Raw genomic sequence first — 112,263 nt, forward strand, 5'->3', positions numbered from 1 at the left:
GCTGGCGGCCGCTGCGCAGAACATCAAGAAGATCGCAATGGCAATGACCAAAGCCCCGAACCGAGCCTGGGCATAAGGGCACAGGTGCGATGGAGGCCACGAAAATCTACGAACAAAACACCACCTGAGCGCGCACCTTAGAAACTGGAAAACCCGCCGAGGAAAAATCGGCGGGTTTGTCAGCGGTCTGACGGCGCCTCAGGGGCGCCGTTTTCATTCTGCGGGTGGCAGGGGCCGCCCGATCAGGCAGCCCGGCGAGGCGCATGTGAGGAGCCGGCGGCGCGCTCGTCGATGCGGAACTGGTTGAGCAGAGCCGTGAGCGCTGCCGCTTCCTGGGCAAGGCCATGGCTGGCTGCCGTCTGCTCCTCGACCATGGCGGCGTTCTGCTGGGTGCCCTGGTCCATGGTGTTGACGGCGGTGTTGATCTCCTGCAGGCCGGTCGACTGTTCGCGCGAGGCCGTAACGATGGCATTGACGTGGCCGTTGATCTCCTGAACCTCACGGACGATCACATCGAGCGCCTTGCCCGTCTCGTTGACGAGTTCGACGCCGTGCTTGACCTGGTTGCCCGACGCACTGATCAGGGTCTTGATCTCCTTCGCAGCATTGGCGGAGCGCTGTGCAAGTTCGCGGACTTCCTGTGCGACGACAGCAAAACCCTTGCCGGCTTCCCCGGCACGCGCGGCTTCGACACCGGCGTTCAAGGCGAGCAGGTTGGTCTGGAAAGCGATTTCATCGATCACGCCGATGATATTGGAAATCTCGCCCGAGGACTTCTCGATGCCCTGCATGGCACCGACAGCTCTCTCGACGATTTCGCCGGACTTTTCCGCACCCGCACGGGCGCGGGTCACCAGCTGGCCGACTTCCTCGGCGCGGCGGGCGCTGTCCTTGACGGTTGTGGTGATCTCTTCCAGGGCGGCTGCGGTCTCTTCGACCGAGGCTGCCTGCTGCTCGGTGCGGCGGGCAAGGTTGTCGGCCGACGAGCGGATTTCGGCAGCACCGCCGTCGATGGCGCGGGCATTGCGGCCGACGGTGGCGAGTGCATCATGCAGCTTTTCGACGGAGGCGTTGAAGTCGACGCGCAGGCGGTCGAGATCGCCGGCAAACGGGGTTTCGATGCGCGAGACGAGGTCGCCATCTGCCAGACGACCGAGACCATCGGCCAGCGAATGCACGGCGAAGGAAACCTGCTCGGCTTCGCGCGCCTTGGCGGCTTCGCGTTCGCGGCGTTCCTGTTCGGTCATGGTGCGGGTTTCATCCGCTTCGCGGGCCAGGCGGCCACGCTCGATGATGTTGTCGCGGAAGACGGCAACGGCTGCGGCCATCTGGCCGATTTCGTCCTTGCGGGCAGTGCCGGGGATCTCGGCGGAGACATCGCCGCCGGCAAGCTTGCCCATGACGCCGGTCATGTCGACAACCGGGCGGACCACGAGACGCGACAGCAGGGCTGCCAGCACGCCGATCATGGCAACGACGCCGACGAGGGTCGCGACGGCGGCAGCCGTGCGGAACTCACCGATGCTGGCATAGGCGAGATCACGGTCGATCTGGACGCCGAGATACCAGTCGTCGCGTGGCAGGCCCTTGATCGGCAGGAAGGAGACGAGGACATTAGCGTCGGCGAAGGTGGTCTCAGTGATGCCGGAGCCGATGGTCGGCGTCTGGTTCGGGAAGGCATCCTTCAGTGTCTTGGTGACGAGGTTGCCGTCGCGGTGGACGAGGATCGTGCCGTCCTGCTTGACGAGGAAGGCAGAGCCCTTGCCGCCCATGTCGACCGAATTGACCATGTCGACGAGGGAGGTCAGGGAGAAGTCGGACGCAGCCACGCCGTAGAGCTTGCCGTCCTTCTTCACCGGGATGGCGGCGCTGATGATCAGGTTGCCGGTCGAGGCGTCGGCGTAAGGGTCGGTCAGAACCAGCTTGTCCGCCTTGACGGCATCCTGGTACCATGGGCGCTTGCGCGGGTCGTAGCCCTCCGGCAGCGGCTGGACGGGAACGCTGGTGAACACGCCCTGCTCGTCGCCGACATAGGTCGACATGAACTCACGGATAAGGACCGGATTGTCGAAGGCGGCGGTGATTGCAGCGGCATCCGGCGCCTTGGCGGCAGCATTGCCGGCAAGCTCGGTCAAGGCCACCCGGGCGGCAAGCCAGTTGGCGATACTCTGCGACGCCTGGAGACCGGAGCTGTCGATCTCGCTCTTGACGGCGGCACTCGTCGCGTTGTGCTGGAGGCTATCGATATAGAAAGAGAAACCGGACAGGGCGGCAACCACCACGAGGGAGGCGACCACCAGGATCTTGGTCATCAGATTGGAACTGGTCTTCACGGGTACGGTCCTGCAAAAACTCTCCGCGCCACGTCGGCGCGAGGGGTCACGGGGCATTGTGTGATCACGGCACCATCATGGTGCGGAAGCGGCAAATTTGCCGCCCCCTCACAGATACTCCGCAGGATTTAACGGGCACTTAAGCGAAACCTGAAAAATAAGTAGGCCTCACATACGGCCTGATCGTCTTATCCGCGGCCCTTCATGAAGGCCTCGAAGGCGGCGCGGGCTTCGGCGCTCTTCAGCTGGGCGACGAAGTGGACGAGTTCTTCCTGCATGCGGGCACGGACCTCGTCGGCGCTGCCCTTGACCAGGGCACGGGCGATCTTCATCGCCGCCGGCGGCTTGGACGCGAGCGAGGATGCGATCTTCAGGGTCTCAGTCTCCACCTGATCGGGCGCGACGACCTTCCAGATCAAACCGGCCTCGCGGGCCTGCTCAGCAGAGAAGCCTTCGCTGGCGGCGAGCATGGCAAAGGCGCGCTGGTGACCCATGATGCGAGGGGCAATCAGGCTGGAGGCGGCTTCCGGGACAAGCGCCAGGTCGACGAAGGGGGTCTTGAACAGGCTGCGGTCGGAGGCGACGGTCAGGTCGCAATGCATGTGGAGCGTCGTGCCGATGCCTATCGCCAGACCATCGACGCCTGACACAAGCGGCTTGGTGACTTCGGTCAGCGCGCGCAGGAGGCCGAAGGCGGCGGGTTCGCCGACAGCGCCGGCCATGGCGAAGCCTAAGAAATCGGCCATGTCATTGCCGGCGGAGAAACAGCCCTCGGTGCCGAGGAAGACGATGGCGCGGATGCTGTCATCTTGCTCGCCCTCCAGCAGGCCAGCCGTCAGCTTCTGGTACATGGCCTGCGTGATGGCGTTCTTCTTGTCCGGGCGGTTGAAGCGCAGGACGAGGACGCCGGGATGGGTTTCTGGGCGGGTGATCTCAATGTGGTCGGTCATTCTTTTCCCCTTCAATTCTATCCGTCTGCGAAAGGCCCCTCACCCCGCCTCCGCTTCGCTCGGCGCTCCCTCTCCCCGTAAACGGGGCGAGGGGGACCGAAGGCGCTGCGGCCTTCGCCCTTCTCCCCGCTTGCGGGGAGAAGGTGCCGGCAGGCGGATGAGGGGCAATAATGACCGGTTGAAGGATCAGTCACCCCCACCCGCCGCTTTGCGGCGACCTCCCCCCTCAAGGGGGAGGTGGAGCGTCAAGCAAACAGCGCGCGTGCCGCTTCCAGGCTCGCTGCGCCATTGACGACGCGATCCTTCAGCGCAGCGGTCTCGGCGATCAGGTTTTCGGCGGCGAAGCGGCAGAGCGCCAGGCGGTTGTCGCGGCCATGGTCCTCGTCGGCAAGGGCGCCCTTGGCGAGGTAGACACCGGTCAAGGCGAGGCCGAAGAGGCGCTGGTAGGGCGTGGCGCCTGCGAGCGCTGCAGACGCGTTGCCAGCGGCGAGCTGCGAGAGCAGCCATTCGGTGGTGTCTTCGAGATCCGACAGGCTCGCGTCGAGGCGGGCGGCGGTCTCGCCAAAACCTTCGAGATTGGAGGCGCGCACGGCATTCACTACCTGCTTCAGCTCGGTGATGTAGCCCCTGATATGGTTGCCGTTCGACAGCGGCAGCTTGCGTGTGACGAGGTCGGCGGCCTGGATGCCGTTGGTGCCCTCATAGATCGGGGCAATGCGGCTGTCGCGCCAGTAGCGGGCGGCACCCGTTTCCTCGATGAAGCCCATGCCGCCATGGGTCTGGATGCCGAGCGAGGCGACATCGACGCCGGCATCGGTGGCGAAGGACTTGGCGATCGGAGTGAGCAAGGCTGCGCGCTCGGCCCAGTGGCGGGCCTCATCGCCATCCGCGTGGTGGCTCATGTCGGTTGCGTGGGCGCAGACATAGCAGATGGCGCGGGAGCCTTGGGTCAGCGCCTTCATCGTCACCAGCATGCGGGCGACGTCGGGATGCTCGATGATCGGCGACATGCCGGAGCCGGTCCAGCCGGGAGCCTTCCCTTGCGTGCGGTCCTTGGCATATTGCACGGCCTTCTGGGTGGCGGCCTCGCAGATGGCAACGCCCTGCATGCCGACGGCGAGGCGGGCGTTGTTCATCATCGTAAACATGCAGGCGAGGCCCTTGTTCTCCTCGCCGATCAACCAGCCGATCGCACCGGCTTCGTCGCCATATTTTCCATCGCCATAGATCATGGTGCAGGTCGGCGAGCCGTGGATGCCGAGCTTGTGCTCCAGCGAATGGCAGTGGAGGTCGTTGCGGGCGCCGATCGAGCCGTCGTCGTTGACGAGGTATTTGGGCACGAGGAAGAGCGAGATACCGCGGGTGCCGGCGGGTGCATCGGGAAGACGCGCGAGAACGAGATGGATAATGTTCTCGGTGATCTCGTGTTCGCCCCAGGTGATGTAGATCTTCTGGCCGAAGATGCGGTAGGTGCCGTCAGCGCGGCGCTCGGCGCGGGACTTCATCACGCCGAGATCGGAGCCGGCATGCGGCTCGGTGAGGTTCATGGTGCCGGTCCATTCGCCGGAGACCATCTTGGGCAGGTACTTTGCCTTCAGGTCGTCCGAGCCGTGGGCGGTGACGGCATCGACGGCGCCCATGGTGAGCGTCGGCCCAAGCGCGAAGCCCATGGAGCCGGAATTCCACATTTCGAGGGCCGCGACATTCAGCATATGGGGAAGCCCCTGTCCGCCGAAGTCTTCAGATGCGGTCAGTGAGTTCCAGCCGCCTTCGGCCCAGGCGCGGTAGAGATTGTCCCAGCCATCGGGCACGATGACCTTGCCGTCGACCAAACGTGCACCCTGCTTGTCGCCGATTTCGGCGAGCGGGGCGACTTCGTCACTGGCAAAACGGCCGGCTTCCAAGAGGATGGCGTCGACCAGATCGTCGCTCAAGTCGCCGAGCTTGCCGTCTTCGATGGCCTTGGTGAGGCCTGCAACGTGCTTCAGGGTGAACGCGATCTCTTCTACGGGCGCCTTGTACATGACGTGCTCCTCCATCTGGCGTATGCTTCATGCCACGCCCAGACTCCCACCCAGGAGGCGCGGCTTATTCTCACTTCTGGCTAATTGATTTTTACGTAAACGTCAAATCTTTTGCATGCGACAGGAAGCCTCGTTCCCGGTGCCATGAAGGTGAAAGTCGAGGTGACGATTGCCGCCGAAACAAAGATGCGTGAGCGGTCGGACGCCTCGCTTCCGGAGAGAACGGCAGTCTTCGGATCAAAGCCAAGATGCGCCAATGACTTAAAACGGCGACCGGCTGGGCCTTCGCCGGAATGCCTAAATCAGCGCCTTCACAACTATCGGACTGCCCCGATTTCGTCACATCCCTGTTATCAGGCCTGACTAGTCGAAGGTTGGACTTCAACCAAAAGGAGGCTCAGCCATGACCGACACCAATACCAATCATCTCTCCTGGGACGAGTGGGACGAGCTGCATAATCCGCCGCCGGCCGTGACCGACTTCGACCGCGTCGTCGAACGCGCGATCTCGCGTCGCGGTTTCCTCGGCGTGTTGGCCATGGGTTCGGCTGCCGTTGCCATGGGCTCCGTCGGCAATCTGATGAGCTCGACCTCCGCCCAGGCCCAGGAAGCAGCCTCGCGCTTCGCCTTCAAGCCGATCGACATTGCGACCGACAACACCATCCATGTGCCGGAAGGCTACAACTGGAAGCCCCTCGCCCGTTGGGGTGAGGCCCTGTTCTCCTCGTCTTCCGACATCGATCCGATGAAGGGTGTGTCGCTGGAGAATTCCGACAAGGTCTTCGGTGAGAACACCGACGGCATGGAGCTCTTCGTCATCGGCGGCGCCCAGGTGATCGCGGTCAACCACGAATACGTCAACAACGAAATCAACCTGCCGCACGCGCCGGAAGGCATGCCGCAGTCGCTCGACGACGTGAAGATCCTGCAGAACATGCAGGGCGTCACCGTCATGGAAGTGGCTGAAGGCGAAAACGGCTGGGCAATCGTCGTCGACAGCAAGTTCAACCGCCGCATCCACCACAACACGCCGATGAAGCTTTCGGGTCCGGCTGCCGGCTCGGAGCTCGTCAAGACGGCTGCCGATCCCGGCGGTGTCGACTGTCTCGGGACCTTCAACAACTGCGGCGCCGGCAAGACGCCTTGGGGCACCTACCTCACCTGCGAAGAAAATTTCAACGGCTACTTCGGTTCCACCAATGCCGAATTCGAAATGCCTGCGGACTACAAGCGCTACGGCATCGTCGCCGAGACGCGCTATGCTTATGAGAAATTCGACGAACGCTTCGACGTTTCGAAGAACCCGAACGAGCCACGCCGCGCCGGTTACGTGGTAGAGATCGATCCGTCGGATGCGTCCTCGACCCCAATCAAGCGCACCGCACTCGGCCGCATCAAGCATGAAAACGCCGCCGTTGTCGTGGCCCGGGACGGTCGTGTGGTCGTCTATATGGGTGACGACGAGCGTGGCGAGTTCCTCTACAAGTTCGTCTCCAACGGTATCTATGTGCCGGGTGGCGACACCTCGAAGCTGCTTGACGAAGGCATGCTCTACGTCGCCAAGTTCTCCGACGAAGGTACCGGCGAGTGGCTGGCTCTCACCGAAGAGACAACCGGCATGAAGGCCGACGAGATCGCCGTGTTCACCCGCCAGGCTGCTTCCAAGGTTGGTGCCACCACCATGGACCGTCCGGAATGGGTTGCGGTCAATCCGGTTGCGGTCGAAGCCTATTGCTGCCTCACCAACAACAGCCGTCGCGGCGAAGTCAAGGACGGCAAGCTGCGCACCAATGCCGGCGGCGACGAGATGGCCGTCAACGCGGCCAATCCGCGTGAGAAGAACGAATACGGCCAGATCGTCCGCTGGTATCCGGCCAATGACGACCACACGGATTCCGCCTTCAGCTGGGATCTCTTCGCCATGGCCGGCAATCCGGCCGTGCACAAGGACGGCGCCTATGCCGGCTCGTCGAACATCAACGAAGGCAACATGTTCAACTCGCCTGACGGCATGATGTTCGATTCGACCGGTCTCGTCTGGATCCAGACCGACGGCGAAGACTCAAACGAAGGCGAGTTCGCGGGCCAGGGCAACAACCAGATGCTCGCCGGCGACCCGGTTACCGGCCGCATCGAGCGCTTCATGACCGGCCCGAAGGGTTCGGAAGTCACCGGCCTCACCTGGTCGGCCGACAAGCGCACCATGTTTGCCGGCATTCAGCATCCCGACGCGCCCTTCCCTGACGGAGAAGGCAAGCTGCCGCGCTCGACGATCGTGGCGATCAAGCGCGACGACAACGCTCTGGTGGGCTGACGGTTCGGTCGGCAGGGCGGATGCGATCTGCCCTGCCCTCCACCCAAACGAAGAAGGCCGCCGACCGGGATACCGGCGGCGGCCTTTCTCATTTGTGAGGCCTGGTCGATCAGGCCGCGAGGCGCTGGGCGTTGCGCGGGATCTCGACGTCGATCTCAAGGATCGAGACGTCTTCGTCGCGGTCCATCTTGATCTGCACCTTGTCGCGGTCGAATTCGACATGCTTGGCGATCACGGCGAGAATTTCCTCGCGCAGGATGGCCACCAGATCGCTTTCAAGCGAGGCGCGCTCATGGGCGAGCAGAACCTGCAGGCGTTCCCGTGCCATCGGTGCGGACCGCTGCTTGCGGAACAGAGAGAAAATGCTCATGCGGCCCTCCGCGCGAAGATCTTGTCGAGGAAGCCGCGCTTCTCGCCAGGAATGGTGATCGGAACGTTTTCGCCGGCCAGACGACGGGCGGCGTCGAAATAGGCCATGGCAGGTGCGCTGCGGGCGTCGGCGAGCGTGACCGGCGCGCCGATGTTGGAGGCACGCAGCACGTCCATGCTTTCCGGGATGATGCCCAGCAGCGGGATCGACAGGATCTCGAGCACGTCATCGACCTTCAGCATGTCGCCACGCTGGGCGCGAACGGCGTCGTAGCGGGTGAGCAGGAGATGCTTTTCCATGCGCTCGCCGCGCTCGGCCTTGAGCGTCTTGGAATCGAGCAGACCGATGATGCGATCAGAATCGCGGACCGAGGAGACTTCCGGATTGGTGACGACAACGGCCATATCGGCATGGCGCATCGCAAGCGTTGCACCGCGTTCGATGCCGGCCGGGCTGTCGCAGATGATCCAGTCGAAATACTTCTTCAGCTCGTTGATGACCTGTTCGACGCCTTCGGCGGTCAGGTTGTCCTTGTCGCGGGTCTGTGAGGCGGGCAGCAGGAACAAGGTTTCCAGCCGCTTGTCGCGGATCAGCGCCTGCGGCAGCTTGGCATCGCCCTGGATGACATTGACGAGATCGTAGACGACGCGGCGCTCGGCGCCCATCACCAGATCGAGATTGCGAAGGCCGACGTCAAAATCGACGACGACGACTTTTTCATTGCGCTGTGCCAGCGCTGCACCGAGAGCGGCCGTCGAGGTCGTCTTGCCGACCCCGCCCTTGCCGGATGTCACGACTATCACCTTGCCCATGTGGTTCTCCTGTCTGTCCCCGCTCAAGTTCACGTCATTCTCTCTGTCATGATTGCATCCCCCTCCAGCCAAAGCTGAACAGGATGCCCCTTCAATTCTGGATCCATATCGTCGGTCATCGCGTAGACGCCGTCGATCGCAACCAGCTCGGATTCGAACTTACGACAGAAGATCCTTGCGTCGGCATTGCCAACGCATCCAGCGAGCGCTCTGCCGCGCAACGCACCGTAGATGTGGACGGAGCCACCGGCAATCACTTCGGCGCCCGACTGGACCGAACCGATGACCGTGACGTCACCCTGGGTGTAGATGACCGACTGACCGGAGCGGATGGTTTCGCGCACGATCATCGACGGCGCCGAAACCGGGCTCTGCTGCACCACCACTTGCGGTGCTGCCTGCTCTGCCGGCTGCTTCTCCGCCTTGCCCTTGGGCGTGGCGGCCGAGGCTTCAGGCGTGTCTTCGCGCGGCACATCGTAATCTGCGGCGGGTTTGCCACCCTTCAGCTGCGGCGGCATGCCCGGCTCGACCAGCGAAGGGCGACCGCCCTCGATGCCCATGATCGAGACATTGCGGCTGCCAAGCTCTGCGATCAGCGCCTTCAGCTGCGGACGGTCGATCTCGATCTCGGACACGTCGAGAACGACGGGGCGACCGAGGAAGAAACCGGCCGAGCGGGCCGCGAGATCGTCGAGCCGGACGAGCCAGTCGTCGAACGGCAGATCCGGCGTCAGGACGACGGCCAGGAAGGATCTGCCCTTGATGCGGATGGAGCGGGGTTCGGTTAGCACTTTGGTCATCTACGTAAACAAATCGTTGATGAAAGAAGTACCGCCGATTTGGTTAACAAATGGTTAACGCGGTGATTTTGACGTTAGGAAACAGGCGGATCGGGCTTACGAAAAAACCGCCCGCGGCATGGCGCCGGGGCGGCTTGATGTTAACCCTTTCCGGCGCCTCACGGAAGCCGGATTAGCTGCTCTGCCGATCAGTAATAGGGCGAATAGCACTGCTGACGCGGGCCGTTATACGGCTGGAAGGTGTTCGAATAGCTGTCGTAGGACCGATAGCGGGCCTGGCACCAGTCATAGTGGCGCGGATTGATTCCCGCAGCACGCGGCGCAGGCGCCGGCCGCGGCTGCGAGGCGATTGCACCGCCGATGATCGCACCTGCTGCAAAGGCGGCCAGCGGATACCAGTAGCCATCGTGATAACGGTATCCGGGGCGACGTTCGCTATAGCCGCGATGGCCGTTCCAGTAGCGGGCACGGTCGTAACGATCGTAGCGATCATATCTGTCATACCGGTCATACCGGTCGTAGCGGCGCTCCCGGTAGATGCGGATCTCGCCGTCGATAGACTGGACCTGTTCGGCATCCGTCGTCGTCGTTACCGGCGCGACGGGGCGGATGATCTGCGCCTGGGCGGGGACCATGCTCGTGACGGCGAGGATCGAGGCGAGAGCTGCGACGGCTGTCGTCTTCAATGCGCTCTTCATGATGTTTCTCCCTGCATGTTTCCTGTGGCCTCGGGAAGCGGACGAGCCGCCCGATCCCTTGACCTTAAAACAAAGCTTAACGGTGCCAGCCTGAACCCAGAATTAACGCTCAGTTCATAGTTCGCGTGCGACGCGTGGCGGGTTCAAGACCGCACGGGCGCGCCAGCCCCCGTCAACGGGGATCCATGGATTTTGTTCCCGTGACCGGTATCAATAGTAGGGCGAATAGCACTGCTGGCGAGGCCCGTGATACGGCTGAAACGTGTTGCTGCGCCAGTGATAGGAGCGATAGCGATCGGCACACCAGCTGTGGTGTTTCGGATTGATGCCGCCCCTGTAATGCACGACCTGCCGGCGCGGGATCGGCCGATCGACGATCACGCCTGCGCGCACCGAGCGCGGTGAGAACCACTGCCCCTGGTGATAGACATAGCCCGGCCTATACACACGATAGCCCTTTGCCCGGTAGCCGTGATGGCGCGACAGGATGGTGACGCGCTCATAGTGGCGATAGCTGGTGTAGCGTTCGTAGATGCGGACTTCGAGGCCACCGGCGTTCGCTGTGGTTCCGGTCATCATGAAACCGGTCACGGCAAGGCATGCGGCGGCGAAAGCAGAAACAAGCTTCATGCGTGATCCCCCTTCGGCTGAGCCTCCTCCCGTCTGCGCCGGCCATCATGGCCGACATCGGACCGGACCGCATTTGGCGGCCGGAGGCTCTACCAGAGGATGCTAATCGGGGCTCTCTCGACCGGCAAGAGCCCGCGCCAAGCCGCAGACCCGCAGACAGCAAGAGAGGGCGAATCCGGCCCGGAATCGCCCTCTTCTCACGTGCAATTGATCGACGGATCTACGCTTACGCTTCGATCTCGATGTCGCCCTTTGGCCGCGAACAGCAGGCGAGGATGTAACCTTCATCGATCTCGTCATCGAGGATGCCGCCATTGTGGTCCATCTCGACCTCGCCCGAGAGCTTCATGACCTTGCAGGTGCCACAGAGACCGGATTCGCAGGCAGCGCCGATGCGTACACCTGCGGCGCGGGCCGCCTGCAGCACGGTATGGCCGGGAGCGCAGAGACCGTCCTTGCCGGACATGGCGAACGTGACCTTGGTCGGCTGCTCGCCATCGGCATAGATGACGACTTCCGGCAGCTCCTGCTTGACCGGCTGGAAGGCCTCTTCGTGATACTGCTTCATGTCGAAGCCCGCACCTTCCAGCGCCTCGCGGACCGTTGCCATGAAGGGGGCGGGGCCGCAGCAGAAGACGGTACGCTCCAGGAAGTCGGGCGCCAGAAGCGCGATCTTCGCCTTGTCGATGCGCCCCTTCAGGCCCGACCAGAGCTGGCCGCGCGAGACCTGCTCGACGATGAAGCCCAGCGTCAGATGCGGCATCTCGCGGGCCTTGGCCTCAAGCTCCCAGCGGAAGATGATGTCATCGGGCGAGCGCGCGCAGTTCAGGAAGGTGATGTCGCTGTCGGGGGCCCGGTCGCTCATGTCGCGGGTCATCGAGACCATCGGCGTGATGCCGGAACCGGCGGAGATGAAGAGGTACTTCTTGCCGGGATACTTGGCATAGGAGAAATCGCCGAGCGGACCAAAAGCCTTCAGCGCCATGCCGGGCTTCAGATTGTCGAACATCCAGCGGGTGCCGATTGAATCCTTCTGCGCCTTGACCGTGACCGCGACCGTGTAGGGACGTGAGGGACTGGAGGAGAGCGTGTAGGTGCGCATGACAGGCTCTGGCCCAACGGGGATCTCGAGCGTGACGAACTGGCCCGGCATGTAGCGAAACCAAAGGTTCGGCTTGTTGGGCTTGAAGGTGAAAGTCATCACGTCGGCAGCTTCCGGCGTGACGGCGACGCATTCGAGCAGATGCTCCCGGTCGGACCAGGGGCGCATCTCGTCGACATGGCGATACTGGGTGACGGCGATGTTCATCTCACGCCACCGCCGAAAGACGGGCCTTGTCGCCCTGCAGGCGGCTCGTCATGAAGTTGGAATACCACTCGACGAACTGCATGACGCCACCCTCGTGATCGACGGAATAGGGACCGGGCTCATAGGCCGGCGAGCGGATGCCGAAGGCGTTTTCCTCAACGATCGAGCGGTCCTGGTCATTGGTCATGTTCCAGACATGAGTCAGCTCTTCGAGGTCGTAATCGACGCCCTCGACGGCATCCTTGTTGACCAGCCAGGTGGTGGTGACGGCGGTCTCTTCTGCCGAGAGCGGCAGGACGCGGAAGGAGATCGCGTGATCGCCCAGGATGTGGTTCCAGGTCGTCGGATAGTGGAAGAGCAGCATGGTGCCGATATGGCTGATCGGCACATCAGCGGAGAGCGGCTTCTTGACGGCGCGCTTGCCGGACATGGTGTAGCTCTCGGCATCCTGGATCAGCGGCATGCGGGCGGTGCGGAACTGGCCTGATGGGTCCATCTTGAACTCGGACGGCAGACCGGCGGCCTCGCAACGTGCCCAGTGCTCGGAGATGAAGGGATCATCGCCGGCACCCTGGACGCCGGTTGCTGTCGGGGCTTCCGGATAGGTGCGGCAGAGTTCGGGATGGTTGCTGGCGCAGTGGTAGCATTCGCGGTTGTTTTCCCAGACCAGCTTCCAGTTGCCCTTTTCGATGATTGTCGTCTTGTGGGCGACTTTGGCCTCCCACAGCCGATGCGGCGCCAGATAGGGCTCGATCGAGGCGCGGACGGGCGCGAAATCGGCGGGCTCATTGGCGAGGCAGACGAAGATATAGCCGCCGACGCTTTCGCAATGCACGGTCTTCAGGCCGAATTCGGCCTTGTCGAAGGTCTCGCCCATCTGGCGGGCGAAGACGAGCGAACCGTCGAGGTCATAGGTCCAGTTGTGATAGGGGCAAACGAGCTTGGCAGCCGCGCCCTTGTCCTTTGTGCAGACGCGGTGGCCGCGATGGCGACAGGTGTTGTGGAAGGCGCGGATGACCTGGTCCTTGCCGCGCACGATGACGACAGGATAATCGCCGATCTGGACAGTGAAATAGTTGCCGGCACGCGGGATCTCGCAGTCATGGCCCATGAACAGCCAGTCGCGATACCAGATCTGCTCCATGTCGAGCTTGAAATAGTCCTGATCGATATAGAAGGGCTGCTCAAGCGAGAAACCCTCGCGGCGGTTCTTCAGCTGGCGCAATACTGTATTGTGCAAATCCATCTCGTCCTCGTTTCCTTGTTCGGGCGAGAGAGGAGCGCAGCCAGCCGACACCCCGGGAGCGGGTGCGCATGGCTATCTCCGGTCGCCCGCCGCAACCTCAAATGTTCGTCTGCCAAGGCTGGTTTCCGGGCTGAGGAGTGGTCCATTTGCGGACCGCGCTGGCGCCTTCCCAGAGTTGCCTCCAGTGGCTTTATGCCAGAACGCATTCTCCACCACCGTTGCGGGGGCAGCGCCGGATTTCGACCGGCTTCCCGATTTCCCACCCTCCCTAAAAAGGCGGCACCTCGAGCTTAGGTCTATCTAATCATAGGCGGGACCCTGACGCTGCACTGCGAAACGACAAGACAGAAATCGTTTGCGACATGGCGCAGGCTGTCAGTCAAAACGGACTGTGACGAATTCCCCTTTAATTTCTGTAGCGTAGAGTAGAGGCAAAGAAATATCGGGAGGCTGGATGGCGCAAACGCGCGATCAATGACCGGTTTTCAAGATTTGCGCTGCGGCAAGCCTCGGGAAACCTCCATCCGTCAGAATAGCATCAAATCATGATTAACCATGCTGCGCTAAGCTCAAGCAGTCAGTCCGGGTACCGTCAGAGCGTCAAGATGCAGAAATTGAGATACTACGCGGCTCCGAAAGCGGATACGAAGACAGCGCCGTCTTCCAAGGCAGTCCATACCGAGTTCCTGAGAACCGGTCGGATCTCGCGCAGCCGCGAGGACTGGCTGCCGGACGAGCGCCGCTATCTGACCTATGAGGAGGTGGCCGCACGCACAGGCCGCCGGCTGGAGCGGGCCGCCGAGACGACCCATGAGCGGATCAACGGCTTTCACCGCTCGATCAAGTTCCCGAAAATCATCTTCCATCGCACGCTGAACGACAGCCCGCATCTCGGCTACTGTCACGTGACGGCCGCCCGAACAAACTTCGCGCAGTATGCGGATGTGAAATGGGCCTTCTACATCGCCAATTTCTTTGCGGATCTGGGTGGCGAAGAGGTGTTCTTCGAGCAGATCAAGCAGAATTATGGACGAATGTATTTCGCTGTTGCGATCAAGCCGGAGGCGGAAGCCAAGGCGATGACCATCGACCGGTCGATCCGCGACAATGGTCTGCTGTTCCAGACAGTGGATCCGAAAGAGGCGCTGCGAAACGTGCTAATGCTCGGCGCGCGAGACGCCGAGATCAGGAAGATCATCGCAAAGCTCTGAAACGAGGCTCCGGCGCTCAGCCGCCGAAACCGCCCACGGGCTTTTTCTTGTAGAGCAGCCAATCCTTCGAGACATAGTCGTTGGCACCGTAGATGGTGACCGTGTCGCCACCGGCGGCTTTCGAGGTGGCCAGCGCCTTTTCAGCGAAATTGGTGAAGTCGAAGGCGTTCGGGGCCTGCTCGGAAAAGCAGATGCCGAAAGACATGCCAAGCTGCCCCATGCGGGCACCGGTCGACGAACCGACGAAGTTGGTCGCCTTGAGCTTGGCGCGTACCAGATCGACCACGCGGCTGATCTCGTCCTGGTCGGAGGTGTAAAGCAGCAGGCCGAAGCGCCCGGCATCAAAGCGGCAGGCGAGATCGCCGCCACCGGAGACGGCTTCCAGCACCTTGGCGACCTGCATCAGGAAGCGCTCGGCGACTGCCGGACCCATCTGTTCCTGAATGCGGGCGTAATCGTCGATCTCGCCGATCGCGACGCCGCAGAGCACCGGCATTTCTGGGTTTGCATAGATCTTGGCAACGGCCTTGTTGAAGGCGCGGCGGCTGGCAAGGCGGGTGACCGGATCGACGAACTTCGCGGCTTCGGCCTCTTCCGCCTCACGCTGCAGGTCGGCGAGCGATGCGGTCTTGTCCACGACGGCGCGCACGACATTGCTGTTCTGGTGGGCGCGCTTCTCGGTCGCCGCCTTGAGCATCTTGATCGACTGGCCGAGCGGAGTGCCTTCCAGGTCTGCCTCGGTGAGGATGGTCTTCGAGGCGTGGCCGATGGCCCGACCGTAATCGGTGAGCGAAATCTTCTCTTCGTTGAGCAGACTGATGAAGTTGCTCATTTCGGCGCGAACCTGACCATTCTGGCGGCTCAGCAGCCCGTCTTCGTGGTGGTGCGGCAAATACTTGCGGCCGAGCTCGTCCAGCGCTTCCTGTGTCTTGACCTTGCCGAGGGCGATGAACTCGCGCACCAGCTCCGGATTACTGCCGGAATAGGCCTCATAAACCAGTTCATAATTGCGCGGCAGACCGTCTATGCCCATCTGATGCATGGCGGTCGCGACGCGGAGCGCAATGCTGGCGGCAGGATTCTTGACTTGCTGCATCTGTGAACTTCCCGGATGTGAGGCATTCCCGTCTTTTCCGGAACCATAGGGAAAGTTCTCTTTCTTTCGGTTACGTCGGTAGTTAAAAATTGAACGGTTCGCGGTCCCCATTAAAAAATAGGGTGGAATCTCAGGTTCATTGCGCCGAAAAAGAGGTTTGCCGCCTCGCGCCGCAGGGGATAATGACGGGCTAGATCAGACTGGAAGGCTCGGAACATGGCGCGGATCATCCCGATCGGAACGGACACGGACAAAGCGGAGGCCATCGCGGCGGCCTCCGGCGTGCTGCTGCGCCAACGCCCCGTCGCGATCCCGACGGAGACCGTCTACGGGCTTGCCGCCGACGCCACCCATCCGGTGGCGATCACCTCCATCTACGAGACCAAGGGGCGCCCGCGCTTCAACCCGCTGATCTGCCATATGGCGGATCTTGAGATGGCGGAGCGTTATGCCGTGTTCGACCCGATCTCGCGCAAGCTGGCGGAGGCCTTCTGGCCGGGGCCGCTGACGCTGGTTCTTCCGCTGAAGGACGATGCCGGTATCCATCCGCTGGCAACCGCAGGTCTCGATACGGTCGGCATTCGTGTGCCTGTCGGATTCACGGCCGACCTCATCCGCAGCTTCGGACGACCACTCGCCGCCCCCAGCGCCAACTCCTCCGGCCGGATAAGCCCGACGACGGCGCAGCATGTGGACGCAGACCTCGGGGAAAAGATCGAGGTCATCGTCGATGGCGGTCCCTGCCCCGTTGGTGTGGAATCGACGATCGTGAAGGTCGAGGACGGCGAGATCCGACTGCTACGTCCGGGCGGGATCGATGCGGAGGCGATAGAAGCGGTGACGGGCAAGACCGTCAGTCGCCCCAAGGCCTCAGGCACGGCGGCCATCGAGGCGCCGGGCATGCTTGCTTCGCATTATGCGCCCAATGCTTCGGTGCGACTGAATGCGACAGAGGTGTCGAGCGCGGAAGCCTTGATCGCCTTCGGTGCAGGCGACATATCCGGAGCATCGACCGCGACTGCGGTGTTCAACCTGAGCCCCGGTGGCGACCTTGCAGAGGCGGCCAGCAACCTCTTCGACTATCTGAAACGCGCAGATGCGAGCGGAGCGGCGGGCATTGCGGTGGCTCCCATTCCGGACGAGGGACTGGGCGAAGCGATCAACGACCGGCTGATGCGGGCGGCTGCACCCCGCGGGACCGAGGGATGACTGAGATGACCGTGACCATGAGCCTTGCCGAACGTCTGCGCGACTTCATCGACATCGTCGGCGAGGCCAATGCGCTGACCTCCGCGGACGACATCAAGCCCTATCTGACGGAAAACCGGGGCCTCTATCACGGCGCCTCGCCGCTGGTGCTCAAGGCCGGCTCGACCCAGGAGGTTTCAGCCATCCTCAAGCTCGCCTCAGAGACGGGGACGGCGATCGTGCCAGTCAGCGGCCGTACCGGGCTGGTGGGCGGGCAGGTGCCGCGCGAAGAGGGCCAGGACGTGCTGCTCTCGCTCGAACGGATGAACCGCATCCGGGAAGTCGATCCGGTGGCCGACGTGATCGTCGCCGATGGGGGCGCGATCCTTGCCGATGTGCAGAAGGCGGCAGAGGCACATGACCGGCTCTTCCCACTCTCGCTGGGGTCGGAGGGCTCCTGCCGGATCGGCGGCAATCTCGCCACCAATGCCGGCGGCACCGCCGTACTCGCCTATGGCAATATGCGTCAGCTCTGCCTGGGACTTGAAGTGGTCTTGCCGACCGGCGAGATCTGGGATGGCCTCAGACGCCTGAAGAAGGACAACAGCGGATACGACCTGCGCGACCTGTTCATCGGTGCGGAGGGCACGCTTGGCGTGATCACCGGCGCCGTTCTGAAGATGGTACCGCGCCCACGCGGGCGGCAGGTGGCCTATGTCGGGCTTGCGTCGCCGGACGCCGCACTTCAGCTGTTCGAAAAGGCCTCACAGCGCTGCGGATCGGCACTGACCGGCTTCGAACTGATGCCGCGCATCGGCATAGAATTCACCACGAGGCATATCCCCGGCGTGCGCGATCCCCTCGCCTCCATCCATCCCTGGTATGCGCTGGTCGACATCTCGACATCGGACTCGCCCGAGACGGCGGAGACGATGATGCAGGAACTGCTGGCGGAGGCCTTCGAGGCCGGCCTCGTTTCGGATGCGGCGATTGCCAGTTCGATCGCCCAGCAGGATGCATTCTGGCACCTGCGCGAAAGCATGTCGGAGGCGCAGCGCCCCGAGGGCGGTTCGATCAAACATGACGTCTCCGTGCCGATCTCGCGCATCCCGGCTTTCCTCGCGGAAGCCGACGCTGCCGTGCATGCGCTGATGCCGGATGCCCGCATCTGCGCCTTCGGGCACCTGGGCGACGGGAATATCCACTACAACATCAGCCAGCCTGTGGGTGCCGACAAGGCCGCGTTCATCGCCCGCTGGCGCGAGGTGAATGCAGTCGTACATGCGGTCGTTCACAAACATACCGGGTCGATTTCGGCCGAACATGGCGTCGGGCAGCTGAAGCGCGACGAGCTCGTGGCAAGCCGTCCGGCGATCGAAACCGAGCTGATGCGGCGCATCAAGCAGGCCTTCGACCCCGCCGGTATCATGAACCCCGGCAAGGTGATCGGCTGAGACCATGACCGGCTCCCCTCGCCTTTCGCTCAGGATCGATCTCGCCAATGGCGCGCGGCTCGGCCCCGGCAAGGCGCAGTTGCTGGCGCTGATCGAGCATCACGGTTCGATCCGGGCGGCGGGGGCGGCCATGGGCATGTCCTATCGGCGGGCCTGGCTTTTGGCGGACGAGATCAACCGCATGTTCCGGGAGCCGTCGATCTTCACCCGTCACGGGGGAAAGAGTGGCGGCGGAGCGGGGCTGACACCGTTCGGCGAAACGCTGCTTGGCGCATGCCGACGCATGGATGAGGCGAGCCGAGCGGCACTTGCGAAGGATCTCGCCTGGCTCGAAAGTGTCGAGGCTGGTGATTTCGCCGCCGCTGTACAGAAGGCCGACGACGAGGGCTAAACGCTCTGAGAGCGGGATCCACCACGAGCTTGCCGGAACAGGCCTTCGGAGGCAATCGAAACGGTCTTGAACAGCAGATGCACGGGCTTACCGGGCTCCAGCGCCAGCTGACGCAGGGACCGTCGCGTGACCTGCGCCACCATCGGCTGGCCGTGACAATCGACCGTCAGCGTGACGCTGCCGCCCTCCCCCTCGCCAATGTCCCTGACATGGCCAGAGAGACGATTGAGCGCCGACAGCCCCTCAGCCGGTTCAATCGCAACGACGATGTCGGAGACGGGGACAAAGACGCGCACGCGGGTACCGACCGACAAATGGGTGCGGCGTAGGAGCAGCGGCCCGGCGCTGGACCGGGCTTCCGTCAGGCCGTCCGCTTCGTGGTGTCCGGTGATCTCCGCCTCGATGAAATTGCCCGCAGGGAGGTCGCCGGATGCCTGCAGGACGGTCGCCAGCGTTTCATCGGGACGACCTACGCTGCTTGCCCTGCCCTTGTCGAAGGTGACGACGGCATTGGCGAGCCTCGACACCTCCTCGACCTGATGGCTGACATAGAGAATCGGTACGCCGAACCCGTCGCGGATGCGCTCGATATAGGGAAGGATCTGCGCCTTCAGCGCGCTGTCCAGCGCCGACAGCGGCTCGTCCATCAAGAGCAGCTTCGGGCTTGCCATGAGAGCACGGCCAAGCGCGACGCGCTGCTTTTCGCCGCCGGAGAGATGGGACGGTCGGCGGGCAAGCAGGTCGGTGATTGCGAGCAGGGATGCGATGCGGTCGAGATCTTCGCGGCGCTCGGCGCGCGGCAGAAGGCGCTCACCATAGCGGAGGTTCTGCAGCACGGTCAGATGCGGAAAGAGGCGCCCCTCCTGAAAGACGTAGCCGATGCGGCGGCGGTGGGGCGGCAGGAAGGTGGAACCGTCGCTCCAAATCTCGCCGTTGAAGATGATGCGCCCCTCCTGTGGGCGTATCAGGCCGGCGACGGTGCTGATCAGCGTCGTCTTGCCGGAGCCGGAGGCACCGAAGAGCGCGGTCAACCCCTCGCCGAGCTTGAGATCGGCCTCAAGCCTGAAATCGCCCTGGCGGTGACGGATCGACAATTCCAGCATCAGGCGGCTCCAACGCGGGCGGCGATGCGGCGCGACAGAAATTCGGAGGCGATGAGAGCCCCGAGCGAGAGCACGATCGAGATGACCGTCAGGCGCATGGCGGCGAGATCACCGCCCGGCACCTGGGTATAGGTGTAGATCGCCGAGGCGAGCGTCTGGGTTTCTCCGGGAATGTTGGAGACGAAGGTGATCGTCGCGCCGAACTCGCCCATGGACTTGGCGAAAGCGAGGATCGCGCCTGCAGCGATGCCGGGCAGGATGAGCGGCAGGGTGACGGTGAAGAAGACGTAAGGCGGCGGTGCGCCGAGCGTTGCGGCTGCGGCCTCCAGCCTGCGGTCGACGGCATCCAGGGAGAGGCGGATCGAGCGGACGAGCAGCGGAAAACCCATGACCGCTGCGGCGAGTGCCGCCCCCGTCCAGCGGAAGGAGAAGACGAGGCCGAAGGTCTCTTCCAGAAAGGCGCCGACCGTGCCTCGCCTGCCAAATGTGATCAGCAGCAGATAACCGGTGACAACGGGCGGCAGGATGAGGGGCAGATGCACGACGCCGTTCAGCAGCGACTTGCCCCAGAACTCGCGGCGCGACAGCAGCCAGGCAACGCCGAGGCCCAGCGGCAGCGATAAGGCCACGGCAACCGCCGCGACCTTCAGGCTCAGCAGCATCGCGGTCCATTCTTCGGCCGTCAGGGTCAAAAGGGGCATCCCGGATGCGTGGTGGAGTGAGGGTCAGTTCGTCGTGGCGAGCACGGTGAAACCAGCGGCGGTGAAGATGGCATGGGCATCCGCCCCCTGCAAGTAAGCAAGGAAATCGGCTGCGCGCGGATTTTGGCCGTCGGTCGTCAGTGCTGCAGGGTAGATGATTGCCGGATGGCTCGTCTCGGGGAAACGATCGAGTATCCGGACGCCCGGATCGACCTTCGCATCCGTCTCGTAGACGATGCCGAGTGGCGCCTCGCCGCGCGATACGAGCAGCAGGGCTGCACGAACATTCTCCGCCTGGGCGACCTTGTCCTTGACACCGTCCCAGACGCCGAGGCTTTCCAGCGCTGCCTTGCCATAGGCACCAGCGGGGACGGCATCGACATTGGCCATGGCGAGGCGTTCTTTGCCAAGGAGTTCCGCCAGCGGGAAGTCCGGAGCGATCGTCGCGATCAGCGCCGAGTCTTTCGGAGCGACGAGGACGAGGCGGTTGCCGAGCAGATCGACGCGGCTGTCCGTCTTGATGCGGCCCGCCTTGTCGAGATGATCCATCCATTTGAGGTCTGCCGAGATGAAGACATCTGCCGGCGCCCCCTCGTCGATCTGTTTGGCAAGGGCAGAACTTCCGGCAAATGAGAGCGTGACATCCGTGCCGCCTGCAGCCTTCCAGGCGGCGGCGATCTTCTCAACGCTTTCCTTGAGGCTCGCTGCAGCGAAAACGGTGACGGCCTCTTCGGCGCGGGACTGGTCGGGACAGATACCGGCCACAAACAAAAGCGCCACGACCATCCAGGCACGGGAGGAGGTCTTCAATGTGTGAATCATGTCATGGCTCTAGGTTCGATATATCTGCATGGATATATCGATAATCAAAAACAATCCCGCCGACAAGAGGCCGGCGGGAGATCGCGCGGACGAGATCGTCAAACCTTGAGCTGCGCCAGACTGAAGAGCAGGTCGGCCGAGATGCTGCCGCTGCCGCCACTCAGGATGGTCACGGCGGAGGAGTCCACGACGCTGTTCTCGGTATCGTACATGGCCGTGTAGCGCTGCAGGAAACGCTCCATCTTGGCAGGATCCTGGAGATCGGCGAGGTCCATGTTGTCCTCGATGATGCGCGCCTGCTGGTCGACATCCATGTTGGAGAATTCGTCCGAATATCCGAAAGTCGTGCGGAAGACGGCCATCAGCGCATCGTCGGCGATCAGGCCATAGGCGTCGGTGACGCTCGGGGCCGCGCGCTGGAAGTAGAGCGCCAGGCGCACCGCCTCGTTGCTGGCACCCTCGGTCTCCTCGAGCGTCTGGCGCATATACTTGTTGACTGTCTCCAGGATCTCGCCGCGCTGCTGAACCGTGCCGATCGTCTCACGGGTGAGGTTGCCGTTGGCGTCGAAATTGAAGGAGGCGACGAGTTCCGCCCAGCGATTATCCGGCTGCTGATTAACGAAGCTTTTCGGGTCGGAAAGATCAGAATTGAAGATCTGCTTCAGGAAATCGTCGGTGACCTCATCCGGATCGAGACCGTAGGCGCCGATGACGACGTCGACCACTTCACGGTCGGCGAGCAGCTCGCTCACGGTATCGATCGACTGGATTTTCTCCTGATAGTTTTCTGCCTTCTTGGTGGCGGCCTCCTGTGCCGAGGTCCGCTCACTTCCCTCAAGGAATCGAACTTCGTTGATCACGTATTGCTTGGCGATCATCGTTGCCGTCAGGGAATTGTGCGGTGAGAGCGGCACACCGGCCTTGCCCTCGCTGTCGAAGTTGAAGAGCTTCGACATCTCGATCAGACGGCTGTCCTTCGACTTGTTGGCATAGCTGTTGGGGTCGGTGAAGTCGCTGGTCAGCGCCCGCTTCAATTCGGAGGTGGAGAATTCGTTGGCGTCGAAACCAAAGGTGCGCTGCAGGACGAGGCGCATGGTCGTGTCCGACAGCAGGTCGTCGACATTCTCGACCTCCGCGACATTCGTCTTGAAGAGGTCAATCAGATCCTGCTTCTGCTTCTCGTCGGCATCATCGTAATAGGTTGAGAAGCCGGAATGGGTGGAGGACAGCTGCGTGCTGCCCTGCGCGGTCATGCCGGCATCCACCGTGCCGTCGCTGGCGAAATTGAACTTGCCGGCAATTGCCACCCACGCATCGCCGCCATTGGTCGCGGCATAGCTATCCGGATCACTGGTATCGCTGGTGACGATCTGTTTGAAGGTGGATGCACTCATGGAACCCAGCTGGAAGGCCGTCTTCACATAGTTGAACAGGCGCTCGTCGGACGTCAGTTCATCGACGTTGGTGATCGTCGCCATCTTGGATTCGTAATAGGCGCGCTCACGCTGACGATAATAGTCGGTGACATAGGTCTGCTCTTCCTCGACATAGAGCGAGACCGTCGCCTCTTTCTGGGCGGCTGTCTGGGCGGTGGCGCCGGAGAGTGTGCCGTCCGTGTTGAAGTCGAAGGCCTGGGCAAGCTTGAGGAAATTCGCAGCATTGGCCGAGCCGTTGGCCACCATCTGGTTGACGTAGCTGTCCGGATCAGAGGTATCGCTGGTCAGGACCTTGGTGAGGTGGTCCTTTGTATAATAGGTGCCGTCGATGCCATAGGCATCCAGCGCGTAGTTCATCAGACGGCTGTTGTTGACCAGACCACTGACGTTGGTGACCTTGTCGACCATGGTCTCGTAGTAGAAGCTATCCGCCTCAAGCGTATCGCTTTCTGCGGCCAGCGCGGTATCATACTTTTCCAGAAGCTCTGCCTGTTGCGCGTCAGTCTGGCTGTCGGTCGTCTGGGCGGAGAACTGGAAGGATGCCGCAAAGTTGCGATAACGTTCGTCGGTCAGCTGATTGGCAAAGCTGCTGTCGTCGGAGAGGTCGCTTTCCAGGACCTTTTTCATGAAAGCCGTAGCATAGGTCATCTCTTCGAGACCGTGCGCCTTCATTGCATAGGAATAAAGCTGGTAGTCGTCGAGGAACTCCTCGACTGTCGTGACCTTGCCGATGTTCTCCTTGAAGTACTCGGTCTGGCGCGTCACGACCGGATCAGAGGCCGTGCGGTTGAGGCTCGCCTTGATGTCGCGATTGACGAGATTATAGCTCAGATAGGTCGAGACCATCGGGATTCCCTGCAGAACGAAAGGCGCGCGAATCACAGTATGGCGCAAAATCCTTGCCTCAAGCTTTATGAAATCATGAAGAAGCGGCAGGTTCAGAACTGCGCTCGCAGCATCTTCGGCTGGTGGCGGACCCTCTTCGTTCCGGGATGGAACAGGCGTGCGACCGACTTCACCTTTTTGAAACCCTGACCGGTACGACAAAACTAACCATTTGACCGCGCAAGATTTTCTTTACCGCATCTTTTAAGCTGTCTCCAACAGCCGCTGGCTATGTTGCACCCACAGAGGACGAAAAGTCCCGAACAGACGAGCACATGACGCGCTCTCGGGTAAAACAAGGGTAGCATGAAGATGACGAACACGGTTTTGAAGCCAGCATGGGCCGGCGCCACGCTGCGTCTGGATCCCTCGCGGTTCCCCCAGCAGGTTACATATGCACTGCGTGGTGCGCTGGGCGACGTCACGATCACCATAGACGAGCGCGGCGCCGTGCTGCGCAAGATCCTTCCTGGCAGCGGCCTGCCGCTCTCCTTCGCTCTCCCGGCCCGCGCCTTCAAGGGCGTTGCCGCACGTGCCATCGACCATGGTGATGGCGAAGTCACCGTCACGCTCGAACTGCATCACGACGATCCGGATCTCTGCATTCCGCTGCTCGTCGCGCATGATCTCTGCGACATCGCCGCCGACTGGCGCGGATGGGCGGATGCCTTCCGTATCCCGATGCTGATGGTCGAAGCCGATGGCGTTGCCCGCCCGCTTGAGGACCATCTCGGCGAGGTTCGCACCCGCGATACGCAGCCGCGTCGCCGCCACTCCTATTTCGCCGAGCGCCGCCCGCGCTTCCTGGTTCGCCGTTCGACCGGCAAGCTGGGCGTGACCATGAAGATTTCCGGCAAGGAAATCATCGCAAGGAACTGATTTCGTCCCAGGACTGAACAGGATCAAGGCCCGGAAGGCGACTTCCGGGCCTTAAATTTTTCTGCCTCTTTCAGCTTGCATGTGCCATTTCCGGCCAGTCGACCTCGATCGTGACATGGGACAGCGCGGAGAGCCTGGCGAGCTTGTCGCGATAATGGGACGGGGGGTGCGGCGCCTCTGCGCTTAAGGAAACGATCGCGCCGTGATGCCCCGGTCCCAGCTGCCACACATGCAGGTCGGCGATCTCCGCCCCTTCTCGCTCAAGAATTGCACGGATCTCGGCCGGAAGCGATTCGCCGCGCGGCACGTAGTCGAGCAAAACCGCGCCGGACCGCTGCATCAGATCGAGCGACCAGCGGCCGATGACCAGCATGCCGACAAGACCGATGACCGGATCGAGCCAGAGCCAGCCGTAGAGACTGCCGAAGACCAGGGCGACAATGGCGAGAACGGAGGTGAGTGCATCGGCGAGCACATGCACATAGGCAGCCCGCAAGTTGCTGTCGCCGCCGGCATGGTGATGGTCGTGCCCGGCATCGTGGTGGTGATGGTCGTGATGGTGGGCATGGTGCCCCTCGCCTCCGCCATGCAGGAGGACAGCGCAGACGAGGTTGACCACCAGGCCGATGGCGGCGACGGCGATCGCCTCGGAGAATTCGATCTCCACCGGCGCCGTGAGGCGCCAGAAGCTCTCCCAGCCGATCAGCAGGGCCGCAATGGCCAATACGATGGCGCTTGCGAAGGCGGCGAGATCACCGACCTTTCCCGTCCCGAAGGTGAAGCGACCATTCTCGGCATGACGTTTTGCATAGCCATAGGCGAGTGCGGCAATCAGGATTGCGCCGGCATGAGTTGCCATATGCCAGCCATCGGCGAGAAGCGCCATCGATCCATACACCAGACCGGCGGTGATCTCGGCCACCATCATGGTGGCGGTGATGGCGATGACGATCCAGGTGCGCCGGGCGTTGCGATCATGGTCCGCGCCCAGAAAAACGTGAGAATGGCGATTGCCGAGCCGCTGTGCGGGTCGCGGGTCGGTCGCCTCATGCGAATGTCCGTGATGGTCTGCATGCTGGTGGTGGTGATCGGCATGTTGGTGCGGGTGATCGTGGTCTTCGTGGCTCGTCATTTGAGATAGCTCCTCACGACGTCAATGAGTTCGCGGGCGTTGTCCGCCCGCTCCGGATCCGGCTCGCGGTCCGGATCAACGAGATGCTCGCGGATATGATCCTCGATCAGCTCCGCTGTCAGTCCGGCCAGCGCGCCACGAACCGAGGCGAGCTGGTTCAGGATCTGGGCGCAAGGCGCTTCCGCCAGCAGCGCGGTTTCGATGGCTTCCATCTGTCCCTTCATCCTGCGAATGCGGGCCAGAAGCTTGGCTTGGTGCTTGTGCGTGTGACTCATACTATAGGGGGGTACCCTATTTTACGTCGTGACGCAAATTCTGGCTGGCCGCTTCGGAGGCGCTGCTGCTCAGGCGAAGGGGATGGCCGCCACGAGGCCGAGGAAGATGATCAGGCCAACCCGGTTGTTTGACTTGAAGAGCGCCAGACATTGTGCGCCATCATCGATGTCGAGCACCTTGATCTGCCAGGCAAAGAGGCCGGCAGCAATGAGCAGACCCAGGATCGCCGGCAGGGCGGCACCTGCGATCAGGAAGGCAGATAGCAGCAGCAGGAGCGTCAGACCGTAGAGACCGCTCAGCCAGATCTTGGTGTCCTGGCCGAAGAGCCGCGCCGTGGAGCGGACGCCCACAAGCGCATCGTCCTCACGGTCCTGATGGGCGTAGATCGTGTCGTAGCCAATCGTCCAGGCGACGGCACCGACATAGACGAGCACGGCCGCCAGCGAGAGATTGCCGTGAAGTCCGGCCCACCCCATGAGACCACCCCAGGAGAAGGCGAGGCCAAGGAAGAATTGCGGCCAGTCGGTGAAGCGCTTGGCGAAGGGATAGATGGCGACGACACCAAGCGACAGGACGCCGAGCACGATCGAGAAGGTATTGAAGCAGAGCAGCACGGCAAGCCCGACCAGCGCCTGGAGGACCATGAAGATCTTGGCGTTGCGGCGCGAGATGCGGCCTGACGGCAGCGGACGCGAGCGGGTCCGGGCAACCAGATTATCGATGTCGTGGTCGATGAGATCGTTATAGGTGCAACCGGCGCCGCGCATCGCAACAGAGCCAATGAAAAAGAGAACGAGATGGAAGGCAAAGAGCGACAGGTTCAACCTGCCCTCGGCGGCGAGCGCGTTTGCAGCAAGCGCCGAAGACCAGAAGCAGGGCCACATCAACAGCTGCCAGCCGATCGGGCGATCCCAGCGGGCGAGCTGGGCATGGGGCCAGAGCCACCGCGGCAGGATGCGATAGACGAAATTGTCGGAGGGCGCGTCAATGACGCGGTCGATGTTCGGCTCAGTGGTGCTCATGGTCAGAGTGATAGAGCATGGGCGTGTTCAAGAAAACCGCCCGCGCTCATCGCCCCGCCAAAATCCGCTGCGGCCTTTCGTCAGTCGAAGCTGACGCCGAACTTGTAGCTGGCGGAGACGCCGAACATCAGCTGGTTCTTGGAGCCGCGCTCCTGCACAAGGCTGGAATCGGCGGCAGGACCAGCCAGACGCTTGTATTCGGTGAAGGCGCTCATGGCGATCTTGTCAGTCGCATTCCAGGTTATGGCGCCGCCCGCACCGTAGGAGGTAATGCCTCCGTCCGGATCGTACTGGCTAAGGCCAGAGGCGGCGGATTCGGCGGCGTTCACACCGTAATAGGCGTCGGTGTAGCCACTGGTCGCAAACGTCATGCGAGGACCGGCCGAGACGCGCAGACCCGGCGCCACGTCGGTGAAGGCGTCGACGGCAACATCGGCAACAAGACCGTCATGGGCGCGGATGCCCTGACGCAGTTCGGCACGGGCGCGGATGTAGTCGGTGACGTAGACATCGGCGAAACCACCGAGTTCGCCACCCCATTCGATTTCGGAGAGGCCACGCAGGGCGTCATCGGTGCCAGCGTCGCGACCGGGAACGAACTTGCCGACGACGCCGGCACGCAGCACGTCGCTGTTGTAGATCGCGATCGAGGGATTGTCGTTGCGCGACGAGAAGCGCGGCGTGTCACCACGACCGACCGAGATGATCGGCGAGAAGAACAGCTTGCGGTCCTTCGACCCTTCAAAGGTCGGGGCAGAGATGCCGGCGCCGCCCAGCGTGACATACCAGTTGCCGGAAAAGAAACCGTCGGCGAGGGCCGGCGAGGTGGCCGCGACAGACGCGGCAAGCAGGGCGACGATACGCACCGTATTCATGATGACCCCCAAGAAACGCAGAACAAGAGACCCGCAGGCCACGACTTCATCTTCATTCAATATTTCAGGAATCAGTTACGGGTTCTTTAACCACGCCAACCGTGTTCTCCCATACTCATCCTCTGCTGCCCATCAGCCGGATTGATTGGTTCATCAGCCAAGCTTCTGAATTCACGTCGAAATCGGAGTTTTTCCAGGGTTCGTCCGGCCTCGGCTGCGGATTTGTGTCTCTGCAGCGTGTTTCGCCTTGACCTCGCCGCCGGCTGCGCCTTTGCTGCAAGGCAACGAGAACAGGAGACCCGCCATGGCTGTCGATACATCCGCCCGCACCCCCACCTTCACCTATGTCGACGGCGACTGGTTTGCCGGGAACCCGCCGCTGATCGGACCCGTGTCGCATGCGATGTGGCTGGGCTCGACGGTGTTCGACGGGGCGCGCTGGTTCGACGGCATCGCGCCGGATCTCGACCTGCATTGCCAGCGCGTCAACCGCTCGGCTCACAACATGGGCATGAAGGCGACGGTGTCGGCGGAGGAGATCGAGCGCCTGGCCTGGGAAGGCATCGGCAAGTTCGACGGCAAGACGGCGATCTATATCAAGCCCATGTATTGGGCCGAACATGGCCAGATGGGATCAGTGGTCGCGGCCGATCCGGAATCGACGCGGTTTGCGCTCTGCCTGTTCGAGGCACCGATGCACACGGCCAAGCCTTCCTCGCTGACGCTCTCGCCCTTCCGCCGCCCGACGCCGGAATGCGCGATGACGGATGCGAAGACGGGCAGCCTCTATCCGAATTCCGGCCGCATGATCATCGATGCCCGCAACCGAGGCTTCGACAATGCGCTGGTGCGCGACATGAACGGCAATGTGGTGGAGACAGCCTCCTCCAACGTTTTCATGGTGAAGGATGGCGTGGTCTTTACCCCCGCCGCCAACCGAACCTTCCTCGCCGGAATCACCCGTGCTCGCGTCATCGGTCTGCTCCGTCAGGCCGGCTTCGAGGTGCGCGAGGCGACGCTGTCGGTCGAAGACTTCATGAATGCCGACGAGATCTTCCAGACCGGCAATTATTCCAAGGTCGTGCCGGTGACCCGCCTCGACGACGCACAGTTCCAGGAAGGGCCTGTAACCCGCAAGGCGCTGGAGCTTTACATGGATTGGGCACGTGGAAAATCCTCCGCCGAGTGAGGCCGCGGCGGGCGTCCAAGACGGCGGCAGGGCGGGCCGTGTGCCTGCCTGCCTGCGTCGTTGCGACGCGTTGGGAAACTATGCATATCTACATACATATGAATTATCATATTATGGAGATGAAACATGGCTCGTATCACCGTTCTCGGTTCCGGCTTCGGAGCGCTCACCACCATTCGTGAACTGCGTCGCAATGGCGTCGATGACGAGATCACGGTGATCTCGCCGAGAGATGCGCTGCATTATCTGCCGAGTTCAATCTGGCTGCCGGCGGGCCTGCGCCAGGGAGATGCCCTGAAGGTACCGCTGGCGCACTTCTTTCGCGAGCACAGGGTCGAGCATGTCATGGCCTCGGTGACGGGGCTCAAGGAAGGCGGCCGGCTGGTGATCACGGATGGCGGCGAGTATCGTAACGACCAGCTGGTGATCGCGACCGGCGGGCGCTTCATCCGCAAGCTGCCCGGCATCGAGCATGCGCTGGTGCCCTGCGAAGGCATCGCCGTCGGTGAGGAGATTTCCCGCCGGCTGGACGCGATGGAGGGCGGCACCATCGCGATCGGCTTTGCCAGTAATCCGCAGGAACAGGGCGCCGTGCGCGGCGGCCCGATGTTCGAGTTCCTGTTCATCATCGATAGCCTCCTGCGCCGCCAGGGACGGCGCGAGCGCTTCAAGCTGGTCTTTTTCAATCCGTCCGAGCGCCCCGGCCAGCGCCTCGGCGACAAGGCGGTCGACGGGCTGCTTAAGGAAATGGCACGCCGCAACATCCAGACGCATCTCGGCCACAAGATGGTGCGCTTCGAAGCCGAACGCGTGGTGACCGAAGGCGGCGAGATCGCAGCGGATCTGATCCTCTTCATGCCTGGGCTCACGGGTCCGGCTTGGCTCTCGGAAACGGATCTTCCGCTCTCGCCAGGCGGCATGATCGCGGCCGACGAAACCTGCCGGGTCCGGGACAGAGACGGTGTCTGGGTGGTTGGCGACAGCGGCAGTTTTCCCGGCCCCGACTGGCTGCCGAAGCAGGCGCATCAGGCCGACCTGCAGGCGAAGGCTGCGGCGAGGAACATCGCGGACCTTCTGAAGGGCAAGCCGGGTCGGACCGCCTTCAAACCCGAACTGATCTGCATCGTCGACATGCTGGATACGGCCATGCTGGTCTACCGCAGCAAGACACGTGGCTTCGTCGGGCCGAAGATGAAGGCCTTCCACTGGCTGAAGCGCTATTTCGAAGGGCACTATCTGCGCGCCTACCGCTGAGCGGCAGCGCCCTCTCCTTGATCGCAGGCAACAGCCCCTCTATGTCTCGGGTACCATTCCCTGGTCCCCGAGACCCCATGTGAAAGAGGAAGCCGCCTTGTCCGTCTTCAACACAATGCCCTCCCCGCCTGTCGCCGCGAAGAAGCCTGTCTCCGACACCCGCCATGGGATCACCAGAACGGATGACTATGCCTGGCTGCGCGCCGACAACTGGCAGCAGATGTTCAAGGACACCTCGATCCTCGACCCGGAAATCCGCTCCTACCTCGAGGCCGAAAACGCCTATATGGAGGCGGCGATGGCCGACACGAAGGCGCTGCAGAGCCAGCTCTTTGCCGAGATGAAGGGCCGCATCAAGGAAGACGATTCGTCGATCCCGATGAAGGACGGCCCGTTTGCCTATGGCTCGGCCTTCGTCACCGGCGGCGAGCAGCCGCGCTATTTCCGCATTCCGCGCGACGGCAACCCCAAGGACGAGACGATCCGCGACCTGCTCCTCGATGGTGACAAGGAAGCGGCGGGCAAGGATTATTTCCGTCTCTCCGGCATCGACCATACGACAGACCACAGCTTCGGCATCTGGGGCTATGACGACAAGGGGTCTGAGTATTTCACCCTTCGGGTCCGTGATCTCGCCACCAAGCAGGATCTGGACGATGTGCTCGAAAACACCGCCGGCGGCGGCGCCTGGGCGCCCGACGGGAAGAGCTTCTTCTATACGCTGCAGGACGAGAACCATCGTCCTTCGAAGGTGTATCACCACATAATCGGCCAGCCGCAGTCGTCGGATCGCCTTGTTTACGAGGAGACGGATCCCGGCTTCTTCATGGGCGTTGGCGGCTCGCTGCTGGATGATTTCATCTTCATCGACATCCATGACCACGAGACCTCGGAATATCGCCTGCTCTCGACCAGGGATCTGACGGTCGAGCCCGTCCTGGTCGCCGAGCGTGAAGAAGGTGTCGAGTATTCGATGACGGAAGGCGGCGATGTCTTCTACATCCTGACCAATGCGGACGGCGCCAAGGACTTCAAGATCGTCGAGGCGCCTGTCACCGAACCGGGCAAGGCGAACTGGAAAGAACTCGTGCCGCACGAGCCGGGCCGGCTGATCCTCAATCACATGGCCTTTGCCCGCCATCTCGTCTGGCTGGAGCGCCGCGAGGGCCTGCCGGTCATCATGATCCGCGATCGCAGATCAGGCGAAGAGCATTCGATCGCCTTTGCCGAGGAAGCCTATTCGCTGGGGCTGCAGGGGGCGGCGGAATACGAGACCGATGTCATCCGCTTCTCCTATTCGTCGATGACGACGCCAAGCCAGCTCTTCGACTACAACATGGCGACCCGCGAGCGCACGCTTCTGAAGACCCAGGAAGTGCCATCCGGCCATAACCCGGAGGATTACATCACCCGCAGGGTGTTTGCCGAAGCGCATGACGGCGAGAAGGTGCCGGTCACCCTGCTCTACCGGAAGGATACGAAGCTCGACGGCTCCGCCCCTTGCCTGCTTTACGGCTACGGCGCCTATGGCATTACCATTCCTGCCGGCTTCAACACCAATTGCCTGTCGCTGGCGGATCGCGGCTTCGTTTACGCCATCGCCCATATTCGCGGCGGCAAGGACAAGGGCTTTTCCTGGTATGAAGACGGCAAGATGGAAAAGAAGGTCAATACCTTCAAGGACTTCATCGCGGCCGCAGACCATCTGGTGAAGGAGCAGTTCACGTCTTACGACCGGATCATCGCCGAAGGCGGGTCTGCCGGCGGCATGCTGATGGGGGCCGTTGCCAATATGGCGCCGGAAAAATTCGCCGGCATCATCGCCGCCGTGCCCTTTGTCGACGTGCTCAACACCATGCTCGACGACACGCTGCCGCTCACGCCCCCTGAATGGCCGGAATGGGGCAACCCCATTGAATCCGAAGAGGAATATCGCTGGATCGCGGCCTACAGCCCCTACGACAATGTCGAGAAGAAGCCCTACCCGCCTGTTATCGCGCTTTCGGGCCTCACCGATCCGCGCGTCACCTATTGGGAGCCGACCAAGTGGATCGCACGCCTGCGCGCAACCGCGCCGGACGCCGGACCGTTCCTGCTCAAGACCAACATGGCCGCCGGCCATGGCGGCAAGTCGGGACGTTTCCAGCGGCTGGAGGAGATCGCGTTCGAATATGCCTATGCGATCAAGGTGACGGGGAAGATGTGAGGCGGTGACGCCGGTCACATTCTGTAAGCATTGATGGGTGTGTTTTTATGCTTGTTTCGGAAAAACCTGAAACAGCGGGACACAGGAGCCATGATTCGGCGCACCTACTTTCAGACGCGCCGTTTCGCAAGGGCCAATCGTCATGACGCAATGCAGGACGCAAGCTTCGCGCAAGGTTGAAAGGTTAACAAAAGGTTAATTTCTCAACTGAGGTGCCCGCCATGAGGATCGAAAGCGGCCTGAGCAGCTACTCCTACCAAAGTCGTCACGTGCCCAGCACTGCCGACATGGATGACGCTGCGCCCGAGACTGCCGCAACGCCGACAGGCCGTGCGACAGGGGCGAGCACCTTTTCCAGCACGCTGCTGTCAACCCAGCTCGCCACTGCACTCTGGACAGTGGAAGGATCACGCAGCAAGACAAGCGTGCCGATCAACAACGGCCAGAACCGCGAGAGCTTCGAGGATATCTCACGAATGAAGATGGTCGAAGCGGCCTATCGCGAATACGAGATTGCCGCCCCCTACGACGAATTCTGACCCCTTTGATGCAGTCGAAAAGGCCGGTCCGGCATGATGCCTGGCCGGCCTCTTCGTGTTTGACCTTACCGGTCAGGCATGACGGTGGTCGTGGCCCGGATGATCATGCGTGTGGCCAGCTGCGCACGAGGACTGCCCAGCGTCGCCAGTTGCACAGCAGGAGGATGACAGCGTGATCGCTTCACCCGCCCGCCATTCACGAAAACTCTGCGACAGGATCTGGACCGAGGAGCTGAGGAAGAGCCCAGCCATGATGCCGGCAACGATCAGATCCGGCCAGGCGGTGGCCGTGCCCCAGACGCCGACTGCGGCGATCATCACGATGACATTGCCGATCGCATCATTGCGCGAGCAGAGCCAGACAGAGCGGACATTGGCGTCGCCATCCTTGTAGGACATGAGAAGCAGCACGCTTGTAACATTGGCGGCGAGCGCCAGGAAACCGATGACACCCATGACCGGCGCTTCGGGCACACCGCCCTGAAAGACGCGCCAGATGGTCGAGCCAAAGACCCAGAGCCCCATCAGAAAAAGGCTCACGCCCTTGGCAGCGGCGGCCATACTGCGGGTTTTCAGCGAGGCGCCGATGACGGCAAGCGAAATGCCATAGGTCACGGCATCGGCAAAGAAATCCAGCGCATCGGCCTGCAGCGCCTGGGAGCGGGCGAGCTGGCCCGCAGTCATCTCGACGGCGAACATGGCGGCATTGATGGCGATCACCATCCAGAGCCGGCGTTTATAGATGTCGGACATGCCGTCGAAGGGGGCATGATCATGGCCGCAGGCAGCACTCATCTTTGGTATCCTTCAGGTCTTGATGTGGCCATGCATCGACCTTAGGATCTCTAGTGACTAGAGGTTCAAGAGGTTTTTTTCATGTTTTCGATCGGGGATCTGTCCCGGCGCGCCGGGGTGAAGGTGCCGACCATCCGCTACTACGAGCAGATGGGGCTGATTTCCGCGCCCGACCGCACGGAAGGCAATCAGCGGCGCTACGAAAAGAGCGACCTAGAGCGGCTGACCTTCATTCGTCATGCGCGGGATCTCGGTTTTCCGATCGAGGCGATCCGTGAACTGTTGACACTCAGCCGGCATCCCGAAGAGCCCTGCGAGCGGGCGGATCATATCGCACGGGAACAATTGGAAGAGGTGCGCGAGAAGATCGCGCGGCTTAAGAAGCTGGAGGCGGAACTTGCGCGCATCGTTTCCCATGCCGACTGCCATACGGTCGGCGATTGTTACGTGATCCGGGCGCTTTCCGATCACGGTCTTTGCGAACACGAGCATTGAGGGAAGCAGCATGCCGGTCATCCGATACGAAGACGCGCCGCTCGAAACCTGGAGCGGCACCGGCGCGAATGCCGAACTCGGCCCTTACGAAGCCCGGCTGCTGTCGGATGCCGGCGGGCTGACGCAGTTCGGCGCCTTCATCGAGACGTTGATGCCGGGTGCCATGTCCTCGCACAAACACTGGCACGAGCAGGAGGATGAATTCGTCTATGTGCTCTCGGGAAGGGTGACGCTGAACGAGGGCGAAGATCTGACCGAGATGAAACCGGGCGATGCGGCAACCTTCAAGGCGGGCGTCGCGGTCGGCCATCGGCTGGAGAACCGCTCGGACGAACCCGCAACCTATCTGGTGGTTGGCACGCGATCGCCTGACGACGTGGTGCATTATGCGGAAAAGGATCTGCTGCTGACCAAGGTGGGGTTTGAGAAGCGGCTGACGACGAAGGCGGGGGTTAAGGTCGAGCGGTAAGCCGGCGCTTAGGCCGCCGACTCAATTTCGAACTCGAAGTGGATCCGGTCGTAAGGGAAGACGACGCCCTCATTTGACCTGTCGATAACACCGCTGTTCAAGAGGGTTTCCAGATCGGCATGAACCGCTTTGAAGTCGCGACCGACACGCCGCGCAACCTCCCGCATGGTCAGCGGCCCCTGCCCTGCCATCACCTTCACGATCTCAAGCCTCTTGGGGGTCAAAATCCCATGCATCGCTTCCCAAGAGGGGAAACTTAGGCTGCACTCGCCGCGGGGAGCCGCCTGACCGGTAGCAGCCTTCATGGCATCGGCGAGCGCCTCCATGGTCTGCTCCAGACTTTCGATCTTAACCTTGAGAGTTGTCATCCAGCCATCCTTTCACGTCTGCAAGAAAATCCGCAGTCAACTGGTCGATGCCAATGAACGCGTAAGGCGCTTCAATGGCTCCGATATGCCGGTGATCGCCCTTCCCGGCCTCATTGTCATAACGCAGCACACATACGCCTTCGGAAACCAGGGCGAGGCTGTATTTGAACTCATGCAGGCCACCCCGGACGGCAACCGGCACATGCCAAATCAAGATCTCGACAAAGACCCCGTCTCGCACAACACTGCGCATCCTACGGATCAACGTCGCGTTCGCCATCCTCACCTCACGGCCGCTGATGGACTTTACTCCATCAGCGGCCGTACGAAAAGATCGCCGTTGACAATCGATCCAATTCGGCGCATCAAACGCGCCATGATCGACATCCGCGCAAACATCACCTGCACGTATTTTTGGGCCTACCGGTAACCGGCGGCCCGACAAGATCTCATTGTCAACAGGCCGCCGTCAGGCGGCCTTGTTGTTTTCCGGACGACTTTCCCCCTGACGGCACGAAACGAGACCAAGGGAAAGTGACATGACCGAAGATACAGACCTCACCCAGCCCCGCCCGCCGATCGTGGCCATCCGCCATGCCAAGCCGCGCGATCTGCCGGAACTCAATGCCATGATCGCAGCGCTTGCCATGCACCATGGCGATGCGTCCGCCATGACGCCGGATGTGCTGGAACGCGACCTGTTCGGGCCGGCGCCGTGGATCCAGGCTCTGGTGGCCGATAGCGGCGAAGGCCTGATCGGCTATGCCATCCTGGTGCCGCTCTACAGAGCGCAGGAAGGCAAGCGGGGGATGGAACTGCATCATCTCTTCGTCCGTGACGGCCAGCGTGGCAACGGCATCGGCCAGCATCTCGTCGACCGCGCCAAGCAGATCGCGCGAGCCTCGGGCTGTGACTTCCTCTCTGTTTCGGCTGCCACCGGCAATTTCGCCGCCCATCGCTTCTACGAAAACATGGACTTCATTCCGCGCCCGGTCACCGGCATGCGTTACCTGCAGGCGCTGAGCTGAGCCCAGCCTTCAAGCACGAGGAGACTTCCAGTGCCCCGTATCGTGATTGCGCTTCAGAACGACTATGCCGACTGGGAGCCAGCGCTGCTGATGGCGGCCACCCGCTACTGGCTGGATTGCGAGGTGGTCACGGCAAGCCCGGATGGCAAGCGGGTTACCTCCATGGGTGGATTGAAGGTCACGCCCGATATCGGCTTCGACGCGATCGATGCGGAGCGCTTCGACGCGCTGATCATTCCCGGCGGCTATGCCTGGGAAAAGGGAGTGGCCTACGACTTTACCGTGCTTGCGACGGCGTTTCGCGACAAGGGCAAGGTGTTGGGCGGGATCTGCGCGGCCGCCAGCGCTCTTGCGGCGACAGGCGTGCTCGATGACGTGGCGCATACCGGAAACGCGCTTGCGTCGCACAAGAAGTATCCCGGCTATCGTGGGGAAGCTTGCTATCTCGACCAGCCACAGGCGGCGCGCGACGGGAAGATCGTGACTGCAGCCGGCGCGGCACCGGATACGTTTACTGTCGAGGTGCTGAAAGCGCTTGGCCTCTATGGACCAGAAGCCGAAGCCGAATTGGCAGCCTTTGCCGCAGAGCATCGTCGCTGAAAGCGCTTCATCCGCTCAGTGGCGAACGGGCGGGTTCTCTGACCATTTCTGCAACGTCGTCTTGATCAGGATGAGGGCCGCCTGCTGGGCGTGATCACGCTCGCGGGGATCGACGATCGCCGACAGGCGCTTCTCGAAAGCCCGCACGGTTTCATCGACCCAACGATGCAAGGCGGGGTCCGGATAGTTGTCGAGCAGGGACCGGAGCGCATTCTCCATCCGCCAGCGTTCGATGCTCATATCCCCTCCGCAGTCATTTCGACGACGGAAAGATGACAGACAAGGCTTGCGCGATGCTGAACAGAGCCGTGAAAGTTCACTGCACCGCCGGGATTGCCTTCAGATAGGCGGCAATCGCCTCGCGATCGGCGGCCGTCAGTTCGGCCATGTTCTTCTGTACCTCGACCATGGAGCCACCAACGCTGTCGTAATCGGGCGTGAAACCGGTCTCGAGATAGGCGACGATATCGCCTTCGCTCCACGATCCCATGCTCTTCGAGCCCGGCGTGATGTTGGGGATCGAGCCCTCACCATCCGGATTTGGACCACCGGCGAGCCACTGGCCGGAGAGGAAGCCGCCGAGCGCATTGCGCGGCGTATGACATTCCCCGCAATGGCCGGGGCCTTCGACGAGATACTGGCCACGCTTCAGCATGTCGGAGGCATCGGCCAGCTCGACGCGCGTGGCATCGCTGAAGAACAGGAATTTCCAGCCGCCGAGCGCGATGCGCTGGTTGAAGGGAAAGCCAAGTTCGTGCGGGGGTGCTGCGACATCGCTGGCCGGCAGCGTCTTCATGAAGCCGTAGAGGTCGTTGATGTCCTTCGGCGTCATGCGTGCATAGGAACCATAGGGGAAGGACGGGTAAAGGTGCTCGCCCTCACGGCCAACGCCGCGGGTCATGGCATCGCCGAATTCGGCAAGCGTCCATGCGCCGATGCCGACGTCCGGATCGCTGGAAATGTTGGGGGCGTGGAAGGTACCGAAATCGCTCTTCAGCGGTGCGCCACCCGAAAGGACCAGCCGCGCATCGCCCGTGGCTCCGACCGGCGCATGGCAACTCGCACAGCCACCGGCAAAGAACACTTCTCGTCCATGGGTGAGATCTGGTTCGCCGAGACCAGCCCAGACCGACGGGTCCTGACGCGCGGGCGCGGTGATGAACAGGAATGCGCCGAAACCGGCCGCTCCGAGCACGGCGAGCGTGCCGAGCCCCTTTACCCATGTCGATGCCATCTCAGGCCTCCGTCTACTGCATGCACACGCCTGGAAGCGTGCAATTCGGCGGGCGATCCGGGTCGTCCGGAGATCACCCGCCGGGAGGGCCTTACTTCTTCAGGCGGTAGGTCTGGTGGCAATCGCCGCAGGTGGCTCCGAGCGCCTGCATGGCAGCACCGACGCCGGCCTGGTCAGCCGGAAGTGCGGCAAGCTGGGCTTCCGCGATGGAAGCGAGCTTGGCGGACTTTGCCTTGAAGTCGTCCATGTTCTGCCAGATGGCGGGCGCGGCTTCGGAGTCCATGCCGGTTTCGCTGCCTGCGGGGAAGTGGTCTGGGAAAGTCTTGCCGACTTCGGCCAGCGTGGTGAGGGCTGCCTTCACGGCTTCCGCGTCATAAGGCTTCTCGCCCTTGGCGATGCCGCCCAGCGCGCCCATGGCGCCGCCAACCTTCTTCATCTCGTCCTGACGGACGACCTGAGGTTCGCCCGCAGCGATGGCTGCGGTCACGCCAAGACAGATCGCCGTCGCGGCAGACAGAACGAGTTTCAACTTCATCAGCTTTTCTCCAAGAGCTCGGCCGGCGCACCGGCGATCGTTAGCAGGGCGTCCTATGTTTGACGCCTTGGAACATCCGATTGAAGTCACAAAGGAGTGATGACCCCGAAAGACAGCAACTTTCGGATATCTATGACGAATTTACGACAAGTGACTGTCAGGGATTTGTCAGGAAAGTACGCATTCGAGTGCCTTGGAGGGCGCAAGGAGAAGCCTTCGGCTCGGCTCGCGGCCTTGTCCCGAGATCTCAATACGGTCGGGGAAGACCGAAAGAATGGCGAAGGCATTCGTTTCCTCGGTGTCGACCATGCCGCAAAAATTGACGAAATGGACGCCATCGCGCTCCGCGTAATTGCCCGCGTGGTGGTGCCCGCATAGCCAGGCGAGCGCGGCCGGCGACGCTGTCACTTGATCGGTGAGCCGTTCGGCATCCCAGAGCGCATGGTCGGACGGCGGATAGATCGGATAATGGCCGAGCAGGATGACGCGCTCGCCGGATGCCTCGGCTGCGGCGAGACGCTCGGCGATCCACTTCTCCTGGCGGTCGGAGATTCCGGCATTCCAGTCGTTGGCATTGGGGGCACCCTTCGCCTTCAACGCGGCAAGGCGGCTCTCGGCCTCGTCTCGCCGGGGGTCTCCGACGGGCGGCGCGAACAGGGAGATCTCGTTGCCGTCCGTCACGAGCAGCCGGAAGCCGGCAAGGCGAAGCTCATGATAAGGGGCGGGCATGCCGAGTGCTGCATGGACGCCGGGCAGGAGGTGCGGCGCCACCAGGAAGTCGTGGTTGCCCGGCAGCAGAATGCGTGGGGCTTGAACCTCTTCGAGAAGGGCCAGAACCGGTGCAAGGTTGTCGAAGTCACGGTCTATGAGATCCCCGAGCACCACGACAGCGTCGAGGGGTTCGGTGTTGAAGTGATCCACCGCTTCCCGCAGTTTGGAGAGGGAGCGCCGAAAATGACGGTCGAGCCTGTTATCCGGGTCGCGGTCTGCATATTGCGGGTCTGCGATGATGCCCAGGCGAAGGCGCGGATTGTCTGCGGTCATGGCGATCACTTTACGGTCGAATGTCGGCGTCACTTACGGTGCCGACATGACGCAGACGTGACAGGCGCGACTAACCGGGCAGATTGGGCTGCACGCGACCGGGCGGGACGATCCCGCCGAGAAGGGGCATCGTGACAAGCGTCAGGGGAACCGCGAGCATGGCACCAACCGCACCCCAGAGCCAGGTCCAGAACACGATGGCGACGAACAGCAGGAAGGCGTTCATTTCGAGGCGCCGGCCCATTACGGAGGGAATCAGCAGGTTCTCGAAGAAGCCGTTGACCGAGAAGAAGACCAGCGCCGGCAGCAGACCCAGCAACACGCCTTCATGCACAAGCAGGCCCGCGACGGCCATGGCCACCGTAGCCAGGGCGATGCCGATGAAGGGTAGGAAGCTCAGAAGGAAGCCGGAGACACCCCACAGAACCGGGCTGCTCCGTTGTCCGAGCCAGGCAATCAGGGCAGCGATTGTGCCGAAAAGCGCGTAGATCACGATGGCGGTGGCAAGATAGTAGCCCAGCGCCGCTTCCACGGCATTCAGGATGCGGATTGCCTTCAGCCTGCCTGCCCTGTCGGAGAAGGCGCGAATAAGGGCGCGGGGCGAGGCGTGACGACAGGACGATCAGGATGGCGAGGAAAAGGCCGGAGAGTGTCTGTGCCGCCAGCATGGGCGGGATGCCGGCTGTGCCCATACGATCCGCCGCCAGGCCGAGGATCAGTCCGACCACCACAGCAAGGGTAAGTGGGATCAGGACGAAGGAGGCCAGATGCAGGGCAATGAGGCCGAGTATGGCAAAGAGACCGATGACCGACCACGACACGACATAGTCGAGCCCGGTCTTTTGAAATCGTACTCGCCGGGTGGGCTTGCCGCGATGATGGACCTGAAGGTTCAGCGGCATCCCTCCGGAACGACAGTCCCTGGCTTGCTGAAGATCACGTATGGGCTTCCCGTTTGAACGTCTCTCAACGTTCGGGCATCCCTTCCGTTCCATCGCAGGCCAGAAGACTGTCGGCTTCGGCGGTGGATCAGGTTTGCGGGGGCACCAGGGTCAGGCCAATGCTCCAGGGATCGGTGAGGTGATAGCCGCGTGCCGTCCTGTCGACCTTGATCTCCAGACCTTCCAGTGTGGAGAGAACGCCATCAAGGACCTGCTGGTCGTTGAAGGCAAGTTCATAATCCTGCAGGCCGGTCATTGCACCGGTGCGGGCGGACGCATTGCGGCTGTTCCAGACATTGGCGGCAACATGGTGGTGATAGGCGCCGGACGAATAGAAGCTGGCGCCTGGATAGGTCGTCATCTTCTTCAGGCCGAGCACGCCTTCATAGAAGCGATCGGCTTCGGGCACATTGCCGACCTGGAGATGAATATGGCCAAGGGCTGCATCGGGCGACATGCCAGACCAGGCAGACTTTGGCGCCGTTTCATACAGGGCCTGCAAGTCGAGCCGGCGCGTGTCCATCTGGATCGTGCCATCGGGAAAATAGGTCCATTCCATATGGCTGCGGTCACGGTAGATCTCGATACCGTTGCCTTCCGGATCGGAGAGATAGATCGCTTCGCTCACCAGATGGTCGCTGGCACCGTCGAGTTCGATGCCCAGATGGGCGGCGTGGGCCAGCCAATGGGCCAGTTCCTGGCGGTTCGGCATGAGAAATGCCGTGTGGAAGAGGCCGGCGGCGTTGCGCGGGGCGGTCGCTGCATCGCCGCGCGTGGTGAGCGTCAGAAGCGGCTTACCGCCTGCGCCGAGTTCGATGCCGCTGGCGCTCTCTTCGAGGCGTTCGAGGCCGATGGCCTTTTCATAGAAACTGCCGACGACATCAAGATCGCGGACAACAAGATGGGCGCGACCGACGTGGACGGGCCGGGTTACGGCAAATGATGCGGATTGAGCATGCACGGTCATGGGTGAAACTCCTGGATACCGCTCGGCGGCTTGTGAGGATCAATATGGTCGAAAATCACCGTTCACAAAAGATAGCATTTTTTAGACAACTCGTTCGACAATAATGAACGACAGGCAATGCCGCCAAAGTTGATCCTGATCAATGCGGGGGCGGGTTTGCCGACGCATTCTGCAGACACAAAGAGGAAACACCCGGTGGGTGACAAAGGAGAAGCAGATGTACAAGAAGATCATCGTTCCGGTCGATCCGGCGGCTGTCAGCGTCGGCGAGAAGATCCTGACCAGGGCCAAGTCGCTGCTCGATGCGGGTGGCGAGATCGTGATGCTGACCATCGTCGAGGATATTCCGGGCTACCTGGCGATTGATGTTCCCGTCGATCTGATCGAGGGCGCAATCAAGGAGGCGAAGGCGAAGCTGGTCGAGCTGAAGGAAAAGACCGGTGTTGCCGCGCATATCGAGATCCGCTCCGGAGCGCCGGCACGCGAGATTCTGGCAGCGGCCGAGGAGCACAAGGCGGACCTGATCATCGTTGGATCGCATGTGCCGGACTTCTCGAACTATTTCATCGGCGCAACGGCTGATCGGGTGGTGCGGCATTCGAAGATCTCCGTCCTGGTGGACAGGTGAAGCCATGATGGAAAACCCGGTACAGGCCATGGACACGGCCCATTTCGAACGCATACTGCTGGCTCGCAAGGACGAGATCGAGCGGCGGCTGAAAAAGATCGACACTGACCTCGGCACGCTAAAAAGCGCCGATAGCGCGGAGCGCGCCACCGAGGCGGAGAACGACGAAGTGCTGGAGGAGTTCGGTCAGGTCGGCGAAGAGGAGCTGAGAGCAATCGACGCGGCGCTGGATCGCATCACCAAAGGGCAGTATGGTCAATGCGTCACATGCGGCGAGCCGATTTCGATCGAACGGCTGAAGGCTGTGCCGCACACACCATTCTGCAAGGACTGTGCAGCCTCCCATTGAGAGGCCGTCTTCGAGGGGCGATGGGCAGGCCGGAGTGATGAGCTCCGGCCTGTTTCTGTGTTGCGGTTATTTCTTGCGCATGGCCTCGGCGAGCGCGGCACCGAGGCCGCCCATCGCCGGCTGCTCCGGCTTCGGCGGGCGGGCGTTGGAATGCTTCATGGCATTGGCATTGCCCTTGGCATCGTCGCGCATGGAGGGTTGTTGCGCCTCGCCGCCGTCTTTCCGCATGGTAAGCGCGATGCGCTTGCGCTTGACGTCGACTTCCACGACGCGGACCTTCACCACATCGCCGGCCTTCACCACCTCATGCGGATCCTTGACGAAGCGGTCGGCGAGCTGGGAGACGTGGACCAGGCCATCCTGATGCACGCCGATATCGACGAAGGCGCCGAAGGCAGCGACATTGGTGACCGTGCCTTCCAGCGTCATGCCGATCTTAAGGTCGGTGATCTCGTCGATCCCTTCGGCAAAGGTCGCCGTCTTAAAAGACGGGCGCGGGTCGCGGCCCGGCTTTTCCAGCTCTGACAGGATGTCCTTGACCGTCGGCAGACCGAACTGCTCGTCGATGAAGCGCTTGGGATCGAGGCTCTTCAGCGTGGCGCTATCGCCCATCAGGGAACGCAGATCGCGGCCGCAGGCAGCGACGATCTTTTTGGCCACGCCATAGGCTTCCGGGTGGACGGAGGACGCATCGAGCGGCTCCTTGCCGTTGGGAATACGCAGGAAGCCGGCGCATTGCTCAAACGTGCGGGCGCCGAGGCGTGGCACCTTCAGGAGATCCTTGCGGCTGGCGAAAGGTCCGGTCTCGTCGCGATGGGCGACGATGGCTTCGGCGGTCGTCTTGCCGAGGCCGGAGACGCGGGCGAGCAGCGGGGCGGATGCCGTGTTCACATCGACGCCGACGGCATTCACCGCGTCTTCGACGACGGCATCCAGCGAGCGCCCGAGGCGACCCTGGTCAACGTCATGCTGGTATTGACCGACGCCGATCGACTTCGGCTCGATCTTGACGAGTTCGGCGAGCGGGTCCTGCAGGCGGCGCGCGATGGAAACGGCACCACGCAAGGAGACGTCGAGATTGGGGAATTCCTTGGCGGCGGTTTCCGAGGCCGAATAGACCGAGGCGCCGGCTTCCGACACGATGACCTTGGTCGGCTTCGGCGCGGTTGCCGGGAACTGGGCGAGCATGTCGGCCACCAGCTTTTCCGTCTCGCGGCTGCCCGTGCCGTTGCCAATCGAGATGAGTTCCACATTGTGCTTGCGTATGAGGCTTGCGAGTTCGGTCTGACTGCCCCTGATGTCGTTGCGCGGCGGGAAGGGATAGACGGTCGTCGTTTCCACAACCTTGCCGGTGCCATCGATCACGGCAACCTTGACGCCGGTGCGGATGCCCGGATCGAGACCCATGGTAGGACGGGAACCTGCGGGGGCGGCCAGCAGCAGGTCCTTCAGGTTTCGGGCAAAGACGTGGATCGCTTCTTCTTCGGAGCGTTCGCGCAACTCGCGCATCAGGTCGAGCGAGAGCGATACGGAGAGCTTCACCCGCCAGGTCCAACCGGCGACCTCCAGCAGCCACTGATCAGCGGGGCCCTTGGCCGCAACCTGGTAGGCAGTGGCGATCATGCGCTGGCTGGTCTTGATCGGGGACGTGTCGTCGCGGTCGACTTCGATGGAGAGCGACAGGAACTCCTCGTTCCAGCCGCGCAGCATGGCGAGCGCCCGGTGACCGGGGACCGTTGCCCAGCGTTCGAAGTGGTCGAAATAGTCGGAGAATTTCGCACCAGCCTCGGCCTTGCCGTCGACGAGCTTCGAATAGAGGATCGCGCGATCCTTCATGTCGTTGCGCAGGCGGCCAATGAGATCGGCGTTTTCGGAGATCTGCTCGGCGATGATGTCGCGCGCACCTTCGAGGGCGGCCTTCACGTCGAGCACGTCCTCGGTGATGTAGGCTGTGGCCAGCTTCTGCGGATCGCTGGCGCGATCAGCGAGGATCGCGTCGGCCAGTGGCTGCAGTCCCCTCTCACGGGCGATTTCCGCCTTGGTGCGGCGCTTCGGCTTGTAGGGCAGATAGAGATCCTCGAGTTCGGCCTTGGTGGTGACCTGGGCGATTTTGCGGGCGAGATCGTCGGTCATCTTGCCCTGGCCGTCGATGCTCTCGAAAATCGATTTGCGGCGGGCGGCAAGCTCGCGGAGATAGATCAGCCGTTCGGCCAGATTGCGAAGCTGCGTATCATCGAGACCGCCAGTCACCTCCTTGCGGTAGCGGGCGATGAAGGGAACCGTTGCCCCCTCATCCAGCAGGCCAACGGCGGATATGACCTGGTCGGGGCGGGCGTTGATCTCGGTGGCAATGAGGGCGGCAATGGATCTGATGTCGTCGGCCATGGGTCTTCCGTCTGATCTGATAAGCGGCGGACCATAGCGGGGGAATGTGGCAAGGCAACGGGCATGCGGTCCACTTCACAGGAAAGCGGGGCCTTTGAAGGTCAATTCGGCTTGACCTTTGCCCCCTTCCCCCTTAACCGCCGGGCATTCCCTTGTGGCACTGGAGGCTGGTGATGAAGGTTTTGTTGATCGGGTCGGGTGGACGCGAGCATGCTCTGGCCTGGAAGATCGCCCAGTCGCCTGATCTCACGAAGCTCTATGCCGCCCCCGGCAATCCCGGGATCGCCGAAGAGGCCGAGCTTGTTGCGCTCGATACGGATGATCACGGCGCGGTTGTTGCCTTCTGCAAGGACAAGGCGATCAACTTCGTCGTCGTCGGGCCGGAAGCGCCGCTGGTTGCTGGTATCGCCGACCGTTTGCGCGAGGCCGGGATCGCCGTCTTCGGGCCGTCTGCTGCGGCTGCCCAGCTCGAGGGCTCCAAGGGCTTTACCAAGGATGTCTGCGCCCGGTTCAACATTCCGACCGGTGCCTATCAGCGTTTCAACAATGCGCCAAAAGCAAAAGCCTATGTGCGCGAACAGGGCGCACCTATTGTCATCAAGGCCGATGGGCTTGCCGCCGGCAAGGGCGTGACGGTTGCGATGACGCTGGACGAGGCGCTCGCGGCCATCGACGACTGCTTTGAGGGCGCGTTTGGGGCCGCTGGTGCCGAAGTCGTGGTCGAGGCGTTCCTCGATGGCGAGGAAGCGAGCTTCTTCTGCCTTTCCGACGGCAAGTCGCTTCTGCCGCTCGCCACCGCCCAGGACCACAAGCGCGTCGGTGACGGCGATACCGGCCCGAACACCGGCGGCATGGGCGCCTATTCGCCGGCACCGGTCATGACGGCAGAGATGGTCGAACGGACGATGAAGGAGATCATCGAGCCGACGATGCGCGGCATGGCCGAGATGGGGCATCCCTTCCAGGGCGTGTTCTTCGCCGGGCTGATGATCACGGCCAAGGGGCCGGAGCTCATCGAATACAATGTGCGCTTCGGCGATCCGGAGACCCAGGTCCTGATGATGCGGCTGAAGAGCGATCTGTTGCCGATCCTCTATGCCTCTGCCACCGGCACGCTGGATCAGGTGACGGCCGAGTGGAGCGAAGACCCGGCACTGACCGTGGTGCAGGCCTCGAAGGGTTATCCCGGCGCATATGACAAGGCGACGCCGATTGCCTCTCTTCCTCAGGCCGGTGACGCTGCGAAGGTCTTCCATGCCGGCACCGCGCTGAAGGACGGCCAGCTGGTTGCGACCGGCGGGCGCGTGCTGAATGCCACGGCGCGTGGGGCGACCGTCGGGCAAGCCCAGACTGCGGCATACGAGCTTGTCGATGCGGTGCGGTGGGAGAACGGCTTTTGCCGCCGCGACATCGGCTGGCGGGCAATTTTGCGCGAAAAGGCTTGATTTCGAGTGCTTCGACCGGGGTTTCGGATGAAAATCCGGCCGTTCGCTCAAATTTTACCAAAGCTCCTGACCGGATCGAAAGAAACGGCTGATAGTCTTCTCCCAACAATCGGGGAAGACCATGATGCGCCGTATCGCTTCAACATCCGTGCTGCTCGCAGCCTCCATGTTCGCCATGCCTGTGCTGGCGGGATCGATATCGACGATAAGCGGGCTCGCCGCCAGCAATCCCAGCATCCTTGAAATCGACTGTGCGCACTGCCCGCCGCCCGCACCGCGCACGGACAAGTCGCACTATCAGGTCCCGACAGTTCCGCGCGGCAGCCAGACTGCCGAAGTGGTCGAGGTCGATGGCGAGAAGAAGCTGAAGCGGGTGGAAAGCTGGCTCGGCGGATCTCCTGTCGTGGTCTACACCTCAGCTGCCGGCTGGGCCACAGACGGCTCAACCATCATGGCTGGTACCATTGCAGGGCCGACCGAGATCGACCGTGGCGCGACGACGGCAGCAGTCGAGCCTGTTGCAGCCTCCCAGACGGCGCCTGCGCTCGCGGGCTTTGAACTTCGATTGAACTGATCCCCCAATCCGCCCGCCAAACGATCCGGGCGCGGCGGTCTCTCGTGGTCGACACGGACATAACGCCCGGCCCAGTCCCGGGCGTTATGCCGTTAGTCATACCCCATAATTAAATGGTGTATTTTTATAGTGTGATATTTTCAGGTGCTTAAAGTCATCTCAATCTTTGGCGATGACACTCTGTCCCAAATCATCGGGACATGAGGTGCCGATCCGTTCGACTGACCCAAGTCCAGGCGCCCGAACCGCTCGACAGATGAAAGCTCCCTCGCCCGATGAAAAACCTCCGGATTTCTCTTCAACTCTTCATGCTGATCGGCGGCCTGATGGCCGCGTTTTCCATCGCGACCTACCTTGAGGTCCGGTCATCTTCCGCCGCCATCTATCAGCAGCGCTACGAATTGCTGCGGACGCAGGTGGAAACGGCTCTGTCCATCTTCAAGGATTTCAACGACCGCGCAGTCGCCGGCGAATTCTCTGTCGAAGAGGCGCAGAAGCTGGCTTACACGCAGGTCGGAAAGCTGCGCTTCGAACCCGACGGCTATTTCTTTGCCTATGACTACGATGTCGTGATGATCTTCCATCCGAACCAGAAGCTGGTCGGTCAATCCAGCAAGGGCAAGGGCGACTCGACGGGCTTCAACTACCGCGACGAACTGGTGAAGCAAGGCCAGGCCGGCGGCGGTTTCGTCGAGTTCCTCGGTCCCAAGCCCGGCAAGGATCCGGAAGACCGGACCTATCCGAAAGCAGCCTATGGCAAGGCTTTTGAACCCTGGAAGGTCGTTCTGATCACCGGCCTCTACACTGATGACCTGAAGGCCGAGATCCGCTCGACCATTCTCAAGACCGTTGCCGTGTCGGTCGGCATTCTTATTCTGGCCCTGCTTGCCGCTTATGTCGTGATCCGCAACATCACCAAGCCGCTCAAGGCGATCCATGATGCGCTGGAAGCGGTGGCTGACGAAAATGTCAGCATCAGTATTCCGCATACGGATATGCGCAATGAAGTGGGCCTGATGGCCGCGGCGACGAAGAGCCTGCAGGACAAGGTGCGCGAGCGTCACGCAATGGCAGCGCGACAGGAAGAACAGCAGCGCGAGCTGGATGGCGAACGGCAGCAAAACGTCGAGATGCAGGCAAGCGAAGCCCGCCAGCAGGCGCATGTCGTGTCGACCATCGGCCAGTCGCTGGAGCAGCTCGCCCATGGCGACCTGACCGTTCGCTGCGCCGATCTCGGACCGAAATATGCGGGCTTGCGCGACAACTTCAACGATGCACTCGCCCGTCTCGAAGAGGCCATGGCGCGCGTCAACCTCAAGGGCAACGATATCGCCGTCTCCAAGGAAGAGATCCGTCGCGCATCCGGCGAGCTTGCCACCCGCACCGAACGTCAGGCGGCCAATCTCGAAGAAACCTCGGCTGCTCTTGACGAACTGACCGTGGCCGTACGCCAGACGGCGGATGGTGCGCGGGAAGCGGCAAACCGGGTCGGCACCGTCAGCGGCGAAGCCCGCCAGAGCGACGAAATCGTCACCAAGGCGATCAATGCGATGAGCGGCATCGAGCAGTCGTCTGCCGAAATCACCAAGATCATCGGCGTGATTGACGAAATCGCCTTCCAGACAAACCTGCTGGCGCTGAATGCCGGCGTCGAGGCAGCGCGCGCCGGGGAAAGCGGCAAGGGCTTTGCGGTCGTTGCGCAGGAAGTGCGTGAACTTGCCCAGCGCTCGGCGGCCGCCGCCAAGGAAATCAAGGACCAGATCGCCCGGTCTTCCTCCCAGGTTGAACAGGGCGTGCAACTGGTCGGCCAGGCCGGCGAGGCGCTGAAGCGCATTTCCGACCAGATCGCCAGCGCCAACGACATCGTCTCGAAGATCTCGCACAGCGCCCAGGAGCAGGACACGACCCTGCGTTCGATCTCCGCCTCGATGAACCAGCTTGACCAGGCGACCCAGCAGAACGCCGCGATGGCCGAAGAGACCACGGCCTCTGCCGAGGTTCTGGCCAATGATACGGGCGACCTTTTGAATCTGATCCGCAGCTTCAAGACCGGCCAGTCCGGCGGCGGCCAGCAGGCCTACCGCATGGCGAGTTGAGCCGGAAGCTCGGGCCATCCTGGGAATGCGGGCATGGCCAAGGCTCAGCCCAATGGTATCGACACAACGCCCGGGGTTTCCCGGGCGTTTTTTTCATCGGTCAGCCAGCACATGGCCGTCTCACTCAGGAAAACACCATCATCGGCTGGGCCAGCCGTTCGGCGGGACCAATCCAGGCATAGGCGAGAAGACAGGGGTCCCTTTCGCCGGTGGTGATGCGATGCTCGTAGCCGGGGGGATTGTAGATCAGGGAACCCGGCATATAGACCGCGCTGTCGTTTTCAGACCAGGCCCCAGCCATGGAAACGTAGCTCTCCTCGATTCCGGCATGGTTGTGCTCAGGGTAGGTCGTGCCGGGTGCAAACAGCACGAAGCCCAGGATCAGCCCGTCAGACTGGATCGGCCCCTGTGGCCCCAAAATCTCACAATAGGCATAGTTGCGCTCGAGAGAGGGTGGAACCTGCTTGTAGCCGTATTCCCAGCTTAGTTGGTTTTCGAGCCGTGACAGAACCCTGCTCATACCTGCCATGGCGCCACACCGCCCCAGATCAAGAGTGCGCGGCAGATGCGCCACGACAGGCTTGCTTGCCGGTTCACGCTCCAGTATGGGCGCGTCTGCCGCAATCACGCCCGCAAGGGCTTCGCGGACGCGATCCTGGTGACTGCGGATGACCTTGCTGCCCCCGGCCGAGCATGAGCTATAGAAGGTGTCGAATTCCTGCAGCAGATAGTGCCAGTCCGGCGCATCGCTGAGGCGTCGGACTGCGGCCCCTGCCAATCGCTCATGGTTAGATTGCCCAATCTCCATCAACCAGATCTCCTCAACCCAGCATCGGATTGATGGGGACAATGACGCGACCGCGCACCTTGCCTTCCAGGAAGGCCGGCACTCTGTCGATCACATCTGCCAAGGGGAGTTCCGTGATCATGGCTTCAAGCCTCTCCATATCGAGTTCCTCGGCCAGCCTGCCCCAGGCCGCCATACGGTCGGGCTTGGGACACATGACGCTGTCGATGCCGGCGAGCGTTACGCCGCGCAGGATGAAGGGGGCAACCGTGGTGGGCAGATCCATGCTGGCGGCCAAACCGCAAGCGGCAACTACGCCACGATAGCGCATGGCGGCAATGACATTGGCGAGCACCAGACCGCCGGCCACATCCACGGCGCCTGCCCAGCGCTCTTTGGCCAGCGGACGGCCCGGCTGGGACAGTTCCGCCCGGTCGATAATCGAACTGGCGCCCAGGCTAGTCAGGTATGCGGCCTCTGATGGCCTGCCCGTCACCGCAGCAACCGTGTAACCCTTGGCGGCGAGGAGGGCGACAGCCACGCTGCCGACGCCCCCGGCGGCGCCCGTTACGACGACATCGCCACTCTGCGGCCCGATGCCGTGACGCTCCAACGCCATGACGCACAGCATGGCCGTATATCCCGCCGTGCCGATGGCCATGGCCTGGCGCAGGCTGATCGCCTCTGGCACAGGCACGAGCCAGTCCCCGTTCACCCGAGCCTGACCGGCAAGCCCGCCCCAGTGCTTTTCGCCAACGCCCCAGCCGTTCAGGAGGACGCGGTCTCCGGCTTTGAATTCCGGATGGCTGCTCTCCCTGATCACGCCGGAAAAGTCCACGCCGGGGACCATCGGAAAGCTGCGGACCACGGGCGAGGCACCGGTGATGGCAAGCGCATCCTTATAGTTCAGGGTCGAGAAGGCCACATCGACAAGCACATCGCCCTCCGGCAGGTCCTGCGTGGCCAGCTGGGTCAGTCTGACGGTCTGCCCGCTTTCCGGCTTCTCAATGACGATGGCATCAAACATGTCTCTCTCCCGTTTCAGTTCAGCATGGCGAAAAAGCCGTCGGCGAAGATCGTGAGCGGCTCAGGCCTCTGTTCCAGCTTGGCGCGGAGCACCGCACCTTCCCAGCCGATCCAGAAGATCGCTGCCAGTCGTACCGGATCATGGTGGGCGGCGATCTCGCCCGCCGTCTGGGCGCTCGCCAGGCAGGTGGCCGTGCGCCTCTGCCAATCCTCCAGCGCGTCGATGAGCTTTGCCCGATATTCCTGTGGCAGGGCGCCCATTTCCTGGCCGAGATTGCCGATCAGGCACCCGCGCGTAAATCCGTGGCGTTCCATGCCCATCCGGGCATCCGCGACAAAGGCCCTCAGACGCTCCAGCGGCGACAGGCTCTCCTCTGAAAAGCAGCGATCGAGCTTGTCGACAAAATAGGCGTGGTAGGCATCGATGAGCGCGCTGCCAAAATCGGCCTTGCTCTGGAAATAATGGTAAAAACCGCCCTTTGGAACGGATGCTTCGCGCAGGATCTCATCAAGACCGACGGCAGAATAGCCTTTCTGGGTCAGAAAGATCAGGCCGGCGCGGAGCAGGCGCTGCCGCGCCTCGGCATCCTCAGGCGCCCGTCTCGGTCGACCCCTTGGCCTCGTTGCATCGCCTGCGGTGTCTTGTTTCTGACGCGATCCTTGGTTCATGACAAATTCATAGACCAATCAGTCCATGAAATAAAGCCGTCTTATGGCCCACTGGCGACTGCGTATTCTCCCAGGCTGGCGAACAGTTGATCAATCTGCCGATCCGAAAAGACGCTGATGCCGGCGGCCCGCATCAGGGCCGCCGTGACCCCGAAGCCCGGATGGCGAGTGCCGGAAAACGAGCCGTCATAGATGAAGCCCGATCCGCAAGAGGGGCTGCAGTCGATCAGGAGCGCGAAGCGACAGTTCTGCTCGTTCGCAAATGCGACCGCCTTCTTGCCGCCCTCAACGAATTCTGCGGTCACATCGCCGCCCGTCACCTCCAGCACGCGGGCACGTCCGGCAAGGACATCCTCGCCGTTCATGCCGCCTTCGATTTCCGCAGGTGGGCGCGGCGTGGGCAGGCCACCCGCCTGTTCGGGACAATAGCCGACGAGGAGGCCCTCTGCCTTCCATCGCTCGATCAAGGGATCATGAAGCGGCTTGCCCTTGCCGTCGTAACGAACGGGACGGCCGAGCAGGCAGGCGCTGATGAGGATTTTGGGGGGCATGGAGGTCATTCGTCCAGTTTACCCAGATGGTCGGCTCGCTCGTGAATGATGCGAACGACTTCCACCATGCCATCCTCCAGAATGACATAGAAGATCAGATGTGAGCCGCATCGTCGGCGACGGTAGCCATGCCGCAATGAAGGTACCTCACTGCCTGACAACGGATAGGTTCCGATTTCCGCGATCATCGCAAGGATCTGCCTGAGGTATCGTTCGGCTTGAGCCTCAGACCATCGATCCCGCGTGTAGTCACCGATGTCGAGAAAATCCTGGCGTGCGGCCGGACTAAGCCGGATCTCAGCCACGGCTCTTCCATCTTTCTCGCACAGAATCCATGAGATCTTCGGGATCGAACGGCACGGACGGCCCGCTGTTTTCGCCCTCGATCAGCGCACTGCGCAGCCATTCGATCCGCGCCTGCTCTTCCTTCAGAAGCTTGAGGCCGGCCTCGACCACATCTTCGGCAGACTTGAACGCACCGCTTTCGAGCTGGGACTTGACGAAGCTGTCATAGGGCTCGGCAATGGTGACCTGAACGGGCTTGTTCATGCGGATGGCTTCCTCTGGACTGCCAGGAATTGGACATTATCACCAATGCTCGCGCAGCCAAACATGCTCACGCAGCCTTCACTGCGATCTGCACGCCGGTTTCGTCCTGCAGCAGGCGGATGACGGCGAAGAGATTGTCGGCGCGCGGGTTTCCGGACGGGCCGAACATGCGCATCAGGCTCTTAGGCGGCAGACCGGACTTTTGGCCAAGTTCCTGAAAACCGATGGTGGCGTTGATGTAATCGCGCAAAAGAGAGCGACCGGTTTCGACGTCACCCGACAACAGGAGCTCGATCGCTTCGCTCATCAGGGCTGCCCGAAATGCAGGGTCTGCCTGCGCTCGATCTCGCACTGTTTCCTTGAAGTCTCTCGTCAAAGCCATGTTAGCCTGCCTTCCGTTTCCTGTACTCCGCCCAACGGACGTGGCCCATCTTGATATCGGCCTGTTGTCGCTTCTTGGTGCCACCGGCGAGCAGGATGATCAGCCTGTCTCCATCCTTGCCGAAATAGATGCGGTAACCAGGGCCATAGTCGATCCGATACTCCAAGACACCTTCGCCCACGCCCTTGGCATTGGAGAAATTCCCCAGCGACATGCGGGTGATGGACGTCGTGATCTTCACTGCAGCCATGGGGTCCAGCCCCTCGAACCAGAGCCCGAAGGGACTGCGTCCTTGTTCGTCGAGGAACTCACGGATCTCCATGGGTTTATGGTACCATATAAGCCACCATTCTCAACCGAAAAAGACCCCGCCGAAGCGGGGTCTCACATCATCAAACCGTGATCTTGGAGAAGTCCGCAACCGTGGCTGTCGCCTCGCGGATGGCCTTCAGAAGGGCGAGGCGGTTGGCGCGGATGGCGGCATCCTCGTCATTGACCAGGACATCCTCGAAGAATTTGTCGACCGGGCCGCGCAGCGTCGAGAGCGCCTGCATGGCGGAGCGGAAGTCTTCCGATGCCACGGCTTCAGCAGCCGCTTTCGAAGCGGACTGGATTGCGGCGAAGAGCGATTTTTCGGCATCGAGGCGCAACAGCGCTTCCGAGACGCCATCGGCGACCACGGTGCCCTTCTTCTCTTCGGCTGATAGCAGCTGGGTGGCGCGCTTGGTGCCGGCGAGCAGGTTCAGGCCGTCTTCCGAGGTGATGAAGGCGGTGAGCGCCTCGGCCTTGCGGGCGACCATCAGGAGATCGTCGGCCTCGGGCGTCAGCACGGCATCGATGATGTCGTGGCGGGCGCCCTGCTCGCGCAGGTAGACCTTTAGGCGGTCGTGGAAGAAGGAGAGGAGGTCGGGAATCGCAGCGTAATTTGAGCCGCTGATACCGTCTGGATTCTGTAGCGTCAGCATCACGCCTTTCTTCATCAGATTCTGCAGTGGGAGACGAATACCTTTCTCCAAAATCATCCGAACCACGCCCAGCGCCGCACGACGGAGCGCATAGGGGTCCTTCGAACCCGTCGGCTTTTCGTCAATCGCCCAGAAGCCGACGAGCGTGTCGAGTTTGTCGGCGAGAGCAACGGTCAGGCCGACCTTGTCTTCCGGCAGGCGGTCCGAGGGGCCGTTCGGCTTCCAGTGGTCTTCGATGGCGGCGGCAACGGAGGCGTCTTCGCCCTGTAAGAGCGCATATTTGCGGCCCATGGCGCCCTGGAGTTCGGGGAATTCGCCGACGGCTTCGGTGCGCAGGTCGGCCTTGGCGAGCACCACGGCGCGGTCGACGAGGGCAGCATCTGCGCCGACGATCGGCGCCAGCACCTTGGCGAGTTCGCGGATGCGCGCGACGCGCTCGCCTTGCGTTCCGAGCTTGGCGTGGAAGGTGACGTTCAGCGCATCGAGCTTGGCCATGCGCTGGTCGAGCGGCTTCTTGAGGTCGAGGTCGAACTTGGCAGCCGAGGCCTTCAGCGTATCGAGGTCCGGCAGGTCGCCCTGGTCGCGCTTCCAGAAGTGGAGCGCATCCGACAGGCGGGCGCGCACGACCTTGCCATTGCCATGCATGATCTCGCGGCCGCCATCGGTGGCCTGGATGTTAGAGATCAGGATGAAATGGTTGGAGAGCACACCCTCCCCTTGAGGGGGAGGGTCGGACCGAAGGGCCGGGGTGGGGTGACCCACTGCCGTCGAGGCGTCACCCCCACCCGCGCTTTCCGCGCGACCTCCCCCCTCAAGGGGGAGGTGGGTGGCCTGCGGGCGCACGACAAAGCATTTCTGGTTGGTCTTGATCGTCAGCCGGATGATCTCGGCCGGGATCGAGAGGTAATCCTCTTCAAATGTGCCGAGCAGAACCTGGGGCCATTCGACCAGGCCGGAGACTTCCTCCAGCAGGCCCTCGTCCTCGACCAGATCCAGCCCATTGGCAAAGGCAATGTCGCGGGCGTCGTGCAGGATCATGTCCTTGCGGCGCTCGGCATCGAGGATGACCTTGGCGCGCTCGAGGCTCGAGACATAATCGTCGAAGCGCTTGACGGTGATGGCGTCGGGCGCGTGGAAGCGGTGGCCATAGGTGACGTTGCCGGCCACGATGCCATCGATCTCGAAGGGGATGACCTGGACCTCGTCATGCTCGGGGCCGAAGGTGCAGACGATGGACTGCAGCGGGCGCACCCAGCGCAGGCTTTCCATGCCCTTGCCCTCGATGCCGCCATAGCCCGAGCCCTTGGGCATGGAGGCAAAGCCTGATCGCATCGACTTCGGCCAGGGGAAGGCCCTGATGATGCCGGGCATGACATCGGCGATGATTTCTTCCGCAGCCCGACCGGGCTTTTCCAGATAGGCGACGTAGAAATCGCCCTTCTTCGGATCTGTCTTGATGATCGCCTGATCAATTGAGGTGAGGCCGGCGCCACGCAGGAAGCCGTCGATCGCACCTTGGGGGGCGGAGATGCTTGGGCCCTTCTTCTCTTCCTTGATATCGGCCGAGCGGGCGGTGAGGCCGCGGATATCGAGCGTCAGGCGGCGCGGCGTCCAGTACTCGCGCGCACCCTCATAGGTCAGGCCCGCATCGACAAGCGCATCGGTGACCATCTTCTTCAGATCGCCAGCCGCCTTGCGCTGCATGCGGGCGGGGATTTCTTCGGAGCGGAGTTCGAGCAGGAGATCGGGCATCGGGTCTGACTTTTTGAGCTGTTGCAAAGGGCTGCGGCGGACTTAGCAAGCCGCGCGGTAAAAGTCATCCATGGATGCGTGTAAAATGGCGGGGGATCAGGCGGCGGTGAGGTCGGTTCGGACAGGAATGGTAGCAAGCTCGGAGGCTTTAGCCTTCGCTTCCGTCTTCAGGTCGTAGCTGGTCTGAAGGTTCATCCAGAACTGCGGCGACATGTCGAAATACCGGGCAAGGCGCAGCGCCGTGTCGGGCGTCAAGGAAGTCTGTTCTGCGACCAGACGCTCGATCCGGGTGCGTGGCACGTTCAAGAGGCGCGCAAGGGCGCCAGCGCTCAGGCCCATGGGCTCCAGAAACTCGCCGCGCAGAATTTCACCGGGATGGACGGGCGGCAGGACGATAGTCATGGCATGTCTCCTTCTCAGTGGTAGTCGACGATCTCGACCTGATCGGCACCGTTGTCGGACCAGACGAAGCAGATCCGCCATTGATCGTTGATCCGGATCGAATGTTGCCCATCCCGGTCGCCCTTCAAAGCTTCCAGCCGGTTACCGGGTGGGCGCATCAGATCTGTCAGGGAGGTGGCATTGTCGATCAGCGTCAACTTGACGACCGCACGCCTGAGAAGATCTGCAGGGAAGCCCTTCGGAGCTTTCCCAGAGGCCACAGTCTCCGTCATTGCACTCGCATAAGACCGGATCATGTCACGCCTCCGAGATCACAGATGTATCATCACACGATACAATTGTCGAGGCCTACCACCCTCCCCCGCCACCGCCACCGCCGCCGCCGCCGGAGGAGCCGCCGGAGAAGCCTGAGGAGGACGAGGAACTGGAAGGGGGCGGTGTCGGGATGGTGGAGGCAATCGTCGAGGCCATGGAGGAGGAGAAACCGCCGATGCGACCGCCAAAGCCGCCGGGGTTGCTGCCGTGGTACCAGCCGGGGCTATAGGCGCTGGCTGCGGCACCGGCAGCGGCGGTGGCGAGCCAGGTCTCGAAGGTTTCGGACCAAGGCTTTTCGACGCCGAGGGCGACGGCATAAGGCAGGAGCTTTTCGAAATGGCTGGGCGACATCTTTGGCGCGCCGGCCATGTTCATGCGGTCCTTTTCCGCCAGCGTCAGATAGATGCGCAGACCCTCGATGCCATCCATCAGCTTACGGCCGAGCGGGGTCGGGGCGCCCATGAGGTAGAAGAAGAGCAGGTTCACCAGGAGGATGCCGCCGAAGGCGATGAGGACGGGGATCTGGTGGGTGGATTCGAGATCCATCCACATAGAGATCAGCATCAGCGCCATGGTCGATAGGGCGACGAAGCCGATGAGGGCAAGCGCAACAATGGCGATGATCTTGCTGAACAGCGAGCGTCCCTTTCGCAGGCTGCGTCCCAGCCCGATCGTGAAGGTGCCGAAGAAGACCGAGAAAAAGGTCGGCACGAAGATCAGCGCATAGATGTCCTCGCTCAGGTCGCCAAAGATGAAGAGTGATGCGATGACGGCGATCGAGAGGCCGATGCCGAGCGAGGTATAGCCGGCATTGCCTTTGTAATACTTGTTCCGGTGCTCCTTTTCGATGGCTTGGCGGAAGCGATTGCCGACAGTCTCGACCTTCTTTCCGTTGGCCTTGTCGATGACGAGCGCGTCGCCTTCAGAGGGGATTTCCGCCATGAGGGCTGCTTCACCGGCCTGAAGCTTGCCTTCCACCGGCTTCTTCGTTCGTCGGATGGTGATGCTGCTGTCGAGATCGTCAAGTTCGACATAACCGCCGACCGCAAGATTGAGCGCGGCGGCGGAGAGTGCGGTCCAGCCGGCACCGGAGAAGCCGGTGTTGTCGATGTAGTTGACCAGCGCCGGCGAAATGCCTTCCGGCGGATCCCAGCGGGGGACGACGACGCCCTTGGGCGGGTCGCGGCCGACGGCGACCCAAGAGCGCAGGTAATAGAGGAAGATGACGGCCAGCCCGCCGAAGCCGATGATCGTGTTGAGGTTGTCGCGGATGAACCACCAGGTGCTGTCTTCCGACGAGGGTGCCGCGACGAGGCCCTTGTCGAAGGCGAGCACGATGGTCAGGCCTTCGCCAGGGCCGAGTGGCTGCGTGGTCTGAAACTCAAGGCCATCCGATCCAGGGACCTCGCGGGCATTCTGAGCCTGCGAGCCAGCAGGCCCGGTGAAGAAGGTGGTCTTTGTCGGGACCGCGTCGCCAGGCAGCGAGACCGAGGCACTGGCCTGTTCGATCGGGAAGAGCCAGCCATTGCCCGTGACGTTCCAGTAGAGTTCATCGTGGTCGTCGAAATAGCGGATCTGGCGGCCGGTGCGGTAGGTGATGGTGTAGGTGTATTCACCCGGCTGCAGGAAGACGTCGCCCGAACCGGCATAGATGCGAATGCCACCCGTCACGGATTCGGTGTGATTGGCCTCCGGCTCACCATCGCGCTCCACCGAAATCAGTTCGAAATCGACCTTCTGGCGAAAGCCGCGCGCATCCTGGGCATAGAGCGGGAAATCGCGGAAGATGCCGCGCTGGATCCTGTCACCCTCGGCATTGACGGTGATCGTTTCCGCCACCTCGATCGAGGCATCGGGAAAGACGGTGATGTCGGCGTGGTAATCGCGAATGACTTCCTCAGCCTGCGCGCCGCATGCCATCCAGAGAACAAGAAGGAAAGCGGAGCACAGGCGGAGGAGAGACATCATTTCGGATCGTTCCTGACGAGGTCGACGCCGAGCGAGGTGAGTGCATCCCAGTAGCCGGGATAGGTCTTGGCCACGCAGCCGGGGTCGAGAATGGTGATGTCGCGGATCTTCAGGCCCGCAAGCGCAAAGCTCATGGCGATGCGGTGATCGGCGAAGGTGTCGATTGAAGCTGGCAACGACTGGCCTGCGAGCGAGGGGTCGGAGAAAACGAGCAGATCGTCGCCCTCTTCCTTGGCCAGGCCCTCGCGGATGTTGTTGAGACCGGTCGAGACGGCGCGAATGCGGTCGCATTCCTTGACGCGCAGGTTCTCGATGCCGACGAAACGCACCGGCGTCTCGTTGAAGGCGGCGAGCACGGCAATGGTCGGGATCGCGTCCTGCATCTGGCTGCCGTCGATGACGGCAGGCATGTTGGGGAACTGCGCGATCACGTCATAGGCCTTGGCATCCGGCTGGGTGAAAGCGGCGGAGGCAGTGCCGATGTCGATCTGCCCCTTGGTCAGCACTTCCGCGCCCCAGAGATAGGTGGCCGCAGACGCATCCGGCTCGATGTGGAAATCGGTTGCGGTATAGCCGGTCGGCTCGATGACCCAGGACGAGGGTGTCGGCTGCTCGACCCTGGCGCCGAAGGCGCGCATGGCCGACAGTGTCAGGTCGATGTAACCGCGGGCGCCGATATCGGCACCGGCAAGCTCGATGGTGAACGGCTCGGAACCGCAGGCCGCTGCCATCTGGAGGGCCGAGACATACTGGCTCGACAGGCCGGCATCGATGACGACGTGGTTCTTCTTGAAGGCACCCTTGGCGTCGATCGCGACCGGCGGGCAACCCGATGGGGCGGCGATGGCGACGCCGAGCGACTGCAGGGCCTCGACCAGCGGCTTGATCGGGCGCTTGCGCATATGCTCGTCGCCATCGACGACGTAACGGCCCTGGCCAAGTGCCAGAGCTGCGGTGAGGAAGCGGGTTGCCGTGCCGGCATTGCCGAGGAAAAGCGGGGCGGAAGGCGCTTTGAGTTCGCCAGAGCTCGTCACCACGAAGGTCGTCGCATCCGGCTCCTCGACGGTCACGCCCATCTGACGGAGCGCTTCCGCCATGTAACGGGTGTCATCGCTTTTCAGCGCGCCGGTCAGGCGGCTGGTGCCTTTCGCCAGACCTGCCAAAAGCAGGGCGCGGTTGGTGATGGATTTCGAACCCGGAGGGCTCACCTTGCCGGTCAGGGCATGGGCGGGCGGAAGGATGGTCACACTGTCAGTCGTCATGATCCCGGTCTCTGCTGTCGCGTCCTTGCGTGGACGTCAGAACTTGACCGTCGGTACCGCACGGTCGGCCTCGTTGGCAATCTCGAAATAGGGTTTCTTCGAGAAGCCGAACTGGCCGGCAACGAGGTTGTTGGGGAAGCTCTCGACCTTGACGTTCAGATCACGGGCCGCGCCATTGTAATAGCGGCGCGACATCTGGATCTCGCCTTCGACGGTTTCCAGCGACTTCTGCAGCTCAAGGAAGTTCTCGTTGGCCTTCAGGTCCGGATAGGCTTCGGCGAGCGCAATGATCTTGCCGAGCGCTGCCCCCAGCAGGCCTTCGGCTGCTGCACGGCCCGCGACATCTCCCGCCGGCACGGCCTGGGCCTTGTTGCGCAGCTCGACGACGCTTTCGAGCGTGCCCTTTTCATGGCCGGCATAACCCTTCACGGTCTCGATCAGGTTGGGGATGAGATCAGCGCGGCGCTTCAGCTGCACATCGATGCCCGACCAGGCTTCCTCGGCCATCTGCCGGGCCTTGACCAGGCCGTTGTAGACGAAGACGAGATAAGCGCCGATGGCGGCGAGAATGGCCAGTGTCGTGAACATGGATAGCGGGCTCCCAGCATAATTCGCGGCACGTTAGCGGTTCATCACGTGAAAGTCATGATCCAAGTTGCACCCGATCGACACCGAAAGCGTGCGGGAATGATACGCCGGATGGTTCAAATTGAGGGAAACCGTGAACCGCTCCGTTAATCGGTGACCGCTAATATGGAGGCTCAAGAGGTTTTGCAGCGGAGCTGTCGCATGCAAGCAACGACCTGGAATAACCTGCCCCTGTGGGCGATCCTCGCAAGCCGCGACATGCTCAAGGCGGCGATCCCCGAACGCCGGCTTAGCGAGACGCTGAAGGACATGCTCACGGTCCTGACCTCATTGCCGCAGCTGGACCTTTCCAACATCGCGGCCATCTACATCCGCGAGCCGAAGCAGGACCGGCAGCGGCTCTTTCACCACAACGCGGCAGACCAAATGGAGTTGCCGCTCGACCTGCCGCCGGGCGCGCGCATGCCGGAATGTATTGCGGAGCGGGAAGACCTCATTCCCTACTGGATACCAATCTCGGGCGTGGGCGACCCAGATTTCGGCACGGCCGTCTTTTTCAGTCGCAGCGAAAGACCCATCAACATGGAGAGCCTGTCGGCGCTCCGCCTGCTTGCGCAGGAGCTCGGTCCCGTCATCCAGCAACGCAATGGCTGTGCGGCCTCGCTCATCGACATGGTCGAGCTGTCAACTGACGAGATCTACATCTTCGAGCCGCAACGTTTCACGATCAACCGAACAAACGCGACCGCGAGCGTGCGGACAGGCTACTCCGCCGAAGCGCTCGCCGGCATGACACCCGCTTCGCTGAAGGTCGGGCTTTCGGAACTGGACTACCGCACCAAGCTCATGCCGCTTGTCGACGGCAGCGCCCGCAGCGTGACCTTCGATGCAATCCAGCGGCGCCGGAACGGGACGGTCTATCCGGTCAAGGTGCATGTCTGGCGCATTCGCGGCCCGTCCTCCGACCTCTTCGCGGAGGTCGCGATCGCAACCGCCGACCAGCGCAAGGCCTTCGGGCTTCTGGAGCAGGTGTTCGATGCCATACCCGGTGGAATCGGCGTTTTCGACAACCGCTCGCGCCTGCTGATGGCGAACCGCCGGCTCTACGACCTGATGAACATTCCGCCGGAGATGTTCCCGCCGGGTTCCAAGTTCGAGGATATCCTGCGCTACAATGCCAGCCGCGGCGAATGGGGCGATGGCGACGCCGAGGCGATGGTGCGGGAGCGGGTCGAACAGGCAGCCCTTGGCCTGCCCTACAGCTTCGAACGCGAACGCAAGAGCGGCAAGGTGCTGGCGGTCCGCTCCGAGCCGCTGTCGAACGGCGGCTATGTGCTGAGTTATACAGATATCACGCTGCGCAAGCGGGCAGAAAAGGAGCTTATCCGCAACCGCGACGAGCTGGAAAAGACCGTACGCCACCGTACAGCAGAGATCGCAGCCCAGGCGGCGGCGCTTGAAGAGGCGCTGCAGCAGGAAAAGAACATCAACGCCATGCAGCGGCAGTTCGTGGCGATGACCAGCCACGAGTTCCGCACACCGCTCGCCATCATCGATGGGGCGGCCCAGCGCATCCAGCGCAAAAAGGGAGAAATGGAAACGCGCTTTCTTTCCGACAAAACACAGCAGATCCGTTCGGCCGTGGCGCGCATGGTGGAACTGATGGAGAGCTTCCTGTCGGCCGGGCGGATCGACACCGGCAAGATCGAGCTTTCGCTGGTGGATTGCGCCGTCAACAAGCTGATCGAGCAGGCCATCAAACGGCAGAAGCTATCCTCCCAGCATCACCGTTTCGATGCCGAAATCGAGGCGTTGCCGCCGGTCATCCGCTGTGACGCGCTGGCGATATCGCAGGTGCTGACCAACCTTTTGTCCAACGCGGTCAAATATGCACCGCGCGCGCCTGACATCACCATTCGCGGTTGGGAGGAGGATGGTTTCGTCTTCCTCTCCGTCAAGGACGAAGGCGTCGGCATCGACGCTGAGGACGTGCCGAAGCTCTTCCAGCCCTATTTCCGCGCCCGCACCTCAACCGGCATCGCCGGCACGGGGATCGGCCTGTCGCTCGTCAAGCAGATCGTCACCCTGCACGATGGGGACATCTTCGTCGAAAGCGAACGCGGCAAGGGCACCTGCTTTACACTCGTGCTGCCGGTCCAGGGACCGGCGGCGCGCGAGACAACCGACATGGCGCCGGAAGTCAGCGCCGCTTGAACCATTGGCCAGAAAAGGAGAATTCCATGATCACCGTGCTTTGCGTCGAAGACGAAAGAGACGTCCGGGAACTGATCGTTGAGGAACTGGAGGATGCCGGAATTCGCGTGCTGCAGGCCGAAAACGGCAAAGAGGGCCTCGACAAGATCCTGTCCCATAGGCCCGACATCGTGATCTCCGACATCACCATGCCGGAGATGGACGGGATCGCGATGCTCGGCGAGTTGCAGATCAACCATCCGCAATTCGCCAACATGCCCTTCCTCTTCCTCACGGCGCTCGCCGACCGGGAAAAGATGATCGAGGGACTGGGCGCCGGTGCCGAGAGCTATCTGACCAAGCCGATCGACTTCGACGTGCTGATGGCGAAAATCCACGGACTTGTGGTCAGGATCGAGAACCGGGTGGCGGCGGGGCTGGAATTTTAGGGCGACAACTTTCGGCGCGCATCAACCATCGGACAATGCGCGCCCGTGTGCGTCACTTTTCGTTATAGACGGTGCAGAACAGCCGCAATCCCGACTTGGCGCGCCTGAATACGGTATAGGAGGCCAGCTCGAAGCCTCGGCCTGCCCAGTATTTCTTGTTTTCTTCAAGGTTGTTCCAGCCGTCAATGCGCCAGTCGATGTTCTGGCTGTTCGGCTTGTAATGCAACCGTACCAGGGCACTTTCGACGCCCAGCCCACGCTCGCCGCTATCCTTGCATTCCATCTTGGTAACGATCATGCCGTTAGCGCCGAGCTTGTCAGCGTATTTGAAAACGACCTTGCCCGACATCCAATCGGATGTTTCGGCGCGCACCAAGCCAGCAGCCGATGCCAGCGAGATTGAAAGTGTCGCGAGAAACACAAGAGAACGAGCAGTATTCATCAAGACCCCTTTCCATGAATCGAGGGGATTCTAACCAAGATCACCTTCAATTCAAGGTTGCTTCAAATCGACACTTGAAGCGGGGCCGAAGCCCCCTCTGGGCACTTACGCCGCCCGGCCGAAATTGGCCCCACCGGCATCGGTCAGCAGAAACGCCTCGCCGCAGCTTTTTGCCAGCGCCCGGACGCGGCCGATATAGGCCTGGCGCTCGGTGACCGAGATGACGCCACGGGCGTCGAGCAGGTTGAAGATGTGGCTGGCCTTGATGCACTGGTCATAGGCCGGGAAGACGCATTTATGCAGACGCTGGTTTTCCGAGTCCGAGGGCGCGCCGGCGGCGAGCAGGGCCTGGCATTCCTTCTCGGCATCGATGAAGTGGCGATGCAGCATCTCGGTGTTGGCGAATTCGAAATTGTGGCGGGAATATTCCTGCTCGGCCTGCAGGAAGACGTCGCCATAGGAGATCTTCTCCTCGCCTTCGCGACCGTTGTAATTGATATCGTAGATGCTATCGACGCCCTGGACATACATGGCGAGGCGCTCGAGACCATAGGTCAGTTCGCCCGCGACCGGCGAGCAATCGATGCCGCAGACGGCCTGGAAGTAGGTGAACTGCGAGACTTCCATACCGTCGCACCAGCATTCCCAGCCGAGACCCCAGGCTCCCAGCGTCGGGCTTTCCCAGTCGTCCTCGACAAAGCGGATGTCATGCAGCAGCGGATCAAGGCCGATCGCCTTCAGCGAGCCGAGATAGAGCTCCTGCAGGTTGGACGGGTTGGGCTTCAGGATGACCTGGTACTGGTAGTAGTGCTGCAGCCGGTTGGGGTTCTCGCCATAGCGTCCATCAGACGGGCGGCGGGATGGCTGAACATAGGCGGCACGCCAGGGCTTGGGGCCGAGTGCCCGAAGCGTGGTCGCCGGATGGAAGGTGCCGGCGCCGACTTCCATGTCATAGGGCTGAAGGACCGCACAGCCCTTGTCGGCCCAATAGGCGTGCAGCGTCAGGATCAGCGCCTGAAAGGAACGCTTGGGGTCCATGTGGGGGGCGAGCGGAGCGGTCATGGTCATCTTCGGGATCAGGTTGCGTTCGTTGCGGACGAGTGCCACGCTCAGGCCGTCGGGTCAATCGGTTATGCCGCGATTGAGGTATAGAACAATCAGTCATCATCCTCGCGACGGGGGCGGTATTCGCCTGTTTCCGGATCCTCGATCAGTGTTCCGATCGCCTGGTTCTCGCGCTCCTTTTCCTCGGCGCGCGACTTGGCCGCCAGTTTCTCCGCATCGGCAACGAAGCGGTTATAGAGCAGCCAGGCACCGCCCACCAGTATCGTCAGAAATATCAGCTGCGCCATGTCCCCTCGCCCGTCAGCCGTCGTCCTTTGCTTCGATCAGAGACCGTAGCGGCCCCATAGTGCCTTCTCTTCAAGCGTCTCGGCAAGACCGGCAACGGCCTGTGCGGCGATCTGGTCGACAGGACCGAAGGCGCCGATACCAGGGGCACGGCGGCCAAAGAGGCCTTTCTGGGCACCGACCAGCTCGAGGCGGGCATCCTTGCCGTAGCGCGTCCTGATCTCCTCGCGCATGCCGCCCAGGCGGTCGACAAGTCCAAGTTCGAGGCCCTTGCGGCCGGTCCAGAACAGACCGGAAAACAGGGCGGGATCATCCGCCAGCTGCGTGCCGCGACGGGCCTTCACCATGTCGATGAATATCTCGTGGATCTCCGCCTGCAGGGTCTTGAGGTATTCGATGTCGCTCTCCTTTTCCGGCTGGAAAGGATCGAGGATCACTTTGTTCTCGCCTGACGTGTAGACGCGGCGCTCGACGCCGATCTTCTTAAGCAGTTCGGGGAAGCCGAAGCCACCGGAGACCACACCGATCGAGCCGACGATGGAGGTCGCGTCGGCGATAATCTCGTCTCCTGCAATGGCGATCATGTAACCGCCGGAGGCTGCGACATCCTCGATGAAGACCAGTACGCGCTTGTTCTTCTCTTCGGCGAGTGCGCGAATGCGGTCGTAGATCATGCGCGACTGGACGGGCGAACCGCCCGGCGAATTGATCGAGAGCGCCACGGCGGGGCTCTCCTTCATCGAGAAGGCCTTTTCCAGCTGGCCGGCAATCGAGGCGAGGTTCAGTGCAGGGCGAAAGCGCGAACCGCCACTCATGATCGGCCCGTGCAGCCTGACGACCGGAATGACGACGCCCTTCTTCTGGAAGCGCTTGGGAACCAGCCGTTTCAGAAAGTCTGCCATGGTCGCGTTTCAACTCCTCACGATCTCAACTCTGACCGGAGATGTAAGGAGCCGCGGACCGAACACAATGGTGCGGGCGAAAAATCAGCCTTTTCAACGAAGCCGTGAATAGCCGGCGCGACCATTGTTCAAATCATCGACCACCGGGGCAAAGGCATGGCTGTCGGCACGATCATGCATCAGCAGCGGCGCGCGCATCTGCAGACGGGCGCGCGATCCCTTGATCGCCGTGACGAGGATGCGGGTCGCGTTTTCCCCTTCGCGCGGATGTATGGCGGTGATCTCGACACCGCCGAAGCGCCTGCCGCAGGCCGCGATGATCTCGGCGATCGACTGGGGGCGTGCGATCAGCGAGAGTTGGCCACCCGGCATCGCAATCGCGCCGGCGGTGCGGATCCAGCTTTCGAAGAGGTTTTCGGTCATCGCATGGGCCTCGGCCTTCAGGGTATCCGGCGTCTTGCGATCGCCAGGGTCGTTGAAGGGCGGGTTCATGATGACGTGGTGGAAGCTGTTATCGACAAGTCCGACTGCGAGGCGTGCCCGGCCGGTCAGCGTGACATCGGCCTCTATGACCTCGGCCCGCGTCGCAAGCTCGGCGTTTTCGGGCAGAGCCAGGCTCTTGCGGGCGAAACCGGCCATGTCGGCGGAGCGTTCGACAAGCACGACCGAGGCCTTCGGCAGACGGGCCGCCACGGCGAGCCCCGCTGCCCCTGCACCCGCTCCGAGATCGGCGATCCTGATCGGCCGATCATCATCCACCAGGCAGGCGAGCATCATGGCATCCATGCCGGCACGGTGGCCGCGCCCGACGGGCTGGACGAGATGGAAACGGCCGCGATGAAAGGCGTCGATCGTCTCGGACACGGACTTGTCGAAGATAGGGTCTACGCTTGCCGCCATGGCGCTCTCACATCTCGCGGTCGCGCAGTTCTGCCCCGAGGCCGGCATCGGTGAGAATGCGGCGGGCCTGGTCGACGCAATCGGAATCGACCAGCAGGCGACGCTGCAACATGCCAAGCGAACCTTCGAGTATGCTCATCGACTGGTCGGCGATCATCGAGGCGATGCCGGCGTCCCGCATCAGGCTCTCGGCGAAGGAAAGCAGGACGACGTCGTTGCTGCGGATGATCTCATGCATCGATTTCGGAACTCACTGTTAACAGGTAAAACCGTGTTCCAGCCCCCGACAGAGGCAATTCGCCCCTTGCCGTGGCCTTCCGGCCTTTTTATGGTCGGCAACCAAACTGAACAGGAGTCCGGTGCGTTGGGCGTAGTCATACCGCTTGAGGAAAGCAAAAACAAACAGGCATCCGTCAAGCCTCTGGTGGACCTGACGAAAAGCGGCATGGAGCGCGTCAATCAGCTGATCCTGTCGAAGGCCGGCTCCGACGTGCAGATGATCCCCGAGGTCGCCAACCACCTGATCTCGTCCGGCGGCAAGCGCTTGCGGCCGATGCTGACGCTGGCGACGGCTTCGATGTTCGGCTACGAGGGTGAGCATCACATCAAGCTCGCGACTTCGGTCGAATTCATGCATACGGCGACGCTGCTTCACGACGACGTCGTGGACGAAAGCGACCTGCGCCGCGGCAAGTCCACTGCGCGCACCATCTGGGGCAACCAGGCGAGCGTGCTCGTCGGCGACTTCCTGCTTGGCCAGGCATTTCGCATGATGGTCGAGGTCGGGTCGCTCGATGCACTCGACGTGCTCTCGACGGCAGCCTGCGTGATCGCCGAGGGTGAGGTGCTGCAGCTTTCCGTCGCCAAGAACATGGAGACGACGGAAGACGACTATCTCGCCGTCATCCGCGCCAAGACGGCAGCGCTCTTTGCAGCTGCCGCCGAAGTCGGTCCGATCGTTGCCGGTACTGATCGCGCAACGCGCAGCGCGATGAAATCCTATGGCATGAATCTCGGCCTCGCCTTCCAGCTGGTCGATGACGTGCTCGACTATGGCGGCAAGGCAGCCGAGACCGGCAAGAATGTCGGCGACGATTTCCGCGAAGGCAAGATCACGCTTCCGGTCATCCTCTCCTATCGACGGGGCACGACGGCGGAACGGGAATTCTGGAAGGAATCGATCGAAGGCGGGCAGAACGACGATTTCAGGCTCGAAAAGGCGCTCGGCCTAATCGGCAAATATGGCGCATTGTCGGAAACGATCCAGCGAGCGCAACATTATGGCACGATCGCAAGGGATGCACTCGCGCCCCTGCCGGAAACGCCATGGAAGAGTGCGCTAAACGACGTGATCGATTTCTGCATTTCCCGCGTGAATTGACGCAGAGACCGCGATCGCCTTGCGGGGCTGCTTCAAAAAAGCCATTCTGTCCGTGAATCATCGGGTATCGTCCCTGCGCGGGCGAAACGCGCTCGTTCTCGGTTGTTGAAAGGCTCTTTCATGCGGCAAAGCTCCGCCCTTCGCTATCTCGCCGGCACCGCGCTCGCGCTGCTTCTGAGCGTCTCGCAGGCACCGATTGCTGCGGCGGCATCGCCCGTGCAGACGGAAGAAGCGGAGAATTTCGATATCGGCAGTGTCGATTCCTTTGCCGGCGCCTTTCTGGCAGCCCGGACAGCGGAAACCGATCGCGACTATTCCAATGCCGTGAAGCTCTACAAGAAGGCGCTGGAATTCACGCCTGATGAGCTGGAATTGCAGCAGCGCCTGATGATCGCGCTATTCATGAACGGCGAGTTCGACGAAGGTGCGGAACTGGCCAAGGTTCTGGAGAAGGACCCCGCAGTGGAGCGGGTGACCTCTGTGGCCCTCGGTTTTCGCGCGATCCGCGACGGTGACTATTCCGAGGCTCTGGATCACTTCAAGTATCAAGGGCCGAACGATCTCGACCGGCTGATGAACCAGTTGCTGATTGCCTGGACCAAGGTCGGCGATGGCAATGGCAAGGATGCGCTCAAGCTCGTTGAAGATCTCGAAGGCCCGAGCTGGTATGGCATCTTCCGCAACTACAATGTCGGTGTCATGGCCGCGATGACCGGAGATATCGACGCAGCACGCAGGGCCCTGACCGAGACGGTGACCGACCGCAACGGCGGCGCGACCGCACCCGACACCTTTGCGCGCGCCGTCATTGCGCTTGCGACACTGGAGGCCAAGGCGGGCAACAAGCAGAAGGCGCTCGACGCGCTTGCGGCCGGCGACGAGCTGATTACCAATTTCGCCCCGTTCAAGGCACTGCGCGACGAAATCGAGGCCGGTCGCCAGCCGAAGCCGGTCGTCACCTCGGCGGCTCAGGGGGCTGCGGGCGTGCTCTTCTCGATCGGTGGCGCGCTTAACCGCGAAGGCGCGGAAGACACCGTGATGCTGTATCTTCAGCTCTCGCATGCACTGGACAAGGAAGCGGCGGATACGCTGATCCTGCTCGGTGGCATCGCCGAGAACGCCAAGCAGCCGGAAAAGGCGATCGCCTTCTATCGCCAGGTTCCGGAAACGTCGCCGATGCGGCGGATTTCCGAGCTGCAGCTCGGTCTGACGCTGGCCGAAACCGGCAAGGTGAAGGAAGCACGCGAGCATCTGCAGGCGTTGATCGCCTCCGATCCCAAGGATATCCGCAGCTACCTCGCCTATGGCAGCGTGCTGTCCGATGCCAAGGACTATGCGGCCATGGCTGACAATTACGACAAGGCAGTCGAGATCATCGGCCCCAATCCTGCGCGCAATCACTGGTCGGTCTTCTTCCAGCGCGGCATTGCCTATGAACGCCTGAAAAAGTGGGACAAGGCCGAGCCAAACTTCCACAAGGCGCTGGAACTCAATCCCGATCAGCCGCAGGTTCTGAACTATCTCGGTTATTCCTGGGTCGACATGAACCGCAACCTCCAGGAAGGCTTGGAGATGATCAAGAAGGCCGTCGAGCTGCGGCCCGATGACGGCTACATCGTCGACTCGCTTGGCTGGGCCTATTATCGCCTCGGTCGCTTCGAAGAGGCGGTTGTCGAGCTGGAGCGGGCGGTCGAACTGCGCGCCGGCGATGCGACGATCAACGATCACCTGGGCGACGCCTATTGGCGCGTCGGCCGCAAGCTCGAAGCCAAGTATCAGTGGAAGCGGGCGCTGGCCTCCGAGCCGGAGGAAATTGAAGTTCCGAAGATCCAGGCGAAGATCAACAAGGGCCTGCCGCCGATCGAGGCCGATGCGGCCAAGGTGGAGACCACGCCGGTCGAAGAGCCCAAGAAAGACGATAAGAAGACCTAATCCGCATGACCCCTGTTGCAGAGCGCCGGCCGGAGCGGATCGTCGAGACGGCTCCGGCCAAGATCAACCTCGCTTTGCATGTGACGGGCCGGCGCGACGACGGCTATCACCTGCTCGACAGTCTCGTGACCTTTGCCGAAGACGGCGACGAACTGGCCTTTGAAGCATCGGAGAGCGACAGCTTTCGTGTCGTGGGTCGCTTCGCCTTGGGACTTTCAGAGGACGACAATCTTGTTCTGAAGGCGCGCGACCTGTTGCGGGCCGCCCTTCATGACCATGGCCAGCCGCATGGCCCGGTTTCCATTCTCCTCGACAAGAGCCTGCCGATCGCATCCGGCATCGGCGGCGGTTCTGCCGATGCGGCGGCCACGCTGCGGGGTCTTTTGAGGCTTTGGAACGCGCATCTGCCGCCCGAGACCTTGCAACAGATCGCCCTGAAGCTGGGGGCGGATGTGCCGATGTGTCTTGCCTCGACGCCGCTGCGCGCACGTGGGATCGGTGAGGCTATCGAGGCAGTTGCCATGCCTGCCGTGCCGCTGGTGCTCGTCAATCCGCTGAAGCCGGTGTCAACGCCTGAAATCTTCCGCAGCCTTCAGCGGCGCGACAACGACCCGATCGGCGAGCTCGCGGTTGCGACCAATGTGTCGCAATGGATGCAGTCGCTCTCCGCTCTGCGCAACGACCTGCAGCCGCCGGCAGAGACACTGGAGCCCGAGATCGCCGAGGCCTGCGATCTGCTTCGCCAGAGCCTTGCCGGATACGTGCGGATGTCCGGCTCCGGGGCCACCTGTTTCGGGCTCTACGATACCGAGGCGGCGGCGATGAAGGCAGCGCTTGCGCTATCGGTCTACCGGCCGAACTGGTATGTGCTGCTCACACGCACCGTTCCGGGAGACGCCTGATGAGCCGCATCGACGAGAGCCGTCCCTTCATTCCCGTGGGCATTGCCGTGCTCACCGTTTCGGATACGCGCAGCCTTGCCGACGACAAGTCGGGGGATACGCTCGTCGCACGCATTGAAGAGGCCGGGCATCGGCTCATCGCCCGCGCTATCGTGAAGGACGACAAGGCGGCGATCCGGGCACAGGTCGAGGCCTGGACGAAGACGCCGGAGATCGATGTTGTCATCACGACCGGCGGCACAGGGTTTACGGGGCGGGACGTGACGCCTGAGGCTCTGGAGCCGCTGTTCGAGAAGCGCATGGACGGTTTCTCGGAGGTCTTCCACCGGATCTCCTATGACAAGATCGGGACGTCGACGATTCAGTCGCGAGCGACCGGCGGCGTGGCGAATGCCACCTTCATCTTCGTGCTGCCGGGCTCGCCCGGCGCCTGCAAGGATGCCTGGGACGGCATCATCAAGCTGCAGCTCGACTATCGGCACATGCCCTGCAATTTCGTAGAAATCATGCCCAGGCTCGACGAGCACCTGAAGCGCAGCCTGGGCTGATCAGCGGCGCGCTTCGCGGGCGACCCAGGACGGGATAATCTCGGACGCCAATCGACGTGGCTTGTGGCCACGTGCCAGCTGCAGCAACTCCTGCCCCTCTCCCGCCAGCCCCTGCGCCTGGCGCTTGGGAATGAGCAGACCGTTCTCCAGCAGAGGACGGCTGCGGGTCAGGCGCCGATAGAAGGGCAGTCGGTAAAGGCGCGATTCGGAGAAGTGCGCCGGCGCCTTGTTGAGGGCAATGTATTCGGCGACCTCATCGATCCAGCCCTGGCCCAGGCGAGCACCGGGCTCAATCAGCAGCAGCCATTCACCGCGCGCCGTCGCCAGCAACTCCTTCATGTCCCATTGCTGATAAAAGCGGCAACCGGCGGCATCGGCGACGAAGGACGAACCGTCCTGAGAACCGTGATCCAGCACGATGACATCGCTGACAAGGCCTTCAATGGCACCGGCAACCAGCACGGACAAGGTCTGTGCAAGTTCGGGCTCCTGATCGTGGCATTCCATGATGACTGTCAACATTGCCTACATCTATCGCATTGCACAAAGTTTTGCCACAAACAGTTTCTTGAAGTTTGTTCTTGCATTGTTCTCCTTTCAGCGTTAGGAATAAAGTCATCAAGCGGGGCGGAAAACCTGCGAGGAGCAAACATGAACGAGCTGTCTCTTGTGAGCCAGGCTGCCTTTCAGCCCGGCAATACGGCAGATATTGCCGATGCCCTGATGAGCGCTTCGGGCATGCGGATCGAGATCGATCGGCGTCGTGGACGCGCGGCCGGCATCAATCCGGCAGGCCGGTTCGAGACACTTGAGCGTGTCGCCGTTGATGACGGCTGGCAGATGCTCGAGGACATGCCGCCCTTCAAGACCGAGGTGCAGGTCGAAAAGCCGCGCACGGTCATTACCCGCAACGATTCACCTGACATTCCCTTCGATCGCTCGATCAATCCTTACAGGGGTTGCGAACACGGCTGCATCTATTGCTTCGCCCGGCCGACGCATAGCTATATGGGCCTGTCTGCCGGTCTCGACTTCGAGGCCAAGCTGTTTGCCAAGCCGGATGCGCCCCGCCTCCTGGAGCGGGAGCTGTCGAAGCCGGGCTACAGGGTGAAGCCGATTGCGATCGGCACCAATACCGATCCCTACCAGCCGATCGAGCGGGAATGGCGCATCATGCGGCAGATCCTGGAGATCCTGGACAAGGCGAACCATCCCGTCGTGATCGTGACCAAGTCGGCGCTGATCCTGCGCGATGTCGATATCCTGAAGTCGATGGCGGAGCGTGGCCTGGTCAAGGTCGGCATCTCGGTGACGACGCTCGACCGAAAGCTGGCCCGCAGCATGGAGCCACGGGCCTCCACCCCGACCAAGCGGCTGGAAGCGATCAAGGCGCTGTCTGAAGCCGGTATTCCGGTGGCCGTGATGATGGCGCCGGTGATCCCGGCTCTCAACGACCACGAGATCGAGCGCATTCTCGACAGCGGCAAGGCCGCCGGTGCGTCCGAGGCGAGCTACGTGCTGCTGCGCCTGCCGCTGGAAGTGAGCCCGCTGTTCCGTGACTGGCTGCTGCAGAACTATCCGGATCGCTATCGGCATGTGATGTCGCTGGTGCGCTCGATGCGTGACGGCAAGGATTACGATGCCGAATTCGGCAAGCGGATGAAGGGGGCCGGTCCCTATGCCTGGCAGATCAGCCGCCGCTTCGAAATGGCAACGAAAAGGCTCGGTCTGATGCGGCGCAGTCTGCATCTCAGGGAAGATCTGTTCGTCTCGCCCAACAGCGACGGAGTTCAGCTCTCACTGCTCTGAATTGGGTTTGTTTTGTATTCCGGTGCTGTTGTCCGCCGCCTCGCACCGGATGTAGTCCCTGGTAAGCCGCCCCTGTCGCCATGATTGGCGATCGGGACCGGGGACTTGCAGGAGGTCGGGTGCGCGTGCGATTTCTGCCGCATGAAACGTCGCACGCCACCCGATTCTCCTGGTCTCTTCCCCGACCTGCCGCTCGTTCCGGATTTCTCGCTGGAGAGCCGTGCGAAACGAAAGGGCCTGTGGCCGGTTGCTGGCACCGACGAGGCCGGGCGAGGGCCTCTGGCGGGGCCTGTGGTCGCGGCAGCCGTCATCCTGGATCCAAAGCGTATCCCCGAGGGGCTGAACGATTCCAAGAAGCTCTCGGCTGTGCAGCGGGAAGCGCTGTACCAGCAGATCCTGGAATGCGCTGTGGTCTCGATTGCTTCCTCCTCACCGAAGCGCATCGACCTCATTGATATCCGCAAGGCAAGCCTCGATGCCATGCGAAGGGCTGTCGCCGGTCTCGACCTGGAAGCCCGCCATGTGCTCACCGATGGCCGGGATGTTCCCATGGGTCTCACCTGCAGCGGCGAAGCCGTCGTCAAGGGGGATGCCCGCTCCGTGTCGATCGCGGCAGCGTCGATCATTGCCAAGGTGATGCGCGACCGCATGATGGCGCGCGCCGGCCTCGTTTATCCGGACTATGGCTTCGAGGTGCATGCAGGTTATGGGACGGATCGCCATCGGAGCGCCATTGTCACCCATGGCCCCTGCCCGCTGCACCGAATGAGCTTCCGGCCCCTCAAGCGCGACCAAGAGGCCGCCCCGGCACCGTGATCAAGGCGCTTGCAGGAAGCACGCTCAGCGACCGCAGACCTCCAAGAAGGCGGAGCCTGCGACAGACGCACCTGCCAGCGGCAATTCCGTCACGTCCTGCCCCACCACGACGGTCAGTGTCTCTCCGCCATTCAGAAGGCCCACCAGATCGACCTTCCTTTGCAGTTCACCTTCGAGGATGAAGAGATCATCCATCTCAAGCCGGACGCCCTTCGTGCTGATTGTCAGATTGCGGTCATCGCTGCGCAGATCAAGGCTGTAGAACGCGCCGTCCTCTGCCCCCTTCGGCTCATGCGGATAGACCAGCATGACAGGCCCTCCGCCCTGTTGGCAAGCAAGGGACAAGATCACATGGTCGCTGTTGGCGATGCCATAGACGAGCGACGCGGCCCCCTCGCCGCTCCAGCCGATCCATTCGAGCCTTTCCTCGCTGACCACGGCCCCAGCCGGCACAAGCGTGATGAGCGTCACCACGACGAGAGAGATCGACTTTAACTTCGCGGCCATGCCATCTCCCCCAAAAACAAACGCCCCGACCGGCGAACCGATCGGGGCGTCAGAAATCAGACTGCCTCGTGGGCGATCGCGCCGAACTCAGTTCAGCCGCGACTTTACGTCAGCAACAGAGGCCTTGAACAGTGTCTGCTGAACAGCCTCATCGGCCTTCTTCGCCAGCACCTTTTCGGCAGCAGCAATCGCGAGGTCGACGGCGGCCGCACGAACGGCGTTCACGGCTTCGGTCTCGGCCTGCTTGATCTTCTGCTCGGACAGAGCGTTGCGGCGAGCCACAAACTCCTCGGTCTTCTGCTTGGCTTCTGCAGTCAGGGCAGCGGCCTCGCGTTCGGCAGCCGCGACGATCGCAGCGGCCTCGGCTTCGGCTTCCTTGCGCTTACGCTGGTATTCGGCCAGCAGATGCTGTGCCTCTTCGCGCAGGCGCTTGGCTTCGGCAAGTTCGTCACGGATCTTGTCGGCGCGCTCGTCGAGAGCCTTCGCCATCATGCCCGGTACCTTCAGGTAGGCGAGCAGGACGAAGAACAGAACGAGGGCAACGAGTGCAAAAAATGAAGCGTCCATGATGCTTACGCTCCCTGCTTGGCGACGCCGGAGACGGCGGCCTTGATGTCGGCTGCGGTCGACTTGGTGCCGATCAGTTCTTCGACGATGGTACCGACGGTGTCGATGGCAATCGTGTCGACTTCAGCGAAGGCACGGGCCTTGATATCGGCGATCCGGCTTTCGGCAGCAGCGATCTTGGCGGACAGTTCCGTCTCGATGGCTGCGCGCTCCGCATCGGCCTTGGCCTTGGATGCATCACGAGCAGCAGAAGCGATCTGGCCGGCTTTCGCCTTGGCAGCCGTCAATTCGCGCTCATAGGTTTCGATGGCAGCATCAGCTTCAGACTTCAGACGAGCAGCCTCGTCGAGATCCTGGGCGATGCGGTCGTGGCGGTTCTCAAGAATGCCGCCGACGCGCGGAACGATGACCTTCTGCATGAGCATGTAGAACACGCCGAACGTGATCACCAGCCACAGAAGCTGCGACGGATAGGTCGAGAAATCGAACGGCGGGAACACGCCGCCGCCGTGGCCCGCGTCGTGGGCAACGCCGGTTTCCGTGTGAAGCTGGCCTTCTGCCGGCTTTTCCTCGGCATAGGCGGGGGTCACAAACATGCTCACCTCCAGGTGTATGCTCAAATGCGCGAGATCACGGCTGCCTCGTCGGCGCGCCGTGATCCCAAACTCCAGCCGTTATTAGACGGCGAACAGGAGAAGGAGAGCGATGAGCAGCGAGAAGATGCCCAGAGCTTCCGTAACGGCGAAGCCGAATACCAGACGGCCGAACTGGCTGTCAGCAGCCGACGGGTTGCGCAGTGCGCCGGTCAGGTAGTCACCGAAGATACGGCCGAGAGCGAGAGACGTACCAGCCATGCCGAGGCATGCGAGACCCGCGCCGATGTACTTTGCTGCTTCCGCTTCCATATGGATACTCCTTCGAATGGGTTGTTGCGGCTGTTTTTGACGCCCGGGTGGCCGGGGCCAGCGACTTTATTCTCAGTGACCACCATGCACGGCGTCGTTCAGGTACATGCAAGTTAGTACCGCGAAGACGTAGGCCTGCAGGAAGGCAACGAGAAACTCGAGAGCGGTCATGGCGACCGTCATGATGAGGGGCAGGATGGAGCCCGCGACGCCGACGGCACCGGCAGCACTCATCGACACGACGAAGCCCGCGAAGACCTTGAGCGTGATGTGACCGGCCAGCATGTTGGCGAAAAGACGGACTGAAAGGCTGATCGGGCGGGACAGGAAGGACACGACCTCAATCGTCGACACGAGCGGCAGAAGCGCGCCCGGAACGCCTGATGGCGCAAAGATCGAGAGGAAGTGCAGACCGTGCTTGTAGAAGCCGTAGATCAGAACCGTGAGGATGACGAACAGGGCCAGCGCAAAGGTGACGATGATCTGGCTGGTGATCGTGAAGAAGTAGGGGAACATGCCGAGCAGATTCGCCGTCAGGACGAACATGAACAGCGAGAAGACCATCGGGAAGAAGTGCATGCCCTTGGAGCCAGCACCTTCGCGCAGCATCGAGGCGATGAACTCATAGGCCATCTCGGCGACCGACTGCATCCGGGTCGGGATCAGGCCGCGATTCGAGGTCGACAAGTAGAGGAAGCTCGATGCGGCGGCGACGGTCGCAACCATGAACAGCGAAGCGTTGGTGAACGAGAAATCAATTCCGCCGATTTCAATCGGGACAATCTTCTGGACCAGGAACTGATGAGTAGGATCGTTTGCCACGTTCTGCTCTTTCGCTTTCGCCGCCGAGGCGGTCTATTCTCATTCAGGCTGGCGCGTCAGCGGCCGTCGCCCTTGTCTCTAAAGTCCATCCTGCGATCGGCCGGATGCGGCGAGGCCACGATCCCGACGACGCGCATGACGTTCAACACGCCGGCGCAGAAACCGATCAGCAGCATGACAATCATGCCCCAAGGCCCCGTACCCACAAAGTAGTCGAAAAGATAGCCCAGGATTGCACCGACGATGATGGCGGAGATGAATTCACTCGAGATCTTCATCGCCATTCCGTAACCCTTGCGGGTCTGATCAGCGTTGATCTCGGCTCGCTCCCCGTCCTTGACCTTGGCATCCCGCTCCGCGAGTTCCGTGGCCAGCCGTCTACGGCGCTCTTCCAGATCTTCTTCCCGGTGGTCCGTCATGGCTCTCTCCGCCCGTTGCCTGTCTCAAGGGCCATTCACGCGCCCGATTTGAATGCAGAAACGGCGAGATAGAAACCCTTCTGGCCCGCTTTGAAGTCGGGCGCACCATAATTTTGAGCCCCTGCATAGTCAAGGCATGACAGCGCCAAGTTTCACCACAAATTAACCCCGAAAAATCATAGACTTAAGTCCAAGATGCGGAATCAACGCAGATGACGGACGACAAATCCGGTCAATTGGCCGCAAGCTCGGGCCAGAATCTGCCACATTCACGGAGAAGTGCGTCTCGCGTCACCAGGGAACCTGGTGGGCCGTGGCGAAGAGATTGCGGAAGGGCTTATGACCATGGGAGGCTCTCCCCGACAGCCCTCAACGAGAGAACCATGGCACGCTTCCTTCTTCGCATCCTGATCAGCATTGTCGCCGGCTGGATGATCGGCGTGCAGGCAGCCTTCGCCTTCGGGCCGGAGGGCAATCTGACGCCGATGCTCTACATCTTCGTCAGCGTTCCGCTGACCTATCTCGGCTCATTCCTGATCGTGCCTTTGCTCAGCAACTGGCTGAATCGGCTGCGCTAAAGCAATCTCAGCTCCAGCCGCCGCCATAGGTGCGGTAGAAGATGTGTTTGCCGATCTTCTCTACTCGCTTCATCGTCGGCCCCCAGGCGGGGCTGACATAGGTTGCGTGGTAGTGGGTCGCCGAGCCCACGTCCTTGAACCAGATCTTGCCGGCGGTGACGGCCATGGCGATCTCCTTGGCGATCTTCCAGTGGCGCGGCGAGGCGATGATATCGGGGATACGGTCGCAGGCGAAGGAGAACTGGCAGCGGTTGCGCCAGTCCTCGTTCTGGTAGACGACGCCGCAGATGGAGTCAGGATAATGCGGGTTGCGCACCCGGTTGAGGATGACCTGAGCGACGGCTGCCTGACCTTTCACCGATTCGCCGCGGGCCTCGAAGTAGATCCCTTCCGCCAGGCACTTCTGCTCCTTGTCCGAGAAGACGCTGGCCGGCAGCGGGGTTGCAGCCCAGGCGTGATCCTTCGGCCCGATGTCGGGAATGAAGCGGCCCTGGTCTTCCTGCTTGTCCGTCAGAATGCTGTCGAAGGGCGATACCGTGGCGTAGTCAGGGGCTGGCGGCGCATAGGCGGTTGCCAGCACGTCCGGCACGGGATTGGTGACGAGATCAGCGATCATGCTCGGCAGGGAGGGATCGACCGGGGGCTTCTCGCGCTTGAAGTAGAAGCTTGCGAGTTCCACAGGCTTGGCCTTGTCTTCTTCGCGGGCAAAGACGGATGGCACCTTCAGCGCCGGCTCCATCAGCGAGCTTGTCCGTTGCAGGATTGATCCCGCCGAGAAGGCGCGCGGCGGCAGCATGGGTTCGACGACAGCCACCCTGCCCTTCTTCTGGTCGCGGGTGACGCGCATTTCGTCCGGCAGTGAACTCGGATCCGCCTTGCCGCCGTCAAAGGCGATGCGGCGACCGTCGGGGAGGATGAGGCCTGCGCCACCGGAAAGCGCCTCGGAAGCCTCGCCCTCGGAAAAGGCGAGATTGGCCTCGTGGATCGAACCGGCGGGCGTGGACGTCATCACCATGCGCCAGTTGCTGGCGCCGCGATCGAGACCGGTCAAGAGACCGGCCATGTCGGCCTGGGCAGCGACGGATGGGAAAATCAGCCAGGACGCGAGGCCGAAGACCAGGGGAGAGGTCCAGTTCTCCAGTCGGGAGAGGACCTTCTTCGAAGGACGAAACTTGAGACGCAAGGTCACACTCCAACACACGCTGACACGGGTTCGACGTTTCGAACCCAAACAGGATTACATTAGAGGAATATCTCTCGTTAACCTTGATGCTTGGTTAATGCCGGATCACAGCTTCGGGAGCAGCGTTTCGCAAAAGACAAGACCGCCGGACATGCCGACGGTCTTGAAGCATGCGCGGGCGGCCACGCCGTTCAGATGATGACGTGCGAGCCGAGTTCGATCACCCGGTTTGCCGGCAGGCGGAAGTAATCCGATGGGTCGGCTGCGGCTTCGGCAAGCACGATATAGAGCCGGTCCTGCCAATGCGGCATGCCCATGCCGGCACCCGCGACCAGCTTGCGGCGGCCGAGATAGAAGGAAGTCGACATGATGTCGAACTTCAGGCCGCCACGGCGCAGGCTTGCCAGGGTCTTCGAGACGTTCTGCGTTTCCATGAAGCCGAAGCGGATCTCGACGCGGGAGAAACGCTCCGACAGCTCCTCCACCGCGAACCGGTCCTCCTCGGCCACCCTTGGGCGTCCAAGCGTGCGGATGGTCAGGATGATATTGCGCTCGTGGATGACATGGTTGTGCTTCAGGTTGTGCATCAGTGCCGCCGGCGCCCTTGTCGGATCGCTGGTGAGGAAAATCGCCGTGCCGGCCACACGGGCCGGGGCGTGCTCCCCCTTCTTCTCGACCATCGCAATGAAAGTTTCGAGCGGCACGTCATCGCGCCGGGTCTTCTGGAAGATGATCGCGGTGCCACGACGCCAGGTCCACATGACGATGGTGAAGGCGGCGGCGAAGAGCACGGGCACATAGCCGCCGTCGTGGATCTTCAAAAGGTTCGCGCCGAGGAAGACCAGTTCAAGCACGAGGAGCGGGGCGAGCACGGCGACAGCCAGCGGCAGGCTCCAGTTCCACTTCTTGCGGACGAATTCGAAGGCCATGATGGTCGTGACGACCATCGCGCCGGTGACCGAGATGCCATAGGCGGTGGCAAGCGCTTCCGAACTTTCGAAGAGCAGCACAAGCGTCAGCACGCCGACAAGCAGCAGCGTATTGACCGAGGGCAGATAGATCTGGCCGCTCTGGGTTTCCGAGGTGAAGAGGATCTGCATGCGCGGCAGGAAGCCGAGATGGATGGCCTGGCGCACCAGCGAGAAGGCGCCGGTGATGACCGCCTGGCTGGCGATGATCGTCGCAAACGTCGCGAGGATAACGACAGGGAGCAGCGCCCAGGACGGAAACATCAGGTAGAAGGGATCGGAGGCCGTCGAGGGATTGCTGAGCACCAGCGCGCCCTGGCCGAGATAATTCAAGACGAGCGCCGGGAAGATCAGGAAGAACCAGGCAAGCTGGATCGGCTTGCGACCAAAATGTCCGAGATCGGCATAGAGGGCTTCAGCGCCGGTGACGGTTAGGAAGACGGCACCGAGGACGACGATGCCGAGAAACCCCTCGCGCCAAAGGAAGGTCGCGGCGTACCAGGGATTGAAGGCCGCAAAAATGCCGAGGTCGTCGAAGATGTGGATGATGCCGCCGGCGGCCATGACGAGGAACCAGAGGGCCGTGATCGGACCGAAGAAGCGGGCCATGGCCCCCGTGCCGCGCGACTGCACGGCAAAGAGCCCGATCAGGATGGCAAGCGAAATCGGCACGATGAAATCGGCCATGTCGGGCGCGACCAGCTTCAGGCCTTCGACGGCAGATAACACCGACAAGGCCGGTGTGATCATGGAATCGCCGAGAAAGAGCGCCGCACCGATGAGGCCGAGCGCCATCAGGATCGGGCCGTGGCCGTTGGCGGTTTTCGACAGAAGCGCCAGCAGCGACAGCGTGCCGCCTTCGCCGTCATTATCGGCGCGCAGCAGGAAGAGGACGTATTTCAGCGTCACGATGATCGTCAGGGACCAGATCATCAAGGAGATGAGGCCAATGATCTCGACGCGGGTGATGCCATCGACGCCGATCGGCTTCAGCGCCTCGCGAAAGGCATAGAGCGGGCTGGTGCCGATGTCGCCATAGACGACGCCGACCGAGCCGAGCGCGAGAAGAAATAGACTGCGTGCATCCTTCGGGCCAGCCACCGGCTGGTGATCGATCTGTTGCATGGGGTTCCAGGCTCTTCAGAGCCAGCCTTTCCAACGGAAAAACAAGAAGGGGATGATCGCGGACAAGAGCATGGCGACGAGCGCCAGCGGATATCCGATTGTCCATCCGAGTTCCGGCATGAATTGAAAGTTCATGCCGTATATCGACGCGACAAGGGTCGGGGGCAGGAAGACCACCGAAGCAATCGAGAAGATTTTGATGATGGCATTCTGCTCGACATTGATCAGGCCGAGCGAGGCATCAAGCATGAAGGTGATGTTGTTGCCGACAAAGGCGGTATGTTCGCCGAGCGACTGGATGTCACGCGCGACGATGATACAGAGTTCGGCGGCCTCTTCCTCTCGCCGAACAACCGGCTGAGACTGGAGGAATATGACGAGGCGCGACAACGACACGAGACTGTCGCGCAGCTTGCTGATCAGCTGATGATGGCTGGCAATATCGAGCAGCTTGTCCTCAAGGAAACGCGGCGGCCGACGTTTGGCCGCCTTGCGGTTGACGAAGATGGTGATCGACAGCGAATCGAGGCGCGAGACCACTGTCTCGAGGATTTCCGCCGTCCGGTCGACTACGGTCTCCAGGAGATGACCGAGCAGCTTGGCACCCGTATCACACTGGCCATTGAGGCGCAGAAGGTTGGCGCTGAACAGCGCGAAGGCCTTCGGCTCGGCATAGCGGATGGTGATCAGGCGACCGCGATAGAGGATGAAGGCGACATCCGTCAGCAGCGGATGGCTGGAATCGGCGCGGTAGATCAGCGAGGCCGTCATGTAGATCGCCTCGTTTTCGACATAGAGGCGACTTGATGGTTCGATGTCCTTCAGTTCCTCAGGTGTCGGAAGCTGAATGCCGATGCAGCTCTCGACGAACTGCTCTTCATCACGGCTCGGCTTGATCAGGTCGATCCAGACAATGTCTTCGGGGAATTGGCTGGTTTGCGGCTCGGTGCCGATGACCTCGGCACTTCCGTCTCGTCGATAGGCCCTTATCAAGGACTGGTCACCTTCATGGCACGCCGCGCGGTTTGAGCTCCGGACACAATCATAGTCCCGAAGTGAATGCCAAAGCAATTGTTGCAGCACAGCAATGCGTCGCTTGCATGCCTGAACGGAGAGATCCTCCGGACGGACATCACTCGAAGACGATCGACGGGGCTGCGCGACCGGAACGGGCCTTGACCTGTTCCCAGACCTTTGTCGCGATGTCGCGATAAATCTTCGCCTGCGGCCCATCGGGCTCGCTGACCACCACAGGCGTTCCGGCGTCCGAGGTCTCCCGGATGGAGATCGTCAGCGGCACTTCGCCGAGGAAGGGCACGCCGATCTTTTCGGCCTCCGCCTTTGCGCCGCCATGACCGAAGATATCGTAGCGATTGCCCGTATCGGGAGCGATGAAATAGCTCATGTTCTCGACGATGCCGAGCACGGGCACCTCGACCTTGTTGAACATGTTCAACCCCTTGCGGGCGTCGATCAGGGCAAGGTCCTGCGGTGTGGAGACGATGACGGCGCCTGACAGAGGCACCTGCTGGGCCATGGTGAGCTGCGCATCGCCGGTGCCCGGCGGCATGTCGACAACCAGCACGTCGAGATCACCCCAGGCGACTTCGCGCAGCATCTGCATGAGCGCCGATTGAACCATCGGGCCGCGCCAGATCATCGCCGTGCCCTCATCGACCAGGAAGCCCATCGACATGACCTTCATGCCGTAATTTTCCATCGGCACGATGATCCGGTTTTCGATCTGCTGCGGGCGACCGGTGATCCCGAGGAGACGGGGCATGGAGGGGCCGTAGACATCCGCGTCGAGGATACCGACGCGCAAGCCGTTCGCCATGAGTGCCAGAGCCAGATTGACCGCAGTTGTCGACTTGCCGACACCGCCCTTGCCGGAGGCGACCGCAATGATTGCGCCGATGCCGGGAACACCGGCCTTCGACCGCTGCGGGCCGCTCGGTGCAGGACCATGGCTGTGTGCGTGGCCGTGCCCCTGGGACGGCGCGGAAGGCTGTGGACGCGGCGGCGGAGCGGAGCCCTGCTTGCGTTCTGCGGTGAGGCTGACCACAGCACCCTTGACGCCGGGCAGAGCCTTGACCGTTCGTTCGGCCGCCTGACGCAATGGTTCAAGCTCCTGGGCGCGCTCAGCCGGCACATTGATGGAGAAATAGACCTTGCCATCGGAGATGAAGACATCGGAGACCATGCCGCGATCGACGATGTTACCGTCGAGATCCGGCCCCCGGATCCCCTTCAGCGCCTCAACCACCCTGTCGCGCGACAATTCGGCCATATCGTTCTTCTTTCCGCTCGGACTTGCACTCTTGCGGACTGAGATAATGGAGCGGGACGACTTCGCCAACAGCAAATGCAAAAGCGGGGGTGCGACCATTGCAGCAAAAACAGACAAGCCGCCGACGGAGAGCACCCCCGTGGCGGCTTGTCTGGCTGCACCCGTAGACGGGCGTCATGCAAAGTCCCCTCTGGACTGCTCCAGGAAATGCAGGAAGCGTGCCAGATCGAAATTCACTGCAACAGGTCGGGAAGAGCGGTACGCTTGCTGAAAAAAGGTCTGACGAAGTGCTGCACGATGCCGGGAAACTAGGCGACCCGAAGGCTCAGCGCACAAAAATGCACCAGCCTTTACCCTTACTTTATCAAGCCGAGCCGGAGGGCCTTGGCAACCGCCTGGGTCCGGTTCACGGCGTCCAGCTTCTTTGTCGCGCGGTTGAGGTAGTGGTTGATCGTGTGCTCGGACAGCGTCAGGATCTCGGCGATCTCGACACTTGTCTTGCCTGCAGCAGTCCAGTTCAGGCAGTCCAGCTCCCGCTCGGTCAGCATGTCGCTGTTGCGGCTGTCCATCTCGCGGATCTCGGCGAGCCGGTTGAACACATGCACGGCGAGATAGGAGAGTTCCAGCATCTCCATAGCGGTGAAGGGCTCCCTGTCGCCGATGAAGGAGACGGCGCCGCGCGCACCCGTGGCGTCGTGCACGGGAAAATAGGCGCCCCGGTTCATTCGGAAACGACTGAAGAGGGCCTTGGAAATCTCACCCGTGCGTGGATCACGCTGCAGCGCGACGTCCTCGATATCGAACCGCAGCGGCACGGAGGACCGACGCAGATGCGCCAGCACGGGACTTCCAGACAGGAGTGCGACCTGATCGAATTCGGTCAGCAGTTCGGATGGCCAATTGGTGATGATCGAGCTGCTGCCGAGATCATGAGCGGTCGAGCTGGGCATGTTGAGTACCATGAAGGCACGTGCGCCGAACAGCTCCGTCACGCGCTTCATGAAGCGGAAGACGTCGAACTGAGTCTTGAAACCCTTCACATCAGCGATCAGTTCCTCGACCCGGGCAGCGGCGGCCATGTCCTGGTTCGTCATCACACAAACGTCCGTATCGTGTCACCGGTCATGATCTTCGGGGAAGTTGTCCAAGACGCATTGGTCAATTGCTGTAACACCTACCATTGGTCGTCGGTGGAATGCGCTATGATACCCGCCATAAAGCCAATATCTGCGAAGCCGTGTCGACACACTTTCATCGGGCCTGCAAAAGGGAAAGAGTCAGGAAGACCGAACGGCGATCAACGAGCCGAATCTGTCCCCTTAGGTTGAGGAAGCATAGACTTGTAAAGCTTGCAGGGTCCAGATACCCCATAAATTTTACCGTAAACCCCTGTCTGCGACCTTCGTCGTATCGCAGGGTGCCGCATCCATAGAGAAGGAGGACAGAGGTGACCCAGACTGAGAGCTTCAAGGGTAAGGTTTTGACGGCGGAGCAGATGTTACTGGGGGAAGGTCCAGCCTGTGATCCATTCACGGGCTCGCTCTACTGGTTCGATATTCTCGGAAAGACGCTGTGCGAACTGGACCCTGAGGGTGGCCACCTGACACAACATGCCCTGCCCTTTCTCGGTAGTGTGCTCGCCGTCATCGACGACAAGCGCCAGCTGATCGCCTCAGACAAGGGCCTGTTTCTGCGCGACAGTGCAACGGGCACGCTTTCGCCCTATGCCGCGATCGAGGACAAGCCGCAGAACCGCTCGAACGACGGTCGCATGCATCCGAGCGGAGCGCTGTGGATCGGCACGATGAGCCGGACGGCCGAAACCGGTGCCGGCGCAATCTATCATGTCGCCGGAACGACCGTGACGAAGCTCTTCGAGGGCGTCAGCATCCCGAACGGGATCTGCTTCTCCCCAGATGGCTCCGTCGGTTACTTCAACGATTCGAAGGTCAACCACATGATGCGGGTGGACCTTGACCCGCAGACCGGACTTCCGGTTTCGACGCCGACCGTCTTCATCGACCAGTCTGCACGGCAGAGCGTGATCGACGGGTCGGTCGTCGATCTCGACGGCACGATCTGGAACGCGAACTGGGATGGCGGGGCCGTTGACCGCTACGCCCCCGACGGTCGGCATATCGAGCGCTATACCGTACCGATGCGACGCCCGACCTGCCCGGCCTTCTACGGCAAGGCCTTCGATCGCCTCGCCGTCACATCCTGCTGGGAAGGATTGACCGACGAGGAGCGTGCGGTCGATGCGCTGGCCGGTGTCACCTTCGATCTCGGCGTGACCGTCCGTGGCAAGCCGGAGCCCTTGTTCAAGCTCTAGGATCGCACATCAAACACGGCGAAAACCGGCCCCCGAGACGGGGCCGGCAAACCTTGCAGACGGGAAAAAGTTCCCGCCCTGACGCCGAAATAAACCGGTCATGCCGGTCGGAACGATCCCTGCCGAAAGACATTTTCCTCTCGAACCGACGCCGTCCCATCCCATCAAAAGCCGGACGACGTCCTTCACAGACCATCTCAGAGGAAAGGTAGGTCCATCATGAACAAGTCCTTCACAACGATCGCCGCAGCCATGCTGCTCGGTTCCACCGCGATTGCGCCGCTCGCTATCGCCCAGGATGCAGGCACGGGCGTCGCCCCTTCCGGCACCATGAGCCCTGACGCCAACAGCGGCGCAACGGGCACCATGAGCTCGACCGCCCAGGACACGACCGGTGCGGCCTCCGGAAATGCCACCTATCTGACAGAGCAGGCAGAGAACCACATCTCGGTGAGCGACTTCATGGGTCAGTCCATCTACACAGCCAACGACCAGTCGATCGGTGACATCAATGACCTGCTCGTCGAGCAGGATGGCGGCATCGTTGCGGCCGTGGTCGGTGTCGGCGGCTTCCTTGGCATCGGCGAGAAGAACGTGGCGATTCCGTTCGAAAACATCACCATCAGCCGTGAAACGGACGAGGCCGACGCGACCGGTACCACCGGTGCGGCGACGACGGCCGAACAGGTCGCGGAGGCCGAGGTCCGCCTGTCGACGACCGAGACGGCGGAAAGCCTGCGCAATGCTCCGGAATTCCGGACCCTTGACGATCAGGCCGCTGATGCCGACACCACGGGCATGACCCCGACCGACGGCACAACCACCTCGTCGACGGATAACGACTAATCCCGGAACGAGCCACGTGCTCAAGGTCCTGACGGGCGGCGCTTCGGCGCCGCCTTTTTTTGCGATCAAAGGAGGCTGCAATACCTCAGGGCGTCATAGATCGCTGCGTGGATATTGCGGCTTTCGACGGCATCGCCGATGCGCAGGAGGTCGAAAGCTGCCGTCTCGTCCTTTACCGGCAGCGGATCGCGGCGGGCGATCAGGGCGGGATAATCGACTGCACCGCGATTGCGCGAGAGCGGCTTGAGCTCCAGGTAGAGATCGGCATTGGCCATGGTGCCATGCTCCACGACCACCTGTGCCACACGGCGCTCCACGCGGGTCTCGGCAAAGTCCGAGCCCAGGGTCGCGACCAGGCCGTTGCCCTCGCGGCGGACGGCAACCAGCCGCGTATTGATTGTCACCCGGACATTCTTTTCAGCAAACGTCTTCGCATAGGGCACATGGTTCATTCCGCCCATTTCAGGCGCGAAGAAGCGTTCCGGCGAGACGACTTCCAGCTCGGCGCCGGCATGGGCGATCACTTCCGCAGCACTCATGCCGGGATGGCCGCCATTGTCGTCGAAGAGTAGGACTGGACCTTCCGGCTTCACGCTGCCGGCGAGGATGTCCCAGCTTGATGTGACGAGATCATCGCCCGTCTCCATTTCAGGAGACTGAGCAATGCCACCGGTGGCGATCACGACCAGATCAGGCTCGAAGGCAAGGACGTCGTCGACACCGGCATAGGTGTCGTAGTGGATTGCAACACCAAGCCGGTCGAGTTCGGCCAGACGCCAGTCGACGATGCCGACCATTTCCTTGCGGCGGGGATTGCGGGTGAGCAGGTTTACCTGGCCGCCGGCGCGGCTCGAGGCTTCCAGCACCTCGACCTGATGGCCGCGTTCGGCGAGCACGCGCGCGGCTTCGAGGCCTGCCGGCCCTGCCCCGACGACGATGGCCTTGCGGGATTTCCCGGCCTTGGGCAGGTCATGCGGGATCAGGGCTTCCCGGCTTGTCGCGGCATTGTGGATGCAGAGTGCTTCGCCGCCTTCATAGATGCGGTCGAGACAATAGGTGGCCCCGACGCAGGGGCGGATCTGGTGTTCACGGCCCTCGATGATCTTTTTGACGATATGCGGATCGGCGATATGGGCACGCGTCATACCGACCATGTCGAGCTTGCCCTCGGCGATTGCATGGCGGGCGGTCGCGACATCGGCGATGCGGGCGGCGTGGAAGACCGGAAACTTGGTCGCCGCGCGTACTTCACCCGCGAAATCGAGGTGCGGCGAGGCCGCCATGCCCTGGATCGGGATGACGTTGTTGAGGGAGGCGTCGTGCTCGATATGGCCCCTGATAATGTTGAGGAAGTCGACCTTGCCGCCGCCGGCGAAACGCTTGGCGATCTCGACGCCCTCGTCGCGGCTCAAGCCCTTGTCCCAATCCTCTTCGGCGACCATGCGGATGCCGACGATGAAATCGGGGCCGACGGCCTTTCTGACGGCTGATATCACCAGGTTTGAAAAGCGCATGCGGTTGTCGAGCGAGCCGCCGAACTCATCCTCGCGCCTGTTGGTGGCGGGCGACCAGAAGCTGTCCATCAGGTGGCCGTAAGCCTCGAATTCGATTCCATCGAGGCCAGCTTCCTGCATGCGGGCGGCGGCTGTCGCATAGTCCTCGACGATGCGCTCGATGTCCCAGTCCTCGATCTCCTTTGGAAAATGGCGGTGGGCCGGTTCGCGGATCGGGGAAGGCGCCAACACCGGCAGCCAGTCCCCCTTGTTCCAATTGGTGCGTCGGCCGAGATGGGTGAGCTGGATCATCACGGCGCAGCCATGCTCGTGACAGTCGTCGGTCAGGCGCTTGAGATGCGGGACGATCTCGTCCTTCCAGGCCAAGAGGTTGCCAAAGGCTGGCGGGCTGTCGCGACTGACGCTCGCTGATCCCGCCGTCATGGTGAGCGCGATGCCGCCCTTTGCCTTTTCGACGTGATAGAGCCGGTAGCGCTCGGTCGGCATGCCGGCTTCCGAATAGGCCGGCTCATGCGCCGTCGACATAATGCGGTTCTTCAGCGTCAGGTGCTTCAGCTGGAACGGCTGAAGGAGTGGGTCCTTGGGGCGGTCAAGCATGAACGTTACCCCCCTCTGCACTGCCGGGCATCTCCCCCTCAAGGGCAGGGCCATCGCATAGGGGGCACACCCCCCTCTGGCCTGCCGGCCATCTCCCCCACACGGGGGGAGACTGGCTGAGCCGCCGGCCTACCGGACCCCGCTGGCGTTGGAAAGGGATCGGCAAACGCGGCGCTCCGCTCTCCCCCCTTGTGGGGGAGATGTCACGCAGTGACAGAGGGGGGTGTCCCATGGGCTTGTCGTCTCTCAATACCAGGCGTCCGGCTTGGCGCGTTTCGTTCTCTCGACATAATCCAGAAGTGCCTCGTCGATGGCGATGTCCAAAGGCGGCGCTTCGTATTCGGCGAGCGTCTTCTTCCAGCGGGCATTGGCGCGCGTCGCCATGTCGGTGGAGCCGGCTTCCGACCATTTCTCGAAGGGCTCGTTGTCTGAGAGGGAAGAGTCCCAGAAGGCGGTCTGGTAGTTGCGCATGGTGTGAGCGGAGCCGAGGAAGTGGTTGCCCGGACCGACCTCTTCGAAGGCATCCATGGCCAGCGTGTTGTCATCGACCACGACACCGGCCAGGTAGGAATGCAGAGCACCACAGAAGTCCGCGTCCATGACGAACTTCTCGTAGGACATGGCCAACAGTCCATCGACGAAGCCGGCCGAATGCAGGATGAAGTTCGCGCCGCAATGCACGGCCGACATCATCGACATGACACCTTCCTGCATGGCCTGGGCATCGGGCAGTTTGGAATTCGAAAAATTGCCGGCACAGCGCAGCGGCAGTTTCAGCCGGCGGGCAAGCTGGCCGATGACCATGGAGCCGATCGCCGGCTCCGGCGTGCCGAAGGTCGGCGAACCGGAGCGCAGCGACATCGAGGAGAGAAAGTTGCCGAAGATGACGGGTGCGCCGCGGCGCTCCAGTTGGGTGAGCGCACAGCCGGCCATGGTTTCGGCCAGCGACTGGGCAATGGCGCCGGCATTGGTGACCGGGCCCATGGCACCGCCGAGGATGAAGGGCACGATGACGGCCGCCTGATTGGCCCGCGCATAGGCGCGCAGGGCCTTTGTCATGGTGCCGTCCCAGACGAGCGGCGAGTTGACGTTGACATTGCCGAGGATGACGCAGTTCCGGTCAACGAAATCAGTACCGAAGAGGATGCGCGCCATCTGTATCGATTCCTCGGCGCGCTCCTCTGCGGTCACCGAGCCCATGAAGGCGCGGTCGGAATATTTGATGTGGCTGTAGACCATGTCGAGGTGGCGCTTGTTGACGGGCACATCGACCGGTTCGCAGATCGTGCCGCCGGAATGGTGCAGCCAGGGCGATGACTGGGCAAGCTTGATCAGATTGCGGAAGTCATCGATCGTGCCGTAGCGGCGGCCCTTGTCGAGGTCCATGACGAAGGGCGAGCCATAGGCCGGCGAGAAGACGACCGCATTGCCGCCGATCTCGACATTGTTTGCGGGATTGCGGGCATGCTGGGTGAAGGTTGCCGGGGCCGAGCTCAGGATTTCGCGCAGCATGCCCTTCGGGAAACGCACGCGCAGACCCGCGATCTCGGCACCCGCCTTGCGCCAGAGTTCGAGGGCTGCCGGGTCGTCACGAAATTCGATGCCGATTTCGGCGAGGATGCGATCCGCCACCGCCTCTATGCGCTCGAGGTTTTCTTCCGACAAAATGTCATAGGTCGGGATGTTGCGCCGGATGTAGGGCACGACAAGAGGCGAAACGATCGCTCCTCCCCTGCGGGCCGATCGCTGCCTGCGTGTGCCCGGGTTTTCCGCAAGTGCCTGGTCCATGACGCTTCCCCTCGTTCTGTCGCACGGTAGTTCAGGGCAAACCGGCTGTGATGCTGGAAAATTTCTGGAGATGCGATAAGCTCAACTTATGACAACGTTTCGCAGCCTCATTCCCTCGGCCAATGCGCTGGTGATCTTCGAAGCGGCCGGGCGGCATGAGAACTTCACCCGGGCAGCGGAAGAACTCGGCATGTCGCAGGTGGCCGTCTCCTATGCCATTCGCGGGCTGGAACAGCAGCTCGGCACACAGCTCTTCGAGCGGCAGCATCGGGCGGCGCGGTTGACGGAGGTCGGCGAGCGTTTTCATGCCGATGTCTCGGCCGGGCTGTCGCGGATCGGCCGGGCGGCGGAGGAAATCCGGATGAAGGGCCGCGAAGTGAATGTGACCCTTGCGGCATCCACGGCCTTTGCCTCGATGTGGATGCTGCCGCGCCTTTCAGCACTCAGAGATGACCTGCCCGACATCGATCTCAGGATCCAGACCAGCGTGCGCGATCTCGATCTCGACGAGGAGGACATTCCGCTCGGGGTGCGCGGTGGCAACCCGCAGGACTGGCCGCATTACCATTCGGCGGAACTGGCGCCTGAGATCGTGACGGCAGTCGCGAGCCCCGCCTTTGTCGAGGCGAACGGATTGCCGGACAGTCCCGAGGCGATCGCGAAACACAGGTTGATCTGGCTGGAAGAGCCGGTGCGCCAGGCCTGCAGCTGGCCGGAATGGTTTGCCTCGGCTGGCATCGACTATCGGCCAACCGGGCGGCGGCTGGCGATCAACGACTATGTACTCGTGATCCAGGCGGTGCTGGCTGGCCAGGGCATTTCGCTCGGCTGGCGGCATCTCGTCGAGCGGCTGGTAGAACAGGGGCAGCTGGTGGAAGTGGGCGGACATGCGCTGCGCACCGGCCAGGCCTTTCATGTCGTCTGGCCGAGGTCGCGCGAGCTCAGCGCGGCGGCCACGCGGGTGCGCGACTGGCTGCTAAAGCAGACCTAAGGAACAAGAGGATCAGGCGGAGGCGCGGTCGACGAGCGCGAAATCGTGATGGTTTTCGGCGAGGTAGCGCAGGGTGGCGGCAGCATCGACCGGCTTGCCGAAGTGATAGCCCTGCCCCATGCCGCAACCGAGTTCGCGCAGCTTCTGGGCTTCGGCCTCCGTCTCGATGCCTTCGGCCACGACTTCAAGATCAAGGCCCTCGCACATGCTGACGATCGCCTTGATGATGTGCTCGGAGGTTCGATCCGTAGTGATCGCCGAGACGAAGGCGCGGTCGATCTTCACCTTGTCGAAGGTGAAATCGCGCAGGCGGCCGAGGCTCGACTGGCCGGTGCCGAAATCATCCAGTGAAATGCGGATGCCGGCGTCCTTCAGTTCCTTAATGATGCGGCGCGCCGTATCGGCCGAGGACATCACCGCCGTTTCGGTGATTTCCATCTCAAGGCGGCGCGGATCGAAGCCGACGCTGTTGAGGATCGAGAGCGTGTTGAACGACGTCCTGAGGTCCATCAGCTGGACCGAGGAGAGGTTGAAGGACAGGAAGAGGTCGCGCGGCCAGGCGAGCGTCGCTTCGGCAGCCTTGCGCAGCAGCGTTTCAGACAGCGTATCGATGAAGCCGCGCTCTTCGGCGAGCGGCACGAAGACCGCAGGCGAGACGAAACCCAGATCAGGATCGATCCAGCGAGCGAGCGCCTCGAAGCCGACGACGCGGTTGTCGCGCAGGCGCACGATTGGCTGGAAATGCACATCGACGGTGTCGTTGATGATGGCATTGCGCAGCGCCTGTTCGAGCTGCGTTGCCTGCTTCATCTCCTGGGCGATTTCGCGGGAGTAGACGGTGATCTGGCCACGGCCGCGACGCTTGGAGCGGTAGAGCGCGGTTTCGGCGCTCTTCATCAGCTCCTCGAAATCTTCGCCTGCGAAGGGATAGACGGCAAAGCCGAGGGAGGCGGAGAGGCGCACATTGCGGTCGCCGAGATCGTAAGGGGCGGACAGCACGTCCTTGATCAGCTGACCGGCGCGCTCGGCGCCGATACGCTCGAAGACCAACGGCAGGACGATGGCGAATTCGTCGCCGTCGTGGCGGGTGACGGTCGCACCGTCAGGAACGCAGGCCTTGAGACGATGGGCGACCTGGCAGAGGATTTCGTCGCCGGCGGCCTGGCCGAACAGGTCGTTGATCGGCTTGAAGCCATCGAGATTGACGATGCCGACGGTGAAGGGAGCCGGATCGGAGGCACGATCGGCTGCAAGCTGGCGCACCTTATCGCCCAGGCGATGGCGGTTGCCGAGGCCGGTCAATCGGTCGGTATAGCCTGTCGTCTTCTGGTCGCTCTGGCCCATGGGGTCAGAGACGATTCCGGCGGCACCCATTCACGCTTCCTGGTACGGTTCCTTGAACGCGTACCAGAATGGATCCAAAACATTAAAATTATCATATCGATACAACAGGAACCGGCGCTGAAGCCTCCCCAGAAATCGGGTAGATCAGCCCGTGGAAGCGAGGCTGGCGATGTCGGGGACAAGGCGCCGGATCGCCTGATCGAGCACATCAGGGCTTAGCGGCTTCAGGATCACGTCGTTCATCCCGGAGGCGAAACAGGCTTCGCGATCCCGGTCGAATGCCTGCGCGAGCACGCCGATGATCGGCGTGGGTACGGGTCCCTCTTGCGCCATCTGGCGGATGCGCCGCGCCGCCTCGAAGCCGTTAATGCCAGGCAGCGTGACGTCCATCAGGATGATGGCGGGGCGTAATTCGGAATAGAGACGTAGCGCGGTCTCGCCATCGGCGCAAATTCGGTAGGCGTAGCCCAAGCCCTCCAGGATCTGGGAGAAGACGATCTTGTTGATCTCGTTGTCTTCTGCAACGAGGACAAGGGACGGTGTCGGCGGGGCCGCGACTGGTGCCGGCCCTTCGGCCCGCACATCCCGTGATCCGGCTTCCGCAATCGCTGCCGACGGCGCGAGGCTCTCCTCAGTGGTGATTTCCCAGTCATCCACAGGCAAGGGTGCGGGTTGCAGGGCGGTCATCCGGTCGAGCACGGTGAAGGCGAGATCGCTGGCGATGTCGCAGGATTGCAGCGTAACGTAGTCCACGTCGACCGCCTGGAGCAGCTCCAGGCAACGCATATCAAGGTCGACGTCGACGATGGCCAGGTCGATTGTCACCCCGACCGACCGGGCCACGGCCAGGAAGGCGTCGAGCTCGTGGTCGTCACGGACGCAGCAGCTGTCGAGACCGAGCAGTTGGAGGATGTCGGTCGCGCAGGCCTCGAACTCGCGATCACCGGTGACGAGCAGTGCCTTGCGACCGGCGAGCCGACCATCGAGCCCAGCGTGCTCGGAGCCGCCTTCGCGTGAGAGCGGCGCCTGTTCATCAGGATGTGAGGACGCCTCGGAGGTCCCGCCGACCTCACCAAGGCTCGCGACCACCAGGTAGCGCCCGGGTTTGCCGACACGCTGGACATGGACGAGGATAGAACGCGGTGGATCGCCGTAGAGCCGCATGGGCAGAATGAGCGAGGAGGTAATGCCGGTTTCGAGAACCTGACGCGAAACCGTTGCAAGTCGCCCTGCAATCTCTGGCTCGAAGACACTGTTGATCGTGCCACCCAGCGCATTGTCGGCGCCGACGGCAACCGCCGAACAGAAGACCTTGTTGACCGCGACGAGCTGCAGGTTGCGGTCCTGGACGAAGACCGGATGGGCCAGATTGTCGAGGATTTCCTCGGTCAACTGCACACGCTCGATGTCAGCGCGCCATTGTTCCTCGCGGCGTTTCTGCTCGGTGATGTCACTCATCACGCAAAAGCCGAAGCCGGAGGACAGGCGACGTTTCGAGTAACGGGTCCAGCGCTTGCCGTCGCAGGACTGGACCTCGTGACGCTCCTTCCAATGGGCGGCGATCTGGCGGGTCAGCCACTCTTCGCGGTTCAATGCGACCGGATCCGACTGACCGCTTGCAGCTTGGCGCAGACCCGCATCATATGCCGCGCCGAGGACATCTCTCAAGCGCGTGCCCGGCTCGAAGCAACTGGCGGGCAAAGGCAGAAACTGGCGCACGCTGCGGCTGGCGAAAATCAGATGGTCGTTGCGGTCATAGACGATAAAGGCTGAGGAAAAGGCCTCAGATACGGCGTCCAGCAGGGCGGCGTCGAGAGAGGCTTCGGCCGACGGATTGTCGGACCCCTGCCATCTCCTGTCCTGGCCGGGGGCCTGTGGAAACTCGCTCACACTGCTGCCTCTAGGAACCTCGTCGCGGGGAGCAACGGGAATTGTATCGGGCTGATGCCTGGTCGTGACACATGCCGAACCGCGCGTCAGGCAGGGAGAAATACCGAAGACACTCCGGCCCGTGTCCTCATTCCGCTGCCAGCAGACTTGCTCCAGAGACATTGCAAGTCATTGTTCAAACTAGAGACATTCCGTTAAGGCCGGCTTAATGATGGGCATGAACGGCGCTGCGATACGATTTGCCTTTCGTCGGACGCCCGAATCCGCGAAAATGGGCAGATGATCATCAAGCAGCTCTCAGAAACCCTCATCAACCAGATCGCCGCTGGCGAGGTCATCGAACGACCGGCCAGCGCGGCGAAGGAACTGATCGAGAATGCGATCGACGCAGGTGCTACCCGGATCGAGGTGGCGACGGCCGGCGGTGGCAAGACGCTGTTGCGCGTCATCGACAATGGCTGCGGCATGGGGCCGGAGGATCTGGCGCTCGCCATCCGCCGGCACTGCACCTCGAAGCTCAGCGAGACGCTGTTCGATATCCGCTCGCTCGGCTTTCGCGGCGAGGCCCTGCCCTCGATCGGCTCGGTGGCGAAGCTGACGATCACCAGCCGTCCGGCCGGCGCCGACAGCGGCGCGGAGATCGCTGTTATCGGCGGCAAGGTGGGGGACGTGCGGCCGGCAGCGGCCAATCCGGGCACGACGGTCGAAGTGCGTGACCTGTTCTTCGCCACACCGGCGCGGCTGAAATTCATGAAAACGGAGAAGGCGGAAGCGGGTGCGATCAGCGAGATCGTCAAGCGCATGGCGATCGCCTTTCCGGCAATCCGTTTCGTGCTCTCAGGCACCGACCGCTCGACGCTCGAATTTCCCGGCACCGGCGACGATCATCTGGCGCGCATCGCCCAGGTGCTGGGTGCGGACTTCAAGGATAATGCGATCGAGCTCGATGCCGAGCGCGAGGATGTGCGGCTAACAGGCTTTGCCGGCGTGCCGACCTTCAACCGGGGCAATTCTGCCCATCAATATGCCTTCGTCAACGGACGCCCGGTGCAGGACAAGCAGATCCTGTCAGCGATCCGCGGTGCCTATGCGGAGACGATCCCGCAGGGGCGCTATCCGGTGGCCGTACTGTCGCTGACGCTCGACCCGGCGCTGGTCGACGTCAACGTGCACCCGGCGAAATCGGATGTGCGCTTCCGCGATCCGGCGCTGGTGCGCGGGTTGATCGTCGGGGCTATCCGGCAATCCCTGCAACGGGAGGGCGACCGGGCGGCAACGACCGGGGCCGGCGGCATGCTGCGGGCGTTTCGCCCGGGGTTCTCGCCGCAACCGGCGCAGGCATGGTCACCCGCCAGTTCGCCGTCACGGCCTCTCCATGGGGCAGCGCCGAGCTTTGGCGGCGGGTTTGCGGCGGCTGCCGCTCCGGCTGCGCGCGGCTTTGGCGAGGCGGCGCAGGCGGCATTCGACAGCCTGTCGGTACCAACAGCCCGAAGCGAACCGATCCCCTCCCCTCTCCCCCAGAGCGCTTCCGTCGAGGCCATTGCAAGCTATCCACTGGGTGCTGCGCGGGCGCAGGTGCATGCCAATTACATCGTGGCGCAGACCGAGGACGGTCTTGTCATCGTCGACCAGCATGCCGCCCATGAGCGGCTCGTCTTCGAACAGATGCGCAAGGCGCTCATAGGGCGACGCCTTCCCTCGCAAGGGCTCTTGATCCCCGAGATCGTGGATTTGCCGGAAGAGGATTGCGATAGGCTGATGACCCATGCGGAAAGCCTGGAACAGCTGGGGCTTGCGATCGAGCGTTTCGGGCCTGGTGCCATTGCCGTTCGCGAGACCCCGGCGATGCTGGGCGAGATGGACGCGACGCAGCTGGTGCGCGACCTTGCCGACGAGATCGCCGAATGGGATACAGCCGACCGGCTGTCAGCCAAGCTCGAACATGTGGCGGCGACCATGGCCTGCCACGGGTCCGTGCGCTCGGGACGACGGCTGCGGGTCGAGGAAATGAACGCGCTTTTGCGCCAGATGGAGCAGACGCCGGGTTCGGGTCAGTGCAATCACGGGCGGCCGACGTATGTGGAGCTCAAGCTCTCCGATATCGAACGGCTGTTCGGGCGGAGCTGAGCTTGCCACGCACGGGTTTTGACGCGAGCCATCTTTCATTCGCCGGGAGGGCGCTGTATTGCAGTTCCGTGACACGCGGCGCAGGAGAAGAGTGATGAACCGTTTCGAAGGCGGCGGAAACCGCGAAGCCAAGATCCGCTATCTCGATGCCGATTTCCAGATCCTGACGCCGGGGACCTTCGTCACCTGCGCGATCACCGGACGCCCGGTGCTGGTTGACGAACTGAAATACTGGAGCGTCGCACGCCAGGAAGCCTATGTAGATGCGGCGGCCTCGCTCGAAGCCGAGAAGCGCGCCGGCGCGCTTCCGAACCAGCACCGCTGAGCCTCAGTTCTTCTTGACGAGACGCCTGCGCCGGCAGGCCTCGATGGCCCTGTCGATGATCAGATCAGGTGCCTTGGGGTCATCGAAGACCATGTCGATTTCCACGGTTTTCGATCTTTTCGACAATTCTGCCGCCTGGCCGTGACCGCCTGCGAGGCGGATGCTGTCTTTGGCCGTGGTCACCAGTTGCAGGCCCTGCTTTTCGGCACGGGACAGAAGATCGGCGATCTCGTCGTCGGCGAGATGGTGATGGTCCGGGAAATCCTGCCGGTCAGCGATGACGCAGCCCAGGTCTGCCAGCGTGCGATAGAATTTCTGCGGATCGGCAATGCCTGCGTAAGCCAGAACTGACACGCCCGAAAGCTCGCCTGCGGCCTGCGGCATGACATTGGCAACCAGCACCGGCTTGCCGCTGCGGGACGCCTTGCGGACGAACTGATCGGCAGCATCGCCCTTGCCAACCTTGAGGATCGCATCGAGTTGGCGCATCTGGATGCCGAGCGGTGCGCGCACCGGGCCGGAGGGTACCACCCAGCCATTGCCGATCCCGCGCAGGCTATCGACGACGATCAGCGCGTAGTCCACCAGCAGTCGGGCGCTCTGGAAGCCATCGTCCATGATGACCAGATCGACGCCTTCGGCCACCAGCTTTTCGGCACCGGCTACCCTGCGGCGGGAAATCACCGTGAGCGCCTCACGGGCGAGCAGCAGGGGCTCGTCGCCAACAGCCGTCGAGCGGTGGTGATGCGGATCGACGACGGTGGTGACATCAAGCGATCCGCCGTAACCGCGGCTGAGGAAGCCCGGCTTCAGCCCCTTGGCCTTAGCCGCACGGGCAAGGGCGATCGCGGTCGGGGTCTTTCCGGCGCCGCCGACAGTGAAGTTACCGACGCAGACGACGGGGACGGGCAAGGCGTGACGGCGGCGGTGCCGCATGACGGCACCGGAAATGCGGCCATAGACGAAGGAGAGCGGATAGAGGCAGATCGCCTGCCAGCCGGTCTTGGTCCACCAGAAAGGCGGTGCCTCGGATACCATTCTCGTCCCTGTTCGTGACCTCGGCGCCCCCTTGGCGCCTTCCCTCGGGCGCAACAAGAAGCATCGCAACGTCTGGCGGTCAAGCACAGCCGTGCCGAAATGGCACGCGCGCCGTCAGTTGAGGACGGCTTCGAGCTCGGTGATGTCGGCGAGTATCATGTCCGAGTGGAGCGCCAGCGTTTCCCGCGAACCCGTCCCGGAGAGCACGCCGATCTTCAGACCGGCACCGGCATTATGACCCATGTGCAGATCATGATTGTTGTCGCCGACGACAGCGACTTCCGACGGTGCAAGCCCGGTCGCGGCGCAGAAGCCCAGCACCATGCCGGCTTCCGGCTTCTTGCCATGACCACTGTCGTAACCGGCGACGAAATCGACATAGGGCAGGATGCCGAAGCGCTCGGCTGCAACCCGTATCGACCGTTCGTTGTCGCTGGAGGCAATGCCGAGACGAATGCCCTTGCCATGCAGGCGGGCAAAGAGCGGCTTGAGTTCCGTCACCGGCACCGAGAGCTGGGCGGCTTCGGCAAAGCAGTCGTCTATCTTCGGTACCAGACCCTGCAGCGTGAAGGGGGAGCCGGCATCGATCATGCCTTCGGCGATCTCGACCGTATTGGCGGAGGCGAACAGGCTGTCCGGAACGATGGCTCCTGTCACCGGGTCCATGCCGCAGGCGGTCAGCAGACGGTCGGCCAGCGGTTGATCACCGTCTGCCGCCATCAGGGCCACCTTGCGGTTGACGGGTCCCCAGCTCGCATCGAAATCGAGCAGTGTCCCGTCCTTGTCGAACAGGATGCCGGCAATCTTAGGCTTCTGCTGCATGGAAAAGTTCCTGTTGGAGGATCAGCTCTGGCTGGCGGTGCGCGGTTCGAGTTTGGCCTTGACCGAAAGCGGGCTGATATAGGGCTCGAGCCCCTTCAGCGTCGCAGTCAGGGCGCCACGCATCTCCTGCATGCTTTCCTGCCCGGCATCGATCATCTTGGACCGTGCCATGTCATTGTTCAGGAGAAAATGCACTGCCTTGGCCAGCATTTCGGCATCGCGGACGATGCGGGCCGAGCCCTTGCGCACGAGCCGCTGATAGCTTTCGCGAAAATTGCTGACCTGCGGACCTGACAGAACTGCGCAGCCGAGCATGGCCGGTTCCAGCGGGTTCTGCCCACCATCGGCGGAGAGCGACCGGCCGACGAAGGCAACTTCTGTCAGGCGAAGATAAAGGCCCATCTCGCCGATGGTATCGCCGAGGAAGACGTCCGTCTCGGCGGTGACGACATCGCCGCGGGTTCGGCGGGCGACCACAAGGCCCTTCTCCACCAGCATGGCCTCGATCTCGTCGCTGCGTTCGGGATGGCGCGGGACGAGAACGGTCAACATTCCCGTATGGGCCTTCAGGGCCCGATGGACCATGGAGGCGATTTTCTCTTCGCCGTCGAAGGTGGAAATCGCCGCCCAGGTCTTGCGCTCTCCAATCTGCTGGCGATACCGCTCCAGCACCTGTTCGTCGCAGGGCGGCGCGTCGCTGTCGACCTTGATGTTGCCGGATACGCTGACGGGCCAGGCACCGAGATCACGGAAGCGTTCGGCATCGAGATCGGACTGGGCAATGACCAGCGCCAGCTTGCCAAACAGGGTTTCGGCAATCGAAGGATGCCGCTTCCAGCGATCGAAGGAGCGATCGGACATGCGGGCATTGACGAGGATCTGCGGGATGTGGCGGCGATGCAGCTCGGCAAGCGTCGTCGGCCAGATTTCCGATTCGACGCCGATGGCTATGTCCGGCTGCCAGTAATCCAGGAAGCGGCGGATCGATGGCAGGAGGTCAAGCGGCACATACTGGTGGAGGACCATGTCGCCGAGACGGTTCTTGGCCACTTCGGCTGATGTCACGGTTCCGGTGGTCAAGAGTACGTGGATGTCGCGGCGGCGCAGTTCACGCATCAGGGCGACAACGGCTGTTGTTTCGCCAACACTTGCGGCATGGATCCAGACGAGCGGACCGGCGGGCCGCGGAAGGCTCGCATGGCCGAACCGCTCCGCCCGACGCGCCTTGTCTTCCTTGCCCTTGGCCGCGCGGTAAGCGAGCATCGGTCCCGACAGCGGATAGGCCGCGAGGCCCAGCCAGCCGTAGGATCTCAAGGCGAAGGAGGCTAGGCCATCGCTCAGTGCCATCGATAGAACCTGCTCATCTTCATCGACAATGCCATTCTGCCCTTTCAGGAGGCGGCGCTACGCAACAATAGAGATGCAAGAAGACTGAGTTCAAAACGTGACCCTTGCGGGTCATCCCCAGCGGCCTTGGGAGAGCCGCCGTGCTCCGGTTCACTTCTCCGAAGGGTTCAGCAGCCGGTGCATGTGGACGATGAAATAGCGCATATGCGCATTGTCGACCGTCGCCTGGGCTTTCGCCTTCCAGGCCACCAGGGCGCTGGCGTAATCGGGGAAGATGCCGACGATATCGAGGTCGTTCAGATCGCGGAACTGGACCTCTTCGAGGCTCGACAGTTCACCGCCAAAAACCAGATGGAGAAGCTGCTTGTTTTCGTTGGTTTCCGTCATCGTTGCGGCCTTTTCCCATTCTCAGTCAGTCGGCTTTCATCTGCGCGATTTCGCTGCAAAGGTCAACTCCGTGGAATTCGCGTGATGTTCTTCAGCAATGCCGGAAGAAGCTCGGACGATGCTGCACACAGCACCGGATGGGTTACGTCTTCGCGATTGTAGACCAGCGCCTGACCATCCAGGTCGGTGATCGAGCCGCCTGCCCGGGTCAGTATCAGATCGGCGGCGGCGAGATCCCAGTCGTGCGAGCTCTTTTTGACGAGCGTCGCATCAATACGGCCATCGGCGACAAGTGCCAGCCGGTAAGCAAGCGACGGGATGTGCTCGACGCGTTCGATGCGGGGCCTCAGCACCGGGCTGAAGCTGGCAACCATGTCCTGGGCCGAAGCCATCTTCAGGCTGCCTTCGATGCCGGCCGTGGAGACGGTGATGTCCTGGCCATTGCGGCGGGCGGGGCCATCGGCTGCTGCCGTGAACTCTTCGCCGAGCGATGGGGCAACAAGGATGCCGGCGACGGGTTTGCCCTTATGGACGACAGCCACCGAGACGCACCAGGTGTCCTTGCCGGCCAGGAAGGCGCGGGTGCCGTCGATCGGATCGATGACGAAGAGGGTCTCACAGGAGAGGCGCGCCGGATCGTCGTCCGTCTCTTCCGACAGCCAGCCATAATTGGGCCGGGCGTGGCGGAGGATTTCCTCCAGGATCTTGTTGGCCGCGTAGTCTGCGGCGCTGACCGGCGAGCGGCCCTCGTTCTTCCACCAGACTTCCGGAGACTGGCCGAAATGGGCCATGGCCACCTTGCCAGCTTCCCGGGCCGCATCGGTGATCAGAGCGAGGTCGGCCTGCCAGTCGAAGCGCAGCCCGTCCTTTGTCTGTCGATCAGAGCCCGGCAAGGGTCATGCCCTCGATGGCGAGCGTCGGAGCTGCGACACCGAACTTGCGGTCGATATCGTTGGCCACCGTGATCCGCATGAACATGTCCTTGAGATTGGACGCGATGGTGATCTCTGAAACAGGATAGGTCAATTCGCCATTCTCGATCCAGAAGCCGCTCGCACCCCGACTGTATTCGCCCGTGATCATGTCGACACCCTGACCGATCATGTCGGTGATGTAGAGACCCGTGCCGACACTCCGGATCAGGTCTTCGGGCGAGATGTCACCAGGCTCCAGCGCAAGGTTGGTAGAGGACGGCGAGACCGCCGTTCCACCCCGGACGCCACGACCATTGGTCTTCAGCCCAAGTTCGCGGGCGGCGGACGACGACAGGAACCAGTGCTTGAGCACGCCGTCCTCAATCATGGTCATCGCTTTGCCCGACACACCCTCGCCATCGAAGGGCCGAGACGAGGAGCCGCGCACCTTCAGCGGATCGTCGGTGATATTGAGGCCAGCCTTCAGCACCTGCTGCCCCATCTTGTCGCGCAGGAAGGACGTCTTGCGGGCGACCGAGGCACCATTGATGGCACCGGCGATCGTGCCGACAAAGCCTCGGGCGACGCGGGGGTCGAAGACGACCGTCAAGTTCGATGCCGTCGGCACCTGGCGCGGGTTCAAGCGGCGGATGGCGCGCTCTGCAGCACGGCGGCCGATTTCCTCGGGCCCATCGAGTTCGGCGAAGTAGAGGCGGCTGTCGAAATCATGGTCGCGTTCCATCTTGGTGCCTTCGCCGGCGATGACGCCGACAGAGCGGGAGAAGCGCGAGCCGGCATAGCTGCCGGAAAAGCCGTGGGAGGTGACGAGCACCAGGCCGCCCATGCCGGCGGAGGCACCGGCACCCAGCGAGTTGCTGACGCCGTTCACCGAGCGGGCCACATCTTCCATGGCAAGCGCGCTTTCGCGCAGCTGGTCGCTCGACACTTCCGTATCGTCGAAGAGCTGAAGATCGGGGATGTCGCGGGCGAGATCGCTCTCGTCGGCGAGACCGGCGAAGGGATCTTCGGGCGACACCTTGGCCATGGCGACAGCGCGCTCGGCAAGCGCCGTCAGGTCGAAACCGGGATTGGCCGAGACGGACGCCACCTGACGACCGATGAAGACACGCAGCGAAAAGTCGTCGCTTTCGGACGCCTCGGTCGACTCGACCTTGCCGAGACGGATGCTGACGCCCTTGGATCGGGAGCGGACGACCACGGCATCCGCCTTGTCGGCACCGGCCTTGATGGCCAGATCGACGAGTTGCTCGGCGCGTTCGAGGAGATTGGCGGAATCGATTTGATTGGGCATGGCTTGGCCTTTCCTTCCCGCTCCATTTATTGTGCCTTACAAGGTGCATCAAGGGCGGTTCCGGCTTTTCCGTTCACGAGCCCGGCATGGCATCAAATGAGCAGGCTCGGCAGATGCCGGCGAACGAGGAGAATTGCATTGGCAGGCGCGAGCGAAGCTCTTTTCACCCAGCCCCTTCTGTTGCTCGGCGGCGCTGTGATCGCAGCACCGATCTTCCGCAAGCTGGGACTGGGCACGGTCCTCGGCTATCTGGCGGCCGGCGTGGTGATCGGACCGGTGCTGCACCTGATCGGCGGGTCCGGCGAGATCCTCGCCGTGGCGGAGCTTGGCGTCGTACTGCTTCTCTTCATCATCGGCCTTGAGTTGAAACCCAGCCGGTTGTGGCACATGCGGCGTGATATCTTCGGGCTCGGCACGGCGCAGGTGATGCTGACCGGGTTGGCGCTGACCGGCATCGCACTTGCTTCGGGTCTGCTCGACTGGCGCGCCGCACTGGTCACAGGGTTCGGCCTGGCGCTTTCGTCCACGGCATTCGCGCTGCAATTGCTCGAAGACTATGGTGACATGAACAGTCGCTATGGTCAGCGATCCTTCTCCATCCTGCTCTTCCAGGACCTTGCCATCGTGCCGCTGCTGGCCATGGTCTCGGTGCTCGGAACACCGAGTGGTGACGGGCAACAATCCGCTGTGATCGAGGTGGCCATCGCCGTCGGGGCCGTCATCGGCATGATCCTTGCCGGTCGATACCTCTTGACGCCGCTGTTTCAGGTGATCGCGCGAACCGGCGCGCGCGAGGTGATGATCGCGGCAGCCCTCTTCGTCGTGCTCGGATCAGCCTATCTGATGCAGGTGGCCGGGCTTTCCATGGCGATGGGCGCCTTTCTGGCCGGCGTGATGCTGGCCGAATCCTCGTACCGCCACGAGCTGGAGGCCGACATCGAGCCGTTCCGCGGGCTGCTGCTCGCGCTTTTCTTCATCGCCGTCGGCCTTTCGATGGAACTTCAGGTGATCGTCGACAACCTGGCCCTGATCGCGGTGACCGTGCCGCTTCTCATGGCAGTCAAGGCGCTGGTCCTCTATGTGATCTGCCGGGTCGCGGGTTCACCCCATAGGGATGCTCTGCGGATCTGCATGCTTCTGCCTCAAGGCGGCGAGTTCGGCTTCGTTCTCTTCACCACCGCTGCGGCGGTCGGTGTTCTCAGCAGCGGCCAGTCGTCCCTGTTGATCTCGATCGTGACCCTGTCAATGGCACTCACGCCACTGACGGCGCTGATCGGGCAAAAGCTGCTGGCGCGTGAGGCGAGCGAAAAGGAGGAGATCGAGGAAGATTTCGAGGGGGCCGGCTCGGACGTGCTGATGGTGGGCTTCTCCCGTTTTGGACAGATTGCCGCCCAGATCCTGCTGGCGAGCGGGCGCGATGTCACCATTCTCGACGACAGCCCGGACCGCGTGCGACAGGCGTCGACCTTCGGTTTCCGCATCTATTTCGGCGATGGCACCCGGCTCGACATGCTGCGCGCCGCCGGCATCGAGAGGGCAAAGATCGTCGCTGTCTGCACCCACAAGAAGGAGATCACCGACAAGATCGTCGATCTCATCCGCTCCGAATATCCTGATGTGCGTTTGTTTGTGCGGTCGTACGACCGGGTACACAGCCTGGAACTGCGCGCGCGCGACGTGGAATACGAGCTGCGCGAGACCTTCGAGTCGGGTCTGCTCTTCGGACGGCGGACGCTGGAAGGCCTCGGCGCCAGCGAAGACGAGGCCTATGACATCGGCGAGGACATTCGCCGGCGGGACGAGGAGCGGCTGAAACTGCAAGCCCAGGAAGGAATCCTCGCGGGGCGGGAGCTGATGCACAAGCGACCGGTGAAGCCGGAGCCGCTGATCAAGCCGAAAAAGCCCATTCACACGGTGGAGCCCGAACGGGACGCGCCAGCCGCATGATCCGTCAGCGGCGCACAAAGTCCTCGATGCGGGCGGCAAGATCCCGCTTCAGCGGATCCTTCAGGCGGTCGCAGATCTCGAGGATCTGCCGAGCCTTGAAGAAGTCGAGGACCTTGTAGCTGTTGACCTCCGGCCTGATGTAGATGTCGGGCTGGCAGATCTTCATCTTCAGCGCGATATGCGACTGCATCATCAGCTGCGAAGCGCCAAAGAGGCTGTCAATGCGGTTCGGCACCAGCGAGCCGTCACCTTCCGGCGCACCGATCACGTCGACGGCCACCAGGATATCGACCTTGCCGACGAGATGGTCGTAGGGCACCGGGTTGAAGATGCCGCCATCGATCATCAGCCGACGTTCGATGGTTACCGGGGCAAAGAGGGCCGGGATGGCGGCGGAGGCGGAGAGCGCCTCGTAGAGATCGCCTTCGGTGCGCACCATCTCGCACTGGCCGTAATAATCGGTGGCAATCACGGTGAGCGGCAGGCCGAGCTCGGCGAAGCTCTCGGGGATCTGCGGCGGCAGGAAGGCGCGCAAGAGGCGTGGCAGGTTGAACTGGCCGAGGCGGAAGCCGCCGAGGGCACGAATGCTGGCGGGGCGCAGGCTCCAGAAACGGTTCAGGACCAGCGCCCTGTTATCGGCAAGTTCCAGCGTATAGTCACGGATATCGCGGCCACTCATGCCGGCGGCATACCCGGCCCCGAGGATCGCGCCCATGGAGGAGCCGGCAATCAGCGTCGGCTTGATGCCCAGTTCGTCGAAGACCTCGAGCACCGCGATATGCGAGAAGCCGCGCGCGCCCCCTGCCCCGAGGGCGAGGCCAATGGTCGGATCGGCCTTCACGGCTGTTGACGGGATCGGGGTTTCAGCGACGAGATCCATGGGCCAGCTTTTCTCCGTTTCGGGGATCAGGCTGGCCTATAGGAAAAGAAGTACATTTTCGTGTCACCGAAGGTGCGCTCTTCCAGGAAGGCGAAAACCGGATCGACGGACACCTGCACGTCACCGCGTTCTTCGAGGATGACGAGGGCACCCGGCGCGATCCAGCCGCCCTGATGGGCCGACAGCAAAGCCTTCTCGCCGAGACCTTTGCCATAGGGCGGATCGGCGAAGACCAGTTCGAAGGCCTCGATGTTGTTGGAAGGGCCGAGATCGGTGGCGTCGCGCCTCAACATGCGAGCACGGCCATGCAGGCCGAAGGCATCAATGTTTTCCCAGAGCAGGCCGCGGCCCTCGACGCTGTTCTCGACGAACAGGGCCGACTTGCAGCCCCGCGACAGCGCTTCTATGCCGACCGCACCTGTGCCGGCGAAGAGGTCGAGAATGCGGGTGCCATCGAGCACGCCCGGATGGGCGTGCGCGAGGATATTGAACAGGCTTTCCCGCGTCCGGTCGACGGTCGGCCGGATGTCATTGGACTTGGGCGTGGCCAGCGTGCGGCCACGGAACTCACCGCCAACGATGCGCATGACGGCTTACCTCTTGCCCTTGGGGGCGCCCGTGCGGGGACCGGAGGGCTTGCCACCCGGGCCGCCGGAGCGTGGGCCACCGGCAGGGCGCCCGCCCGGCTTGCCGCCGAAGCTTTTGCCGCCACCAGGCTTGCCGCCAAATGACTTGCCAGCCGGTCTGCCAGCCGGCTTGCCGAAGGACTTGCCAGCGGGCCGGTCACCGAAGGGACGGTCGCCCGCAGGTCTTGCGCCACGCGGCTTGTCACCGAAAGGCCTGTCGCCAGCCGGACGCTCGCCCCGGGGACGATCATCGCGAGGGCGATCATCACGCGGTCTGGCGTCACGGGGACGGTCGTCACGAGGACGGTCATCACGCGGCCTGTCATCGCGGGCGCGATCCGGCGTGAACCGTTCCGTGCGCGGACGATCCGGCTTGTCGCCGAAAGGCTTGCGAGGACCGCGATCACCAAAATCCTTGCGGGGGCCGCGGTCGCCGAAGTCCTTGCGTGGACCACGGTCTGCGCCTTCACGACGCGGCGCGCGGTCATCGCCTTCACGGCGTGGTGCGCGTTCTGCACGATCGCCAAAATCACGGCGCGGGCCACGATCCGTTCCTTCGCGGCGCGGGCCACGGTCTGCACCCTCGCGGCGCGGGCCGCGGTCTGCACCTTCACGACGCGGAGCGCGGTCGTCACCATCGCGACGGGCGGGACGGTCGCCGAAGCCACCGCGCTTTTCGCCACGGTCGCCACCGCGACCGCCGGGCTTCTGGTCCGGGCCGTCGGCGCGGATCCAATCACCCTCTTCGTCACGGGCACGGGTAATCTGGACGGTGGAGGTCGGACGGTCGTCAAAACGTTCGGCGGGCTTTGCGCCACGCGGATCGGGCTTGCGACGGGCAGCTGCAGCGGCTGCCTTTTCGCCAAGCGGACGGGCGCCAGGCGCCATCCAGACATTGGCCGTGCGGCCCTTCGTGTTGCCCAACGGGCGCTTCGGCTTGTCGGCGAACTTGTCGCCAGATTTGCCATCGTCGCGGCGGGTGTCGAGGCGGCCAAGTGCGCGCTCGCGCTTGTCACCCTTGTCAGCCCAGTCCTTCGGTGCAGCACGCTTCTTGTCTGCGGGGCGCTCGTCACGACCCCAGTCGGCCTTCTGCTCGCGGCCAGGCTTCTTCGCCGGTGCAGCGACCTCTTCCTCGTCGGTCTCGACACCGTGCGCATAGATCGGAGCGTCGAAATTGGCCTTGGCGTCCTCGATCAGGCGGGGGCCGAGCTGGTCGCGCAGCATGCGACCACGCACTTCGAGCACCTGGCCTTCCGGCAGATCGCCGAGCTGGAAGGGACCATAGGAGATACGGATCAGGCGGTTGACCTCGAGACCGAGCGCGCCGAGCACGTTCTTGATCTCACGGTTCTTGCCTTCACGCAGGCCCATGGTGATCCAGACATTGTGACCCTGCTTGCGGTCGAGCGTCGCATCGATCGCGCCGTAGAGTACGCCGTCGACGGCAATGCCTTCCTTCAGCGCGTCGAGTGCCGGCTGATCGACATCACCATAGGCGCGCACGCGGTAGCGGCGCAGCCAGCCGGTGGTCGGCAGTTCGAGCACGCGGGCGAGGCCGCCGTCATTGGTGACCAGCAGCAGGCCTTCGGTGTTGATGTCGAGGCGGCCGATGGACATGACGCGCGGCAGGTCTTCCGGCAGGTTTTCGAAGACGGTCGGGCGGCCTTCCGGATCGGAATTGGTCGTCACCAAGCCGGCCGGCTTGTGGTAGAGCCAGAGACGGGTGCGCTCGATGCCGCGGATCGGCTGGCCATCGACCTCGATCTTGTCGGCCAGCGTCGCGTTCAGCACCGGTGTTTCGAGCACCTTGCCGTTCACGGCCACGCGGCCTTCCATGATCATGCGCTCGATATCGCGGCGGGATGCGACCCCGGCGCGCGCGAGGAGCTTGGAAATGCGCTCGGGCTTTATGGTGTCGTCGCTGGCCGATGCCTCGGCGCGGGCCACGCGGGCTGGCTTGTCTGCGGAGGCTGCGGACGGCTTGGCGGACGGTTTTCTGGTTTGCGGCTTGCCGCTGCGGTCGGAGGGCTTGCCCCCCGGACGCCTGGACTTGTCTTTGAATGTCATTTGCTGTTTGCCTGTCGTTTGGGCTGTCGTATCAGGTCACGCGGCTCTGGTTAAGTGGAAAGTTCGTGCATGGGGAAGACAAAAGGCTTCATGGAAGCGGCCTTCGAGGAGGCTCGCGCCGCAGGTGAGCGCGGCGAGGTTCCGATCGGTGCCGTAGTCGTGCGCGACGGCGAGATCCTCGGGCGGGCCGGCAATGAGACGCGCGCGCTCAATGACGTGACCGCTCATGCCGAGATCCTCGCCATCCGACGGGCCGCCGCAATCGTTGGTGATGAACGCCTTGTCGATGCCGACCTTTATGTGACGCTCGAGCCCTGCACGATGTGTGCGGCGGCGATCTCCTTTGCCCGGATCCGGCGACTCTATTATGCTGCCGGCGACGCCAAGGGCGGAGCAGTGGAGAACGGCGTGCGCTTCTATCAGCAACCGACCTGCCACCACATACCCGAGGTCTATTCCGGTATCAGGGAAAGCGAGGCTGCCGAAATGCTCAAGAGCTTCTTCCAGAACAGGAGGGACTGATGATCTATGTCGCGTTGGTGTTATCGATCTTGGCCATGGCCGCGATTGCGACCTGGGCCCATCGCAATATCTCGCCCGAAACCAGCCGCCTGCCGATGCAATGGTCCGCAAGCGGAACGGTGAACTGGCGCGCACCCCGGCTCGTGGCCATTGCCGCAACGCCGGTCCTGATGCTCGCGCTGATGGTGCTGATCTTCATTCTGTCCCGCAACGACCTTGCGGAACGCAACATGGCGCTGCTGTGGCTGGCCTTCCTGGGCCCTCCGCTGCAGGCGGTGCACATGGCGCTCGTTGCCCGAACGGTCGAGAACGAAGACTGAACCGTAGCCGGGGCCATTCAGTCGGCGCTGGCAAAGGCCTCCAGGGCCTTGCCGGCCAGCCGGTAACGGATCCACTCGGTCTGCGGCTCGGCACCGATCGCGTCGTAGACGCGGATCGCCGGTGCGTTCCAGTCAAGTACGCTCCATTCGAAGCGACCACAGCCCTTCTCGACGGCAATGCGCGCCAGGTGCTTGAGGAGGAGCTTGCCGGCGCCTGAGCCGCGTTGGTCAGGGGAAACGTAGAGATCCTCAAGATAGAGGCCGTTCCGCGCTTGCCAGGTGGAATAGTTGTAGAACCAGACAGCAAAACCGGCGGGCTTACCATCACACTCCAGGATCGCTGCGTCCGTTACGGAGCCTTCACCGAAAATCGAGGTCCGGATCGTCTCCTCGGTCGCCTCCACCTCATGGCCCGCCTTTTCGTAGACGGCAAGTTCGGTGATCAAACCGAGGATCACGGCGGCATCCGCAGGTGTCGCGGGGCGAATGGTGAAGTTCATCGGGATACCTCAAAGAAAAAAGGCAGGTCGTTTCCGCCCTGCCCTGTCATGTCTTGAATCGGAAAGCGCTTACTGGAAGGGCATCCACCACGAGCTACCCTGCTGGGCGGCCTTGGCTTCCTTCTTGCGGCGCTTTTCCTTCTTGACTTCAGGCTCGCCGAGGTCGGTGAGTGCGACTTCGTTGACCTGACGGTATTCCGCCGGCGGATCGGAGAGGAGACGACGCTGGTCGAGATAGGCCCCCTTCTGGAGCTGGCGCGCGTCGCGGAAGGCCTGCCACTTCTGGGTCTCGGTCATGGTGCCGGCGGTGCCGTAGCCGGCGAGCAGCGGCGAACGGTAACGTGGGTTGTCGGCATTGGCGTCAGCCTCGGCGACGAGCCGCTCACGCGCTTCCTCGGGCGATTCAACCCATTCCGGATTGGTTTCGCGGCTGGCGACCGATGCCTGCGGCGCAACAAGCGCTGCCGTCTGAGTGCCGCCCGGCGGCAGCACGAGATCAGGGCGCGGATTGTACTTGGTGCCCTTGTTGGCGGGTTCGCGCGGAGCCAGCGACACGGCCGAGCCGACGTCGTCGACCAGCTGCTCCATCGCCGTCTTGTCGGTGCCGTAGGTCGGGCTTCCGACGCAGCCGGACAAACCAGCAGTCACGCCGAAAAGACCAAACAGACCGAGGCCAACTCTGAACAGATATGCCGAATTCATGAATGCCTACCAGCCTCGCCGCAGTTTCATCAGTCGTGCCGAATACTCGCGACCAGCCCTGCCGGTCGATTTCGGCCAATTTCAGGCAGTTTTACCGGATGACCTACGAAAGCGCAAATCATCCGGTCACATTTCCTTATCCGAGTGCTGCCAGCTCGCGCAGCGCCTGGGCGTCGCGGGCCGAAACATCGGGATAATCAGGGTCGGTGCCGACATCCGTGGTGATCTTCCAGGAGCGGGCGCACTTCGTGCCCTCGGCCAGCTTCGGCTCGACGGCGACCTTGGTGCCATCGTCGAGACGGAAGGCTTCATCAGGGCCTTCGCCTGCGACAACCTGGATATCCGAGGTGATGCAGATCTCGGCGAAGTCGAGGCCGTCAAGCGCCTTCAGAAGCTCGGCATCGGCGACATGCACGACCGGGGCTGCTTCCAGCGAGGAGCCGATGCGCTTTTCCTTGCGCTCGATTTCCAAGGCACCGGTGACGGCACGACGGACGGCGCGAACGCCCTTCCACTTCTCGGCGACCGCCTCGTTCGACCAGTCGGCCGGAACCGTCGGGAACTGCTCAAGATGCACCGACTCAGCCTTGGGATCACGCGAGAGCCAGGCCTCTTCCGTGGTGAACGGCATCATAGGCGCAAACCACAGAACCAGGCAGTCGAAAAGCTTGCGGATGACGAAGAGGGCCGAGCGGCGCTTCAGGCTCGACGGAGCGTCGCAATAGAGCGTGTCCTTGCGGATGTCGAAGTAGAAGGCCGAGAGTTCGACATTGGCGAAATCGCTGAGAGCGCGGACGATGCGCTTGAAGTCGAACTCGTCGTAGCCCTTGCGGACAACCTGATCGAGCTCGGACAAGCGATGCAGCATCAGCTTTTCGAGTTCCGGCAGATCGGCATAGGCGATCTCGTCGCCATGGTCATGGGCGAGCGTGCCGAGCATCCAGCGGATTGTGTTGCGGATCTTGCGGTAGCTGTCGATGTTCGTCTGGATGATCGTCTTGCCGAGGCGCTGGTCTTCCCAGTAGTCGGTGTTCATCACCCAGAGACGCAGGATATCGGCGCCGGATTCCTTCATCACGTCCTGCGGCGTCACCGTGTTGCCGAGAGACTTCGACATCTTGCGGCCGTCCTCGGCCATCGTGAAGCCGTGGGTGACGACAGCGTTATAGGGCGCACGGCCACGGGTGGCGCAGCTTTCGAGCAGCGACGAATGGAACCAGCCGCGATGCTGGTCGGAGCCTTCCAGATAGACGTCGGCCGGCCATTTCAGGTCCGGACGGTCTTCGAGCGTGAAGGTGTGGGTGGAGCCCGAGTCGAACCAGACGTCGAGGATGTCTGACACCATCTGCCACTTGTCGCCGTCATGCTCTCCGGCCAGGAAACGTTCCTTGGCGCCTTCGGCGAACCAGGCATCGGCACCTTCGACTTCGAAGGCCGCGAGGATGCGGGCGTTGACCTTCTCATCCTGCAGCACATTGCCTTCGGCATCGGCGAAGACGCAGATCGGTACGCCCCAAGCTCTTTGACGAGAAAGAACCCAATCCGGGCGCTGCTCGATCATGGCGCGCAGGCGGTTCTGGCCACCGGCGGGGACGAAGCGGGTCTGGTCGATGGCATCAAGTGCGCGGGTGCGCAGCGTCGTGCCGTCGGACAGGTCCTTGTCCATATAGACGAACCACTGCGGCGTGTTGCGGAAGATGACCGGCTTCTTGGAGCGCCAGGAATGCGGGTATTCGTGCTTGATGCGGCCGCGGGCAAAGAGGTTGTTGGCCTTGATCAGGGCATCCATGACACGCTTGTTGGCGTCGCCCTTCTTGCCGTTG

At 62.4% G+C, this 112,263-nt stretch carries 113 protein-coding genes and 1 riboswitch (1 of these 114 only partly in view); of the genes, 36 read left to right on the forward strand and 77 right to left on the reverse strand.

Going from position 1 to position 112,263, the window contains the following annotated elements; genetic code table 11:
• Nucleotides 1–242: 242 nt before the first annotated feature.
• The 3 genes from mcpU to J2045_RS18160 all read right to left on the reverse strand — a co-directional run bounded on the left by mcpU (nt 243) and on the right by J2045_RS18160 (nt 5,307).
• Nucleotides 243–2,333, reverse strand: a complete 2,091-nt coding sequence (gene mcpU / locus J2045_RS18150) for a methyl-accepting chemotaxis protein McpU (RefSeq protein WP_307375396.1) — start codon at nt 2,331–2,333, stop codon at nt 243–245.
• Nucleotides 2,334–2,521: 188 nt separating this feature from the next.
• Nucleotides 2,522–3,283 (reverse strand): crotonase/enoyl-CoA hydratase family protein, encoded by a 762-nt coding sequence (locus J2045_RS18155; protein WP_307375398.1) that lies wholly within the window; start codon nt 3,281–3,283, stop codon nt 2,522–2,524.
• A gap of 245 nt (nt 3,284–3,528) precedes the next feature.
• A complete protein-coding gene (locus tag J2045_RS18160; protein ID WP_307375400.1) occupies nt 3,529–5,307 on the reverse strand; it encodes an acyl-CoA dehydrogenase family protein in 1,779 nt (592 codons plus the stop codon).
• Between the two features lie 403 nt (nt 5,308–5,710).
• On the opposite strand from J2045_RS18160, the gene J2045_RS18165 reads away from it, so the two are divergent.
• Complete coding sequence (locus J2045_RS18165; RefSeq protein WP_307375403.1) at nt 5,711–7,621, forward strand: PhoX family protein; 1,911 nt, start codon at nt 5,711–5,713, stop codon at nt 7,619–7,621.
• Between the two features lie 109 nt (nt 7,622–7,730).
• Here J2045_RS18165 and minE read toward each other — a convergent pair whose 3' ends face one another.
• The 7 genes from minE to J2045_RS18200 form a co-directional block, all read right to left on the reverse strand.
• Nucleotides 7,731–7,991, reverse strand: a complete 261-nt coding sequence (minE, locus tag J2045_RS18170) for a cell division topological specificity factor MinE (protein ID WP_006726700.1) — start codon at nt 7,989–7,991, stop codon at nt 7,731–7,733.
• On the reverse strand, nt 7,988–8,803 hold the full coding sequence (gene minD, locus J2045_RS18175; RefSeq protein WP_307375411.1) for a septum site-determining protein MinD: 816 nt from the start codon (nt 8,801–8,803) through the stop codon (nt 7,988–7,990). The genes minE and minD overlap by 4 nt, the downstream gene beginning before the upstream one ends.
• Nucleotides 8,804–8,832: 29 nt before the next feature.
• Nucleotides 8,833–9,603: a septum site-determining protein MinC gene (minC, locus tag J2045_RS18180; protein ID WP_307375415.1), complete on the reverse strand. Its 771-nt coding sequence runs from the start codon at nt 9,601–9,603 to the stop codon at nt 8,833–8,835.
• A gap of 188 nt (nt 9,604–9,791) precedes the next feature.
• Entirely contained in the window at nt 9,792–10,301 is a 510-nt protein-coding gene (locus J2045_RS18185) for a BA14K family protein (RefSeq protein WP_307375417.1), read from the reverse strand.
• A 210-nt stretch (nt 10,302–10,511) separates the two neighbouring features.
• On the reverse strand, nt 10,512–10,931 hold the full coding sequence (locus J2045_RS18190; RefSeq protein WP_307375420.1) for a BA14K family protein: 420 nt from the start codon (nt 10,929–10,931) through the stop codon (nt 10,512–10,514).
• Between the two features lie 226 nt (nt 10,932–11,157).
• Nucleotides 11,158–12,240 carry an FAD-binding oxidoreductase gene (locus J2045_RS18195; RefSeq protein WP_307375423.1) on the reverse strand — a complete coding sequence of 361 codons (1,083 nt, stop codon included), beginning with the start codon at nt 12,238–12,240 and terminating at the stop codon, nt 11,158–11,160.
• A 1-nt stretch (nt 12,241) separates the two neighbouring features.
• A complete protein-coding gene (locus J2045_RS18200; protein WP_307375428.1) occupies nt 12,242–13,486 on the reverse strand; it encodes an aromatic ring-hydroxylating oxygenase subunit alpha in 1,245 nt (414 codons plus the stop codon).
• A 99-nt stretch (nt 13,487–13,585) separates the two neighbouring features.
• Nucleotides 13,586–13,788: riboswitch (cobalamin riboswitch) on the reverse strand.
• Nucleotides 13,789–14,091: 303 nt separating this feature from the next.
• Between J2045_RS18200 and J2045_RS18205 the strand changes: the two genes are divergently transcribed.
• Entirely contained in the window at nt 14,092–14,697 is a 606-nt protein-coding gene (locus tag J2045_RS18205; RefSeq protein WP_307375431.1) for a DUF6656 family protein, read from the forward strand.
• 16 nt (nt 14,698–14,713) lie between these two features.
• On the opposite strand, the gene J2045_RS18210 is transcribed toward J2045_RS18205, so the two are convergent.
• Nucleotides 14,714–15,793, reverse strand: coding sequence for a GGDEF domain-containing protein (locus J2045_RS18210; protein ID WP_307375433.1), 1,080 nt, complete (start codon nt 15,791–15,793; stop codon nt 14,714–14,716).
• Between the two features lie 216 nt (nt 15,794–16,009).
• On the opposite strand from J2045_RS18210, the gene J2045_RS18215 reads away from it, so the two are divergent.
• Genes J2045_RS18215 through J2045_RS18225 form a run of 3 tightly spaced genes read left to right on the forward strand, consistent with a single transcriptional unit; the run spans nt 16,010 to nt 18,826 of the window.
• A complete protein-coding gene (locus J2045_RS18215) occupies nt 16,010–17,002 on the forward strand; it encodes an L-threonylcarbamoyladenylate synthase (protein ID WP_307375436.1) in 993 nt (330 codons plus the stop codon).
• A gap of 5 nt (nt 17,003–17,007) precedes the next feature.
• Complete coding sequence (locus J2045_RS18220; RefSeq protein WP_370873173.1) at nt 17,008–18,435, forward strand: FAD-binding oxidoreductase; 1,428 nt, start codon at nt 17,008–17,010, stop codon at nt 18,433–18,435.
• Nucleotides 18,436–18,439: 4 nt separating this feature from the next.
• A complete protein-coding gene (locus J2045_RS18225) occupies nt 18,440–18,826 on the forward strand; it encodes a winged helix-turn-helix domain-containing protein (protein ID WP_307375441.1) in 387 nt (128 codons plus the stop codon).
• Here the strand turns inward: J2045_RS18225 and modC are convergent.
• The 4 genes from modC to J2045_RS18245 form a co-directional block, all read right to left on the reverse strand.
• Nucleotides 18,823–19,929, reverse strand: a complete 1,107-nt coding sequence (modC, locus tag J2045_RS18230) for a molybdenum ABC transporter ATP-binding protein (protein ID WP_307375442.1) — start codon at nt 19,927–19,929, stop codon at nt 18,823–18,825. The genes J2045_RS18225 and modC overlap by 4 nt on opposite strands.
• Nucleotides 19,929–20,630, reverse strand: a complete 702-nt coding sequence (modB, locus tag J2045_RS18235) for a molybdate ABC transporter permease subunit (protein ID WP_307375445.1) — start codon at nt 20,628–20,630, stop codon at nt 19,929–19,931. The genes modC and modB overlap by 1 nt, the downstream gene beginning before the upstream one ends.
• Nucleotides 20,631–20,654: 24 nt before the next feature.
• On the reverse strand, nt 20,655–21,452 hold the full coding sequence (modA, locus tag J2045_RS18240; protein ID WP_370873166.1) for a molybdate ABC transporter substrate-binding protein: 798 nt from the start codon (nt 21,450–21,452) through the stop codon (nt 20,655–20,657).
• A gap of 98 nt (nt 21,453–21,550) precedes the next feature.
• Nucleotides 21,551–23,734 carry a DUF1217 domain-containing protein gene (locus tag J2045_RS18245; protein ID WP_307375447.1) on the reverse strand — a complete coding sequence of 728 codons (2,184 nt, stop codon included), beginning with the start codon at nt 23,732–23,734 and terminating at the stop codon, nt 21,551–21,553.
• A gap of 351 nt (nt 23,735–24,085) precedes the next feature.
• Here J2045_RS18245 and J2045_RS18250 point away from each other — a divergent pair, with 351 nt between their 5' ends.
• Entirely contained in the window at nt 24,086–24,652 is a 567-nt protein-coding gene (locus tag J2045_RS18250; protein WP_166603147.1) for a DUF6101 family protein, read from the forward strand.
• A gap of 70 nt (nt 24,653–24,722) precedes the next feature.
• On the opposite strand, the gene dmeF is transcribed toward J2045_RS18250, so the two are convergent.
• The 4 genes from dmeF to J2045_RS18270 form a co-directional block, all read right to left on the reverse strand.
• On the reverse strand, nt 24,723–25,784 hold the full coding sequence (gene dmeF, locus J2045_RS18255) for a CDF family Co(II)/Ni(II) efflux transporter DmeF (protein WP_307375449.1): 1,062 nt from the start codon (nt 25,782–25,784) through the stop codon (nt 24,723–24,725).
• Nucleotides 25,781–26,059 (reverse strand): metal/formaldehyde-sensitive transcriptional repressor, encoded by a 279-nt coding sequence (locus J2045_RS18260; RefSeq protein ID WP_166603116.1) that lies wholly within the window; start codon nt 26,057–26,059, stop codon nt 25,781–25,783. Before J2045_RS18260 ends, dmeF begins: the two co-directional genes overlap by 4 nt.
• 69 nt (nt 26,060–26,128) lie before the next feature.
• Nucleotides 26,129–27,082: a 4-hydroxybenzoate octaprenyltransferase gene (ubiA, locus tag J2045_RS18265; protein ID WP_307375453.1), complete on the reverse strand. Its 954-nt coding sequence runs from the start codon at nt 27,080–27,082 to the stop codon at nt 26,129–26,131.
• An 80-nt stretch (nt 27,083–27,162) separates the two neighbouring features.
• The gene (locus J2045_RS18270; RefSeq protein ID WP_307375455.1) at nt 27,163–27,957 is read right to left on the reverse strand and encodes a MipA/OmpV family protein; all 795 of its coding nucleotides are present in this window, start codon (nt 27,955–27,957) and stop codon (nt 27,163–27,165) included.
• A 304-nt stretch (nt 27,958–28,261) separates the two neighbouring features.
• Here J2045_RS18270 and J2045_RS18275 point away from each other — a divergent pair, with 304 nt between their 5' ends.
• The 4 genes from J2045_RS18275 to J2045_RS18290 all read left to right on the forward strand — a co-directional run bounded on the left by J2045_RS18275 (nt 28,262) and on the right by J2045_RS18290 (nt 33,145).
• Nucleotides 28,262–29,146, forward strand: coding sequence for a branched-chain amino acid aminotransferase (locus tag J2045_RS18275; protein WP_307375458.1), 885 nt, complete (start codon nt 28,262–28,264; stop codon nt 29,144–29,146).
• Between the two features lie 126 nt (nt 29,147–29,272).
• The gene (locus J2045_RS18280) at nt 29,273–30,400 is read left to right on the forward strand and encodes an NAD(P)/FAD-dependent oxidoreductase (RefSeq protein ID WP_307375460.1); all 1,128 of its coding nucleotides are present in this window, start codon (nt 29,273–29,275) and stop codon (nt 30,398–30,400) included.
• 97 nt (nt 30,401–30,497) lie between these two features.
• Nucleotides 30,498–32,606, forward strand: coding sequence for a S9 family peptidase (locus J2045_RS18285; RefSeq protein ID WP_307375463.1), 2,109 nt, complete (start codon nt 30,498–30,500; stop codon nt 32,604–32,606).
• Between the two features lie 221 nt (nt 32,607–32,827).
• A complete protein-coding gene (locus J2045_RS18290) occupies nt 32,828–33,145 on the forward strand; it encodes a hypothetical protein (RefSeq protein ID WP_307375465.1) in 318 nt (105 codons plus the stop codon).
• A gap of 72 nt (nt 33,146–33,217) precedes the next feature.
• Here the strand turns inward: J2045_RS18290 and J2045_RS18295 are convergent, their stop codons facing one another.
• Nucleotides 33,218–33,940: a cation efflux transmembrane domain-containing protein gene (locus tag J2045_RS18295; protein WP_307375467.1), complete on the reverse strand. Its 723-nt coding sequence runs from the start codon at nt 33,938–33,940 to the stop codon at nt 33,218–33,220.
• A gap of 81 nt (nt 33,941–34,021) precedes the next feature.
• Here J2045_RS18295 and J2045_RS18300 point away from each other — a divergent pair, with 81 nt between their 5' ends.
• Both J2045_RS18300 and J2045_RS18305 read left to right on the forward strand, forming a co-directional pair.
• Complete coding sequence (locus tag J2045_RS18300) at nt 34,022–34,435, forward strand: MerR family transcriptional regulator (RefSeq protein ID WP_298464423.1); 414 nt, start codon at nt 34,022–34,024, stop codon at nt 34,433–34,435.
• Between the two features lie 10 nt (nt 34,436–34,445).
• Nucleotides 34,446–34,904, forward strand: a complete 459-nt coding sequence (locus J2045_RS18305) for a cupin domain-containing protein (RefSeq protein ID WP_307375471.1) — start codon at nt 34,446–34,448, stop codon at nt 34,902–34,904.
• A gap of 8 nt (nt 34,905–34,912) precedes the next feature.
• On the opposite strand, the gene J2045_RS18310 is transcribed toward J2045_RS18305, so the two are convergent.
• A complete protein-coding gene (locus J2045_RS18310) occupies nt 34,913–35,230 on the reverse strand; it encodes an HVO_A0114 family putative DNA-binding protein (RefSeq protein WP_370873175.1) in 318 nt (105 codons plus the stop codon).
• A gap of 22 nt (nt 35,231–35,252) precedes the next feature.
• Complete coding sequence (locus J2045_RS18315; protein ID WP_307375475.1) at nt 35,253–35,552, reverse strand: toxin-antitoxin system TumE family protein; 300 nt, start codon at nt 35,550–35,552, stop codon at nt 35,253–35,255.
• A 259-nt stretch (nt 35,553–35,811) separates the two neighbouring features.
• Here J2045_RS18315 and J2045_RS18320 point away from each other — a divergent pair, with 259 nt between their 5' ends.
• Nucleotides 35,812–36,300 (forward strand): GNAT family N-acetyltransferase, encoded by a 489-nt coding sequence (locus J2045_RS18320; RefSeq protein WP_307375477.1) that lies wholly within the window; start codon nt 35,812–35,814, stop codon nt 36,298–36,300.
• Between the two features lie 30 nt (nt 36,301–36,330).
• Entirely contained in the window at nt 36,331–36,900 is a 570-nt protein-coding gene (locus tag J2045_RS18325) for a DJ-1/PfpI family protein (RefSeq protein WP_307375479.1), read from the forward strand.
• Nucleotides 36,901–36,915: 15 nt separating this feature from the next.
• Here the strand turns inward: J2045_RS18325 and J2045_RS18330 are convergent, their stop codons facing one another.
• The 6 genes from J2045_RS18330 to J2045_RS18355 all read right to left on the reverse strand — a co-directional run bounded on the left by J2045_RS18330 (nt 36,916) and on the right by J2045_RS18355 (nt 41,621).
• Nucleotides 36,916–37,140 (reverse strand): hypothetical protein, encoded by a 225-nt coding sequence (locus J2045_RS18330; protein ID WP_307375480.1) that lies wholly within the window; start codon nt 37,138–37,140, stop codon nt 36,916–36,918.
• Nucleotides 37,141–37,216: 76 nt separating this feature from the next.
• Nucleotides 37,217–38,134 (reverse strand): cytochrome c, encoded by a 918-nt coding sequence (locus J2045_RS18335; protein ID WP_307375483.1) that lies wholly within the window; start codon nt 38,132–38,134, stop codon nt 37,217–37,219.
• Nucleotides 38,135–38,225: 91 nt separating this feature from the next.
• Nucleotides 38,226–38,669 (reverse strand): c-type cytochrome, encoded by a 444-nt coding sequence (locus J2045_RS18340; RefSeq protein ID WP_307375485.1) that lies wholly within the window; start codon nt 38,667–38,669, stop codon nt 38,226–38,228.
• Nucleotides 38,670–38,837: 168 nt separating this feature from the next.
• The gene (locus J2045_RS18345) at nt 38,838–39,713 is read right to left on the reverse strand and encodes a metallophosphoesterase (RefSeq protein ID WP_307375487.1); all 876 of its coding nucleotides are present in this window, start codon (nt 39,711–39,713) and stop codon (nt 38,838–38,840) included.
• A gap of 70 nt (nt 39,714–39,783) precedes the next feature.
• Complete coding sequence (locus J2045_RS18350; RefSeq protein WP_307375489.1) at nt 39,784–40,245, reverse strand: AI-2E family transporter; 462 nt, start codon at nt 40,243–40,245, stop codon at nt 39,784–39,786.
• Between the two features lie 497 nt (nt 40,246–40,742).
• Entirely contained in the window at nt 40,743–41,621 is an 879-nt protein-coding gene (locus J2045_RS18355; RefSeq protein WP_307375492.1) for a VOC family protein, read from the reverse strand.
• 217 nt (nt 41,622–41,838) lie between these two features.
• Between J2045_RS18355 and J2045_RS18360 the strand changes: the two genes are divergently transcribed.
• Nucleotides 41,839–42,249 carry a universal stress protein gene (locus J2045_RS18360; RefSeq protein WP_307375495.1) on the forward strand — a complete coding sequence of 137 codons (411 nt, stop codon included), beginning with the start codon at nt 41,839–41,841 and terminating at the stop codon, nt 42,247–42,249.
• Nucleotides 42,250–42,277: 28 nt separating this feature from the next.
• Entirely contained in the window at nt 42,278–42,598 is a 321-nt protein-coding gene (locus J2045_RS18365) for a TraR/DksA family transcriptional regulator (RefSeq protein ID WP_307375682.1), read from the forward strand.
• 66 nt (nt 42,599–42,664) lie between these two features.
• Here the strand turns inward: J2045_RS18365 and J2045_RS18370 are convergent, their stop codons facing one another.
• Nucleotides 42,665–44,983, reverse strand: coding sequence for a Tex family protein (locus J2045_RS18370; RefSeq protein WP_307375497.1), 2,319 nt, complete (start codon nt 44,981–44,983; stop codon nt 42,665–42,667).
• 173 nt (nt 44,984–45,156) lie between these two features.
• Between J2045_RS18370 and purD the strand changes: the two genes are divergently transcribed.
• The 3 genes from purD (at nt 45,157) to J2045_RS18385 (ending at nt 49,098) form a co-directional block, all read left to right on the forward strand.
• Nucleotides 45,157–46,428, forward strand: a complete 1,272-nt coding sequence (gene purD / locus J2045_RS18375; RefSeq protein WP_307375499.1) for a phosphoribosylamine--glycine ligase — start codon at nt 45,157–45,159, stop codon at nt 46,426–46,428.
• Between the two features lie 121 nt (nt 46,429–46,549).
• A complete protein-coding gene (locus tag J2045_RS18380; RefSeq protein WP_307375502.1) occupies nt 46,550–47,002 on the forward strand; it encodes a plant virulence effector HPE1-like domain-containing protein in 453 nt (150 codons plus the stop codon).
• 275 nt (nt 47,003–47,277) lie between these two features.
• Complete coding sequence (locus J2045_RS18385; protein ID WP_307375505.1) at nt 47,278–49,098, forward strand: methyl-accepting chemotaxis protein; 1,821 nt, start codon at nt 47,278–47,280, stop codon at nt 49,096–49,098.
• A 124-nt stretch (nt 49,099–49,222) separates the two neighbouring features.
• Here J2045_RS18385 and J2045_RS18390 read toward each other — a convergent pair whose 3' ends face one another.
• The 14 genes from J2045_RS18390 to J2045_RS18455 all read right to left on the reverse strand — a co-directional run bounded on the left by J2045_RS18390 (nt 49,223) and on the right by J2045_RS18455 (nt 60,314).
• Complete coding sequence (locus J2045_RS18390) at nt 49,223–49,906, reverse strand: dimethylsulfonioproprionate lyase family protein (RefSeq protein WP_307375508.1); 684 nt, start codon at nt 49,904–49,906, stop codon at nt 49,223–49,225.
• 13 nt (nt 49,907–49,919) lie between these two features.
• A complete protein-coding gene (acuI, locus tag J2045_RS18395; RefSeq protein ID WP_307375510.1) occupies nt 49,920–50,912 on the reverse strand; it encodes an acrylyl-CoA reductase (NADPH) in 993 nt (330 codons plus the stop codon).
• 14 nt (nt 50,913–50,926) lie between these two features.
• Complete coding sequence (acuR, locus tag J2045_RS18400) at nt 50,927–51,580, reverse strand: acrylate utilization transcriptional regulator AcuR (RefSeq protein ID WP_307375512.1); 654 nt, start codon at nt 51,578–51,580, stop codon at nt 50,927–50,929.
• Nucleotides 51,581–51,621: 41 nt separating this feature from the next.
• Nucleotides 51,622–52,140 carry a 2-thiouracil desulfurase family protein gene (locus J2045_RS18405; RefSeq protein WP_307375514.1) on the reverse strand — a complete coding sequence of 173 codons (519 nt, stop codon included), beginning with the start codon at nt 52,138–52,140 and terminating at the stop codon, nt 51,622–51,624.
• On the reverse strand, nt 52,137–52,436 hold the full coding sequence (locus tag J2045_RS18410) for a type II toxin-antitoxin system RelE/ParE family toxin (RefSeq protein ID WP_307375516.1): 300 nt from the start codon (nt 52,434–52,436) through the stop codon (nt 52,137–52,139). The genes J2045_RS18405 and J2045_RS18410 overlap by 4 nt, the downstream gene beginning before the upstream one ends.
• Nucleotides 52,429–52,680 carry a type II toxin-antitoxin system ParD family antitoxin gene (locus J2045_RS18415; protein WP_307375520.1) on the reverse strand — a complete coding sequence of 84 codons (252 nt, stop codon included), beginning with the start codon at nt 52,678–52,680 and terminating at the stop codon, nt 52,429–52,431. Before J2045_RS18415 ends, J2045_RS18410 begins: the two co-directional genes overlap by 8 nt.
• Before the next feature lie 67 nt (nt 52,681–52,747).
• Entirely contained in the window at nt 52,748–53,062 is a 315-nt protein-coding gene (locus tag J2045_RS18420) for a transcriptional regulator (protein ID WP_307375522.1), read from the reverse strand.
• Between the two features lies 1 nt (nt 53,063).
• Nucleotides 53,064–53,384, reverse strand: coding sequence for a type II toxin-antitoxin system RelE/ParE family toxin (locus J2045_RS18425; protein WP_307375524.1), 321 nt, complete (start codon nt 53,382–53,384; stop codon nt 53,064–53,066).
• A 70-nt stretch (nt 53,385–53,454) separates the two neighbouring features.
• Nucleotides 53,455–55,779 (reverse strand): glycine--tRNA ligase subunit beta, encoded by a 2,325-nt coding sequence (gene glyS, locus J2045_RS18430; RefSeq protein WP_307375526.1) that lies wholly within the window; start codon nt 55,777–55,779, stop codon nt 53,455–53,457.
• A 96-nt stretch (nt 55,780–55,875) separates the two neighbouring features.
• On the reverse strand, nt 55,876–56,181 hold the full coding sequence (locus tag J2045_RS18435; RefSeq protein ID WP_503128841.1) for a HigA family addiction module antitoxin: 306 nt from the start codon (nt 56,179–56,181) through the stop codon (nt 55,876–55,878).
• A gap of 14 nt (nt 56,182–56,195) precedes the next feature.
• Nucleotides 56,196–56,477, reverse strand: coding sequence for a type II toxin-antitoxin system RelE/ParE family toxin (locus J2045_RS18440; RefSeq protein ID WP_307375530.1), 282 nt, complete (start codon nt 56,475–56,477; stop codon nt 56,196–56,198).
• A gap of 52 nt (nt 56,478–56,529) precedes the next feature.
• On the reverse strand, nt 56,530–58,464 hold the full coding sequence (locus tag J2045_RS18445; protein ID WP_307375533.1) for a DUF2207 domain-containing protein: 1,935 nt from the start codon (nt 58,462–58,464) through the stop codon (nt 56,530–56,532).
• Complete coding sequence (locus J2045_RS18450; RefSeq protein ID WP_307375536.1) at nt 58,461–59,726, reverse strand: 3-phosphoshikimate 1-carboxyvinyltransferase; 1,266 nt, start codon at nt 59,724–59,726, stop codon at nt 58,461–58,463. Before J2045_RS18450 ends, J2045_RS18445 begins: the two co-directional genes overlap by 4 nt.
• A 36-nt stretch (nt 59,727–59,762) precedes the next feature.
• Nucleotides 59,763–60,314 carry a LemA family protein gene (locus J2045_RS18455; RefSeq protein WP_307375539.1) on the reverse strand — a complete coding sequence of 184 codons (552 nt, stop codon included), beginning with the start codon at nt 60,312–60,314 and terminating at the stop codon, nt 59,763–59,765.
• A 201-nt stretch (nt 60,315–60,515) separates the two neighbouring features.
• Here J2045_RS18455 and J2045_RS18460 point away from each other — a divergent pair, with 201 nt between their 5' ends.
• Together J2045_RS18460 and J2045_RS18465 are read left to right on the forward strand one after the other, a co-directional pair.
• Nucleotides 60,516–62,528, forward strand: a complete 2,013-nt coding sequence (locus J2045_RS18460) for a sensor histidine kinase (protein WP_307375542.1) — start codon at nt 60,516–60,518, stop codon at nt 62,526–62,528.
• 26 nt (nt 62,529–62,554) lie between these two features.
• Complete coding sequence (locus tag J2045_RS18465) at nt 62,555–62,956, forward strand: response regulator (RefSeq protein WP_166601943.1); 402 nt, start codon at nt 62,555–62,557, stop codon at nt 62,954–62,956.
• Nucleotides 62,957–63,008: 52 nt separating this feature from the next.
• Here J2045_RS18465 and J2045_RS18470 read toward each other — a convergent pair whose 3' ends face one another.
• The 6 genes from J2045_RS18470 to J2045_RS18495 all read right to left on the reverse strand — a co-directional run bounded on the left by J2045_RS18470 (nt 63,009) and on the right by J2045_RS18495 (nt 66,788).
• Complete coding sequence (locus J2045_RS18470; protein WP_307375544.1) at nt 63,009–63,398, reverse strand: hypothetical protein; 390 nt, start codon at nt 63,396–63,398, stop codon at nt 63,009–63,011.
• 105 nt (nt 63,399–63,503) lie between these two features.
• Nucleotides 63,504–64,436, reverse strand: coding sequence for a glycine--tRNA ligase subunit alpha (locus J2045_RS18475; protein WP_006726650.1), 933 nt, complete (start codon nt 64,434–64,436; stop codon nt 63,504–63,506).
• A 119-nt stretch (nt 64,437–64,555) separates the two neighbouring features.
• Nucleotides 64,556–64,750 carry a hypothetical protein gene (locus tag J2045_RS18480; RefSeq protein WP_307375546.1) on the reverse strand — a complete coding sequence of 65 codons (195 nt, stop codon included), beginning with the start codon at nt 64,748–64,750 and terminating at the stop codon, nt 64,556–64,558.
• 36 nt (nt 64,751–64,786) lie between these two features.
• Nucleotides 64,787–65,650 carry a S49 family peptidase gene (locus J2045_RS18485; protein WP_307375548.1) on the reverse strand — a complete coding sequence of 288 codons (864 nt, stop codon included), beginning with the start codon at nt 65,648–65,650 and terminating at the stop codon, nt 64,787–64,789.
• Nucleotides 65,651–65,743: 93 nt separating this feature from the next.
• A complete protein-coding gene (locus J2045_RS18490; protein WP_307375551.1) occupies nt 65,744–66,550 on the reverse strand; it encodes a tRNA1(Val) (adenine(37)-N6)-methyltransferase in 807 nt (268 codons plus the stop codon).
• A gap of 7 nt (nt 66,551–66,557) precedes the next feature.
• Nucleotides 66,558–66,788: a putative signal transducing protein gene (locus tag J2045_RS18495; protein ID WP_102019410.1), complete on the reverse strand. Its 231-nt coding sequence runs from the start codon at nt 66,786–66,788 to the stop codon at nt 66,558–66,560.
• Between the two features lie 126 nt (nt 66,789–66,914).
• Between J2045_RS18495 and J2045_RS18500 the strand changes: the two genes are divergently transcribed.
• From J2045_RS18500 to moaB, 4 genes are all read left to right on the forward strand, one after another.
• Complete coding sequence (locus tag J2045_RS18500; protein ID WP_307375553.1) at nt 66,915–67,931, forward strand: polyprenyl synthetase family protein; 1,017 nt, start codon at nt 66,915–66,917, stop codon at nt 67,929–67,931.
• Between the two features lie 120 nt (nt 67,932–68,051).
• The gene (locus J2045_RS18505; RefSeq protein WP_307375555.1) at nt 68,052–69,863 is read left to right on the forward strand and encodes a tetratricopeptide repeat protein; all 1,812 of its coding nucleotides are present in this window, start codon (nt 68,052–68,054) and stop codon (nt 69,861–69,863) included.
• A gap of 5 nt (nt 69,864–69,868) precedes the next feature.
• Complete coding sequence (locus tag J2045_RS18510) at nt 69,869–70,765, forward strand: 4-(cytidine 5'-diphospho)-2-C-methyl-D-erythritol kinase (RefSeq protein ID WP_307375559.1); 897 nt, start codon at nt 69,869–69,871, stop codon at nt 70,763–70,765.
• Nucleotides 70,765–71,313, forward strand: coding sequence for a molybdenum cofactor biosynthesis protein B (gene moaB / locus J2045_RS18515; RefSeq protein WP_307375562.1), 549 nt, complete (start codon nt 70,765–70,767; stop codon nt 71,311–71,313). Before J2045_RS18510 ends, moaB begins: the two co-directional genes overlap by 1 nt.
• Here moaB and J2045_RS18520 read toward each other — a convergent pair whose 3' ends face one another.
• On the reverse strand, nt 71,314–71,835 hold the full coding sequence (locus tag J2045_RS18520) for a glycosyltransferase family protein (RefSeq protein ID WP_307375565.1): 522 nt from the start codon (nt 71,833–71,835) through the stop codon (nt 71,314–71,316).
• 129 nt (nt 71,836–71,964) lie between these two features.
• On the opposite strand from J2045_RS18520, the gene J2045_RS18525 reads away from it, so the two are divergent.
• Both J2045_RS18525 and rnhB read left to right on the forward strand, forming a co-directional pair.
• A complete protein-coding gene (locus J2045_RS18525; RefSeq protein WP_307375567.1) occupies nt 71,965–73,122 on the forward strand; it encodes a PA0069 family radical SAM protein in 1,158 nt (385 codons plus the stop codon).
• A gap of 141 nt (nt 73,123–73,263) precedes the next feature.
• Nucleotides 73,264–73,938, forward strand: coding sequence for a ribonuclease HII (rnhB, locus tag J2045_RS18530; protein WP_307375569.1), 675 nt, complete (start codon nt 73,264–73,266; stop codon nt 73,936–73,938).
• Nucleotides 73,939–73,962: 24 nt separating this feature from the next.
• On the opposite strand, the gene J2045_RS18535 is transcribed toward rnhB, so the two are convergent.
• The 6 genes from J2045_RS18535 to J2045_RS18560 all read right to left on the reverse strand — a co-directional run bounded on the left by J2045_RS18535 (nt 73,963) and on the right by J2045_RS18560 (nt 77,158).
• Nucleotides 73,963–74,445 carry a hypothetical protein gene (locus J2045_RS18535; RefSeq protein WP_307375572.1) on the reverse strand — a complete coding sequence of 161 codons (483 nt, stop codon included), beginning with the start codon at nt 74,443–74,445 and terminating at the stop codon, nt 73,963–73,965.
• Between the two features lie 87 nt (nt 74,446–74,532).
• The gene (locus tag J2045_RS18540) at nt 74,533–75,012 is read right to left on the reverse strand and encodes a F0F1 ATP synthase subunit B (RefSeq protein ID WP_307375575.1); all 480 of its coding nucleotides are present in this window, start codon (nt 75,010–75,012) and stop codon (nt 74,533–74,535) included.
• 5 nt (nt 75,013–75,017) lie between these two features.
• Nucleotides 75,018–75,608: a F0F1 ATP synthase subunit B gene (locus J2045_RS18545; RefSeq protein WP_166601930.1), complete on the reverse strand. Its 591-nt coding sequence runs from the start codon at nt 75,606–75,608 to the stop codon at nt 75,018–75,020.
• An 81-nt stretch (nt 75,609–75,689) separates the two neighbouring features.
• Nucleotides 75,690–75,917 (reverse strand): F0F1 ATP synthase subunit C, encoded by a 228-nt coding sequence (locus J2045_RS18550; protein WP_006726635.1) that lies wholly within the window; start codon nt 75,915–75,917, stop codon nt 75,690–75,692.
• A gap of 72 nt (nt 75,918–75,989) precedes the next feature.
• A complete protein-coding gene (locus tag J2045_RS18555) occupies nt 75,990–76,739 on the reverse strand; it encodes a F0F1 ATP synthase subunit A (RefSeq protein ID WP_307375581.1) in 750 nt (249 codons plus the stop codon).
• Between the two features lie 56 nt (nt 76,740–76,795).
• Nucleotides 76,796–77,158 carry an AtpZ/AtpI family protein gene (locus J2045_RS18560; protein ID WP_307375584.1) on the reverse strand — a complete coding sequence of 121 codons (363 nt, stop codon included), beginning with the start codon at nt 77,156–77,158 and terminating at the stop codon, nt 76,796–76,798.
• Between the two features lie 383 nt (nt 77,159–77,541).
• Between J2045_RS18560 and J2045_RS18565 the strand changes: the two genes are divergently transcribed.
• Entirely contained in the window at nt 77,542–77,736 is a 195-nt protein-coding gene (locus tag J2045_RS18565; protein WP_307375586.1) for a hypothetical protein, read from the forward strand.
• A gap of 7 nt (nt 77,737–77,743) precedes the next feature.
• Here the strand turns inward: J2045_RS18565 and J2045_RS18570 are convergent, their stop codons facing one another.
• From J2045_RS18570 to J2045_RS18590, 5 genes are all read right to left on the reverse strand, one after another.
• Nucleotides 77,744–78,919 (reverse strand): cell wall hydrolase, encoded by a 1,176-nt coding sequence (locus J2045_RS18570; protein WP_307375588.1) that lies wholly within the window; start codon nt 78,917–78,919, stop codon nt 77,744–77,746.
• Nucleotides 78,920–79,110: 191 nt separating this feature from the next.
• The gene (locus J2045_RS18575; protein ID WP_307375590.1) at nt 79,111–81,012 is read right to left on the reverse strand and encodes a potassium transporter Kup; all 1,902 of its coding nucleotides are present in this window, start codon (nt 81,010–81,012) and stop codon (nt 79,111–79,113) included.
• Nucleotides 81,013–81,027: 15 nt separating this feature from the next.
• Nucleotides 81,028–82,005 (reverse strand): magnesium transporter CorA family protein, encoded by a 978-nt coding sequence (locus tag J2045_RS18580; protein ID WP_370873171.1) that lies wholly within the window; start codon nt 82,003–82,005, stop codon nt 81,028–81,030.
• Nucleotides 82,006–82,144: 139 nt separating this feature from the next.
• A complete protein-coding gene (gene apbC / locus J2045_RS18585) occupies nt 82,145–83,302 on the reverse strand; it encodes an iron-sulfur cluster carrier protein ApbC (RefSeq protein ID WP_307375592.1) in 1,158 nt (385 codons plus the stop codon).
• A 356-nt stretch (nt 83,303–83,658) separates the two neighbouring features.
• On the reverse strand, nt 83,659–84,396 hold the full coding sequence (locus J2045_RS18590; protein ID WP_307375594.1) for a helix-turn-helix transcriptional regulator: 738 nt from the start codon (nt 84,394–84,396) through the stop codon (nt 83,659–83,661).
• 401 nt (nt 84,397–84,797) lie between these two features.
• Between J2045_RS18590 and J2045_RS18595 the strand changes: the two genes are divergently transcribed.
• On the forward strand, nt 84,798–85,634 hold the full coding sequence (locus J2045_RS18595; RefSeq protein ID WP_307375691.1) for an SMP-30/gluconolactonase/LRE family protein: 837 nt from the start codon (nt 84,798–84,800) through the stop codon (nt 85,632–85,634).
• A 219-nt stretch (nt 85,635–85,853) separates the two neighbouring features.
• Nucleotides 85,854–86,480 carry a PRC-barrel domain-containing protein gene (locus tag J2045_RS18600; RefSeq protein ID WP_307375597.1) on the forward strand — a complete coding sequence of 209 codons (627 nt, stop codon included), beginning with the start codon at nt 85,854–85,856 and terminating at the stop codon, nt 86,478–86,480.
• 65 nt (nt 86,481–86,545) lie between these two features.
• Here the strand turns inward: J2045_RS18600 and J2045_RS18605 are convergent, their stop codons facing one another.
• Both J2045_RS18605 and J2045_RS18610 read right to left on the reverse strand, forming a co-directional pair.
• On the reverse strand, nt 86,546–88,591 hold the full coding sequence (locus J2045_RS18605; RefSeq protein WP_307375598.1) for an NADH:flavin oxidoreductase: 2,046 nt from the start codon (nt 88,589–88,591) through the stop codon (nt 86,546–86,548).
• Nucleotides 88,592–88,837: 246 nt separating this feature from the next.
• Nucleotides 88,838–90,379, reverse strand: a complete 1,542-nt coding sequence (locus J2045_RS18610; RefSeq protein WP_307375600.1) for a trimethylamine methyltransferase family protein — start codon at nt 90,377–90,379, stop codon at nt 88,838–88,840.
• Nucleotides 90,380–90,467: 88 nt separating this feature from the next.
• Between J2045_RS18610 and J2045_RS18615 the strand changes: the two genes are divergently transcribed.
• Nucleotides 90,468–91,370 carry a LysR substrate-binding domain-containing protein gene (locus J2045_RS18615; RefSeq protein WP_307375602.1) on the forward strand — a complete coding sequence of 301 codons (903 nt, stop codon included), beginning with the start codon at nt 90,468–90,470 and terminating at the stop codon, nt 91,368–91,370.
• Between the two features lie 12 nt (nt 91,371–91,382).
• Here the strand turns inward: J2045_RS18615 and J2045_RS18620 are convergent, their stop codons facing one another.
• On the reverse strand, nt 91,383–92,744 hold the full coding sequence (locus J2045_RS18620; RefSeq protein ID WP_307375604.1) for a putative bifunctional diguanylate cyclase/phosphodiesterase: 1,362 nt from the start codon (nt 92,742–92,744) through the stop codon (nt 91,383–91,385).
• 114 nt (nt 92,745–92,858) lie between these two features.
• On the reverse strand, nt 92,859–94,604 hold the full coding sequence (locus J2045_RS18625; protein ID WP_307375606.1) for a response regulator: 1,746 nt from the start codon (nt 94,602–94,604) through the stop codon (nt 92,859–92,861).
• A 279-nt stretch (nt 94,605–94,883) separates the two neighbouring features.
• On the opposite strand from J2045_RS18625, the gene mutL reads away from it, so the two are divergent.
• Entirely contained in the window at nt 94,884–96,731 is a 1,848-nt protein-coding gene (gene mutL / locus J2045_RS18630) for a DNA mismatch repair endonuclease MutL (RefSeq protein WP_307375609.1), read from the forward strand.
• A 94-nt stretch (nt 96,732–96,825) separates the two neighbouring features.
• On the forward strand, nt 96,826–97,056 hold the full coding sequence (locus J2045_RS18635) for a DUF2093 domain-containing protein (protein ID WP_307375612.1): 231 nt from the start codon (nt 96,826–96,828) through the stop codon (nt 97,054–97,056).
• A gap of 3 nt (nt 97,057–97,059) precedes the next feature.
• Here J2045_RS18635 and lpxK read toward each other — a convergent pair whose 3' ends face one another.
• The 6 genes from lpxK to J2045_RS18665 form a co-directional block, all read right to left on the reverse strand.
• Entirely contained in the window at nt 97,060–98,094 is a 1,035-nt protein-coding gene (lpxK, locus tag J2045_RS18640) for a tetraacyldisaccharide 4'-kinase (RefSeq protein ID WP_307375614.1), read from the reverse strand.
• A gap of 114 nt (nt 98,095–98,208) precedes the next feature.
• Nucleotides 98,209–98,916: an HAD family hydrolase gene (locus J2045_RS18645; RefSeq protein WP_307375616.1), complete on the reverse strand. Its 708-nt coding sequence runs from the start codon at nt 98,914–98,916 to the stop codon at nt 98,209–98,211.
• A 21-nt stretch (nt 98,917–98,937) separates the two neighbouring features.
• Nucleotides 98,938–100,257 carry a lipid IV(A) 3-deoxy-D-manno-octulosonic acid transferase gene (gene waaA / locus J2045_RS18650; protein ID WP_307375694.1) on the reverse strand — a complete coding sequence of 440 codons (1,320 nt, stop codon included), beginning with the start codon at nt 100,255–100,257 and terminating at the stop codon, nt 98,938–98,940.
• Nucleotides 100,258–100,413: 156 nt separating this feature from the next.
• A complete protein-coding gene (locus tag J2045_RS18655; RefSeq protein WP_166601911.1) occupies nt 100,414–100,650 on the reverse strand; it encodes a DUF4170 domain-containing protein in 237 nt (78 codons plus the stop codon).
• 62 nt (nt 100,651–100,712) lie between these two features.
• The gene (locus tag J2045_RS18660) at nt 100,713–101,543 is read right to left on the reverse strand and encodes a 3'(2'),5'-bisphosphate nucleotidase CysQ (RefSeq protein ID WP_307375618.1); all 831 of its coding nucleotides are present in this window, start codon (nt 101,541–101,543) and stop codon (nt 100,713–100,715) included.
• Nucleotides 101,530–102,876 (reverse strand): TldD/PmbA family protein, encoded by a 1,347-nt coding sequence (locus J2045_RS18665; RefSeq protein ID WP_307375620.1) that lies wholly within the window; start codon nt 102,874–102,876, stop codon nt 101,530–101,532. Before J2045_RS18665 ends, J2045_RS18660 begins: the two co-directional genes overlap by 14 nt.
• A gap of 96 nt (nt 102,877–102,972) precedes the next feature.
• Here J2045_RS18665 and J2045_RS18670 point away from each other — a divergent pair, with 96 nt between their 5' ends.
• The gene (locus J2045_RS18670; RefSeq protein WP_307375623.1) at nt 102,973–104,823 is read left to right on the forward strand and encodes a monovalent cation:proton antiporter-2 (CPA2) family protein; all 1,851 of its coding nucleotides are present in this window, start codon (nt 102,973–102,975) and stop codon (nt 104,821–104,823) included.
• 4 nt (nt 104,824–104,827) lie between these two features.
• On the opposite strand, the gene J2045_RS18675 is transcribed toward J2045_RS18670, so the two are convergent.
• Genes J2045_RS18675 through J2045_RS18685 form a run of 3 tightly spaced genes read right to left on the reverse strand, consistent with a single transcriptional unit; the run spans nt 104,828 to nt 108,396 of the window.
• Nucleotides 104,828–105,703, reverse strand: a complete 876-nt coding sequence (locus J2045_RS18675) for a patatin-like phospholipase family protein (protein ID WP_307375625.1) — start codon at nt 105,701–105,703, stop codon at nt 104,828–104,830.
• Between the two features lie 26 nt (nt 105,704–105,729).
• On the reverse strand, nt 105,730–106,290 hold the full coding sequence (gene rsmD / locus J2045_RS18680; protein WP_102019383.1) for a 16S rRNA (guanine(966)-N(2))-methyltransferase RsmD: 561 nt from the start codon (nt 106,288–106,290) through the stop codon (nt 105,730–105,732).
• A 6-nt stretch (nt 106,291–106,296) separates the two neighbouring features.
• Nucleotides 106,297–108,396 carry a pseudouridine synthase gene (locus J2045_RS18685; RefSeq protein WP_307375628.1) on the reverse strand — a complete coding sequence of 700 codons (2,100 nt, stop codon included), beginning with the start codon at nt 108,394–108,396 and terminating at the stop codon, nt 106,297–106,299.
• Between the two features lie 69 nt (nt 108,397–108,465).
• Here J2045_RS18685 and J2045_RS18690 point away from each other — a divergent pair, with 69 nt between their 5' ends.
• Both J2045_RS18690 and J2045_RS18695 read left to right on the forward strand, forming a co-directional pair.
• Nucleotides 108,466–108,918: a nucleoside deaminase gene (locus tag J2045_RS18690; RefSeq protein ID WP_307375631.1), complete on the forward strand. Its 453-nt coding sequence runs from the start codon at nt 108,466–108,468 to the stop codon at nt 108,916–108,918.
• On the forward strand, nt 108,918–109,238 hold the full coding sequence (locus J2045_RS18695; RefSeq protein WP_307375634.1) for a hypothetical protein: 321 nt from the start codon (nt 108,918–108,920) through the stop codon (nt 109,236–109,238). The genes J2045_RS18690 and J2045_RS18695 overlap by 1 nt, the downstream gene beginning before the upstream one ends.
• A gap of 17 nt (nt 109,239–109,255) precedes the next feature.
• On the opposite strand, the gene J2045_RS18700 is transcribed toward J2045_RS18695, so the two are convergent.
• From J2045_RS18700 to ileS, 3 genes are all read right to left on the reverse strand, one after another.
• Complete coding sequence (locus tag J2045_RS18700; RefSeq protein WP_307375637.1) at nt 109,256–109,738, reverse strand: GNAT family N-acetyltransferase; 483 nt, start codon at nt 109,736–109,738, stop codon at nt 109,256–109,258.
• 69 nt (nt 109,739–109,807) lie between these two features.
• Nucleotides 109,808–110,440, reverse strand: coding sequence for a hypothetical protein (locus J2045_RS18705; RefSeq protein ID WP_166601902.1), 633 nt, complete (start codon nt 110,438–110,440; stop codon nt 109,808–109,810).
• Nucleotides 110,441–110,576: 136 nt separating this feature from the next.
• Nucleotides 110,577–112,263 carry the 3' portion of an isoleucine--tRNA ligase gene (gene ileS, locus J2045_RS18710; protein ID WP_307375641.1) on the reverse strand. It continues 1,274 nt past the right edge of the window, so only the last 1,687 of its 2,961 coding nucleotides appear in the window; the start codon falls outside the window, past its right edge; it ends in the stop codon at nt 110,577–110,579.

Origin of the sequence: Peteryoungia aggregata LMG 23059 (assembly GCF_030814435.1) — a bacterium.
GTDB classification, from domain to species: Bacteria; Pseudomonadota; Alphaproteobacteria; order Rhizobiales; family Rhizobiaceae; genus Allorhizobium; species Allorhizobium aggregatum.

Bases quoted from the DNA above. Each gene is read 5' to 3' on its own strand.
- J2045_RS18705 (WP_166601902.1), bottom strand. From the start codon at position 110,440: ATGAATTCGGCATATCTGTTCAGAGTTGGCCTCGGTCTGTTTGGTCTT.
- J2045_RS18415 (WP_307375520.1), bottom strand. From the start codon at position 52,680: ATGAACAAGCCCGTTCAGGTCACCATTGCCGAGCCCTATGACAGCTTC.
- J2045_RS18305 (WP_307375471.1), top strand. From the start codon at position 34,446: ATGCCGGTCATCCGATACGAAGACGCGCCGCTCGAAACCTGGAGCGGC.
- minC (WP_307375415.1), bottom strand. From the start codon at position 9,603: ATGACCAAAGTGCTAACCGAACCCCGCTCCATCCGCATCAAGGGCAGA.
- J2045_RS18185 (WP_307375417.1), bottom strand. From the start codon at position 10,301: ATGAAGAGCGCATTGAAGACGACAGCCGTCGCAGCTCTCGCCTCGATC.
- J2045_RS18155 (WP_307375398.1), bottom strand. From the start codon at position 3,283: ATGACCGACCACATTGAGATCACCCGCCCAGAAACCCATCCCGGCGTC.
- J2045_RS18670 (WP_307375623.1), top strand. From the start codon at position 102,973: ATGAGCAGGCTCGGCAGATGCCGGCGAACGAGGAGAATTGCATTGGCA.
- J2045_RS18295 (WP_307375467.1), bottom strand. From the start codon at position 33,940: ATGAGTGCTGCCTGCGGCCATGATCATGCCCCCTTCGACGGCATGTCC.
- J2045_RS18365 (WP_307375682.1), top strand. From the start codon at position 42,278: ATGGACACGGCCCATTTCGAACGCATACTGCTGGCTCGCAAGGACGAG.
- J2045_RS18165 (WP_307375403.1), top strand. From the start codon at position 5,711: ATGACCGACACCAATACCAATCATCTCTCCTGGGACGAGTGGGACGAG.
- J2045_RS18615 (WP_307375602.1), top strand. From the start codon at position 90,468: ATGACAACGTTTCGCAGCCTCATTCCCTCGGCCAATGCGCTGGTGATC.
- J2045_RS18510 (WP_307375559.1), top strand. From the start codon at position 69,869: ATGACCCCTGTTGCAGAGCGCCGGCCGGAGCGGATCGTCGAGACGGCT.
- J2045_RS18220 (WP_370873173.1), top strand. From the start codon at position 17,008: ATGACCGTGACCATGAGCCTTGCCGAACGTCTGCGCGACTTCATCGAC.
- J2045_RS18605 (WP_307375598.1), bottom strand. From the start codon at position 88,591: ATGCTTGACCGCCCCAAGGACCCACTCCTTCAGCCGTTCCAGCTGAAG.
- J2045_RS18250 (WP_166603147.1), top strand. From the start codon at position 24,086: ATGACGAACACGGTTTTGAAGCCAGCATGGGCCGGCGCCACGCTGCGT.
- J2045_RS18535 (WP_307375572.1), bottom strand. From the start codon at position 74,445: ATGGCCGCGAAGTTAAAGTCGATCTCTCTCGTCGTGGTGACGCTCATC.
- J2045_RS18480 (WP_307375546.1), bottom strand. From the start codon at position 64,750: ATGGCGCAGCTGATATTTCTGACGATACTGGTGGGCGGTGCCTGGCTG.
- J2045_RS18335 (WP_307375483.1), bottom strand. From the start codon at position 38,134: ATGGCATCGACATGGGTAAAGGGGCTCGGCACGCTCGCCGTGCTCGGA.
- J2045_RS18340 (WP_307375485.1), bottom strand. From the start codon at position 38,669: ATGAAGTTGAAACTCGTTCTGTCTGCCGCGACGGCGATCTGTCTTGGC.
- J2045_RS18225 (WP_307375441.1), top strand. From the start codon at position 18,440: ATGACCGGCTCCCCTCGCCTTTCGCTCAGGATCGATCTCGCCAATGGC.
- J2045_RS18195 (WP_307375423.1), bottom strand. From the start codon at position 12,240: ATGAACATCGCCGTCACCCAGTATCGCCATGTCGACGAGATGCGCCCC.
- J2045_RS18245 (WP_307375447.1), bottom strand. From the start codon at position 23,734: ATGGTCTCGACCTATCTGAGCTATAATCTCGTCAATCGCGACATCAAG.
- J2045_RS18485 (WP_307375548.1), bottom strand. From the start codon at position 65,650: ATGGCAGACTTTCTGAAACGGCTGGTTCCCAAGCGCTTCCAGAAGAAG.
- J2045_RS18695 (WP_307375634.1), top strand. From the start codon at position 108,918: ATGATCTATGTCGCGTTGGTGTTATCGATCTTGGCCATGGCCGCGATT.
- acuI (WP_307375510.1), bottom strand. From the start codon at position 50,912: ATGTTTGATGCCATCGTCATTGAGAAGCCGGAAAGCGGGCAGACCGTC.
- rnhB (WP_307375569.1), top strand. From the start codon at position 73,264: ATGAAACGTCGCACGCCACCCGATTCTCCTGGTCTCTTCCCCGACCTG.
- J2045_RS18495 (WP_102019410.1), bottom strand. From the start codon at position 66,788: ATGCATGAGATCATCCGCAGCAACGACGTCGTCCTGCTTTCCTTCGCC.
- J2045_RS18465 (WP_166601943.1), top strand. From the start codon at position 62,555: ATGATCACCGTGCTTTGCGTCGAAGACGAAAGAGACGTCCGGGAACTG.
- J2045_RS18355 (WP_307375492.1), bottom strand. From the start codon at position 41,621: ATGACCGTGCATGCTCAATCCGCATCATTTGCCGTAACCCGGCCCGTC.
- J2045_RS18300 (WP_298464423.1), top strand. From the start codon at position 34,022: ATGTTTTCGATCGGGGATCTGTCCCGGCGCGCCGGGGTGAAGGTGCCG.
- J2045_RS18275 (WP_307375458.1), top strand. From the start codon at position 28,262: ATGGCTGTCGATACATCCGCCCGCACCCCCACCTTCACCTATGTCGAC.
- modB (WP_307375445.1), bottom strand. From the start codon at position 20,630: ATGCCCCTTTTGACCCTGACGGCCGAAGAATGGACCGCGATGCTGCTG.
- J2045_RS18390 (WP_307375508.1), bottom strand. From the start codon at position 49,906: ATGGAGATTGGGCAATCTAACCATGAGCGATTGGCAGGGGCCGCAGTC.
- J2045_RS18595 (WP_307375691.1), top strand. From the start codon at position 84,798: ATGTTACTGGGGGAAGGTCCAGCCTGTGATCCATTCACGGGCTCGCTC.
- J2045_RS18560 (WP_307375584.1), bottom strand. From the start codon at position 77,158: ATGACGGACCACCGGGAAGAAGATCTGGAAGAGCGCCGTAGACGGCTG.
- J2045_RS18700 (WP_307375637.1), bottom strand. From the start codon at position 109,738: ATGAACTTCACCATTCGCCCCGCGACACCTGCGGATGCCGCCGTGATC.
- J2045_RS18575 (WP_307375590.1), bottom strand. From the start codon at position 81,012: ATGCAACAGATCGATCACCAGCCGGTGGCTGGCCCGAAGGATGCACGC.
- J2045_RS18315 (WP_307375475.1), bottom strand. From the start codon at position 35,552: ATGGCGAACGCGACGTTGATCCGTAGGATGCGCAGTGTTGTGCGAGAC.
- purD (WP_307375499.1), top strand. From the start codon at position 45,157: ATGAAGGTTTTGTTGATCGGGTCGGGTGGACGCGAGCATGCTCTGGCC.
- mutL (WP_307375609.1), top strand. From the start codon at position 94,884: ATGATCATCAAGCAGCTCTCAGAAACCCTCATCAACCAGATCGCCGCT.
- J2045_RS18690 (WP_307375631.1), top strand. From the start codon at position 108,466: ATGGGGAAGACAAAAGGCTTCATGGAAGCGGCCTTCGAGGAGGCTCGC.
- J2045_RS18445 (WP_307375533.1), bottom strand. From the start codon at position 58,464: ATGATGTCTCTCCTCCGCCTGTGCTCCGCTTTCCTTCTTGTTCTCTGG.
- J2045_RS18685 (WP_307375628.1), bottom strand. From the start codon at position 108,396: ATGACATTCAAAGACAAGTCCAGGCGTCCGGGGGGCAAGCCCTCCGAC.
- J2045_RS18205 (WP_307375431.1), top strand. From the start codon at position 14,092: ATGCAGAAATTGAGATACTACGCGGCTCCGAAAGCGGATACGAAGACA.
- acuR (WP_307375512.1), bottom strand. From the start codon at position 51,580: ATGAACCAAGGATCGCGTCAGAAACAAGACACCGCAGGCGATGCAACG.
- J2045_RS18215 (WP_307375436.1), top strand. From the start codon at position 16,010: ATGGCGCGGATCATCCCGATCGGAACGGACACGGACAAAGCGGAGGCC.
- J2045_RS18460 (WP_307375542.1), top strand. From the start codon at position 60,516: ATGCAAGCAACGACCTGGAATAACCTGCCCCTGTGGGCGATCCTCGCA.
- J2045_RS18385 (WP_307375505.1), top strand. From the start codon at position 47,278: ATGAAAAACCTCCGGATTTCTCTTCAACTCTTCATGCTGATCGGCGGC.
- J2045_RS18665 (WP_307375620.1), bottom strand. From the start codon at position 102,876: ATGCCCAATCAAATCGATTCCGCCAATCTCCTCGAACGCGCCGAGCAA.
- J2045_RS18540 (WP_307375575.1), bottom strand. From the start codon at position 75,012: ATGGACGCTTCATTTTTTGCACTCGTTGCCCTCGTTCTGTTCTTCGTC.
- minD (WP_307375411.1), bottom strand. From the start codon at position 8,803: ATGGGCAAGGTGATAGTCGTGACATCCGGCAAGGGCGGGGTCGGCAAG.
- J2045_RS18345 (WP_307375487.1), bottom strand. From the start codon at position 39,713: ATGACCGCAGACAATCCGCGCCTTCGCCTGGGCATCATCGCAGACCCG.
- minE (WP_006726700.1), bottom strand. From the start codon at position 7,991: ATGAGCATTTTCTCTCTGTTCCGCAAGCAGCGGTCCGCACCGATGGCA.
- J2045_RS18210 (WP_307375433.1), bottom strand. From the start codon at position 15,793: ATGCAGCAAGTCAAGAATCCTGCCGCCAGCATTGCGCTCCGCGTCGCG.
- J2045_RS18610 (WP_307375600.1), bottom strand. From the start codon at position 90,379: ATGGACCAGGCACTTGCGGAAAACCCGGGCACACGCAGGCAGCGATCG.
- J2045_RS18450 (WP_307375536.1), bottom strand. From the start codon at position 59,726: ATGACGACTGACAGTGTGACCATCCTTCCGCCCGCCCATGCCCTGACC.
- J2045_RS18635 (WP_307375612.1), top strand. From the start codon at position 96,826: ATGAACCGTTTCGAAGGCGGCGGAAACCGCGAAGCCAAGATCCGCTAT.
- J2045_RS18520 (WP_307375565.1), bottom strand. From the start codon at position 71,835: ATGTTGACAGTCATCATGGAATGCCACGATCAGGAGCCCGAACTTGCA.
- J2045_RS18525 (WP_307375567.1), top strand. From the start codon at position 71,965: ATGAACGAGCTGTCTCTTGTGAGCCAGGCTGCCTTTCAGCCCGGCAAT.
- dmeF (WP_307375449.1), bottom strand. From the start codon at position 25,784: ATGACGAGCCACGAAGACCACGATCACCCGCACCAACATGCCGATCAC.
- J2045_RS18550 (WP_006726635.1), bottom strand. From the start codon at position 75,917: ATGGAAGCGGAAGCAGCAAAGTACATCGGCGCGGGTCTCGCATGCCTC.
- J2045_RS18505 (WP_307375555.1), top strand. From the start codon at position 68,052: ATGCGGCAAAGCTCCGCCCTTCGCTATCTCGCCGGCACCGCGCTCGCG.
- J2045_RS18260 (WP_166603116.1), bottom strand. From the start codon at position 26,059: ATGAGTCACACGCACAAGCACCAAGCCAAGCTTCTGGCCCGCATTCGC.
- ubiA (WP_307375453.1), bottom strand. From the start codon at position 27,082: ATGAGCACCACTGAGCCGAACATCGACCGCGTCATTGACGCGCCCTCC.
- J2045_RS18655 (WP_166601911.1), bottom strand. From the start codon at position 100,650: ATGACGGAAACCAACGAAAACAAGCAGCTTCTCCATCTGGTTTTTGGC.
- J2045_RS18380 (WP_307375502.1), top strand. From the start codon at position 46,550: ATGATGCGCCGTATCGCTTCAACATCCGTGCTGCTCGCAGCCTCCATG.
- J2045_RS18600 (WP_307375597.1), top strand. From the start codon at position 85,854: ATGAACAAGTCCTTCACAACGATCGCCGCAGCCATGCTGCTCGGTTCC.
- J2045_RS18320 (WP_307375477.1), top strand. From the start codon at position 35,812: ATGACCGAAGATACAGACCTCACCCAGCCCCGCCCGCCGATCGTGGCC.
- J2045_RS18290 (WP_307375465.1), top strand. From the start codon at position 32,828: ATGAGGATCGAAAGCGGCCTGAGCAGCTACTCCTACCAAAGTCGTCAC.
- modA (WP_370873166.1), bottom strand. From the start codon at position 21,452: ATGATTCACACATTGAAGACCTCCTCCCGTGCCTGGATGGTCGTGGCG.
- J2045_RS18490 (WP_307375551.1), bottom strand. From the start codon at position 66,550: ATGGCGGCAAGCGTAGACCCTATCTTCGACAAGTCCGTGTCCGAGACG.
- J2045_RS18675 (WP_307375625.1), bottom strand. From the start codon at position 105,703: ATGGATCTCGTCGCTGAAACCCCGATCCCGTCAACAGCCGTGAAGGCC.
- J2045_RS18270 (WP_307375455.1), bottom strand. From the start codon at position 27,957: ATGAATACGGTGCGTATCGTCGCCCTGCTTGCCGCGTCTGTCGCGGCC.
- lpxK (WP_307375614.1), bottom strand. From the start codon at position 98,094: ATGGTATCCGAGGCACCGCCTTTCTGGTGGACCAAGACCGGCTGGCAG.
- J2045_RS18360 (WP_307375495.1), top strand. From the start codon at position 41,839: ATGTACAAGAAGATCATCGTTCCGGTCGATCCGGCGGCTGTCAGCGTC.
- moaB (WP_307375562.1), top strand. From the start codon at position 70,765: ATGAGCCGCATCGACGAGAGCCGTCCCTTCATTCCCGTGGGCATTGCC.
- J2045_RS18645 (WP_307375616.1), bottom strand. From the start codon at position 98,916: ATGCAGCAGAAGCCTAAGATTGCCGGCATCCTGTTCGACAAGGACGGG.
- J2045_RS18200 (WP_307375428.1), bottom strand. From the start codon at position 13,486: ATGGATTTGCACAATACAGTATTGCGCCAGCTGAAGAACCGCCGCGAG.
- J2045_RS18330 (WP_307375480.1), bottom strand. From the start codon at position 37,140: ATGAGCATCGAACGCTGGCGGATGGAGAATGCGCTCCGGTCCCTGCTC.
- J2045_RS18440 (WP_307375530.1), bottom strand. From the start codon at position 56,477: ATGATCCGGTCTTATGCGAGTGCAATGACGGAGACTGTGGCCTCTGGG.
- J2045_RS18425 (WP_307375524.1), bottom strand. From the start codon at position 53,384: ATGGAGATCCGTGAGTTCCTCGACGAACAAGGACGCAGTCCCTTCGGG.
- J2045_RS18470 (WP_307375544.1), bottom strand. From the start codon at position 63,398: ATGAATACTGCTCGTTCTCTTGTGTTTCTCGCGACACTTTCAATCTCG.
- J2045_RS18190 (WP_307375420.1), bottom strand. From the start codon at position 10,931: ATGAAGCTTGTTTCTGCTTTCGCCGCCGCATGCCTTGCCGTGACCGGT.
- J2045_RS18370 (WP_307375497.1), bottom strand. From the start codon at position 44,983: ATGGCCGACGACATCAGATCCATTGCCGCCCTCATTGCCACCGAGATC.
- J2045_RS18405 (WP_307375514.1), bottom strand. From the start codon at position 52,140: ATGACCTCCATGCCCCCCAAAATCCTCATCAGCGCCTGCCTGCTCGGC.
- J2045_RS18590 (WP_307375594.1), bottom strand. From the start codon at position 84,396: ATGACGAACCAGGACATGGCCGCCGCTGCCCGGGTCGAGGAACTGATC.
- J2045_RS18475 (WP_006726650.1), bottom strand. From the start codon at position 64,436: ATGGACCCCAAGCGTTCCTTTCAGGCGCTGATCCTGACGCTGCACGCC.
- J2045_RS18545 (WP_166601930.1), bottom strand. From the start codon at position 75,608: ATGTTTGTGACCCCCGCCTATGCCGAGGAAAAGCCGGCAGAAGGCCAG.
- glyS (WP_307375526.1), bottom strand. From the start codon at position 55,779: ATGCCCGATCTCCTGCTCGAACTCCGCTCCGAAGAAATCCCCGCCCGC.
- J2045_RS18280 (WP_307375460.1), top strand. From the start codon at position 29,273: ATGGCTCGTATCACCGTTCTCGGTTCCGGCTTCGGAGCGCTCACCACC.
- J2045_RS18160 (WP_307375400.1), bottom strand. From the start codon at position 5,307: ATGTACAAGGCGCCCGTAGAAGAGATCGCGTTCACCCTGAAGCACGTT.
- modC (WP_307375442.1), bottom strand. From the start codon at position 19,929: ATGCTGGAATTGTCGATCCGTCACCGCCAGGGCGATTTCAGGCTTGAG.
- J2045_RS18420 (WP_307375522.1), bottom strand. From the start codon at position 53,062: ATGGCTTTGACGAGAGACTTCAAGGAAACAGTGCGAGATCGAGCGCAG.
- J2045_RS18310 (WP_370873175.1), bottom strand. From the start codon at position 35,230: ATGGAGGCGCTCGCCGATGCCATGAAGGCTGCTACCGGTCAGGCGGCT.
- apbC (WP_307375592.1), bottom strand. From the start codon at position 83,302: ATGGCCGAATTGTCGCGCGACAGGGTGGTTGAGGCGCTGAAGGGGATC.
- rsmD (WP_102019383.1), bottom strand. From the start codon at position 106,290: ATGCGCATCGTTGGCGGTGAGTTCCGTGGCCGCACGCTGGCCACGCCC.
- J2045_RS18620 (WP_307375604.1), bottom strand. From the start codon at position 92,744: ATGGGTGCCGCCGGAATCGTCTCTGACCCCATGGGCCAGAGCGACCAG.
- J2045_RS18455 (WP_307375539.1), bottom strand. From the start codon at position 60,314: ATGTTCACGACACTGGCCATTCTCGCCGCCATCGGCGCTTATCTCGTC.
- J2045_RS18565 (WP_307375586.1), top strand. From the start codon at position 77,542: ATGGCACGCTTCCTTCTTCGCATCCTGATCAGCATTGTCGCCGGCTGG.
- J2045_RS18435 (WP_503128841.1), bottom strand. From the start codon at position 56,181: ATGACTATCGTCCTGCCGCCCGTCCATCCCGGTGAAATTCTGCGCGGC.